Origin of the sequence: Sporosarcina pasadenensis, assembly GCF_047228845.1 — a bacterium.
Classification (GTDB): Bacteria; Bacillota; Bacilli; order Bacillales_A; family Planococcaceae; genus Sporosarcina.
Map to the genome: position 1 here is coordinate 115,344 of NZ_JBFEGM010000002.1, position 115,343 is coordinate 230,686.

General features: G+C 45.6%; 111 protein-coding genes and 2 pseudogenes (2 of these 113 cut by a window edge). 24 read left to right on the forward strand and 89 right to left on the reverse strand.

Annotation, left to right across the window (positions count from 1 at the left end; all coding sequences use genetic code 11):
- Positions 1-479 carry the 5' portion of a TVP38/TMEM64 family protein gene (locus AB1K89_RS04310; RefSeq protein WP_413053559.1) on the reverse strand. 145 nt of this gene lie to the left of the window's left edge, so only the first 479 of its 624 coding nucleotides appear in the window; it begins with the start codon at positions 477-479; the stop codon falls past the left edge of the window.
- Positions 480-633: 154 nt separating this feature from the next.
- Here AB1K89_RS04310 and AB1K89_RS04315 point away from each other — a divergent pair, with 154 nt between their 5' ends.
- Both AB1K89_RS04315 and AB1K89_RS04320 read left to right on the forward strand, forming a co-directional pair.
- Positions 634-1,356, forward strand: coding sequence for an AzlC family ABC transporter permease (locus tag AB1K89_RS04315; RefSeq protein WP_413053560.1), 723 nt, complete (start codon positions 634-636; stop codon positions 1,354-1,356).
- Positions 1,356-1,664: an AzlD domain-containing protein gene (locus AB1K89_RS04320; protein WP_413053561.1), complete on the forward strand. Its 309-nt coding sequence runs from the start codon at positions 1,356-1,358 to the stop codon at positions 1,662-1,664. The genes AB1K89_RS04315 and AB1K89_RS04320 overlap by 1 nt, the downstream gene beginning before the upstream one ends.
- A 532-nt stretch (positions 1,665-2,196) precedes the next feature.
- Here the strand turns inward: AB1K89_RS04320 and AB1K89_RS04325 are convergent.
- From AB1K89_RS04325 to AB1K89_RS04505, 37 genes are all read right to left on the reverse strand, one after another.
- On the reverse strand, positions 2,197-2,460 hold the full coding sequence (locus AB1K89_RS04325; RefSeq protein ID WP_413053562.1) for a CsbA family protein: 264 nt from the start codon (positions 2,458-2,460) through the stop codon (positions 2,197-2,199).
- Between the two features lie 29 nt (positions 2,461-2,489).
- The gene (locus AB1K89_RS04330) at positions 2,490-3,668 is read right to left on the reverse strand and encodes a PDZ domain-containing protein (RefSeq protein WP_413053563.1); all 1,179 of its coding nucleotides are present in this window, start codon (positions 3,666-3,668) and stop codon (positions 2,490-2,492) included.
- 167 nt (positions 3,669-3,835) lie between these two features.
- Complete coding sequence (locus AB1K89_RS04335) at positions 3,836-5,278, reverse strand: S41 family peptidase (protein ID WP_413053564.1); 1,443 nt, start codon at positions 5,276-5,278, stop codon at positions 3,836-3,838.
- 71 nt (positions 5,279-5,349) lie between these two features.
- Positions 5,350-5,949 (reverse strand): peroxiredoxin family protein, encoded by a 600-nt coding sequence (locus AB1K89_RS04340; RefSeq protein WP_413053565.1) that lies wholly within the window; start codon positions 5,947-5,949, stop codon positions 5,350-5,352.
- Positions 5,942-6,604 carry a hypothetical protein gene (locus tag AB1K89_RS04345; RefSeq protein ID WP_413053566.1) on the reverse strand — a complete coding sequence of 221 codons (663 nt, stop codon included), beginning with the start codon at positions 6,602-6,604 and terminating at the stop codon, positions 5,942-5,944. The genes AB1K89_RS04340 and AB1K89_RS04345 overlap by 8 nt, the downstream gene beginning before the upstream one ends.
- 215 nt (positions 6,605-6,819) lie before the next feature.
- Positions 6,820-8,106, reverse strand: coding sequence for a murein hydrolase activator EnvC family protein (locus tag AB1K89_RS04350; protein WP_413053567.1), 1,287 nt, complete (start codon positions 8,104-8,106; stop codon positions 6,820-6,822).
- A gap of 104 nt (positions 8,107-8,210) precedes the next feature.
- The gene (gene ftsX, locus AB1K89_RS04355) at positions 8,211-9,095 is read right to left on the reverse strand and encodes a permease-like cell division protein FtsX (RefSeq protein WP_413053568.1); all 885 of its coding nucleotides are present in this window, start codon (positions 9,093-9,095) and stop codon (positions 8,211-8,213) included.
- Complete coding sequence (gene ftsE, locus AB1K89_RS04360; protein ID WP_413053569.1) at positions 9,085-9,771, reverse strand: cell division ATP-binding protein FtsE; 687 nt, start codon at positions 9,769-9,771, stop codon at positions 9,085-9,087. Before ftsE ends, ftsX begins: the two co-directional genes overlap by 11 nt.
- Positions 9,772-10,108: 337 nt before the next feature.
- Positions 10,109-10,438 carry a cytochrome c551 gene (gene cccB, locus AB1K89_RS04365; protein ID WP_413053570.1) on the reverse strand — a complete coding sequence of 110 codons (330 nt, stop codon included), beginning with the start codon at positions 10,436-10,438 and terminating at the stop codon, positions 10,109-10,111.
- Positions 10,439-10,705: 267 nt separating this feature from the next.
- A protein-coding gene (prfB, locus tag AB1K89_RS04370; RefSeq protein WP_413053748.1) for a peptide chain release factor 2 occupies positions 10,706-11,807 on the reverse strand; the annotation gives its coding sequence in 2 pieces (ribosomal slippage) (positions 10,706-11,734 and positions 11,736-11,807; 1,101 coding nt in all).
- 431 nt (positions 11,808-12,238) lie between these two features.
- Entirely contained in the window at positions 12,239-14,743 is a 2,505-nt protein-coding gene (gene secA, locus AB1K89_RS04375) for a preprotein translocase subunit SecA (RefSeq protein ID WP_413053571.1), read from the reverse strand.
- A 327-nt stretch (positions 14,744-15,070) separates the two neighbouring features.
- Positions 15,071-15,634, reverse strand: coding sequence for a ribosome hibernation-promoting factor, HPF/YfiA family (gene hpf / locus AB1K89_RS04380; RefSeq protein WP_413053572.1), 564 nt, complete (start codon positions 15,632-15,634; stop codon positions 15,071-15,073).
- A 123-nt stretch (positions 15,635-15,757) separates the two neighbouring features.
- Positions 15,758-16,141: a PilZ domain-containing protein gene (locus tag AB1K89_RS04385; protein ID WP_413053573.1), complete on the reverse strand. Its 384-nt coding sequence runs from the start codon at positions 16,139-16,141 to the stop codon at positions 15,758-15,760.
- Positions 16,142-16,198: 57 nt separating this feature from the next.
- Entirely contained in the window at positions 16,199-17,680 is a 1,482-nt protein-coding gene (locus AB1K89_RS04390; protein WP_413053574.1) for a methyl-accepting chemotaxis protein, read from the reverse strand.
- A 114-nt stretch (positions 17,681-17,794) separates the two neighbouring features.
- The gene (locus tag AB1K89_RS04395) at positions 17,795-19,261 is read right to left on the reverse strand and encodes a methyl-accepting chemotaxis protein (protein ID WP_413053575.1); all 1,467 of its coding nucleotides are present in this window, start codon (positions 19,259-19,261) and stop codon (positions 17,795-17,797) included.
- Between the two features lie 106 nt (positions 19,262-19,367).
- Complete coding sequence (gene fliT / locus AB1K89_RS04400) at positions 19,368-19,778, reverse strand: flagellar protein FliT (RefSeq protein WP_413053576.1); 411 nt, start codon at positions 19,776-19,778, stop codon at positions 19,368-19,370.
- The gene (gene fliS, locus AB1K89_RS04405; RefSeq protein ID WP_413053577.1) at positions 19,718-20,119 is read right to left on the reverse strand and encodes a flagellar export chaperone FliS; all 402 of its coding nucleotides are present in this window, start codon (positions 20,117-20,119) and stop codon (positions 19,718-19,720) included. The genes fliT and fliS overlap by 61 nt, the downstream gene beginning before the upstream one ends.
- Positions 20,120-20,337: 218 nt before the next feature.
- Complete coding sequence (fliD, locus tag AB1K89_RS04410) at positions 20,338-21,804, reverse strand: flagellar filament capping protein FliD (protein ID WP_413053578.1); 1,467 nt, start codon at positions 21,802-21,804, stop codon at positions 20,338-20,340.
- A 15-nt stretch (positions 21,805-21,819) separates the two neighbouring features.
- Positions 21,820-22,191: a flagellar protein FlaG gene (gene flaG, locus AB1K89_RS04415; RefSeq protein WP_413053579.1), complete on the reverse strand. Its 372-nt coding sequence runs from the start codon at positions 22,189-22,191 to the stop codon at positions 21,820-21,822.
- Positions 22,192-22,340: 149 nt separating this feature from the next.
- Positions 22,341-24,008, reverse strand: coding sequence for a M20/M25/M40 family metallo-hydrolase (locus AB1K89_RS04420; RefSeq protein ID WP_413053580.1), 1,668 nt, complete (start codon positions 24,006-24,008; stop codon positions 22,341-22,343).
- A 124-nt stretch (positions 24,009-24,132) separates the two neighbouring features.
- The gene (locus AB1K89_RS04425; protein WP_413053581.1) at positions 24,133-25,611 is read right to left on the reverse strand and encodes an acyl-CoA synthetase; all 1,479 of its coding nucleotides are present in this window, start codon (positions 25,609-25,611) and stop codon (positions 24,133-24,135) included.
- Between the two features lie 18 nt (positions 25,612-25,629).
- Positions 25,630-26,370: a 3-oxoacyl-ACP reductase FabG gene (gene fabG / locus AB1K89_RS04430; protein WP_413053582.1), complete on the reverse strand. Its 741-nt coding sequence runs from the start codon at positions 26,368-26,370 to the stop codon at positions 25,630-25,632.
- Positions 26,371-26,382: 12 nt separating this feature from the next.
- Positions 26,383-27,282, reverse strand: a complete 900-nt coding sequence (gene phaZ, locus AB1K89_RS04435; protein WP_413053583.1) for an intracellular short-chain-length polyhydroxyalkanoate depolymerase — start codon at positions 27,280-27,282, stop codon at positions 26,383-26,385.
- A complete protein-coding gene (locus AB1K89_RS04440; protein WP_413053584.1) occupies positions 27,233-28,309 on the reverse strand; it encodes a 3-oxoacyl-ACP synthase in 1,077 nt (358 codons plus the stop codon). Before AB1K89_RS04440 ends, phaZ begins: the two co-directional genes overlap by 50 nt.
- Entirely contained in the window at positions 28,306-29,298 is a 993-nt protein-coding gene (locus AB1K89_RS04445) for a branched-chain amino acid ABC transporter permease (protein WP_413053585.1), read from the reverse strand. Before AB1K89_RS04445 ends, AB1K89_RS04440 begins: the two co-directional genes overlap by 4 nt.
- Before the next feature lie 4 nt (positions 29,299-29,302).
- Positions 29,303-30,163, reverse strand: a complete 861-nt coding sequence (locus AB1K89_RS04450) for a branched-chain amino acid ABC transporter permease (protein ID WP_413053586.1) — start codon at positions 30,161-30,163, stop codon at positions 29,303-29,305.
- Positions 30,164-30,176: 13 nt separating this feature from the next.
- Complete coding sequence (locus AB1K89_RS04455; protein ID WP_413053587.1) at positions 30,177-30,884, reverse strand: ABC transporter ATP-binding protein; 708 nt, start codon at positions 30,882-30,884, stop codon at positions 30,177-30,179.
- Positions 30,862-31,635 carry an ABC transporter ATP-binding protein gene (locus tag AB1K89_RS04460; RefSeq protein ID WP_413053588.1) on the reverse strand — a complete coding sequence of 258 codons (774 nt, stop codon included), beginning with the start codon at positions 31,633-31,635 and terminating at the stop codon, positions 30,862-30,864. The genes AB1K89_RS04455 and AB1K89_RS04460 overlap by 23 nt, the downstream gene beginning before the upstream one ends.
- Positions 31,636-31,747: 112 nt before the next feature.
- Complete coding sequence (locus tag AB1K89_RS04465) at positions 31,748-33,010, reverse strand: substrate-binding domain-containing protein (RefSeq protein ID WP_413053589.1); 1,263 nt, start codon at positions 33,008-33,010, stop codon at positions 31,748-31,750.
- A 328-nt stretch (positions 33,011-33,338) separates the two neighbouring features.
- Positions 33,339-36,539, reverse strand: coding sequence for an AfsR/SARP family transcriptional regulator (locus AB1K89_RS04470; protein ID WP_413053590.1), 3,201 nt, complete (start codon positions 36,537-36,539; stop codon positions 33,339-33,341).
- 152 nt (positions 36,540-36,691) lie between these two features.
- Entirely contained in the window at positions 36,692-38,293 is a 1,602-nt protein-coding gene (locus AB1K89_RS04475; protein WP_413053591.1) for a gamma-glutamyltransferase family protein, read from the reverse strand.
- A gap of 248 nt (positions 38,294-38,541) precedes the next feature.
- On the reverse strand, positions 38,542-39,474 hold the full coding sequence (locus AB1K89_RS04480; protein WP_413053592.1) for a nucleoside hydrolase: 933 nt from the start codon (positions 39,472-39,474) through the stop codon (positions 38,542-38,544).
- 18 nt (positions 39,475-39,492) lie between these two features.
- Entirely contained in the window at positions 39,493-40,377 is an 885-nt protein-coding gene (gene rbsK, locus AB1K89_RS04485) for a ribokinase (RefSeq protein ID WP_413053749.1), read from the reverse strand.
- A 16-nt stretch (positions 40,378-40,393) separates the two neighbouring features.
- Positions 40,394-41,368, reverse strand: a complete 975-nt coding sequence (locus AB1K89_RS04490) for a LacI family DNA-binding transcriptional regulator (RefSeq protein ID WP_413053593.1) — start codon at positions 41,366-41,368, stop codon at positions 40,394-40,396.
- A gap of 89 nt (positions 41,369-41,457) precedes the next feature.
- Complete coding sequence (locus AB1K89_RS04495; RefSeq protein WP_413053594.1) at positions 41,458-42,690, reverse strand: NupC/NupG family nucleoside CNT transporter; 1,233 nt, start codon at positions 42,688-42,690, stop codon at positions 41,458-41,460.
- Between the two features lie 428 nt (positions 42,691-43,118).
- Entirely contained in the window at positions 43,119-44,429 is a 1,311-nt protein-coding gene (locus AB1K89_RS04500) for a Na+/H+ antiporter NhaC family protein (protein WP_413053595.1), read from the reverse strand.
- A gap of 174 nt (positions 44,430-44,603) precedes the next feature.
- The gene (locus tag AB1K89_RS04505) at positions 44,604-45,206 is read right to left on the reverse strand and encodes a DUF8042 domain-containing protein (protein ID WP_413053596.1); all 603 of its coding nucleotides are present in this window, start codon (positions 45,204-45,206) and stop codon (positions 44,604-44,606) included.
- A 621-nt stretch (positions 45,207-45,827) separates the two neighbouring features.
- On the opposite strand from AB1K89_RS04505, the gene AB1K89_RS04510 reads away from it, so the two are divergent.
- Positions 45,828-47,696, forward strand: a complete 1,869-nt coding sequence (locus AB1K89_RS04510; RefSeq protein ID WP_413053597.1) for an AAA family ATPase — start codon at positions 45,828-45,830, stop codon at positions 47,694-47,696.
- 67 nt (positions 47,697-47,763) lie between these two features.
- A complete protein-coding gene (locus AB1K89_RS04515) occupies positions 47,764-48,621 on the forward strand; it encodes a DNA adenine methylase (RefSeq protein ID WP_413053598.1) in 858 nt (285 codons plus the stop codon).
- A gap of 1,299 nt (positions 48,622-49,920) precedes the next feature.
- Here the strand turns inward: AB1K89_RS04515 and AB1K89_RS04520 are convergent.
- From AB1K89_RS04520 to AB1K89_RS04620, 21 genes and pseudogenes are all read right to left on the reverse strand, one after another.
- A pseudogene (locus AB1K89_RS04520) lies at positions 49,921-50,037 on the reverse strand (flagellin); the annotation flags it as partial.
- 68 nt (positions 50,038-50,105) lie between these two features.
- Positions 50,106-51,536, reverse strand: coding sequence for an SGNH/GDSL hydrolase family protein (locus AB1K89_RS04525; RefSeq protein WP_413053599.1), 1,431 nt, complete (start codon positions 51,534-51,536; stop codon positions 50,106-50,108).
- A gap of 88 nt (positions 51,537-51,624) precedes the next feature.
- Positions 51,625-52,044, reverse strand: coding sequence for a secondary thiamine-phosphate synthase enzyme YjbQ (locus AB1K89_RS04530; protein ID WP_413053600.1), 420 nt, complete (start codon positions 52,042-52,044; stop codon positions 51,625-51,627).
- Positions 52,041-52,655, reverse strand: a complete 615-nt coding sequence (locus AB1K89_RS04535; protein WP_413053601.1) for an SDR family NAD(P)-dependent oxidoreductase — start codon at positions 52,653-52,655, stop codon at positions 52,041-52,043. Before AB1K89_RS04535 ends, AB1K89_RS04530 begins: the two co-directional genes overlap by 4 nt.
- The gene (locus AB1K89_RS04540) at positions 52,627-53,265 is read right to left on the reverse strand and encodes an IspD/TarI family cytidylyltransferase (RefSeq protein WP_413053602.1); all 639 of its coding nucleotides are present in this window, start codon (positions 53,263-53,265) and stop codon (positions 52,627-52,629) included. Before AB1K89_RS04540 ends, AB1K89_RS04535 begins: the two co-directional genes overlap by 29 nt.
- 125 nt (positions 53,266-53,390) lie before the next feature.
- Entirely contained in the window at positions 53,391-54,866 is a 1,476-nt protein-coding gene (locus tag AB1K89_RS04545; protein ID WP_413053603.1) for a CDP-glycerol glycerophosphotransferase family protein, read from the reverse strand.
- A gap of 25 nt (positions 54,867-54,891) precedes the next feature.
- Positions 54,892-56,520 (reverse strand): glycosyltransferase, encoded by a 1,629-nt coding sequence (locus AB1K89_RS04550; protein ID WP_413053604.1) that lies wholly within the window; start codon positions 56,518-56,520, stop codon positions 54,892-54,894.
- 95 nt (positions 56,521-56,615) lie between these two features.
- Complete coding sequence (gene hag / locus AB1K89_RS04555) at positions 56,616-57,500, reverse strand: flagellin Hag (protein ID WP_413053605.1); 885 nt, start codon at positions 57,498-57,500, stop codon at positions 56,616-56,618.
- A gap of 242 nt (positions 57,501-57,742) precedes the next feature.
- On the reverse strand, positions 57,743-57,967 hold the full coding sequence (csrA, locus tag AB1K89_RS04560; protein WP_413053606.1) for a carbon storage regulator CsrA: 225 nt from the start codon (positions 57,965-57,967) through the stop codon (positions 57,743-57,745).
- 1 nt (position 57,968) lies between these two features.
- Complete coding sequence (fliW, locus tag AB1K89_RS04565; protein ID WP_413053607.1) at positions 57,969-58,406, reverse strand: flagellar assembly protein FliW; 438 nt, start codon at positions 58,404-58,406, stop codon at positions 57,969-57,971.
- A 111-nt stretch (positions 58,407-58,517) separates the two neighbouring features.
- A complete protein-coding gene (locus AB1K89_RS04570) occupies positions 58,518-59,072 on the reverse strand; it encodes a DUF6470 family protein (RefSeq protein WP_413053608.1) in 555 nt (184 codons plus the stop codon).
- 55 nt (positions 59,073-59,127) lie between these two features.
- Entirely contained in the window at positions 59,128-60,036 is a 909-nt protein-coding gene (gene flgL / locus AB1K89_RS04575; RefSeq protein ID WP_413053609.1) for a flagellar hook-associated protein FlgL, read from the reverse strand.
- Between the two features lie 19 nt (positions 60,037-60,055).
- Positions 60,056-61,600 carry a flagellar hook-associated protein FlgK gene (flgK, locus tag AB1K89_RS04580; RefSeq protein WP_413053610.1) on the reverse strand — a complete coding sequence of 515 codons (1,545 nt, stop codon included), beginning with the start codon at positions 61,598-61,600 and terminating at the stop codon, positions 60,056-60,058.
- Between the two features lie 15 nt (positions 61,601-61,615).
- Positions 61,616-62,113 (reverse strand): flagellar protein FlgN, encoded by a 498-nt coding sequence (locus AB1K89_RS04585; RefSeq protein WP_413053611.1) that lies wholly within the window; start codon positions 62,111-62,113, stop codon positions 61,616-61,618.
- A gap of 23 nt (positions 62,114-62,136) precedes the next feature.
- A complete protein-coding gene (gene flgM, locus AB1K89_RS04590; protein ID WP_413053612.1) occupies positions 62,137-62,400 on the reverse strand; it encodes a flagellar biosynthesis anti-sigma factor FlgM in 264 nt (87 codons plus the stop codon).
- A gap of 280 nt (positions 62,401-62,680) precedes the next feature.
- Positions 62,681-63,184, reverse strand: a complete 504-nt coding sequence (locus AB1K89_RS04595) for a GNAT family N-acetyltransferase (protein WP_413053613.1) — start codon at positions 63,182-63,184, stop codon at positions 62,681-62,683.
- Positions 63,177-63,596 carry a TIGR03826 family flagellar region protein gene (locus tag AB1K89_RS04600; RefSeq protein ID WP_413053614.1) on the reverse strand — a complete coding sequence of 140 codons (420 nt, stop codon included), beginning with the start codon at positions 63,594-63,596 and terminating at the stop codon, positions 63,177-63,179. Before AB1K89_RS04600 ends, AB1K89_RS04595 begins: the two co-directional genes overlap by 8 nt.
- Positions 63,597-63,608: 12 nt before the next feature.
- On the reverse strand, positions 63,609-64,217 hold the full coding sequence (locus AB1K89_RS04605) for a ComF family protein (RefSeq protein WP_413053615.1): 609 nt from the start codon (positions 64,215-64,217) through the stop codon (positions 63,609-63,611).
- Complete coding sequence (locus tag AB1K89_RS04610) at positions 64,214-65,593, reverse strand: ATP-dependent helicase ComFA (RefSeq protein WP_413053616.1); 1,380 nt, start codon at positions 65,591-65,593, stop codon at positions 64,214-64,216. The genes AB1K89_RS04605 and AB1K89_RS04610 overlap by 4 nt, the downstream gene beginning before the upstream one ends.
- 40 nt (positions 65,594-65,633) lie before the next feature.
- Entirely contained in the window at positions 65,634-66,479 is an 846-nt protein-coding gene (locus AB1K89_RS04615; protein ID WP_413053617.1) for a DegV family protein, read from the reverse strand.
- A 63-nt stretch (positions 66,480-66,542) separates the two neighbouring features.
- Complete coding sequence (locus tag AB1K89_RS04620) at positions 66,543-67,778, reverse strand: EAL and HDOD domain-containing protein (protein WP_413053618.1); 1,236 nt, start codon at positions 67,776-67,778, stop codon at positions 66,543-66,545.
- A 134-nt stretch (positions 67,779-67,912) separates the two neighbouring features.
- Here AB1K89_RS04620 and AB1K89_RS04625 point away from each other — a divergent pair, with 134 nt between their 5' ends.
- A complete protein-coding gene (locus tag AB1K89_RS04625) occupies positions 67,913-68,689 on the forward strand; it encodes an enoyl-CoA hydratase-related protein (RefSeq protein ID WP_413053619.1) in 777 nt (258 codons plus the stop codon).
- A gap of 325 nt (positions 68,690-69,014) precedes the next feature.
- Here the strand turns inward: AB1K89_RS04625 and AB1K89_RS04630 are convergent, their stop codons facing one another.
- Complete coding sequence (locus AB1K89_RS04630) at positions 69,015-69,422, reverse strand: flagellar export chaperone FliS (RefSeq protein WP_413053620.1); 408 nt, start codon at positions 69,420-69,422, stop codon at positions 69,015-69,017.
- Between the two features lie 87 nt (positions 69,423-69,509).
- Here AB1K89_RS04630 and AB1K89_RS04635 point away from each other — a divergent pair, with 87 nt between their 5' ends.
- Positions 69,510-70,346 carry a flagellin N-terminal helical domain-containing protein gene (locus tag AB1K89_RS04635; RefSeq protein WP_413053621.1) on the forward strand — a complete coding sequence of 279 codons (837 nt, stop codon included), beginning with the start codon at positions 69,510-69,512 and terminating at the stop codon, positions 70,344-70,346.
- Between the two features lie 24 nt (positions 70,347-70,370).
- Here AB1K89_RS04635 and AB1K89_RS04640 read toward each other — a convergent pair whose 3' ends face one another.
- The 16 genes from AB1K89_RS04640 to lplA all read right to left on the reverse strand — a co-directional run bounded on the left by AB1K89_RS04640 (position 70,371) and on the right by lplA (position 86,872).
- Positions 70,371-70,655 carry a late competence development ComFB family protein gene (locus tag AB1K89_RS04640; protein WP_413053622.1) on the reverse strand — a complete coding sequence of 95 codons (285 nt, stop codon included), beginning with the start codon at positions 70,653-70,655 and terminating at the stop codon, positions 70,371-70,373.
- A 338-nt stretch (positions 70,656-70,993) separates the two neighbouring features.
- Complete coding sequence (locus AB1K89_RS04645) at positions 70,994-71,215, reverse strand: helix-turn-helix domain-containing protein (RefSeq protein ID WP_413053623.1); 222 nt, start codon at positions 71,213-71,215, stop codon at positions 70,994-70,996.
- A 10-nt stretch (positions 71,216-71,225) separates the two neighbouring features.
- A complete protein-coding gene (locus AB1K89_RS04650; protein ID WP_413053624.1) occupies positions 71,226-71,702 on the reverse strand; it encodes a DUF2975 domain-containing protein in 477 nt (158 codons plus the stop codon).
- A 351-nt stretch (positions 71,703-72,053) separates the two neighbouring features.
- Positions 72,054-72,698 (reverse strand): TetR/AcrR family transcriptional regulator, encoded by a 645-nt coding sequence (locus tag AB1K89_RS04655; RefSeq protein ID WP_413053625.1) that lies wholly within the window; start codon positions 72,696-72,698, stop codon positions 72,054-72,056.
- A 10-nt stretch (positions 72,699-72,708) separates the two neighbouring features.
- A complete protein-coding gene (locus tag AB1K89_RS04660) occupies positions 72,709-73,737 on the reverse strand; it encodes an ABC transporter permease (RefSeq protein ID WP_413053626.1) in 1,029 nt (342 codons plus the stop codon).
- The gene (locus AB1K89_RS04665; protein ID WP_413053627.1) at positions 73,734-74,465 is read right to left on the reverse strand and encodes an ABC transporter ATP-binding protein; all 732 of its coding nucleotides are present in this window, start codon (positions 74,463-74,465) and stop codon (positions 73,734-73,736) included. Before AB1K89_RS04665 ends, AB1K89_RS04660 begins: the two co-directional genes overlap by 4 nt.
- 144 nt (positions 74,466-74,609) lie before the next feature.
- A complete protein-coding gene (locus AB1K89_RS04670; RefSeq protein ID WP_413053628.1) occupies positions 74,610-75,578 on the reverse strand; it encodes an NAD(P)-dependent alcohol dehydrogenase in 969 nt (322 codons plus the stop codon).
- A gap of 81 nt (positions 75,579-75,659) precedes the next feature.
- Positions 75,660-76,403: a hypothetical protein gene (locus AB1K89_RS04675; RefSeq protein WP_413053629.1), complete on the reverse strand. Its 744-nt coding sequence runs from the start codon at positions 76,401-76,403 to the stop codon at positions 75,660-75,662.
- A 128-nt stretch (positions 76,404-76,531) separates the two neighbouring features.
- The gene (locus tag AB1K89_RS04680) at positions 76,532-77,074 is read right to left on the reverse strand and encodes a GNAT family N-acetyltransferase (RefSeq protein WP_413053630.1); all 543 of its coding nucleotides are present in this window, start codon (positions 77,072-77,074) and stop codon (positions 76,532-76,534) included.
- An 18-nt stretch (positions 77,075-77,092) separates the two neighbouring features.
- Positions 77,093-79,063 (reverse strand): S9 family peptidase, encoded by a 1,971-nt coding sequence (locus AB1K89_RS04685; protein ID WP_413053631.1) that lies wholly within the window; start codon positions 79,061-79,063, stop codon positions 77,093-77,095.
- A gap of 325 nt (positions 79,064-79,388) precedes the next feature.
- Positions 79,389-80,942 (reverse strand): fatty acid--CoA ligase family protein, encoded by a 1,554-nt coding sequence (locus AB1K89_RS04690; RefSeq protein WP_413053632.1) that lies wholly within the window; start codon positions 80,940-80,942, stop codon positions 79,389-79,391.
- A 180-nt stretch (positions 80,943-81,122) separates the two neighbouring features.
- Positions 81,123-83,051, reverse strand: coding sequence for an FtsX-like permease family protein (locus tag AB1K89_RS04695; RefSeq protein WP_413053633.1), 1,929 nt, complete (start codon positions 83,049-83,051; stop codon positions 81,123-81,125).
- Positions 83,052-83,081: 30 nt separating this feature from the next.
- Positions 83,082-83,852 (reverse strand): ABC transporter ATP-binding protein, encoded by a 771-nt coding sequence (locus AB1K89_RS04700; RefSeq protein WP_413053634.1) that lies wholly within the window; start codon positions 83,850-83,852, stop codon positions 83,082-83,084.
- On the reverse strand, positions 83,806-84,855 hold the full coding sequence (locus tag AB1K89_RS04705) for a sensor histidine kinase (RefSeq protein ID WP_413053635.1): 1,050 nt from the start codon (positions 84,853-84,855) through the stop codon (positions 83,806-83,808). The genes AB1K89_RS04700 and AB1K89_RS04705 overlap by 47 nt, the downstream gene beginning before the upstream one ends.
- Positions 84,852-85,556, reverse strand: a complete 705-nt coding sequence (locus tag AB1K89_RS04710) for a response regulator transcription factor (protein WP_413053636.1) — start codon at positions 85,554-85,556, stop codon at positions 84,852-84,854. The genes AB1K89_RS04705 and AB1K89_RS04710 overlap by 4 nt, the downstream gene beginning before the upstream one ends.
- A gap of 323 nt (positions 85,557-85,879) precedes the next feature.
- Entirely contained in the window at positions 85,880-86,872 is a 993-nt protein-coding gene (gene lplA, locus AB1K89_RS04715; RefSeq protein ID WP_413053637.1) for a lipoate--protein ligase, read from the reverse strand.
- A 134-nt stretch (positions 86,873-87,006) separates the two neighbouring features.
- Between lplA and yhfH (AB1K89_RS04720) the strand changes: the two genes are divergently transcribed.
- From yhfH (AB1K89_RS04720) to yhfH (AB1K89_RS04730), 3 genes are all read left to right on the forward strand, one after another.
- Complete coding sequence (gene yhfH, locus AB1K89_RS04720; protein WP_413053638.1) at positions 87,007-87,132, forward strand: protein YhfH; 126 nt, start codon at positions 87,007-87,009, stop codon at positions 87,130-87,132.
- A gap of 79 nt (positions 87,133-87,211) precedes the next feature.
- Positions 87,212-87,337, forward strand: a complete 126-nt coding sequence (yhfH, locus tag AB1K89_RS04725; RefSeq protein WP_413053639.1) for a protein YhfH — start codon at positions 87,212-87,214, stop codon at positions 87,335-87,337.
- Positions 87,338-87,417: 80 nt separating this feature from the next.
- Complete coding sequence (gene yhfH / locus AB1K89_RS04730; RefSeq protein ID WP_252502348.1) at positions 87,418-87,543, forward strand: protein YhfH; 126 nt, start codon at positions 87,418-87,420, stop codon at positions 87,541-87,543.
- 45 nt (positions 87,544-87,588) lie between these two features.
- On the opposite strand, the gene AB1K89_RS04735 is transcribed toward yhfH (AB1K89_RS04730), so the two are convergent.
- The 4 genes from AB1K89_RS04735 to hemE are packed head-to-tail and all read right to left on the reverse strand — an operon-like array spanning position 87,589 to position 91,931.
- A complete protein-coding gene (locus AB1K89_RS04735) occupies positions 87,589-88,443 on the reverse strand; it encodes a glycerophosphodiester phosphodiesterase (protein ID WP_413053640.1) in 855 nt (284 codons plus the stop codon).
- A gap of 49 nt (positions 88,444-88,492) precedes the next feature.
- Complete coding sequence (gene hemY / locus AB1K89_RS04740) at positions 88,493-89,914, reverse strand: protoporphyrinogen oxidase (protein WP_413053641.1); 1,422 nt, start codon at positions 89,912-89,914, stop codon at positions 88,493-88,495.
- Between the two features lie 21 nt (positions 89,915-89,935).
- Complete coding sequence (hemH, locus tag AB1K89_RS04745) at positions 89,936-90,868, reverse strand: ferrochelatase (protein ID WP_413053642.1); 933 nt, start codon at positions 90,866-90,868, stop codon at positions 89,936-89,938.
- 25 nt (positions 90,869-90,893) lie between these two features.
- On the reverse strand, positions 90,894-91,931 hold the full coding sequence (gene hemE / locus AB1K89_RS04750; protein ID WP_413053643.1) for a uroporphyrinogen decarboxylase: 1,038 nt from the start codon (positions 91,929-91,931) through the stop codon (positions 90,894-90,896).
- Positions 91,932-92,148: 217 nt separating this feature from the next.
- On the opposite strand from hemE, the gene AB1K89_RS04755 reads away from it, so the two are divergent.
- The 3 genes from AB1K89_RS04755 to AB1K89_RS04765 all read left to right on the forward strand — a co-directional run bounded on the left by AB1K89_RS04755 (position 92,149) and on the right by AB1K89_RS04765 (position 94,612).
- A complete protein-coding gene (locus AB1K89_RS04755; RefSeq protein ID WP_413053644.1) occupies positions 92,149-92,664 on the forward strand; it encodes an antibiotic biosynthesis monooxygenase family protein in 516 nt (171 codons plus the stop codon).
- A gap of 82 nt (positions 92,665-92,746) precedes the next feature.
- Positions 92,747-93,913: a M20 family metallopeptidase gene (locus AB1K89_RS04760; protein WP_413053645.1), complete on the forward strand. Its 1,167-nt coding sequence runs from the start codon at positions 92,747-92,749 to the stop codon at positions 93,911-93,913.
- Between the two features lie 162 nt (positions 93,914-94,075).
- A complete protein-coding gene (locus AB1K89_RS04765) occupies positions 94,076-94,612 on the forward strand; it encodes a competence protein ComK (protein WP_413053646.1) in 537 nt (178 codons plus the stop codon).
- Here AB1K89_RS04765 and AB1K89_RS04770 read toward each other — a convergent pair.
- The 4 genes from AB1K89_RS04770 to AB1K89_RS04785 form a co-directional block, all read right to left on the reverse strand.
- Positions 94,578-94,952, reverse strand: a complete 375-nt coding sequence (locus AB1K89_RS04770) for a YhjD family protein (protein ID WP_413053647.1) — start codon at positions 94,950-94,952, stop codon at positions 94,578-94,580. The genes AB1K89_RS04765 and AB1K89_RS04770 overlap by 35 nt on opposite strands.
- 396 nt (positions 94,953-95,348) lie before the next feature.
- On the reverse strand, positions 95,349-95,912 hold the full coding sequence (locus tag AB1K89_RS04775; protein ID WP_489686560.1) for a nuclear transport factor 2 family protein: 564 nt from the start codon (positions 95,910-95,912) through the stop codon (positions 95,349-95,351).
- Between the two features lie 296 nt (positions 95,913-96,208).
- Positions 96,209-96,883 (reverse strand): response regulator, encoded by a 675-nt coding sequence (locus tag AB1K89_RS04780; protein WP_413053649.1) that lies wholly within the window; start codon positions 96,881-96,883, stop codon positions 96,209-96,211.
- Between the two features lie 20 nt (positions 96,884-96,903).
- The gene (locus tag AB1K89_RS04785; protein ID WP_413053650.1) at positions 96,904-98,058 is read right to left on the reverse strand and encodes a sensor histidine kinase; all 1,155 of its coding nucleotides are present in this window, start codon (positions 98,056-98,058) and stop codon (positions 96,904-96,906) included.
- A 145-nt stretch (positions 98,059-98,203) separates the two neighbouring features.
- Between AB1K89_RS04785 and AB1K89_RS04790 the strand changes: the two genes are divergently transcribed.
- Both AB1K89_RS04790 and AB1K89_RS04795 read left to right on the forward strand, forming a co-directional pair.
- Complete coding sequence (locus AB1K89_RS04790) at positions 98,204-98,839, forward strand: YigZ family protein (RefSeq protein WP_413053651.1); 636 nt, start codon at positions 98,204-98,206, stop codon at positions 98,837-98,839.
- A gap of 161 nt (positions 98,840-99,000) precedes the next feature.
- Positions 99,001-100,059: an LCP family protein gene (locus tag AB1K89_RS04795; protein WP_413053652.1), complete on the forward strand. Its 1,059-nt coding sequence runs from the start codon at positions 99,001-99,003 to the stop codon at positions 100,057-100,059.
- Between the two features lie 105 nt (positions 100,060-100,164).
- On the opposite strand, the gene AB1K89_RS04800 is transcribed toward AB1K89_RS04795, so the two are convergent.
- Positions 100,165-101,208, reverse strand: coding sequence for a glycosyltransferase family 4 protein (locus AB1K89_RS04800; RefSeq protein WP_413053653.1), 1,044 nt, complete (start codon positions 101,206-101,208; stop codon positions 100,165-100,167).
- Between the two features lie 238 nt (positions 101,209-101,446).
- Here AB1K89_RS04800 and secA2 point away from each other — a divergent pair, with 238 nt between their 5' ends.
- Both secA2 and AB1K89_RS04810 read left to right on the forward strand, forming a co-directional pair.
- Entirely contained in the window at positions 101,447-103,813 is a 2,367-nt protein-coding gene (gene secA2 / locus AB1K89_RS04805) for an accessory Sec system translocase SecA2 (RefSeq protein WP_413053654.1), read from the forward strand.
- Positions 103,810-104,703, forward strand: coding sequence for an accessory Sec system S-layer assembly protein (locus AB1K89_RS04810; protein WP_413053655.1), 894 nt, complete (start codon positions 103,810-103,812; stop codon positions 104,701-104,703). Before secA2 ends, AB1K89_RS04810 begins: the two co-directional genes overlap by 4 nt.
- A gap of 383 nt (positions 104,704-105,086) precedes the next feature.
- Here the strand turns inward: AB1K89_RS04810 and AB1K89_RS04815 are convergent.
- The 3 genes and pseudogenes from AB1K89_RS04815 to AB1K89_RS04825 form a co-directional block, all read right to left on the reverse strand.
- Positions 105,087-105,724: pseudogene (locus AB1K89_RS04815) on the reverse strand (transposase); the annotation flags it as partial.
- A 394-nt stretch (positions 105,725-106,118) separates the two neighbouring features.
- Positions 106,119-106,613 carry a C40 family peptidase gene (locus AB1K89_RS04820; protein WP_413053656.1) on the reverse strand — a complete coding sequence of 165 codons (495 nt, stop codon included), beginning with the start codon at positions 106,611-106,613 and terminating at the stop codon, positions 106,119-106,121.
- Positions 106,614-106,805: 192 nt separating this feature from the next.
- On the reverse strand, positions 106,806-107,507 hold the full coding sequence (locus AB1K89_RS04825; RefSeq protein ID WP_413053657.1) for a glucosamine-6-phosphate deaminase: 702 nt from the start codon (positions 107,505-107,507) through the stop codon (positions 106,806-106,808).
- Positions 107,508-107,812: 305 nt separating this feature from the next.
- On the opposite strand from AB1K89_RS04825, the gene AB1K89_RS04830 reads away from it, so the two are divergent.
- From AB1K89_RS04830 to AB1K89_RS04840, 3 genes are read left to right on the forward strand one after another with little or no spacing between them, the layout of a single operon-like run.
- The gene (locus AB1K89_RS04830) at positions 107,813-107,968 is read left to right on the forward strand and encodes a cytochrome c oxidase subunit 2A (protein ID WP_413053658.1); all 156 of its coding nucleotides are present in this window, start codon (positions 107,813-107,815) and stop codon (positions 107,966-107,968) included.
- Positions 107,969-107,992: 24 nt separating this feature from the next.
- Complete coding sequence (locus tag AB1K89_RS04835; protein WP_413053659.1) at positions 107,993-108,496, forward strand: cytochrome c oxidase subunit II; 504 nt, start codon at positions 107,993-107,995, stop codon at positions 108,494-108,496.
- Complete coding sequence (locus tag AB1K89_RS04840; RefSeq protein ID WP_413053660.1) at positions 108,496-110,148, forward strand: b(o/a)3-type cytochrome-c oxidase subunit 1; 1,653 nt, start codon at positions 108,496-108,498, stop codon at positions 110,146-110,148. Before AB1K89_RS04835 ends, AB1K89_RS04840 begins: the two co-directional genes overlap by 1 nt.
- A gap of 239 nt (positions 110,149-110,387) precedes the next feature.
- Here the strand turns inward: AB1K89_RS04840 and AB1K89_RS04845 are convergent, their stop codons facing one another.
- Positions 110,388-112,280, reverse strand: coding sequence for a sensor domain-containing phosphodiesterase (locus AB1K89_RS04845; RefSeq protein ID WP_413053661.1), 1,893 nt, complete (start codon positions 112,278-112,280; stop codon positions 110,388-110,390).
- 166 nt (positions 112,281-112,446) lie between these two features.
- On the opposite strand from AB1K89_RS04845, the gene AB1K89_RS04850 reads away from it, so the two are divergent.
- The 5 genes from AB1K89_RS04850 to AB1K89_RS04870 all read left to right on the forward strand — a co-directional run.
- Positions 112,447-112,794, forward strand: coding sequence for an SCP2 sterol-binding domain-containing protein (locus AB1K89_RS04850; RefSeq protein WP_413053662.1), 348 nt, complete (start codon positions 112,447-112,449; stop codon positions 112,792-112,794).
- 154 nt (positions 112,795-112,948) lie between these two features.
- Positions 112,949-113,707, forward strand: coding sequence for a C40 family peptidase (locus AB1K89_RS04855; RefSeq protein ID WP_413053663.1), 759 nt, complete (start codon positions 112,949-112,951; stop codon positions 113,705-113,707).
- Positions 113,708-113,896: 189 nt separating this feature from the next.
- On the forward strand, positions 113,897-114,499 hold the full coding sequence (locus AB1K89_RS04860; protein WP_413053664.1) for an ECF transporter S component: 603 nt from the start codon (positions 113,897-113,899) through the stop codon (positions 114,497-114,499).
- A gap of 24 nt (positions 114,500-114,523) precedes the next feature.
- A complete protein-coding gene (locus tag AB1K89_RS04865; protein ID WP_413053665.1) occupies positions 114,524-115,291 on the forward strand; it encodes an energy-coupling factor transporter transmembrane component T family protein in 768 nt (255 codons plus the stop codon).
- Positions 115,288-115,343 carry the 5' portion of an ABC transporter ATP-binding protein gene (locus tag AB1K89_RS04870; RefSeq protein ID WP_413053666.1) on the forward strand. The gene runs 1,624 nt beyond the window's last position, so only the first 56 of its 1,680 coding nucleotides appear in the window; it begins with the start codon at positions 115,288-115,290; the stop codon falls past the right edge of the window. Before AB1K89_RS04865 ends, AB1K89_RS04870 begins: the two co-directional genes overlap by 4 nt.

Consider the following 115,343-nt stretch of genomic DNA (forward strand, 5'->3'; position numbering starts at 1 on the left):
GCCTTCAAATCATGACCGATGAAGCTGATCGTGAAAATCATGACGAACTTCCCCGCCATTAAAATGAACAAATAACTTTTCTTCTTCATATTTGACAAGCCCGCCACTAGATTCACAAGCGCGGAAGGCGTAAATGGAAAACAGATGAGCAAAAACAGCGGTGCAAACCCGTTCCGCTCCACCCAGCCGATAAGTTGCTGCACGCGCGCATTCCTCGTCAAGAAACGCAAAAAGCGATTACGTCCATAATTCCTGACAATCAGAAACACGACATACGAACCCGCAACAGTGCCCGCCCACGACAAAATGAAACCATACCAAAGCCCATAAGCGCCCGCATTCGCAAATACGAAAACAAACAGCGGCAAAAATGGCAAAAAGGACTCTATGAAAGGCAATAACAGGCCGATAAACGGCCCCAACGCCTTATACTGTCCTGACAATTCAACAATCTTATCAACATCTAACCATTCATCCATATGCAACACCCTCGCCTATCAACAATCGACCTACCCGATCCCTGCTATTAATATATATACTCTCGAATATTCCCTTTTCCCTTATAGAATAACACCAAAACGTCAAAATATAGTATAATTTCAATCATACATATTAAGAAAGACGTGACTGCTCATGAAAAATCAATTCATTGCCGGCCTGAAAGCGGGTCTGAGCATTGCAATCGGATACTTCCCGATCGCGCTCACATTCGGATTGCTCGCCAAAACAACCGGCCTCTCACTCATCGAAGCGACCGCCATGAGTATATTCGTCTACGCCGGTGCAGCCCAATACATATCGCTCAACCTGATTTCATTCGGAGTCGACCCATTCACGATCGTCATCAACACTTTCATCGTTAACATCCGCCACTTCCTAATGACGGCTTCGCTGAATGAAAAGATGCATCGCGCGCCGAAATGGGTGAAGGCGATCTACTCATTCGGCATCACAGACGAATCGTTCTCCGTCCTGGCGACAGGAAAAGAAGGGAAAATCCCGACTGCCTATGCTTTCGGCGTAACAATCATCGCCTACGGTAGCTGGGTCATCTTCACGATAGCCGGCCACCTTGTCGGCGCCACTCTGCCCGAATTCCTGCAAGTCGCCATGTCCATCGCCCTGTACGCCATGTTCGTCGGCTTGCTCGTGCCGGCCATGAAAGGAAACCGAAAAGTCGTCATGCTCGCAGCACTCGCAGCCGCCATCCACTGCGTCATCTATATCGGCGACTTGCTTTCAACCGGATGGGCGATCCTCGTCTCGACGCTCGGTTCTGCAATACTTATTGAAATCATCTATGCGAGGCACGGCAAAAACGCTCACGTCCTGCACAAGGAAAAGGAGGGATACTAATGGGACCGACATATTGGTGGATGCTCTTCGGAATGGCGCTCGTCACCTACATCCCACGAATGGTGCCCCTCACATTCCTCGACGGAAAGGAACTGCCCCCGATCGTCAGCGGCGTCCTCAGCAACATCCCATACGCCGTACTCGGGGCGCTCATCTTCCCGGCGATCATTTTTGTCCAGGAAGGCAATATCCTATTCGGCGTGCTTGGCGCTGCGACCGCCTTCCTCATCGCATTTTTAGGAGGCGGCGTCATGCCGGTCGTCCTCGGCACGATCGGCGTACTCGCCATCTACAGCTTATTTATGTAATTCATTTTTTGTGAATCGCGTCAAAGAGTGCGGAGGCTGTGCCAACCTGCGGCCATCCGCAAAACAATACAAGGGGCGTCCAGAAAGTCGGTTTTCACCAACTATCTGTGACGCCCCAGTTCCTGTTGTGCAAATGATCATATTTCTCCACAAGTGATCATATATCTCTGCAAGTGATCATATTTCCCCGCAAGTGATCTTATATCACAGCAAGTGATCATATTTCCCCGCAAGTGATCATATATCACAGCAAGTGATCTTATATCACAGCAAGTGATCATATATCACCGCAAGTGATCATATATCCCGGCAAGTGATCATATATCCCGGCAAGCGATCATATATCTCTGCAAGTGATCATATATCCCGGCAAGTGATCATATATCCCGGCAAGTGATCATATATCACCGCAAGTGATCATATATCGTCCCAAGTGATCATATATCACCGCAAGTGATCATAAAACGCTACCCACACAAAAAAGGCTGCCACAGAAAGTTGATTCATCAACTTTCCGGACAGCCTTTTCATTTTAATCTTCCGCCTGACCTTCTTGCCTCTTCGCCCTATTCACCATCCGCGTCGCATACCAGAAACCGACTGTCAGCGAAAGCGCGTCCGCCGCGTACAGGATCCAGTTATGCGTGTAGCCCGCATAAACCGATGCTGCGATGAGCGCGATCGTCAAGGCGAGCCCGACGAGATGATGGAAAGTGACTCGCGTGAAAAACACGACGAGCAATCCAGGTAGGAACAAGGCGAGCATCATTTTTGTTTCCAATGTGGCGATATCCATATTCCACCAAACCTTTTTGCTGAATTCAGTTAACGGACAACGAGCAGTCCTAACCGGTGATGATCATGACGATAGAGCACTTGCTGCATGAGCCGCACTTCACCGTCTCGGCCAATCACTTGCAGACGGCAATGGGCCGCATTTACTTGAATCGCATCATACAATTCCTTTTCATTCGACACTTGAATGCCATTGACCTTACGAATGCATTCCCCTGGAACCAGTCCGAGTTTTTCACCCGGCGAGTCCGGCAAGATGCCCGCTATGATGACACCTGTCGATTGTGGCGCCGCAGCGAATCCGCCTTTGCGTTCCCGCAAAGCGACAATAATCGATAGCATCACCCTGCCAGCAACTCCGATAATCAAAGCCGCCCACCCGAGGATCGGCATCCACCATGCAAATGCCCCAACTAGAACGACAACTACGCCAACCACAGTGATCGCTTGTCCAATTTTCGGGAACAACACATCCGGAAAGCTTGCCCGCGCGACTTGTGAGAAGCCGATAATGATCGGTACGGGTAGAAAGCTGAAAACGGTCGCCCCTATCGTAAATTGCGGCCAATATGGCGCGAATGCCGACAGGAACTCCCCTGGCACGATAAGAACGATTGGCAATAGCCAGAGCCGTTTGGATTTGAATGCAGCCGCCCGCAAACCGCGGTTCGTCTTCGTCAAGAACGGAGAAGCATAGGCAGCGGTATGTCGTCGGACGAGGAACCCTTCCACAATGAGGAGAAGTCCTGCAATGACCGGAACAGTAAGCGCCATGTCCCCAAACAGATCGACGTCACCTAGCGACCACCCGCGATACGCCAATGCGTCCGTACCCGGGATCCATTGCTGGAGCGCATACAAGCCAAAAAATGCAATCGCAGCAAAATAGATCGGTGATGCTGCCAGATAATAGAACGAGATCATCGACAGTATGGCGACTGCCGAAAAGAGCGCAATCCAACCTACATCGACAGACAGACCGATCCCGGCTATTAACACGGATACGATCAACGCAGGAAGCCACGATTCGGCGAGCACCCTTTTCATTTCCGTCAAGCCGGGGTGAAGTCGCACAAGGAAACTGCGCCGCTCCCGTTTCACCCGGAAATACCCTAAACCGACCGCCGCCACTATGGCAACCAACCAAACTGGATTTAGGAAAAATAGTGCAATAGCTTCTAACAGATCCATTAGTACTTGTTCACTCATCAACTGTCACCATCCATCCCCGAAAACATGATTATTCCCTATTGTATCAAAAGAAACGTCTCACGTGTGAGACAGCCGAGAAATTTTCTCTGAATTGAGTCTTCTCTTCCAGGCAATTACTACTATTCTCAATAAAAAAACTCCCTGCGAGCGCAGGGAGGAATGTTTCAATTGCTCAATAAATGATGCACATATCCAATTGCGACTTGCAGCTGGATATCATTTGCTTTATCTTTACGATAGTTCTCAACCTTTTCACGGATGGCTGCAAAGAATTTGCGGTCCATGATGCTCTCGGAGGACACTTTTGCATCTACCCGGAACTCGTGGACGGCAATGGCTGTCGACTCGTCAAAGTAGCCGTCGTCCCGTTCAAGTTTATAGCCCAGGCCAGACAGAAGCCGTTGTGCGTACGCGATATCCTCATGATAATCGCCGACTGCATAGACGTCAGCCGAGAATCGGATGTGCTCAGTAAAGAGGCGATTTTGCTCGGAGGCTAAGTCGACAGGTACCCCTTTTCCATGAATCCATGTCTCTTTCGGTGTGAGCCATTTATGGGTCGACAGTTTCATTTCTCCACCGTTCGAAAGCTCCATCGTATCTTGGACCGTCCCTTTACCGAAGCTCACTTGTCCGATAATGAAGCCTCTTCTCAAGTCTTTCAATGCACCGCTCAACACTTCGCTCGCGGATGCGCTCCCTTTATCCTGAAGCAGGACGACAGGGATCTTTTTCAGTTTTTCATCAAACTTGAATTTCTCGGAAGGCTCCACGACAAGCGGCGTCAATTGGCCTTTCGCGTTTTGCATATAGGCGAAGACCGTATCTTCCTGCAACAAACTTCCGGCTACTTCACCGACAGCGCGCAAATAGCCGCCCGGATTTCCGCGAACATCGATCACAAGCGCCTCGGCACCGCCTTTGATCATTGCATCGGTCGCCTTTTTCCATTCGGCAGCTGTCTCATCCCCGAACATCGTCAACGCTATGTAACCGAATTTCGTGCCCCTTTCCTCCATCAATTCAGCTTTCACCGTTTTTACAGGAATGACATCCCGCATCACTTTCAACTCAAGATGCTTATTCAAGTCCGGCCTGTAAATCGTCATTTCCAAGGCGGTCCCTTCCTTGCCCCGGATTTTCTTGACAACGTCCTGCAGCGTCAAGCCCCCTAACGGCTCCCCGTTAATACGGACGATTTCATCATAAGGCTGCAGCCCCGCTTTCTCGGCAGGGGACCCCTTGATTGGTGCAACGATGATATACCTTCCGCCGGACCTCGTAATTTCCGCTCCGATTCCGACTTTCTCCCCGGCGAGCGACTCCCGATGCGCCGCTGCTTCCTCCTCCGAAAGATACGTAGAATACGGATCCCCGATGACATCCGCCATGCCGCGCAATGCGCCTTCGATGAGCCTGTCCCCTTCGACCGGGTACACCGCCTTCTCCTGAATGAGGCCATACGCTTCGTTAATGACGGGAAACGCCTCTTTTAATGTCGAATCCGCCCTTTTCCCTTTTTCCGACGAGCAACCGTCCAGCACTAAGAATACGCCTGCCGCCATTACCGCTAATATCGCAAAAACTAAAAACCGGCTTCTGCGCATCGATAACATCCCTCCTCCGTCCACTATATGAACGGAATGGGAATGTTACCACAACAGAAATCCGGCTTTCCTCAATCTAAATCATCAATTAGTGTTTCCAAAGTTGCTTCATCCATCGGCCCTTTTACGATTTGGGAGATCGTCCCGTCCGTATTCAGCATATAGGTCGTCGGGATTTGGAACACTTGATACGTTTCCCCGACTATCCCATCTTCATCCAACGGAATCTTAAACGTCAATCCGTATGAATCAATGAATTCACGCACCACTTTCGCGCCACGATTCTCACTGCTCGTCAAATTGACAGCGACGATTTCTACATTATTCTCTTCCGCGGAATTCCGGTAGTAGTTTTGCATATGCGGCATTTCCGCCTTGCATGGCGGGCACCATGTCGCCCAGAAATTGAGGACGACTTTTTTCCCTTTCAGTTCAGACAATGTTAGCGTGTCGCCATCCAATGTCGTCAATTCGAAGTCGGGCGGGAGATTGCCGAAGTCCAGTCCAACTTCACCTGCGGCAGATTCTTCCCCAGATCCATCCTTCGATTCAATGAGCACGTTGGACGTATCAATCGGATCCGCTTTTTTCAAATTTTCATTGACCATGATTACGACCATCGATCCGATGAGCAATGCGGCGATTACGTAACCGATCACTTTCTTATTCATCTAATTTACCCCCGTCCGTTTGTTCAAGTGTTGGTTTATTCATGAAAAGCATCGTGTAAAATAAGCCTATCAATAACGTCACAAGCAGTGGCGGATTCATCAAACCTTTCGGCTGGATGGAAGCGACAAAGACATGGGCCGCAATGAACAGCAAAGCAAGCTGGACGATATGACTTCCGTTTGAATCGACGTTTTTCCAAATGAAAAATAGAAGTCCCAGAAAAATGACAGCCGTTCCAACACGTGCAATCAAGCTGCCTTCATTTAACAGCACCATCACCACTTGGAAGACAGCTTGGACAGAAACAGCCCCTATGAATAGCGCAATGAGCATATCCTTATCAATCCGGCCCTTCCGCCAATCGAGCAAAGTCCTGTACATGACAAACACCAGTCCAAGGATAAACCCGAACATCCCTCCGTTGAAATAAAGAAGCGCGAACGGTGCCTTGATGACAATCTTGAAATCGGTAATGATGACCGACAACTTCCAAATGATGATGAGATAAAAAATGGCATCCCCGAACCGGCTTACGGGCTGTTTGCCGAATTTTAGCCGGATAGCAATATATGAAAGAATGAATGCAATAATGAGAGCGACCCACGTCGACGGGGCCGTGAAATTGCCGATTAAAAACAGTTTTGTGACAGTCATACCAGGTTAACCCCTTTACTCCGTATATGGCAATGCTAAAGGAAATATATCGATGTTGCGAGCATAATGCTTCCAGTATCGCGTACAAATGGGAAGACTTTGTGAACTTGCAATAGAAGGCGAAAAATCATTCAGCGCAAGCTTGAAAAGGACCGCAAAAAAAGAACTGCACCTCAGATTGATGACCAATCCTGGTACAGTTCTAAAAGTTTTAGTTAAAATGATACATATCGCAACGGATTCACAGCGCTCGGACCGGATGCCGTCCAGTTCCCAACGTGCATTTCGAAATGCAAGTGAGGACCCGTGGATGCTCCCGTATTGCCGACGGCACCGATATAGGTGCCTTTGTCAACAACTTGTCCGCTGCTGACGCTGATTTTCGATAAGTGGGCATATACTGTCGTGAAGATGCCGCCGTTTGTTGAATGGGTAATCATAATGACGTTCCCGTAGCCGCCCATGCTCCCCGCATAGGAAACGACTCCGTCCCCGGCCGCTACGACCGGAGTTCCGATCGGTGCTGCAATGTCAGCTCCACGGTGTTGACGCTTCGTACCATAGATTGGATGTACCCGCCAACCGAACGAAGATGAATACGTTCCATTCGCCGGTCTCGTCCAGAAGCCGTTTGATACTTGCGGCAATGCGCCCGGTTTTTTCGCTGCAGCTGCCTCTCTCGCTTTCCGTTTGCGTTCTGCCTCTTTACGAGCAATTTCCGCTATACGCTTCTGTTCGGAGATTATTTTCTTCTCCAACTGTGCATCGACTTCAATTGCTTCATGGAATTCCTTCTCTAATTGTTGCTTTTCCCTTGAAAGCCTCTCCTGCTCTGCTTCCAATTGATCAATTACTTTATTTTTCTCTTTTTTCTTCGACTGAAGGTTCGCTTTCAATTTCTCAAGCTGTGCTTTACTATCTTTCAGTTCACTTAATTTCTTCTCAACGAGAGCTTTTTCTGCTTCCAGTTGCTCGATATCTTCCTGCTGTTTACGCATAATATCACGGTCTGCATCCATCAGCGATGTGACTGCAGAAAAACGGTCGATGAAATCTGCGAAACTGTTTGCTCCGAGCAGGACGTCTATATAATTTACATCGTTGCCCTTCACTTGCATCGCACGTACCCGTTCCCGAAGGACGACGTCTCGTTCAGCGATCTTATTCTCAAGATCCTCGATGGATTCCTTCAAAGCATCGATCTCTTCATTCGTTTTGTTGATCTTATTAATGACACGGTTCATATTTGCGTTCGTTTCTTCTATTTCTTTATTCAACGCACTGATTTGTTTTAGAAACTTTTGAATTTCATTCTCGGTCGCCTTGATAGCGTTATCTTTATTTTCCATACCGGATTTCAGATTTTGCTTTTTCTGTTGGTTCAGCTTTTGTTCCTTCTTCAAATCATTCAATGTACTTGCCAAAGCCCCTGATCCGCCTACAACAGACGTCAACAGGAAGACGATGGCGAAACTTGCCATAATCCATCTACGCTTGTTCAACTTCTTATTTCCCCCTTTAAGCTAATGCTGCAGGTTGTTTCGATCACAATCAGGCCGATATCGGGGGAACCCTACAGCACTCCCCGTTTTTGTGTGACAGCCTATTAGATTCTAAGAAATTTGCGGACAGACATGAAACTGCCCCACACTCCGATAAATACGCCCATGAATAGTAGAAGCCCATTCACTTGGAAAATGAAAGGTGTAGCATTCAATAATTGGAATAATTCATTCTGCAATCTAGGCTGCCATTGTGAATAAAGCTTGTAGTATGAAACGGAAATGACGACCATTGGAATGATCGACCCGAGTATACCTAGCCACACCCCTTCGAGTACAAATGGGATTCTAACAAAGCTATTCGTGGCGCCAACGAGTTTCATAATCTCAATTTCTCGTCCTCTCGCAACAATTGTGAGACGGATTGTATTTGAAATTAAGAACATAGCAGTGAATAGTAGGGCCAAAATGAGTACCATTCCAATGTTTCTGCTCATATTGAGCACATTGAACAATTTCTCGATTTTCCCTTCACCATAGACGACTTGATACGTGTTGTCATACGATTCGATTTTCTTGGCGACTTCAGCCGTTTTGTGCGGATCTGTCGCTTTTACATAGAGAGCGTCCCCTAATGGATTACTCTGTTTATAAAGGTTCAATTCATCCCCGAATGAACTAATCATCTTGTCCAATTCTTCGTCCTTGGACGCATGGATGACCTCACTTACACCGGGTGTTTTCCGGACTTGCTTTTCCAACGTTTTCACAGCCTCGGCATCTGCCGCCGGTTCCGTGATGACTTTGATTTCTACATCGTTCTCAATATTATCCGCCAATTGGTTCAAGTTCATCATGATTACGATGAACACCCCGACGAGCAGAAGTGTGACGGTAACCGCACTGACTGAGGCGAACGTCATCCAGCTGTTCCGGCCGAGGCTTTTCAGGCTTTCTCTGAGATGCCGCCCCATCGTCCTAGCTTTCATAACCGTATACCCCTTCATATTCATCTCTCGTGATCATGCCGCCATCGACGACGATGACCCGATGTCTGATTGTATTTACGATCTCTTTATTATGCGTGGCCATGACGATTGTCGTGCCTCGCGCATTTATCTGTTCAAATATCTTCATAATTTCCCAAGATGTATCCGGATCCAAGTTACCTGTAGGCTCGTCCGCTATGACGACCTTCGGGACATTGACGATTGAGCGTGCTATGGAAACCCGTTGCTGTTCGCCGCCCGATAACTCATTCGGGAACATCCTCGCCTTTTGCGTTAATCCGACCAACGCCAGTACATCATTCACTTTTTGGCGGATCTGCTTTGGTGATTCCTCGATCACTTCGAGCGCAAATGCAACATTCTCGTAAACATTCAATTTAGGAAGCAGTTTAAAGTCTTGGAAAACGACGCCGATCTGCCTTCTCAAATAAGGGACTCTCTTATTCCTCAACGTCGCAAGATTTATGCCGTTAATAATTATGTCGCCTTTTGTCGGGGATTCCTCGCGATACATCATTTTAATGAACGTCGATTTCCCCGCTCCGCTAGGTCCAACGACATAAACGAACTCGCCTCGACCAATTTCGACGTTGATGCCATTCGCAGCAACGACCCCGTTCGGGTATTTCTTATAAACATCTTTCATTACAATCATGTAAAAACCACCTGAATCGTATTGTATTCCGCATTTTTTGCCGACAAATTCATTATAACATGTTAAGGCTTGCTAAGTATTACAGATATGTTTCATTTGGCCCAGCATGATTCAACAATATAATCACTTCAAATGTAAAAATCCCACGAAAGGCGCGAGCTTACCTTTTTCACTATGAAAATAATAGTTGTTTTTTTGATATATAGCATGAAATCATGCATGTTGAGCCGCTCCGATGTAATCTCCTTGCAATAGTATAGGAATTACTTTCCATATGTTCTTCATCCACATAAAAAACGCAACAGGTTTGTTATCACCCATTGCGTTTTCGAATAAATTATTTCTTTTCAGCTAGCCATTTTGTAACGGCATCCAATTCTTCCCCTTGGATTAGACCACCTGGCATGCCGCCCTTACCGTTTTGAATAATGTCATGGATTTCCTTTTCAGAAAGCTCAGATCCGATGTTCGCCAATGCCGGAGCATTGCCGCGCCCTTCAAGATTGCCGCCATGACAAGTCGCGCAACTCTTTTGGAAAACTTTATCTGCATCTACGGCAGCCGTCTCGCCGTTTCCGTTGCCAGAGTTGTTTGCATTGTTTCCGCCTCCGCATGCGCCAAGTACAAGCGCCGCACCAAACATCATTGCTACTAGCTTGTTCTTCATGTTGTTTCCTCCTGTCAAAAGTTATGCTACATCCTCTAGTATACCAAAGGATCGGGATACTACACCGCGTGGTACGGTGCCCATTTTTATCAAATTGATGACAAAATGGAAAGTTTTTCACCCCTCGGTTTTCCTTCGCCTTTACCTTTTACTATACACATAAAGAGGAATTTCAAACCTTCCTGACTTCTGACCTAAATGATAAAAAACCTCAGGAAATGCTGAATAAAACAAAAAAGCGCACCTGAGTGCGCTTTTTTGTTTTCATTATGAAATCTTCGAACGCAAATATGCGTTGATGAACATATCGATCTCTCCGTCCATTACTGCGCCAACGTTTCCGGACTCCTCGTTCGTACGGTGATCTTTCACCATGGAGTACGGATGGAACACGTAAGAACGGATCTGGCTGCCCCAGCCAATCTCTTTTTGCTCGCCCCGAATTTCAGCTAAACGAGCTTCTTCCTCTTCAACCTTTATTTGATATAGCTTCGCTTTCAAGAGGTTCATTGCACGTTCACGGTTTTTGATTTGTGAACGTTCGGTTTGACACGTCACAATCGCACCCGTTGGAATATGCGTGATCCGTACTGCGGAATCCGTCGTATTGACGTGCTGACCGCCCGCACCGCTTGAACGGTACGTATCGATCTTCAAGTCTTCCGTCCGGATTTCGATATCGATGTCTCCGTCGAACTCAGGCATCACTTCTACAGAAGAGAAGGACGTGTGGCGACGGCCCGAAGAATCGAACGGCGAAATACGGACGAGACGGTGGACGCCTTTTTCCGCTTTCAAATAGCCGTACGCATTATGGCCTTTGATGGAAAGCGTCACGGACTTCACGCCGGCTTCGTCCCCGGCTTGATAGTCAAGCGTCTCCACTTTATAGCCTTGATCTTCAGCCCATCTTGTATACATGCGCAACAGCATGGAAGCCCAGTCCTGGGACTCCGTTCCGCCTGCGCCTGAATGGATTTCAAGGACGGCATTGCTGCTGTCGAACTCGTCGCTCAATAGCATTTGCAAGTCAAAGTCTTCCATTTTTTTCTTGAACTCTTTCAACTCGGAGACCAATTCTTCCTGAAGCTCTTCGTCGGCTTCTTCACGAAGCAATTCAAGCGTCATCTCCAAATTTTCTTGCGTGTCGTTCAATTCATGGAATGAACCGACTGACGCCTTCAAAGCATTCGATTCTGAAATGACTTTTTGAGCGCTGTCCTGGTTATCCCAGAAGCCTGGCTCCAGCATCACTTCGTCCAATTCTTGCATACGTGCCTCTTTGTTTTCTAAGTCAAAGAGACCCCCTGAATTCCGCTAATTTCTTAGCTGTTTTGTCTAGCTCGTTCCGCACATCGGATAATTCCATCATAGTTGTTCCTCCTGAAAATAAAAAAATGTGTATTAATAATATATGCCGGTGCTCCCAACGCTTCGCTTTTGGTCGCAAAAGCCGTTCTTCGTAACGGCTTTCGCTACAGGCGGACGCTTTCCGCCGGCATGCTTCAGCCAATCGAACAGCGAAGGGTTCGATTGGCCTTAATTTCTGCGTTCTTTGCAGAAATTAAGGCAGCCCCATCCTGCTCCCTTAGGGTCGCAGAAAACATTGCTCGCAACGTTCCACTTTTGCTCAGTCAAGGGTCTTCAGCTCATGCTATTCCGGCAGGAGTCGCCGCCTTTCGCTCCAATCAAAGCCACTTCAAAAATCGAAGTGACATAAATGAAACTTCCATCAGCGAGCGTGGAGATCCATGCTTACTGATGGGAAGTCAAGTTGTTGCGTTTCGTGCTGGGCAACAATTATTTACCGTGGCAGTTTTTGTACTTCTTGCCGCTTCCGCAAGGGCACGGATCGTTACGGCCGATATTGACCGCGCGGCGCACCGGCTTTTTCGTCACTTTCTCGCCGTCTTCTTTCGGGTTGACGGCCTGCCCTTTTGCGACTTCCTCACGCTCGAGGTTGTTGCGGATTTCAGCCTTCATGACATATTTCGCGGCATCGTTTTCGATAGCTGTCACCATTTCTTCAAACATGGCAAAGCCTTCTGATTGATACGCACGAAGCGGATCAGTTTGGCCATATGCACGTAAATGGATTCCGTGACGCAATTGATCCATCGCATCGATATGGTCGGTCCATTTTGAATCGATCGCACGAAGAAGGACGACCTTTTCAAATTCGCGCATCCGGTCCTCGGACATTTCAGCTTCCTTCTCATTATATCGTTCAATGACCGCATCGTGAATCATTGATTTCAATTCTTCTTCGGATTTTCCTTCCATGTCCGCAACCGTAATCCGCCCTTCCGGAAGAAGGTTTGCACCGAGGAAATCTTCAAGACCTTTCAATTTCCATTCCGAATCTTTATCTTCAGGTGCATGCATCTCAACGACACGATCGATGACATTCGTCAGCATGCCTTCAAGAACTTCGCGGATATTCTCGGACGCGAGCACTTCATTACGTTCCTTGTAAATGATTTCACGCTGTTGACGCAGCACATCGTCGTATTGCAGCAAACGTTTCCGGGAATCAAAGTTGTTCCCCTCGACGCGTTTCTGCGCAGACTCGACTGAACGGGATACCATCTTCGATTGGATCGGCGTTGTATCGTCCATGCCAAGCCTCGTCATCATGCCTTTCATTTGCTCGGAGCCGAATCGGCGCATCAATTCATCCTCAAGGGACAGGTAGAACTGCGTCACACCCGGGTCTCCTTGACGGCCTGAACGTCCACGCAGCTGGTTATCGATCCGGCGTGACTCATGCCGCTCCGTACCAATGACCGCAAGTCCGCCGACATCTTGCACGCCTTCTCCGAGCTTGATGTCCGTACCACGGCCCGCCATGTTTGTCGCAATCGTCACGGCGCCTTTTTGCCCGGCTTCCAAGATGATTTCGGCTTCACGGCCATGATTTTTCGCATTCAATACATTATGTGGAATGCCGTATTTTTTCAAGTAATTCGAGATAATTTCAGACGTTTCGATCGCCACTGTACCGACAAGGACAGGCTGCCCTTTTTGATGGCGTTCTTTAATGTCTTCGGCAACCGCCTTGAATTTCCCGTCCATCGACGCGTAAATTAGATCCGGACGGTCGTCCCGTGCAATCGGACGATTCGTCGGAATGGCGATAACATTCATATTGTAAATATTACGGAACTCTTCCTCTTCCGTTTTCGCTGTACCCGTCATACCGGATAGCTTGTCATACATCCGGAAGAAGTTCTGGAAAGTGATCGTCGCAAGCGTCATCGTTTCATTTTGGACTTCCAAGCCTTCCTTCGCCTCGATCGCCTGATGCAAGCCATCGCTATAACGGCGACCACTCATCAAACGGCCCGTGAATGAATCGACGATGACGACTTCGCCTTCTTGCACTACATAATCGACGTCGATATGCATGCTCGCATGTGCCTTCAACGATTGGTTGATCGCATGGTTCAACGTGACATGCTTCAAGTCGAATAAGTTTTCGATACCGAAAGCCTTCTCTGCCTTTTCGATACCCGATTCCGTTAAAACGACACCTTTTGTCGACTCGTCATAGGAGTAATCCTCTTCCTTTTTGAGCGTAATGACAAAGCGGTTCGCCAAGCGGTAAAGCTCCGCCGATTTTGCCGCTTGTCCGGAAATAATCAACGGCGTACGCGCCTCATCGATCAAAATGGAGTCGACTTCGTCAATGACCGCATAATGAAGCGGGCGCTGCACTTTATGCTCATCATACAAAACCATATTGTCGCGCAAATAGTCGAACCCTAGCTCATTGTTCGTCGTATACGTAATGTCCGCTGCATACGCCTCGCGTTTTTCCTCTTTCGACAAGCTGTTCAAGTTCAAGCCGACTGTCATTCCGAGGAATTCGAATAGCTCGCCCATCTCATTCGCATCACGGCTCGCGAGGTATTCGTTCACCGTTACGACGTGGACGCCTTTGCCTTCAAGCGCATTCAAATAAACCGAGAGCGTTGATGTCAACGTCTTCCCTTCCCCGGTCTTCATTTCAGCGATATTCCCTTCATGCAAGGCAGCCGCACCAACGATTTGTACACGGAACGGATACATGCCAAGTACACGGCGCGAAGCTTCACGGACGACCGCGAACGCTTCCGGCTGAATGTCGTCGAGTGACTCGCCGTTTGCAACCCGCTCTTGGAATTCTACCGTTTTCGCTTTCAGTTGTTCATCGGAAAGCTGCTCCATTTCGGTCGCATGCTCTTCGACTCTATCTGCAATCTTTTCTAGACGTTTTAAATCTCTTTTATTCGGATCAAACATTTTATTCAATACGCTAAGCATATACGTCACATCCTCATTAAGTTCACCCTTCATTTTAACATTGTAAAAAGCATGGTGCAAATAGTCCGGGTGATTTAGAAGGGATTTTTTGAAAAATCGTTTTATGTGTAGCTCTTTCACTTTCAAAACGGATTTCCGTTCCAGGCGGACGCTTTCCGGGGGGCGGGCGGTGAGCCGCTTCCTTCGCTTCGCTCCGTCTAGGGTCTCACCTGTCCCGCTAATCCCCCAGGAGTCGCCGCCTTCAACTTCAATCCTAGGTATATTCCGTAAAATAATAATAATCCTAAATAAAACCCCCGGATTTCTCCGGGGGTGGTTGATGACCATTTAATTTGTTTCGATTAATCCGTATTTACCGTCTTTACGTTTGTAGACGATGTGTGTGCCGTCGGATTCGGCGTCTGTGAAGATGAAGAAGTTGTGGCCGAGCATGTTCATTTGGAGGATCGCTTCCTCTTGGTCCATCGGTTTCAAGTCGAACTGTTTTGTGCGGACGACTTGGAATTCAGCGTCTTCACTTAATGCTTCTTCATTGCCGTTCCTTTCCCTCTCCACGGATTGAAGGAAGGCTGCGACGCCTTCGCGTTCGCGGAATTTGCGGTTCACTCTTGTTTTATATTTCCGGATTTGACGTTCGAGCTTGTCGACAATCAAGTCGATTGCAGCGTACATGTCGTCATGACGCTCCTCTGCCCGAAGTGTCAAATTCTTCATCGGAATTGTAATTTCCACTTTAGTCTGTTTGTCGTTATACACTTTCAGGTTGACGTGGGCTGTTGCGTTCGCGCCCTCTGTGAAGTATCTTTCGAGCTTCTGTACTTTCTTCTCGACGTACTCACGTATTGCCGGAGTTACCTCAAGGTTTTCCCCTCGGATGTTAAAGTCTAGCATATGAACTCCTCCTTTAATTAACCGTTAATGTATACTTCTACATCTATATTTTAATTTCCTTCTTTTAATTGAAGGAAAATTAAAACCTTGTCGAAATGTGACGGAATCATCACGTTGGAGTTATTAGCTTTTCTTCCCGTCCGTTGCCCCGACTTCTGTCCGCCTGCGAAGCTTCAGTTCATCGACGATCAACTTTGAAATGGAAGGATCTTCAACAAAGTCAATGCCGTATTGGAAACCTCCGACGGATTGCTTCTTCCAAACAAACTTCCCTCCGATTTCAATCGGCGTTTCAAAAAGGGTGAAGTGAAGCCGCACAGAAACTGGCTCCTTCTCTACCGGTAAATTGAAATCGGTTGCGATTTTCGTGCCTCCTGGACTGATATCGAGCAATAGACAATCTCCCGGATTGGACTCGTTCGCGCCCTCACCGACGAGAATCCGAAATGACGCTTTCAGCGGAGTTCCGAATGAATGCCTGAAATATTCCTGACGCTTATACAGCATTACACCACCCCGTTCCCTTTCTATTCCCTATATTCAGTATACCAAATCCCAGGAGATTTATCGAACTTCAGCCAACTCCCTCGTTTTTCTCATCGTTCCGTCCAAAGTCCTGACGATCTGCTCGTTGTCGGCAACTGTTGCATGCACCGTCGCATTCACTTCTTCCAGTGCCGCACTTGATTGCGCCAGCAGATCCGCAAAAGCTCCAGTCATTTCACCGATATCGGACGTTTCTTTAGAAATGATTTTCATTTTGGAATCAAACATTTCAAACTTCCGATGCAGGCCATCCAATGTTTGATGCATCCGTCCGATCTTCTGTTCCACTTGGACGGTCATCACTCCTTGCGACTGCAATTTGCCCGTGTTTGCCGTCAAATTTTCCCGAGAACGGCCGTTCATTGTATTCACATCGTTCAAATTGCTGTTAATTTCCGACAGCGTCTCCGCAGTCATATGAGCCAACTTCCGGATCTCTTCCGCCACGACTGCAAAACCTCTTCCATGATTCCCAGCGCGTGCCGCTTCTATCGACGCATTTAATGCTAATAAATTCGTCTGCTCGGTGATCCTCGCGATCGATTTTGCAAGCGTATTTGTCCGTTCAATGTTTTGAGTAAGTGCACCGAATGAACCATTCAGCTCATTCAACAGCTGCTCGACCTCTTCCATCCCGGTCCGCACATTGCGCATCAAGCCTACGATTTCATCGGATTCCTTACGTAATTCCGTTGCTTCGACAACCATCGATTGCGTATCATTCCGCATTTCCAACACATCTGTCTGCGTCCGTTCTGCATTTTCAGCAATCCTGTTGATCTGCTCGGCTTCCTGCTCCACACCAGCGGCAAGCGCATCCATTATTTCAAGCAATTCCCGCTGCGAAGCCAAATGACGTTCGGCCGTTTTTCCGATTGACGTCAAATCATCCGCCACTTGCTCGACGTTTGCATTCAAGCTGCGGTGCTTCCGTTCCTCTTCCTTTGCTAGCTCCGCCTGCTCCGTCGTGAATTGGTTTACCCGCGACTCCAGTTTCTTCGTCTGGCTAATTTGGATGAGCAGTCCAACAGCCATAAGGACGAGCGGGAGAACCATGCTCCCTTTGCTGGACGCAATCTGTTCCTGATACGGATAGTTCGTCAAAAATACAATCATGACAAGTATGGACAATGCAAAGCCGTACGACATGATCCGCATCGATACGTGGACGCTTGCGATTCCGGCAATGAAAAAAGCAATTCCAGCTGTCGTGATGGACGGATCCCCGACAACTCCGTTGAAAATGGCTGCAAACGCGGAAATACCAATAATTGCCCAAGGAAACAGCTTTTCAAAGAATATGATTTTCCGTGATAAAAGAAAGAGAATGACTGACGTTATTAAAGGTATCGTCATACTGATTGTCTTCAAGGCATCTTGCCCGGTTAAAAAATAGTAGACTGCGCCGATGAGGGCCGAAGCGCCGAGTGTGATGAATAATATGAAATTTTTCTTCGCAAATTGCTCTTGCATTAATTTATCTACATTGTCTACTTCCATTTCCATTCCCCCTTGCCAGTTCCGTTAATCTCTTATCTCTATTTTCAATGTATCACGAATAGTAAAATAGTTCCATATGAAAAATAGCCCCGAATTACTCCGGGGCACCATTCTTTATTCCTTTAAACGAATCGCTTCTTCATGCGTCTTTTCGATATACGTTGCCATCTGCTGCTGCTCATTGACGGCCTCTGTCAATGTCGCATTCAATTCTTCGGTTGCTGCAGTGCTCTGCTGTACGATGGATGCAAAATCCATCGTCCGCTGCTGGATCTTTTCGCTATTCTGAGCAATTGTCTGGAACTCATCTATGAACGACGTCAAATTCACTTTCAATGTGTCCATTGCCGTGTAAAGGGAATTGAAGGACTGCACGGACTCTTCCGCAACCGTCGACTGGATCGTCAGCTGTTCGATTCCCTGCTCCATTTTCGTTACTGCCAAATCGTTGTATTCATTCACATCACGCAAGTTCTGATTGATCTTATGCAATGTCTGATCCGTCATACCCGCAAGTTTTCGGATCTCATCGGCAACGACCGCAAACCCTTTTCCGAATTCACCTGCACGTGCTGCCTCTATCGAAGCATTCAGCGCTAATAAATTCGTCTGGTTCGTAATTGCTTGAATGGACGTTGCAAATTCATTCGTCTCCGTAATTTTTGCCGATAACGCTTGGAAAGTTTCATTGAGCTCCTTAAAAGATTCCGAGAATAGAGCCATATTCCTTTTCAAGTCGGACATGTTCGTTGCACCGATTTCCGCTTGCTCACCCGCATTATGCGACTGGGTGACGATGCTCTCAAACCCGAGGGATACACTGCTGACAACATCATTCGTCCGTTCCGCCTCGTCGGCGATATCCGAAATATGATCAGCCTGATGCTGACTGCCAACGCTCACTTCATTGATTGCCACGAGCATCTCTCGTTGGGAGGCGGAGGATGATACGGAACTTTCCTGCAGACGCGCCAAATATTCGGTGATCGTCTCGAATGCATTTTCCATTTTAGTTTTCAACCGCTCTTCTTCTTGCACTTTTGCTTCCGTTAACGCCATCAACTCTTCCACTTGCAAAAACACCTTGGCATTTTGCCGGACGACTAAAAACAAAACGATGCCAGCGAGGAAGAATAGCAATAGCAGATTTCTTCCGCTTGCGTTAACAAGTTCAGGTTCTACGAAATTAAAATTATTCAATAGAAGTGCAATGAAGCCTAGTAATAACCCGAACCCCATGATCAACATTTTGCCATGGATTGCGGAGAGAGCTAAAATGAGCACGATAATCCCAATGGTTCCTAAATTCGCTTCAGAGAAATAAATGACACCGAGTGCTATCGTGAAATTCGCCAGAAGCAGAACATAAGGAACGAAAGGGGTGAGTCTGTTCCATTTCACACTTGCAAAATAGAATAGAAGTGCAATCGTAAACGGTACGGCGACCGAAAGGATGATAGCAAGTGGTGATTTTTGAATAAGCTGCGCAATTAACCCTAGCCCTCCCGCAATCCCAAATCCTATGATCATAATGCGATTCTTCTGTAACCAATCCTGTTTCATTAACTGATCAATATTCATTAAAAGACCTCCAAGCGGATAACAACTTATGTGAATATGTAATGATTAAATGATTTCAAATTAAGTCGGTCAAGAAAAAACCAACCAGGTCTTCCTGATTGGTCAATTATTGCTTCGTATCGTAGAACGTGCCGTCCCGCGCCACCTTGCCATAAGGATTGACATAGCTTTTTACGTGCTCTTTCTTCGACTGGGCAGCGGTGATATCGGAGCGTATCAATTTCGTATAGGAGGCGAGGGCAGCAGCGACTTCTTTTTCGAGTGCGACGAGCTCCTTGCCCAGTTCCTCTTCTTCCGGAGTAAAAGGTGCGACGATTTCCGTCTGCAAGGCATCCCTTTCATCTAGCAGCCGATTGATTTCATCGATGACGGCATCCCGATGCTCTTCTTCGGTGCGGCTAGTCGCGGACAACAGCTGCTGCGCCGTTTCCTGCCACCGGATCATCGCCGGCCGTATCATATTTCGTCCGTGTTCGCGTACTGCTTCGAGCGATTGATTTGGATCACTTGTTTCCACGTATCGCGAAACTCCGTAATAATTCCTGCCGCTTCGTCGTAGAGCGCTATGTCGTTTTTGATATTGCCTTCGATAAGGCGGTTGTTGACGAAGTCGTAGAGCACCATCATGTTTTCGGAAACCGGTACGGACATGTCCAACGTGACCATCAGCTCGGACACAATCGCTTGCGCTTTTTGCGTCGCTGTATTTTTCTCTTCGATGTTTCCTTGTTCCATTGCCTTCTTCGCCTGTTGAATGAATTTCAAGCATCCGTTATAGAGCATGAGCGTCAATTCGCCAGGCGTCGATGTGTTCACAGTATTGTTTTGATACGTTGCATATGGATTATTAATTGCCATTGGTTGAATTTCTCCTTTTTATGGATAGCTTTGTTTAAGTAACATAATGATTTCCGCTCCAGGCGGACGCTTTCCGTGGGCGTCGCCTCAGCCTCCTCACTTCGCTATCGCTACGTTGCGGGGTCTTCTGCTGACGCTTTTCCCACTGGAGTCGCCGCTTTCCGCTTCAATCAACAAAAGTTACAAGCAAATATTAAAAAACATTCCTATCCTCATTATTACATTCCGCCGCCAAATGCGTTCATGAGACTTGCGGATTGCATGTTTGAACGTTGGATTGCGCGTTCCATTGCGGTGAATTGTTTCCACAGACGGTCTTCGGTCATGCGCAAGCGGTCCTCGAAACGCTCGATTTGCTTGTTCATGTCGTTCAAGTTTTTGCCTAATGTGAATGTGTCGTTGACGTCTCCAACTTTTCCTGCTCGTTTGGCGATGGTTTTTTGTGCATCGTCAACGATTGTCCGAAGTTGACGTGCGAAACCATGCTCAGTTTTATTTGCATCCTTGCCAGCATCAAATGAAAATAATTTATGCACATTACCCGGATCTTCCGAAATGGCCTGTTTTAATTTATCTTCATCGATAATCAACTTCCCATGATCTAAATAGTTTTTAGAAGTTGAGATACCAATACTGCTCAAAGATTGTTTATCAATAGACCCAGAAAGCGCCGTACGCATTTGCGTCAATAAACTTGATATATTAGAGTCGTTTCGAAGTGTGCCGCTTTTCGCTTTCTCTTCCCAAAGCTCAATCTCTTTCTCTTTCATCTCTTTTTTCTGTTCGTCTGAAAGAGGCTGGAATGAACGGTGTTTCGGCTCGCGGATTTGCTTGTTCAAGTCTTCGACAAGTTTATTGTAATCGTCAATAAATTTGATGACGTTTTCGAAGATTTTTTCTGTATCTGGTGAGGAGCTGAAATTGATTTGTTTAGTTTTATCGGCTTGTTTTAAGGTAACTTCAAAACCGTTGATTTGGAATGTGTTGGATGTCCGTTGTGTTTCAAGTCCATTGAAGGTGAATTTGGCGTTTTGGCCATTTTCAGATATACCATTTATATTAAGTGCCTGAGCAAGCCCTCCAGTTATTTGCATTTGACCCGTACCACTATTTTTAGCCGACATAGCTATTGTTCCGGTAAATTCATCATAAAACGCATTAACACCAGTTTCTTCATTAATTCGTTTTAGAACAGTACCGATCGTGTCGTCTGCAGTAAAAGTTAGACTAGCTTTATCTTTCCCCGGAGCCTCAACCGTAATTGTAAAATCCTTTAGGTCACTTGAAAACTCTGATATTTTAAGAGCTTGTAGCTCTTCTAGTGTATATTTTTCATTCTGCTTATTTTGGATTGTACCACCTTGCAAGGTAGCATTTTTAGCAAGCTGTTCAATAGTCAACGTCCCAGAGAATTCATTCGAAGAAGAAACATTTTTAATATCTACATAGTCAGGAGCGGATACCGATACATTCTTCTGATTGAAGTTCTTAGACAAAATCATGTTATTAAAGATGTTCTGGCTAAAATCAAACAACTGCCTGTTCACTGCCCGATAATCATCCAGCTGCCATTCCAATTGCTGTTTCTTCTGTGTGATTTTATTTATAGGGATGCGGTGGGCGTTCATCATGTCTTTGATGATCTGTTCCGTGTCCATCCCTGTTGCTAATCCGCTAATTCGCATATGCTAGGTACCTCCTCAAATTTTCCGGTCGATGAGCAATCCGACAAACTCCTTCATGGCTGCGTATACATCCATCAGTTTTTTCGAAGGAATCTCTCGGACCACCTCGTCTGTTTTCGAATCGACGATTGTCACGTAGTATTCCTTTAGTTCATTATGCAATTTGAACCGTAATTGCGTGTTTACGCTTTCCAGGAACTTATTCATACTATCGGTCATCTGCTGCGCTTTTTCAACGGGCAGTTGACGTTCTTCCCCTGATTGCTGATGGTTTTGTACTGAGATTGCCTGCACTTCCGTCACCGCGACTCCCCTGTCCGGTGTTGCGCTTTCCACTTTCGCGCTCATTTGCTGCGTGCCGTTCGCTCCTCCAATGCGTCCAACCATCTTCCCAGCCTCCCTGTCATTGAAAATCCCATTACCCTTTCTATCGGCTGTGGTCGAAAAAAGTTGAGTGGAAGCGGGAAAAACATCCGTATATTTGGAAATAAAAAAATGGCGGCAACCCGTTAGGTCGCTCGCCATTATTCGTGCTGTTACTTTAACACTTCCTGAATCACATGATTCGTCAGATTCGGGACGATTTCCAATGAATATGTCATTTCCATACGCTCAAGTTTTTTATGGCCGTCCATTCCGTACGGGCCTATGTTGATAACCGGAATATTCAAGTCGTATACGTCTTCATATGCGACTTGAAGCTTTTTGCCCCAAGAAGGCGTATTTTCTACCATGTATTCGATGTCATCCATTTGATCACTCATGGCGACAAAACTCATATCAGATATATGCGGGAAGAAATTTTTTGCAACGATCGGATAGCTATACTCCGGCTGCAACGCTTCAATTGCAAGATCCAATGCTTGCAATAGTTTTTGTTCATCATCTGTATCCCCTGTCAATGCTACGCGGGGCGAGTACAACGAAGAATAAAAGACGATGATCGCTGGGCTTTTATCCGGCATGAACTTCCATGCTTCCTCAACGACACGAGCAGCAAACATTCGTGGATCGAGCGATTCATCTCGTTCTAATTCCTCTTTGAATGCTCGCATATGATTTTCATATTGTTCCCCATGTGTGGTTGTTAACGTCTCTAACATTTCACTGTACGTAAATACTCTCGGTTTCCAAGAAATCGACCGATATGGCTGATTACTCATCTGGCAATAGGTTTTATAACGTTCTTCAAATGAAGTTAGGGCATTCGTGAAAGCGATTGTTGCTTGTTCTTTCAATAAATCTAGAACCTTCTCCGGCGACCAAGAGTGGACGAAGAAATTATAGTACACATACGCCGATAATGCTGTTTGTACAGTATAAGACGGTTTTAGATCAGTTTGTTTCAATGAAACCGGCGGCATTGTCGATTCTCCTAAAGCTGTGTCGCTCAGATCCGGATTGTAATTGATTTGCTTCGTTAATTCGGCAGCGACGAAATTCGGGTCAAGGCCATCAAACGCCGATCCGACGTGGGCTTCCTCACCTGTAATAAAAAAGGATGGCAATAGCTTTCCTACCGTCCCCTTATATACATAACGATTTTCATCACCTTCATAGGCAGGCGCGACAAAATCGCTATTAACGGCTGCTACATAATCAAATCCATGGTCATCTTTCCACTTTTTCAACGTTTTCAAAGCGGATAAAATGCCATGGGAGCTATCCTCTTCATCACATTCCGCAATGAAGACGAGGTTGCCGTCGAGTTGTTCCGGATGTTCCGCATAATAGGTGAGCAAATACATATTGCTCGCAAGGCCGCTTTTCATGTCAAGGACCCCACGGCCGAAAAGCCAATCGCCTGATTCCAATTGTTTTTGTACTTGTTCCGGAATGCTCTCATTCGATAAATTGTCCATCCAATCATCCGGTGTAAAAGCTAGATTACGCTGTTTACCGAAATCATCGACTCCGACCGTATCGATATGCCCCATCAAAACAATGGTTCGATTGCTTTCTCCCTTTGTTCCTTTAACGAAAGCGATGACGTTATAACGTTCTTTTTCATCATTGATCGTTTGTTCCATGACGAGTTGCGAACGGTTTTCCGAAAAATACGGATGAGACTCCAAATAATCGTAAATGAATTTGGCAATGTCCTTTTCTCCATCGGTATTGACAATACTTTCAATGCCAACAAGTTCTTTTGTAATCGACAACACTTCATTGCGACAATGAAGCTTATGCCTATCCTTCTTCATACGTCATTCCCCCTGGTCCGTGTCTACATTTTTATATAATATATAAGTTTCAGTTAATGCTATCTTCCATGTTACCAAATAAAATAGGCGTCTCCAAGCCACAATTCGGCTTACGAGACACCTATTAGTTCATTAGCATTTTGCACAAACTTCCATTATCAATCTTCCCGACATGGGTTTTTGGCAGCTCCGGCAAGACAATGATTTTTTTCGGAACTTTATAGGAGGCTAATGACTTTTTACAATGTGAAATTAATGAATGTTCATCAAAACCATCTTCTTCAATCGCCACAAACGCGACGACCGTTTCTCCCCATACTTCGTGCGCCATGCCGACGACCGCTGCTTCACGGATGCCGTCAAATGTGATAAGGCATTGTTCGACTTCTTGAGGATACACATTTTCTCCGCCTGTAATGATCATGTCTTTTTTTCTTCCGACGATAAATGCATCCCCGTCATCGTCAATTTTAGCGAGATCCCCCGTACGAAGCCATCCATCCTGCACGACTTCCGATGTTTCATGTGGTTTATTCCAATAACCCGAAAACAGATGCGGACCCCTCAACGATAATTCACCGATTTCACCGGTCACACAGCGATTCCCTTTGTCATCTAGCACTTGTATTTCATTGAACAACATGCTCTTCCCGACCGAACCGATTTTACGAACTGCTTCTTCGGGGCGTATGAAGAAGTTATTCGGTCCGGCCTCCGTCAATCCGTATCCTTCCTTGAACCGCAAACCTTTCCGATGGAATGATTGATAGATCGTCTTCGGACACGGCGCGCCTCCTGATAAGAATACATTCATCGACGGAAAGGAAGATTGATGGAAGTAAGGTGTCTGGATCATCATTTGGTACATCGTCGGAACAAATAAAGAAATCGTCGCTTCATAATGATCCGTTGCATGCAATGCCTCTTCAGGGTTGAACTGATGGCCAACGACGACAGTGCCTCCAGCCATGAGCAATGGGATGCTCAATGCGTTCAGTCCACCCGTATGGAAGAGCGGCATATAATTGACTGTCGTATCGCGTTCGGACAATCCCCAGCTTGTGATCGTGTTGAGTGCATTCCAATTGACCGCGTCATAGGAAAGCATGACTCCCTTCGGCAACCCGGTCGTGCCGCCCGTATAAATGATCATCCACGTATCGGAGCGGTTGCCGTGGTCGGCGAGCTGCCAGTTTACGGGGGCGACGACCGTCTCGATAACGGACAGGGAAATCGATCTTTTGACAGTCAATCCAGCCATACAATCTTGAAAATCATCATGGAAGAGGAGCAATTTCGGTGTGCAATCATCGAGCAATGCTTGCAGTTCCATTTGGCTAAGCCGCCAATTGAGCGGGACGTAGATAAGCCCTCGCAACTCGCAGGCGAACAGGACGGCGAAGAGCTCCGGACTGTTCGGAGAATAGACGGCGATGCGCTCCCCCTTTTGAAAGCCTTGCGCACGGAAAAAGGAGGCCCAGCGCGTGATCCGATTTTTCAAATCCGCGTACGTCCAGCTCGTTTCCGAATGGACGTCGATCAATGCGGGCCGTTCCGCGGAGAGTGCGGCCCTTTTCAATATCCAGCCATGCTCATGGAACACGCGGAACCCCTCCTTCCTTTACATCATGATGCCGCCGTCAACATGCAAAACGTGTCCGTGGACATAGTCCGATTCGGCGCTCGCCAAGAAAAGATACGCGTTCGCGATATCTTCCGGCTTCCCGAGCCTTTGTAATGAAACGGCGGATGCCATCTGCTTGATGATGTTGTCCGGCATCTTTTCGACCATCGCTGTCGCGGTGAATCCAGGCGCTACCGCATTGACATTGATCCCTTTCCGTCCGAGTTCCTTCGCCCACGTCTTCGTCATCCCGACGACCGCTGCCTTTGTCGCCGCGTAATTCGTCTGTCCGAAATTCCCATACACGCCGCTGACGGAAGACGTATTGATGATTTTCCCTGCGCTAGCAGAGATCATATGAGGTGCGACAGCTTGCGTGCAGTTGAAGACACCCGTTAAGTTCACATCAAGCACACGCTGGAAATCCGCTGGATCCATTTTCAGGAGCGTCGCGTCTTTCGTAATGCCTGCATTGTTGATTAACACATCAATTTTCCCGAACTGTTCAAGCGTTTGTTCCACGAGGCCGTCGACACTTTTTCGGTCGGCGACGTCGACTTGCACGAATGTGACGCCATGTCCTCTCTCCTTCAAAACCGCTTCCTGCTCTTTTCCTGCCTTCTCGTCAAAATCGGCCATGATGACGAATGCCCCTTCTTCCGCAAAACGCTCGCACGCTGCGAGCCCAATTCCGTTCGCCCCACCTGTAATAATTGCCACTTTCCCAGATAGTCTCATGCTGTCATCTCCTTATTCCAGAAACGTTTCAATTGTTTTTGTCAGTTGTTCCAAATTATCCACCAGTGGCGAATGCCCCATATCTTCAAGTGAAACGAACGTCGCATTGTCGCCGAGATCTTCCACGATTTCTTCCGTCATCTGTGCTGTCACGACATAGTCGCGATCCCCGCGCAAAACGAGTACTGGAATATTAATGTCCTTCGCTTGGTTAGTTCCTTCGTTTACGCCGTTATGCTGGGCGCTAATATTGAATGTGTTCAACGAATGATAGACGTCCGCCAAATTTCGCTGGGTGAGCATATCGTCCACGTATTCATCGTATTTGGATGGTTCCGGCTTGTTATGCGTGTAGATCAATGCATTCCATACCGCTTTCAGCCCTTCCCGATTCTTCGTGTCGTACAGCCCTTGCATAGCGAGCGTCTTGCCGGTGTCCTGCTCGATATCCTCGATCGTTTGAAGTCGATGGTTGAGATCCGGACTACCGTCCTTCTTCGTACCGAAAAACGGATACCCGCGAGTAGATGCCGATGCAAGCAGCACGAGTTTTTCGCATTTACCCGGATGGACCGCCACGTATTGCATGCAGACAGCGCCTCCCGTCGACCAGCCGACCAAATGGAAATCATTCAGTCCGTGCGCATCGATGAAGCCTGCAAGATCTTCCGAGAAGTCGCGGATTCCTGTCACGCGTTCGTTGTACGTCGATTCCCCGAATCCACGAAGATCCAGCGCGTAAATTCTATACTTCGGATCCAGCTTGTCGATCAGGACATCCCAATGCTTCGACGACGTCATATTGCCGTGAACGAGGATGACGACCTGCTCACCGCCTTCCCGTTCCCGGTAGGCAATCTGTTCATTGTTTGCTAGTTTCACTTTCTTCAGTCCCACTTGTTGAAGTGCCATATTCCTTCTCCCCCTCACTCTTTCCCCATTTCACCGTGATCGCCCCCCACGCATACCCGATGCCTGCGCTGACAAGCACAGCGATATGTCCATCATTCAATTTATTTTCCTCTAGTGCAAGCTCTAAAGACAAAATTTGGTCTATTTGCCCGATATGCCCGTATTCGTGTAAATAAATTGATTTGTCTTCATTCAGACCGAGCTCCCGCAGGACGTAATCATGCGCTGATTTCTTCATATGCAAAATCGCCAGATAATCGATGTCATTTTCCGTAAACCCGCTTTTCTGCAATGAACTGCGGATGACCTTCAAGAAGTTTTCCATCGACTTCTGTTCTAGCCGTGCTTTCATGCCGATTGGATCGAGCACATCAAGCCGGTAGAGCCCTTCTTCAAGATCACTCGCTGTAAGCGGCTTTTTCGTCCCGCCGACCGGGACAACGACATCTTCCGAGAACGAACCGTCCGTAATGAGGTCCGCCTCGAGCACAATATTTTCCGGATGGTCGCGCCGTAAGATCATTGCGGCCCCGCCCGCTGCTAAATTGAACATGAAGCGGGTTCGTTCATTTCCGTAATCGATAAAGTCGCCATTCCGATATCCTCCTGCAAGGAGAACCGTGCGGATTTCGGGATCGCCCGCCATCAGGCTTTTCGCGACTTTCATCGCCATGATCGTCGTTCCGCAACGGAGCGCGACGTCGAACGCCCATGCGTGATAGGCGCCGAGCTCTTCCTGCATTTTGATGGCAGCGGTCCATAACGGATATTCCTTATGCTCTTCACCGATATAGATGATGACGTCGATCTCTTTCGGGTCGACTTGCCCTTTCCGAAGCGCCTCACGAGCCGCCCAGACGCCCATCGCGACAGTATGATCATGCTCCCCGGGAATCGGCTTTTCCGTTATGCCCATCTTCGTCTTCACGACGTCGACCGGCAATCCGGACCGTTCCGCGATTTCCTCGGCAGTCATTTTCGTAGACGGGATATACGTGCCCGTGCTGACAATCCCGACAGTCGTCATGAGGCTTCCTCCTTCCCGACAGGCCGCGTTTTCGTTTTCCGCTTCCATAGTTTTTCACGTACCGTTCCGACGACGCCGCGCGGGAAGAAGATGACAGCTAAAATATAGACGATGCCGAAGAAGATGATCCACCGTTCGAAAATCGGATAGTCTTTTGCAAGCCCGGATAAATAATGCTGGGTCAATTCGATGATGCCCGCCCCGACAATCGGGCCGATCAGTGTTCCGACGCCGCCGATGATCGTCATGAGCAATGCGTCGAGCGTTATATCCATCGTCAATACGCTCGTGTTGACGAACCGAAGGGATACCGCGTAGAGCGAGCCCGCCAAGCTTGCGATGACACCTGCGACGACGGATGCGATTACTTTATAATGCAATGTATTAAATCCGAGTGACCTCGTCCGCTGTTCATTCTCTCGCACGGCAACGAGGACGCGTCCGAACGGGGAGTTGACGAATCTGCGCAACAACAGATAGACGACAACGAGACAGATGAGTGTGACGAAATAGAACATCATCCGGTCCTTGAAAAACTCGGGCGCTTTGAACGTAAACCCGTCATTCCCTTGCGTCATCGTCCGCCATTTTTCCGCTAGCACTAAAAACAATCCGGAAACGGCTAATGTGAGCATCGCGAAGAAATGGCTTTTCAACCGCAGCGTCAGCAGTCCGATGAAGAAACTGACCAAAGCCGCGAGCAACATCCCGCAAACAATCGATAGAATGAAGACGCCGATCGTGGGCTCCATCCTCTTCAGCATGACGGCAGTCGTATACGCCCCCATCCCGAAGAACATCGCATGCCCGAACGAGACGATGCCTGTATAGCCGAGCAAAATGTCATAGCTCATCGCCAAAATCGAAAAGATAAAAATCTGTGTCAAAAGAATCGTCCATGTCCTGGAATCCGAAACGAACGGGAAAACGGCGAGCACGAGTACAATGACGGCGAGAAACAGGTTGTTCCATTGAAATGTTTTTTTCATGCCGTCACCCCTTCGCCGTGAAAAGCCCTTGCGGACGGAAAATTAATACGATAGCCATGAGCATCATATTGACCGCAAGTGATAGAGCAGGAACGTAGTACGCCATATAACTTCCCGCAAGGCCGACGAGTATTGCTGCGAACAATGATCCCGGGAAGCTGCCCATCCCGCCGATCACAACGACGATGAACGCCAAAATCGCGAACTCGAAGCCCATTTCCGCGTAGATGACCCCGGAATACGGTGCAAACAGAGCGCCGCTCAATGCCGCAAGCGCAGCACCGACCATGAAGACGTACAGGAAAACGCGCTTAATATTAATGCCGAGCGCTTGCACCATATCTTTATCCATGACGCCCGCCCGGACGATCAAGCCGATTTTCGTCTTTTGCAGCATGTATTGGAACGCGCCGAAGACGAGGAAGCCGATGATAATGATGAACAGACGGTATTTAATGATGAGGACATCGCCGATTTCCCAGCTCCCCGCCAAATACGGCGGCACTTTTGCAGCAATTTGGTTCGGCCCCCAAACGACTTTCAGCATTTCAGCGAGCACGAGCATGAAGCCGAGCGTAATGAGAATCTGCTGGACATGATTGCCGTAAACTGGCGTGATGATCAGCTTTTCGGTAATGAAACCGAGAATGATTCCTGTAATGATGGCACCGAGAATGCCGACTAGAAAGCTTCCCGACAATGAATAAAACCAGACGCCCGCATAAGCGCCCCAGGCGAACAGCCCGCCATGCGCGAAATTCAACACGCTCATAAGACCGAAAATGAGTGTCAAACCTGAAGCGAGAAGGAAGATGAGCATGCCCGTCGCCAAACCGTTCACCGTCAAATTGATGAGTAATTCCATCGTGCAGCCCCCTTCATCCGATTCCTAAGTATTTTCGTTTCACTTCTTCATTGTCGATTAAATCCGCCATCTCGCCTGCATGGACCGTCTCCCCATCGTCGATGAGCGTATACCGATCGCCAATCCGGCTCGCCATCATGAAATTCTGTTCGACGAGCACAATCGTCGTGCTCTTCTTCATTTCCGTAATTGCCTCCATCACCGTCCCGATGACGATCGGCGCCAACCCTTTCGACGGCTCATCGATGAGGAGCAGCTTACTGTCATTGACGAATGCCCGCGCCATTGCGAGCATTTGCTTCTGTCCGCCTGACAGATGCCCTCCGTCCTTTTTCCAAAACGTCTTCAAATCCGGAAACAGTTCAAGGACATACTCCTGCCGCTTATATGCCGCTTCGTCTTCCTTCCGCATCGCGACTTTCATATTCTCTTCGACAGTCAAATCGCCGAAGATGCCTTGGTCTTCCGGCACATAGCCGATTCCGCTGTTCGCGATTGTATACGTCGCCTTTTTTGTGATGTCCTGTCCATTGAAAAGGACCGTGCCTTTTGAAGCCGGCGTCAAGCCCATGATCGTCTTGAGCGTCGTCGTCTTCCCCGCCCCGTTGCGTCCGAGCAGCACGGTCACTTCGCCTTCACTTGCTTCGAATGAAACGCCTTGAAGGATATGGTACTGGCCGATATGCGTATGGATGTCCTCAACTTTCAGCAAGGTTTTCATCGTAAAGCCCTCCCAAATACGCATTTTGCACGGTCTCATTGTCCATGATCTCCTGCGGGCTCCCGTCCGCCAGCAGCTTGCCGTTGAAGAGCACCATGATGGAATCCGACAGATCCAAAATCATATCCATCTTGTGTTCAATCAACAAAATCGTCTTCTCGCCGGTCTGTTTGATTCTCCGGATGACGTCCAAAATTGCAGGCACTTCCTCGAGCGACATGCCGGCAGTCGGTTCATCGAGCAGCAACACTTCCGTATCGAGCGCAAGCAGCATCGCGATTTCGAGCTTCCGCTTCTCTCCGTGCGACAATTGGCTCGCGATAGCGTGTTCCTTGCCATCGAGCAACACGAGCTCGATAAGTTTCTCCGCCTCTTCGATGAGCTGCTTGTAATGAAGAAAATGGCGGACCATTTGATACCGGATCTTCTCCTTTGATTGGACTGCCAACCGGACATTTTCGAGTACGGTTAAATTCGGAAACACATTCGTAATCTGAAATGAGCGGCCAAGCCCTTTCCGTGTCCGCGCGACTGCCGATAAGGAAGCCATCGATTCACCTTTGAAGAAGACCTCCCCTTCCGTCGGTTTCAACTCGCCACTCAATAAATTGAAAAACGTCGTTTTGCCTGCACCATTCGGTCCTATGATCGATTTCAAGTGCCGTGGCGGCATTTCAAAATTCACATGCGATACGGCTGTATGCCCGCCGAATCGGATTGTCAGGTTTTCTGTTCTTATAATCGGTTCCAACCGTTCTCCTCCTTTCCCGTCCATCCTTCTCGATCGGATGAAATATGTTCTTTCATCCGATTGAGAAGGACAGCAGTTACACTGTCCTTTTATTTTTCATTCCCGCATGTGATCAGTTATTGATCGGCGGCTCGGTTTCATCAGCAGAAAGCTCTCTGATGAGCACTGGAACCGGGTATGGGACGCCATCTTGCTTTTCAAGCCTGATGGAGTAAAGCGTCTGCAATGCCTGGTGGTCTTCCGCACGGAACGTCATCGTACCTTTCGGTGTTTCGAAAGACATGCCTTCCATCACTTTGATCAGTTCATTGCCGTCTGCGTTGCCATTCGTTTTCGTCAATGCTTCGACAATTGCAATCGCAGCCGACATGCCACCTGGCGTGAACAGATCCGGAACTTCGCCGTTATAGCGCGCTTTATGTTCCTTAACGAGCCAATCATTCACTTCATTGTTAGGAAGCGTGTGATAGTAAACCGAGAAACCTTCCATGCCAACGAGCGGCTCCATGATGGAAAGCGCCGGAATGTCCGGTGCACCTGTCGAGATCTTGATGCCTTTCTCTTGCATCTTCAAATCAGCGATCTGATTCCAAGGCGAGTTCGCCCCAGCCCAGACGACAAACATATAATCCGGGTCTGCTTCAATGATTTTCTGCAAATTGGATGTGAAATCCGTTGCTGCTGGATCCGCGAATTCCTCGATAATAACTTCCGCACCAAGTGCCTCAGCCGCCTTCTTGAACGCCGCTACGCCATCCCAACCGAATGAGTAGTCTGGTGCGAATGTCGCGATTTTTACGCCAGGACCCGCAATGGCAGCAGCTCCCGCGACAGCATCTTGTGACGAGTTACGCCCCGTCCGGAAAATGAATGGATTGAATTCTGAACCTGTAATGCTGTCCGCAACTGCTGGTTCGACGATCATGATCTTCTCGTACTCTTCCGCTAGAGGCAGAACCGCAAGCGTGTCGCCAGAACTTGAGGAACCGACGAGGAAGTCGACTTCATCTTCCTCCAGGAGCTTCGTCGCTTTTTGGACAGCGACTTCGGGCTTCGTTTCTGTATCTTCAAAGATGACTTCGATTTTCTTGCCTGCGACTTCCATCGTGCCGCCGGTTGCATATTCTAGGCCGAGCTCGAAGCCTTGTTTCGTTTGCTTGCCGTATGACTCAAGCGCACCGGTCAATGAGGCGAGGACGCCGATTTTGATTGTGCCGCCTTCTTCTTCGCTGCTTGCTTCTCCCGAAACGGGCGTCGTAGTAGATTCTGTTTCTTTTTCTGAGGACGATGCCTCCCCTTCTTCCGATTTACTGCAAGCTGCGCTGATGACCAGCATCATTGCAAATAATAGGACTAACCACAATTTCTTCTTCATACTGCAACTCCTCTCTCCACTCGTTTTGTAAACGCTTTCTTCCTGTCTACTACTCTATTGGATGGGAGTTGCAAAAGAGTTACAGGAAAGTTGAACTGCTGATTTCCGCTTCGGGCGGACGCTTTCCGCGGGCACGGCTTCAATCTCCTCGGCACTGCGTTCCTGTGGGGCTTTCAGCTCGTGCTGTTCCCGCTGGAGTCGCCGCCCTCCGCTCTAATCAACGGACCTCCCTAAAATCCAGAACATAGTAATAGAGCAAAGTAATAAAAAAAGGTGAAGAAAAATAATTTATTTCCTTCACCTTGTTGTCTATTTTATTTTAATGGCCCTATAATTCATTCATGATCATCTTGTACATCTGCTCTGTCGTTTCCATTGGTTCGATGGAGAGTTCTTCCAGCAGGACGGATTGGCATTTTCTGTACCATTTGATTGACTGCGGTCGGTTTTGGAGTTGGTAGTGGGCATACATGAGCAAGCGGTAGGCTTCTTCCCATGTTTGGTCGATTCGTAATAGTTTTTCTGCCCATTCGATTGTTTTGCCGTAGGCTTGCAGTCTTGTATATGATTGGGCGAGGCGTTCGAGTGCTTGAATGTATAGCTGTTCGATTCGCTCGCGTTCTTGTGCAATCCATTCGACGGTGAGCTTTTCCTCGAACAGTTTTCCTTTGTATAACGCTGAGGCTTTTAGTAGATGAGCCACTGCTTTATCTGCCTCTTTTTCCGACAGGCCCATTTCTACGTATTGTTTGAACTGGTCGAGGTCGGTACTAATGTCGGCCTTCGGGTTCAGGCGGTACATCGTCTGTTTGCGGAGGATGAAAAACGGATTTTCCCTTGCGCTCCGATTCGGCTCAATCACTTTCAGCAAGGCGTTCAATGCCACTTTGAAATCCCGGTCGGCACTTTTGTCGTCAGCATCCTCCCAAAGTGCTTGCATGATTTCCTCTTTCGGGACGTACCGGTTTTTATTCAACAGCAGATAAATGAAGATTTCCTTCGACTTATCCCGCTGCCATTTCCGGTCGGCCACTTCTTCCAGTCCTAGATGAATCATGAACGGTCCTAATAGTTGGACGTCGATTTTATATCCCGGGTGTGAAAGGGTATCCTCCAGTCCGAGAAGGTGGATGGCGTGATGGATGCCGGCATGCTCCTTATGGAAGCGCATAGCTTTCAGCACTAACGGATGGATGGATTGCCGGTCGAATGGGCCGAATATTGTCTCGGAAGTCAAAAAGAAGGAATAATTGTATTCCGTGCAAAGTGTGAAAAACCGTTCGGCGTGCTCCGAAAAACGGTCGTCATTCTCCGTTCTGTCATACAAGTTCATTGCCCAAAACGCAGTGACCATTTCTCCGTAAAAATCCCCGCACTCACGGAATAATCGTCCAGCTCTGTTCAAATGGCGTTCTGTTTCCGGTTCATCGTTAGCGTAAAAGCGGACAATTGCAAGTCCAATATGAATCAATGCGGATAGCCATCCGTCATTGACCCGCTCCGTCTCCCGCAGACCGGCTTCCCCGTATCGGATCGCTTCGGCGAATTCGCCTTGCCGCGCTGCAACAATCGACAACCCCATATAAGGCTCCGCATTGCCGCGCGACACGTTCAACTCATCCATCCTCTCGATCGCCCGAAGATAATGGTCTTTAGCAATAGCAATATCGCCCGGATCAGTTATCGTTATCGCATGACCCATCCGGATGAGCCCGACTGCTTCGATGAAGCCCGATTTCTCGGCTTTACCAAGCTGGATGCCTCTTGCTGCACTCTCCAGCGCAAGTTCGTTCTCGCCGGTCATCGAGTAGATGAGGGAAAGCAGGATATCTGTTTCACGATGCGAATCCGGCAATGTCAAATCATTAATTCGTTGCGCCAAGATCGCTTGTGCTTCCCGTAATCTTCCGGTACGAAGTGCAATCCTCGCATCTAAATTCCCTTCCCGAAGAATACTTTCATCATGAATTTCCTGTTCCACCCATTTTTCTGCGTCCGCGGCCTTTCCCAAGTTAACGAGGTTCTCCGCGAATTGCCGCTTCAGCAATTCCATTTCCAGTTCACTCGTCTTGTCGCTCTTCTCGGCGAAAAGAATTGCATTCATTAAATACGGATCCGCGAGGCCAGGCTGGATCGTATCGAGATAAATATTCGCGATGCCGGCATGGGCACGGCCCGCATAATAATCGTCCCCACACCGCTCAGCTGCCTTGATGCATGCTGAATATGCCACTCTCGCCTTCTCATAAAAGGCGCGATACCGATGCGCTTCCCCCTCGAAATAATGGAGAGGATAGAAAGTTTCAAGTATGTCAGGCGGCAAGCCTTTGAGAATATCGAGCAGCCATTCAAACTGCCCGGCTTTGATCAGACTTGCGCCATTGTCAACGATGATTTCACCGATAAACGAGGGATTCCCGCTTTTCACGGCATGGGAGATGGCTTGAATCGGGTTTGATTGCCGAATATAAAATTTCGTCGCTTGTTTTTGGGTTGAATAAAATTGCTCCGGATCGACCGCTTGCCATTTCCGCTCCAAAAATTGCTGGAAGAGGGCATGGTACCGATACGTCCCTTCCCCGAGCGACTGGATGAACACGTGGCGTTCCGCAAGCTGCTGGAGTGTGTTTGCTGCTTCATTCCCATAAAACTCACTGACAAGCTCCAATGAAAACGTCGGGAAGATGGAAAAGGCCAATAGCCAATCCTTCTCTTCCTCACCCATCCGGTTAAACACTTCCTCGGAAAGATAGGCGAACAGCTCATGCAGGGCGGGTTTCATCGCTGTCGGCAAATGAGATTCACCCCCGGTGAGATGGAGCGCAAGCAAATTGACCGCAATTGCCCATCCTTCCGTTAACCGGATGACGGAAGCAGCCTCCGCCTCCGTGAGCGACTGATCAAAATAGTCTTCGTAAAAGACAGCGACTTCTTCTTCCGAAAAAAGAAAGTCTTCTTCAGTCAGTTCGCATAGCTGCCCCGTCACTTTCAGCTTGACGAGGCTCGCCCAGCGCGGACGGTTCCGTGTCGCGACGATAAGATGGACATTCGGCGGCAATGAACCGATCATCTTTTCTACGAGATAATTTACTAAAAATACGTGGTCAACATGATGGAAATCGTCGATGACAATGAAGAGGGAGGTGTCGATTTCACAAAGCTCATTCATGAACAGGGCGAGCCATCGTTCGAGATCCATGTCTTTCGGGTGCAATGAAGGCTCATCCCATTCGGATAACGATAAGCCGAATTCCGGCACGGCACGTCGGATGCTTTGCGTCAAGTAAGTGATGAACGGAAGGACGTCGTCGTCTTCATCCGTCACGGTATACCAGCTATATGCAGCGTTTGTGTCATGGAAATAAGCGGATAGTCCCGAACTCTTCCCGTACCCTGCCCCGCTATGCAATAACGTCAGCTTCACCCTGTCCGCCATCTTCATCTTCTTAATAAATGAAGCTCGCCGCATATACGTGGCGGATGGCGTCGGAGGCATCAGTTTGGAAAGCAAAATGGGCTTTGTCTGCATCGATTCTCACCTACCCTAGTGTCTCTTTGTAACTAGTTTATCATAAGAAGGTTCTGAATTGGATGACATTGGTGGACAAAAATAAAAAAACACTTCCTTTATCGTGAGCCGAAAAGGAAGTGTAATTATTTCTTTACTAGTTTAAGTATTCCTCACCAGACCGCAATCGTTCCGTCTGTCCTCGATTCGGTGCCGCCGGAAAGGACGCCTGTTTCCGGGTCGCGCCAAATGATCTGTCCGCGGCCGAATGATCCGCTGTCCAATGTCGGTACGATTTGGTGTCCAAGTCGAGAGAGCGCTTGCGCGATATGGTTCGGGAAGTTCGGCTCAACGTGCACTTTATTCCCTTCGATCCATTGCCAACGCGGTGCGTCCAACGTCGCTTGCGGATTCAAATGATAGTCGACCGTGTTGACGACGACTTGGAAATGGCCTTGCGGCTGCATGAAACCACCCATTATGCCGAACGGGCCGACCGCTTGTCCGTCCTTCGTCAAGAACCCCGGAATGATTGTGTTATAAGAACGTTTGCCTGGCTTTAATACGTTCGGGTGCGCGGGATCTAGAGAAAAATCCATGCCGCGGTTTTGCAGCGCAATGCCTGTCCCCGGCACGACAACACCGGAACCGAAGCCCATATAATTGGACTGGATGAAGGAAACCATGTTCCCCTCTTCATCCGCAGTCGCCAAATAGATCGTCCCGCTCCTTGGCAGCTCATACGGTTCCGGAACTGATGCGCGTTCCGTAATTTCAGCGGCCCGTTTCTTCGCGTATTCCTTCGATAGCAAATGTTCCACTTCAATCGGCATATCATTTTCTTCGGTAATGAACGCTTTTCCGTCGGTAAACGCGAGCTTCATCGCCTCGATTTGTTCGTGAAGCGATTTCACATCGTTCAGCACTGCAGGGTTCATTTCAGAGAAGATATTAAGCGCCATAAGCGTCACGACACCTTGACCGTTCGGCGGAATTTCCCAAACGTCATAACCCCTATAATTTGTGGAAATCGGATCTACCCATTCGGCCTTATAGTTTTCGAGGTCGGATTTGCGAAGGTAGCCGTTGTTTGCAGCTACGTGTGCATCAATAGCATCCGCAAGCTCGCCTTTATAAAAGGACTCCGCATTCGTTTCGCCGATGGAGCGCAATGTCTTTGCATGATCCGGCGACTTCCACATTTCTCCGATTTCAGGAGCCCTGCCGTCCGGCGCGAACACTTTGAACCATTCCTCGAATTGATCGGAATCAAGCGATTTGTACTTGTTGTAGGCGATTTTCCAATACTTCCCCAAAATCGGCGTGAGCGGATACCCTTCTTCCGCATAGCGGATCGCTGGACCAAGCGATTCGATCAACGGCAAATTGCCGAACCGTTTCGCAAGTTCCGCCCATGCAGACGGAACCCCTGGCACCGTGATCGGCGCGTAGCCGAATGTCGGGATCTTCTCATGTCCCGCTTCTTTCATCGCTTCAAGCGTCAACGCTTCCGGCGCAGGTCCGGACGCATTCAAGCCATACAGCTTGTCTTTCATCCACACAATTGCAAACGCGTCGCCACCGATGCCGTTCGTCGTCGGCTCAACGACAGTAAGTGCAGCTGCCGTTGCAATTGCGGCATCCACCGCATTCCCGCCTTTCCGCATAACTTCAATGCCTGCCTGCGATGCCAACGGTTGAGACGTCGCCACCATCCCTTTCCGTGCGAACACGGTGTGGCGGGTTATTGGGTATGGGTTGTATAAGTAGTCCAATGGAATTCCCCCGTTTTTCTTCTATTATACGATACTTTCACCATAATGGATGAAAATTTTAGAATACTTGTACTTCAACTTAGGTGCCTGTGCAGCACACATTTATGACAATTCAATAAAATTCATAAAAATACAAATAAAAGTCAACCATCCCGCAGGACAGTTGACTTCTTCATTTTCTTTATACAATTGTAGTGTATAATCTGAATTGTTTGCTGCACAGGCACCGAAAAGATTCTGAAAACTTATTATCTCTTTAAATACTCGAGGAATGTTTGTAGGAATCTTTCAGAGTCTACGCCGACGCAGATGTTGACGTTTGGTTCTTTTTTATAGATGTTGCGGAAGTCGCAGATTGTTTGGCCGTAGGTTAATTCGCCTTTCGTTTCTACATCGACGTAATATTTTTCTGTTTGAACGATGCTTGGATCTAAAGCGACGCCGACGGATAGTGGATCGTGCATTGCACAGCCGTTAATTCCGTAGAGGTTGATTGAAAATTGTCTGTAATCGACGGTGCTCGTCTTGACGAAATCGTAATACTTCGTACCTTTCAATTCCTCGATATGCTCTTCTGTTAATAGCACTTGTCTTGTTACATCCAAACTAACTAGCGTAATGTCCATTCCTGAATGGAACACAACTTTTGCTGCTTCTGCATCCGCAAAAATATTGAATTCAGATGTCGGAATCGTATTTCCTCTTCCTGACGATTGGACGAGGCCGCCCATAACGATAACTTCTTTCAGCCATTCAGCTAGTCTTGGCTCTTTACGTACTGCCAACGCAACGTTTGTAAGCGGGCCGACCGCTATGAGAGTGAGTTCACCTTTATGCTTTTTCGCTTGCTCGATGATGAAGTCCGGAGCAAAGACGTCATTCTCAGGAATATCGATGTCGATATGGTCAAGCGCACCGCCGACACCGTCATTTCCATGTACTCGGAACTCGTGGTAAGGCTCTTTTAAAAGTGGACGGTCTGCACCTTTATACACTTTAATTTGATTTTCCACTTCTAGTAGCTTCAAGACTCTGTTTGTATTGATGTTCACTTGCTCTAACGGGACATTCCCGCTAACAGCCGTAATCCCTAGGATGTCTAGTTGCTTACTATTCACTGCATGCATAATGGCGAGTGCGTCATCCACACCTGTATCAACGTCTAAAATGACCTTTTTCAAACCGATCACTCCTCTTGCTTAATTTGTTTTATTAATGAATTCCTGAACTTCAGCATCAGTTGGCATTCCTGTTTGTGCACCAAGCTTTGTCGTCGAAAGGGCCGCTACTGCATTGCCATATCGGCAGGCAGCGTCTACAGGCAACCCTTTGCCTAATGCAACCGCAAATCCAGCGTTGAATGAATCGCCGGCACCCGTAGTGTCGACTACGTCAATTGAATAAGCCGGGATATTTAATTCCTCATCATCCTGGAAATAGGAAACACCCTCGCTTCCTTTTGTCAGGATCACTTTTCCAATAAGCTCTGCACGATTATCATCAATCGTTAAATGCTTGTATTCATGTTCGTTCGGAGTCAAATAATCTACCTTCGTAAGTACATCAGCTGGAAGTTCGCAGATAGGAGCTGGGTTCAAGATGACCGTAACTCCGTTCTCCTTCGCGATTTCAATCGCTTTTTGCACACCTTCCAACGGAATTTCAAGCTGAAGGATCAGAATATCACTCGCCGCAATTACCTCTCTCTTCGCCTCCACGAAAGATGCCGTCACATGATTGTTCGCACCCGGTACGACAATAATATTATTATCTTTTTTAGAAACGATGATGGAAGCGGTTCCTGTCTGATCCGAAACTTGTTCCACATGGCTCACGTCAACACCTTCGCTATTCAGATGTTGGAGCAGCTCCTTGCCGAACATATCTTCACCAACACAGCCGATCAGTTGAACTGCTGCACCGAGTCTAGCGGAAGCGACCGCTTGGTTTGCACCTTTTCCACCAGGATTCATTTGAAATTGTTGACCTAAAATCGTTTCGCCCATTTTCGGCAGCTGGTCCGTAATCGTAACGAGATCCATATTGATGCTTCCTACGACTGTTATTTTAGGGGTCTGTCCCATTATCATTTCACCCACCTTACGTCGAATCTCTTTCTATTAACTGCACATCAAACTGATAAAATGTCTTTTTCACGTCTTGCCCTTTGATGAGCTTAATGAGCATCTTTGCCGCTTTCTGGCCTAACTCATACAAAGGCTGTTCGATCGTCGTCAGTTCGGGTATCGATGCTTTCGCCAAAGCGATGCCGTCAAATCCGATGATTGAAATATCTTCAGGCACTTTTAATCCGTGCTCATACGCCGCTTTCATCGCACCGATCGCCATCGTATCGTTCGCAGCAAAGATCCCTTCAATTTCGGGATGCCGCCGGAAAAGCTCCAACGTCGCCTCTGTTGCCGTATCCATACGATAGTGTCCATTCACAATATAACTTTCTTGAAACCATTCTTCCCCTGACACGACTTCCCGATAACCTTCGCAACGCTCTTCTGCGTTTATGATTTCAAGAGGCCCTCTTATATGAGCAATTTTTCGGCGCCCTTTTTCTTTTAAAAAACGGGTAGCCATTCTCGCGCCTTCTTTATTATCAACGACAATCGTCGGGATATCTTTACTAATCTCCCTGTCTATGCAAACAACAGGGATCGTCAGTTCACGAATCGTTTTTTCTTGTATTGTGTTCGAGGAGATGATGATGCCATCTACGTATTTTTGAAGCAATACGTCTATGTACCGCTGTGCTTTTTCCTCATCTTCATCAGAATTGCAGAGGATCACAGTATAACCAAGTTTGGATGCTGTATCTTCAATCGCCCGCGCCAATTCAGGAAAGAACGGATTCATAATATCCGGCAAAATCAATCCGAGCGTGTTCGATTGCTTATTAAACAAGCTTCTTGCAACTTCATTCGGTCGATAGTTCAGGTCCGCGATGGCGGCCTCGACTTTCTTCCGTGTTTCTACACTCACATACCCTTTGTCATTTAACACTCGGGACACGGTTGCAACAGATACGCCCGCATGTTTTGCGACATCTCTAATCGAAGCCATTTCAATCACTCCATTGGTAATTGTCGGTAACCGGTTACACATAGTGTGCATGACAAAGGGTTGTGAGTCAAGATTATCTATTACATTAATTAAACGAAGAACAATCCTACAATCGCACCGTTTAGCAAGTTCGCTAACGTTGCCGCAATCAAAGCTTTAAAAGCCATCGATTGAATATCTTTTTTACGATTTGGCGCTACACCAATCATGATTCCAAGAATGATTCCGATCGATCCGATATTCGCAAAGCCAGACAATGCAAATGTAAGAATCGCAATCGATTTTTCCGAGAATTGCTCCATCATTGTTGAAAGCGATGTGAAAGCAACGAATTCATTTAAAATCATCTTTTGACCTAGCAAGTTACCAGCAGCTAGTGCTTCACTCCAAGGGATACCGATGATGAGCGCGATTGGCGCAAAGATATACCCCATAATCGTTTCAAATGACAGTCCAGGGAATCCGACCAACGATCCTACTCCGCCTAAAATTCCGTTCAACAAAGCAACAAGTCCGATAATCGAGATTAAGATGATCCCTGCATTGACAGCGAGGTTCAACCCTTCTCTAGAACCATTGATAATGACATCCATAATATTGGAGTCTTTTTTAGAATCTCCCATGTAGTCGTCCATCTCTTTCCATTCATTCGGATTGAGAGGGTCTGTTTCAGGAATGATCAGCTTTGCAAGCATCAATCCTGCGGGTGCAGACATGATCGCTGCTGAAAGTAAGTACTTGATAGGAATGCCCATCGCAGCTAACCCGATCAACACGGCCCCTGAAACGGAAGCTAATCCACCAACCATGATGGCGAAGATTTGCGATCTTGACATCCGGCTAATATACGGTTTAACGGAAATAGCCGATTGTGTCATCCCTAAAAAGATATTCATCGCCGCATTCGTCGATTCTACATAACCTGTTTTCATGAATTTCGAAATTAATCCACCGAGCACTTTTACAAACATCTGCATGATTCCAAAATAATATAGAAGTGAAATCAGAGCAGATAAGAATACCATAATTGTTAGTACATTAATTGCAAATATCGACCCAACCGGACCGTTTTTATCTGCTAAAGATCCGAATACGAAGGAGAGACCTTCCATCCCATATCCCATCACTTTATTGACACCGTCAGATACAAACTCAACGACCGCCATTCCTGCTCCCCATTTCAGGACGATAAATCCTAAAAGGACTTGCGAGAAGAACCCAACGAGCGCCGTTCGAACATTAATAATCTTTTTGTTTTCAGACATCAGATATGCAATAAATATAATCACAGCACATCCAAATATCCCCCATAAAATACTCATTCCTTATATCCTCCTCGTTTTCGGAAAAAATAGGTAACCGGTTACACATTATCGATAAAAAAATATGGCAACCTGTTGTTTTTCCTTCTTCTTAGACAAGTTTATCTCTATGTCCAAATACTTCCTCAGTGTGTAACCGGTACCACATGACGGTGCACGGTTTTCTAAAATAACGTTACTCTATTGAGTATCTCAAGCAAATAGTGTAACACATTACTCAAAAAGTGTATTCTATTGAATTTGGATTGTCAAGATGAATTTTTATGGCGGAAAGTGTTCGACTTTTCATCAAAATTAGTCGCCTCGTTCAACTCATGTCCAAATAAAAAAACGTCCTATCGTACACACTTCAAGTAGTGAATACGATAGGACGGTTTGTCATAGTGTTTTTAGTATTTTCCCTTGCCTACTGAATTGCTAGAACGATTTTACTGATCCATCTTTGTTCCCTTAAACCGCGGGTAACCAATCAATATCGCAATGACACAGCAAATCCCCATTAGTACAGGGTAGAACGAATAGACGATGATGCTCAACGGTGAAATCGCCGCTAATCCCGCGGCCGCCAATACTTGGACACCGTAAGGCAAGACGCCTTGCCAGACGCTTGAAAACGTATCAAGCAAACTGGCGGATTTGCGGGGATCGATGCCATACTCATCCGCAATGCGCTTTGCGACCGGCCCCGTAATAATGATTGCGATTGTATTATTGGCGGTCGCAATATCCGCCGCGCTCACTAATCCTGCAATGCCAAATTCGGCACCTTTTTTCGACTTGATCTTGCGAGAGATGACCCGCAATAAGTAATCGATGCCTCCATTATGCTGAATGATCCCGACGATTCCGCCGATTAAGATGGAAACAATCGCCAAATCCTCCATCGACATAATGCCCTCGGATACGGTCTGCAAGAAACTCCCCAGCTCGTAAGAACCATCCAGCAGTCCAATGACTCCGGCTAATATCGTTCCGCCAACGAGTACGACCAATACATGCGCACCGAGCAATGCCGCCACTAACACAGCCAAATACGGCAAGATTTTAATGAATTCAAATGGGTATTCACCAGTAAGTTCCGCCGAATTGCCATGCGTCAACAGAGCGAGGAGAATCATCGTCACGATCGCTCCTGGAAGAACGATGAAGAAATTCACTTTAAACTTGTCCTTCATTTTTGTCTGTTGCGTCCGGACCGCCGCAATCGTCGTATCCGAAATCATCGACAAATTATCCCCGAACATCGCGCCGCCAATGACCGTTGCCATAGCAAGTGCTACGGGGACATCCGTTTGGGCCGCAATCCCCACACCAATCGGCGCCAACGCGACAATCGTGCCCATTGACGTCCCCATCGAAATCGAGATGAAACAGCCGATGACAAACAAGCCGACAATGAGCAAGTTCGCAGGCAGCAAGGACAATCCGAGGTTGACCGTCGACTCAACGGCCCCCATCCCTTTCGCCACGCCCGCAAAAGCGCCCGCCAAAAGAAAAATGACAGCCATTAAAATGATATTCGGATGCCCCGCATGTTTCATAAAAACATCGACCTTTTTACTGAACGCCTCCCGCCGATTCATCATAAGCGCCACAGCCGCAGCAATTAGCATCGCCACGTTCAAAGGCATATTATAAAAGTCTTTCGTCACGATCCCTGACCCGATAAACAAGACAACAAAAACAATAAGCGGCAAAAACGCCAAAAGACTCCCTTTTTTCAATTGTTCATTTGACATATACATTCCTCAACTTCATCGTATTCAATATTACAAGCAACCCAGTATAACATAAAAATCAGCTGTTCAGACGAGTTAATTACTCGGTTGAAAGCTGATTTTAATTGGGAATTTTTATAAATGCACAATGTCTTTACGCAACAGATTATTTTCAATGCATTTGGTGTTTACAAGTCAGTTCAAATTCCTCCGAACAAACTCCGAATCAATCGTCTCTCCAAATTCCTTTTCTAGCCGTTCAAAAATCGGCAACAGGCCATTCTTAATAATCGTCGAAATTTGATTGCTATTCTTCTTTTCAACCGCTTTTCCAAGCTTCGCCAACTCGGATTGCATGTTGGACTTCAATTGGTGGAAGGTTTCCCAGTTCGAAGGACGTTCATTGCTTGTACAAACGACTTTCAGCATATCATTCAGCCATTCCATCCCGCCTAACAGCATTTCAAACTTGCCCCACGTCTCACTTGTCGGAACACGATTGAAGGCATCGGTAAGTGACCTCACATCAGGAATTGCACGTTGCAAATACTCCTCTGCCGATAGAAGGACATCATTCATGAATTCCTTCTCTGTCTTAATGACAACTTGTAGCTCTTTGATCTCGTCCAAATGACTCTCTAAATACTCCTCATGCTCATCGTAAACTTCTTCACCATCGGCAATAAAATGGCTGAAATAATACCCTTCCGTCAAGCTCTCATTGATTCGTTCAATCACTTCATCCGCTGCCGGCTTCTCTTTATACTCAATATGTTGTTCCCCGATAATTAATTTCAAAATTGTTGCCTCCATCTAAATCTAATTTGCGGTACTAATGGTTATATCGGTTAGTATGGGCATTATTTCAGTGCATTATCTTACTATGCTTCTCCTTTCGACAAATCCAATACAAATTCGTCAGGTCGCCTTTTCGGCAGGTAGTGAACTTGTCCTCTGCGCATCTTGTGCTTCTGCTTCACTTGCGCTATCAGCTGACCAATTTCTTCTCAATCCCGTCGGGGAGATAACCTTCTGTCTGAATTGATGTTGCCAGGACCACGTGCCGAGGGTCTATCTGTAAAATTGCCCGTTGATTTATTTTTATAGGTATATTGAATTAGATATATATGGTATAATTCATATGCTGGAAAATTAGGCAACGCATCACCACGAACTTAACAAATATAACTGAGGCTAAAGATCCTTAATACTTACTTCAGACAAATAGTTATTCAACACTAAGTACATAACACAAGGATCTTCCGTGGTAGTGATCCCCAAGTTATTTATACTCTACCAAGTTAAAGTTTTCTTCATTTTCTATATCAGTCAAGCAGACAGATCTTTTTGTTCAAGACGGTCAGAGTTCAGCGACTATTTGTCAAAATATAAAAATCTAGTTTGAAAGAGGCCATTTTTATGTCTAATATTAAGAAGCTATCCATACATAAATTTAGAGGTATTAAAAACGAAGAAATTATTATTGGTAAGCAGCTGACAGCTATCATGGGTCAAAACGGGGCGCAGAAATCTACCATATTAGGAATGCTAGCTCAGCCTTTTAATTACAGTAGAACTAGAAACATTATTAAACAACCATTCGCAACTAAATTTAGCGAAATTTTCAACTTCAGCGAGGACTTTGATTTTGCAGGTGAACACAAATATACAATGGAAGTGTTCCCCAACTCTGCATTAGTGAAACAGTTACCAAATCATTCAACTACTTTTAATGTTAATTCCAGAAAAAGAAGTGGTGAATTCTGTCTTTTCACTTTTGATACAACCGAAACAGAATTTAACTTAAATAAAGATGAATTTAAAGGGCTAATTAACTCCTACACAAGCTTTAAAAATTACATTTCTAAAGAGAAGATCACAAATAAAAAAATTACAAAGTCTCACTTGGATAATGAATTATCTCTTAGAGAAGTACTAACTCATTTTAAAAATGATGAGATTGAAAAAATTTATTACTGCTCACCACCGAATGACGACATAAAAAAAACAAATTATATTATAGAGTTAAAACCAACAAGTACCCATTTAAGGTTTGTAACGGGTAATACCAACAGAAGTGGAGAAGGTAACCTTACCTTGCCAGTAATCTATCTAGGCTTGTCTCGAGTAGCCCCAATTGGCGAGATTGATCGTGATCTTATTACTCTATCTAACTCAGTAAAAATGAGGGATTTTGAAGAAGAAATCGCCAAAAAGTCCAGAAGAATTTTACTAGATTTAGAATCCTCAGAGTACCAAACGACAACATTAGACATCAAAGATTCGCCAGATAACATCCGCGTGGGAATTCATACTGAAGATTATTCACCTATTTCGATGTCCGCTGGCCAGGATAATATTAGTAAAATAATCTCCTCAATTTATTCTTTTCAGCAGTTAAAACAGGAAAACGAGGATGACTATATAGGCGGCTTGCTCTTGATTGATGAATTAGATGCAACCTTATATCCGGGAGCTCAAATAGAATTAATAAGGTTCATGAAGACAATGAGCCGAAAACTCGATTTACAGATAATATTCACAACACATTCTATTCATATTGTCGAAGAGATGTATTCTCCTGAAAATAAGGATAAGTTCTCAATTAATTATTTAAAACGTAGGAGTGATGGTACATTAATAAATAAAACTGATATGACACCAGAAACAGTATATTATGATATAGCAGTAAAATCAAAAAGTAAGGTACCTAAAATACCTTGTTTTTGTGAGGATAATTTTGCTGCCAACATGTTAAAAGCATTACTTTTTGTTTCAGAGGATTATTCAAGCGATGATTTCGAATATATTGATACCCAATCTTCTTATAACACATTGAGGAAATTGATAGAAAACCAAAACAAATACATGCAGCACAATATTTATGTTATTGATGGTGATCACCCAGAAATAATAAACAACTTAAATGAAAGCAATATACAGCATACAGGTGTTACTCTTCCATTAGATGCACCAGAAATTGTTTTAAGTCTGTTTATTACTGAAGAAATCCCTATTGATCACCCTATTTTTGAAGATTATTCCTACAACAAACAACAATTAGCTTCAATTTATAACCAGATACAAAATCCTAGTTCTTCTGAGAAATCTAAAATATTTATTAAACAACAAATAAAAAGCGCAAAAAAAATATTTCGTAATGACTGTGAAGAATTATTTGTACTTTGGGCTGAGTGGTTTAAAAATAATCACACTGAAAAGTACAACAACTTTATTAAAGACTTCAAGAAAGCTCATGATTTGGTATTAAAAAATATTAGGTTATAATCATATGTTAAGGTAAATTACTGATCAATTAATCCAACATACTATTATTGAACATGGAGGTGATATTATGACCAACCTATCTCCACTAAGATATCCCGGGGGAAAAAACAAAACCTACAATTATGTGAAACATTTAGTTGTTAAAAATGATATTCGGACTTATATTGAACCCTTTGCTGGAGGAGCTGCGGTTGCAATTCGCTTATTAATTAATAACGATGTAGATTGCATTATTATTAATGATTATGATCGAAGTATATACTCTCTCTGGAATATTATTAAAAATAATTCAGAAGATTTAATTGAACTTATACATAAAACACCCATTACTATGGAACAGTGGTATATACAAAAAGAGTTTCAGGAAAATAAGGAGATTGTGGATGAATTATCTTTGGCATTTTCTACTTTATTCTTAAACCGAACAAATTTTTCTGGAATTATAAAGGCTGGGGTAATAGGAGGAAAAGATCAAAAAGGAGCGAATAAAATTGATTGTCGTTTTAATAAAAATTCTATAATCAAAAGAATTGAACGAATTGCCTCCCAATCTGATCGTATAAAAGTTTGCAATGACGACGCGAAAGAGTTTATAGAAAAAGAAATTAAACACACTAGAAAATCTTTGACATTTTTTGATCCTCCATATTATAAAAGAGGACCAGAATTATACACAGATTTTTATACTCACGAAGACCATGTTGAATTAGCAAAAGTTATTAAAAGCCAAATGAGAAACCGATACTGGATTCTAACTTATGATATTGCTCATGAAATTGAAAAATTGTATGGTAAGCATGAGTATGAAAAATACTATTTAAACTATTCAGTTGCGAAACCTACGTACGGCCAAGAATTTATCTTCTTCTCAAAAAAAATAGATTCTGGCAACATTGGCGACTATTTACGTTTAGTATCTCCTTAAATAAAAGCGTCTACAGCCTTTACCATTAAATGTTAGGGATTTTGACGCATATATGTATTTTATCAATACGAAAATCAGGATGAGTGATCACATCAAAAGCAAGTCATTCAATAAAGCCAGTTGCAATACTATAAGCTGAACTATCCATTCTTGCTATCGGCTTTGAGCCAGTAATGAGATACGTTTGCAAGCAGTTCGCGAATACATCAATCCCCTTCAGCTTGTCACAGACTGAATAGACAACAATCATTAATCGTTCATTTGTATCCGTGAATTAAGTGTTCCAACACGGAACGGCACGTGATGAGGATCTAGGAAAATTAGCATGATTGGTCTTTTACACGGTACCTTCCGATACACTCAATATATGCTCTCGTCTGGCCGGTATTTTTATCTGACGGCTGAATCCCCTTGCTGTACGTTTCATTGACATGCTGGACATCCTAACCCTTCAAAAGACCACTTATCAAGCATTTATACCAATTCTATTCCCAACGACTTGATAGAGTATTGTTTAAGCGTATCAAAACCATTAATTTTGTCTTTCCTTTTCCTATGTCGGTTTTCCTACAAGATTATATATAGCCTTAACTTTAATATAACCCTGCCTAATCGATTAATCAGATTCCTTAGAATGGTGGTATCTGCCCTCCTCGACGCCATTTGGAATGTAATTTAAGCATGTGACAATTGTATTCAACAAGATTGTTTGCTGTAAGATACAATATAAAGAGGACAATAACTATGGTGTTTGTATCATTGAATAAGGTTTCCTTCATTTAAGACATTGATCATACAATAAATGCTTTAGAAAAATATGTGTTGTTTGATTTGGGACTTACAATAACGTATTTCCAATGAACTAATTTATTCTGATAAATATAGAAAACGCGGCCGGAAATTACGGACCGCGTTTTTATTAACCATATTAACGAAGCAATTGAAGTACGCCCTGAGGTTGTTGGTTCGCTTGCTTTGCGACTGTATCTTTCGATTACAGAATAGACTATATCTTCACCCTTATTGTATAAGGGGCTGGGCACTTCGAATGTTACGACTCGTAACACCCTACGGATTTCATCGTCATAGCCATCGCTTTAGACGGTCTATCCTAGTCGTTGAACGTTCCCCACGGTTTCCCGACAGGGGCTTCGCTGCTGATTGTCCAATCTCTCCATTTTTCAAGCCGTCACGTTTACCGTTTCCAGTCCCGCTGTGGCAGAAGAGCTCTAAGGAGGTTCCAGCAATTCACCCAGTGATTATCTAACTCGTTACCAAGTTAGACGCCCGTTCACAACATTACCGAAGAAGTTGTAAGACTCCTTGCGGGGATTGCTGTGCTTGAGCCAACATTGCTTGTGCTGCTTGAGTAAGGATGTTGTTCTATGTGAACTCCATCATCTCTTTCGCCATCGTGCGCACATTAGCTTCACTAATGACCAATCTAATAGACCTTATACTGTAGGTTACTATAGTCACTTATATTATTTATAGCCCAATTCTTTAATTAGAATATCACCAAGCTTTTTAGCTCCTAGATCATTAAGGTGATCATAGTCTGCAAAATCAGCTTCCTTAAATACATCTGAATTAAATAAATCAACCAATTTAAAGTCATACTGTTTTTGAAGCTGCTTCATGTACTTGTAAAAATCATCAACTATTGCCGGAGAAATAAACTTACGATAATATACCGTAACTGGGGGCACAAACAAAATAATCTTTATGTCTTTAGAGTTCATCTCAGATAAAAAGTCTGAAAATAACTTGTGATTTTCTTTGACTGTTTCCTTATACTTGAAAAACTTGTTATGGCTAGAAGCCCGTTTTTCAGCATTTTTTTCATTCGTCGATTCATCATTTTTAATTACTTCACTATCGATACGTTCATAGGGGTAGTAATTTGAGTTTTGCAAGCGTTCTTTTATCTTTGATAAATAATTCTTTTCGATAAAATCGAGCGATAATATTTTTTTCTCCAGAGGGGTGGCAGATTTTAATAAAGAAACTATATCTTCGTCTGGAATTCCTGGAAAGTTGCGCTTGTCCTTAAATATGGGATAATTCACCTCAGTGATCCGTCTATATTGATAGGTAGATGTTGAAAGCGATAAATCGTAACCCCAAAAATAATAAGCAAATGAAATGATACAATATTTAATATCGTTATTATAATCAAGTGCTGTCCTGATTGTTTTTAGTGTATAGTATAAATCCTGAGCATCTATTGCTACATTTCTAGCGGGAAGTGGCATCTGTTTTTCAAATAATCCACACATCGTATATGAAGAACCTGCTAATAGGATCTGAATATCTTGGCGTTTTTTTAAACTTTCTAATTTTGCTTCAAGATAAAGTTTATCATACATATAATAATCAATACTATTAATTCCATCGGCAATAAGATTTAATAAATCGGATATTTTTTCTAAATCAAGTATAAAGTCATAGGATGTTTCTTGTCTATCCAACTGATTAGAACTGATTAAGACAGAAAAGTTATGTCCTCTTTCATAATCTTCTTCTGTTTGACTGGATACATCAATTATTTTATCTACATACTTTGTATTAAACGGGATGTTCTTTTTACTTAGACCTTTATTTAAAAAAACATCAAAATTAGTGTTTCCTATCAATGAAAGCTCGAATTTTTCCAAAAGCAATAGAAACTTTTTTATTTTCTCATCGGCAGCGTTTATACTAGACTGATTAGACATCAAGTTGTAAGTATAATTGAAAAATGGAACAAAAAGATCATTGCTTCTAAAAATGGGATGTATCTTTTCCAAGATATTGACTACAATAGGTAATTGGTTAATAAATTCTAATTCAGTTTTATTTTTCCTGGAAAATAGAACGTATAATTTATCAAGCAATTTAATTATAGAAACCTTTTCTGATTTGTTTATTTCCAATACTCCCCCCCCTTTGAAATTATTTCTTTGATATTAATTCGCATCGTATGGGTCAAAACAAATACCCCGAACAATTATCCATTATTTATCAGTTTACATACGTCAGAATAACTTCCCTGTCCCGGATTGGATCAAATTCGATTAAAAACACGGTTTGCCATTTTCCGAGCAGTAATTTACCATCTTTAACAGGTATATTTTCAGCTGTTGAAAAAAACAACTGCCTCATATGTGAGTAACCGTTAACTCTTTCATTTATAGGCACGTCACGTATTTCTATCCTGTCATGCATATATTTCTTGTCCATTGGAAATGTTTCATCTAAATAATTATTTATATCTGCTAACAGCAATATTTCGTTTTCGATAATTTTAATTGCACAGGTGGTATGAGAAGTAAAGATATTTACCATACCGTCTCCTTTTTCGTCTTTAATAAAATCTGCTATTATATCATTCAAGGGCGTGAATTGTTTTTCAGTCTTTATGGTGATAAATTTCCTATTCACTGTAATAGCTCCTCTATATTATGTATATTCACGTCAATGTTTGTCCCATAATCGTATTCCCCTTTAATTGCTTTTAATACGACTTGTGCAAATTGACTCGTAGTTAATAAGGTGTTTTGATCTTCATTGGGATACAATGCTTTTCTCATCTTAGTTGCGGTTCGTCCAGGTGATATACAAATAGTTTTTACTCCTTCATCCGCCCAGCACTTTGTTGCCATAATAACGCCAGCCTTAGCTGCGCAATAAGAACTCCACTCTCCACGGGCTTTGGTTCCGGCTGAAGAACCGATATTAATTACAATTGCTTCACTGTTTTTGTTCAATACTGCTCCCGTACAATTAAATAAGCCGAATAAATTTATTTCAATAGACTTTTTATCATTTCTAATATCATATTCAGAAATTGTAGTCGGGACAATATATCCAGCATTATTTATTAAAATATCCGGATCGATTGAGTTGATATAATTTTTAACTGAATTAATGTCTGTTACATCCATCTCTTCTTTTCCAGGGGCATAAATTTCATATTCTCCATTGATTTTTAACTCACTTATAATCCCTTTTGCAATATCCCCATTACCCCCGGTTATAATTACCTTTTTCATTAATTATCATCTCTTTTCTTTGTTGTTTTAACATAGCTTCAATCACATGTAAATCCCTTTTATAAGTGAGTTTAATTAGGTTTTCTTCCCCCTCAATAAAAAAAGGTTTTATTTTATGGTATTCATATATTACACGTGTTTCATCAGTCATATCAAAAAACCTGTTACTATTATACGCTTGTTTTAAAAGTGCAAAATCAAATGCTTGAGGTGTTAGTAATTCATACATTTCTTCTCGATTCAAAAAACTTCCATCTCTATTAACGACAGTATTAATTAGCGGCATAACAAATGAAGCTGAAGGATGTGTACATAATAATAGTTCTTTTATTTGCTCCTCTTTGACTAAAGGGCGAGCAGCTTCTAAGATTATTACTCTTTCTGTATCGCTATTAAGATAATTAATTCCCTTTTTGACAGATTCTGATCTGGTGCTACCGCCCGGTAAATCTACTCCAACAACAACTATATTATCCAAGCCGATAATATTGGCCACCTTGTCATACACATGCTTCCAAAGGACTTTCCCATCTAAACTTACAAATTGCTTCTTCCCATTAAAGCGATTCCCCTTACCTCCAGCCAATACAATTGCTCCGTAATTCGACATTTTTCACACCCTCTTTGTCTTCCCGAAGATTTTCAAGTTATGTCAAGTTTATAATTTTCGTTTTATTACCCCTACAATATTTGTAACCTTTTATTTTATCAACTTTGTCTCTTTGTTGTATCCACTTATGCTTGTTTTTGAAGTTCTGCCAATAAAAGATGACAAACTTGCTCACCAATTTTCCCATCTGCATAGGGTAAATCATCAGAAATAATTTGCATTCTTTTGCTAAGATTTTCATCAATACCTTTTTTTATGTTCGTGATGAACCTTTCAATGTCCGACTGATTTTTTGCTTGTTCAAGTAAACTAGTTTGTACTAGTTCCTCAGTATTAGCTACTGCTCCATTTCCCTTTTGCAAAACCAGAATTGGTTTTTGGGTAAATAGGTATTGTACAATCATAGAACTATAATCACTGATTAACGCATCAGAAAATTCAAATGCAATATCATAGGAATTATTTGTATCAAGAACCATATTTCCTGAACCTTCAACAATGCTCTTACTCTCTTCCCAATGATCAGCATATTCCGGCAGGTATAGTTTGAAGATTGTATCCGTCATAGGATGCGGACGCCAAATAAGCGCAATATCCTCGTTTTTTGAGAATAAATCAATAATAGATCTTCCATATTCCAGAAAAGTTGAGGTTTGCGAGTTAATATCGAAATGACTATTCCATAGAAATACTTTCTTGTTATTTAATTTTCGCTTCCACTCTTCGTTAAACTTATTCGATGAAATAATGGAATCACACATACCATCCCATTTTGGTAATCCTGTCACTAAAACATTCTCACCTTTCTTCAACGAATACCTCACATGCATATCTTTTACTTTTTCAGACTGGGAAATTATTCTCCAAGCATGCCTAGCCACAGGTAATTCACAATTCACCTGAATACTCGCATCATTAATGCTCATTTCTGTATAGTAAGGGATATAAACCAATTTAGTGTACTTTGCAATATTTTCCGGCCAAAATTGTGGCAGTGTAACTCCTTCATAAGGGTTACTTATAAATCCAATATCTGGTAGCTCTTGTGATAAATCATAATCATCGTATGGTATATTTTTTATTCCCAAATGTGTTAAATAATCTTCATAGATAACATCAGTTTCAATCTCTCCTGCTTCTTTTTCAACCGCCCTGAAAATTGGTGTTTGCACAACCTTGACACTACAGTCATCTCGTTTTTTGAAAGCATCATAAACACTCTTCATTGAATCCCACTTTTGTCCAAGCTCTGCAAAGAAAACGATGTGATAAACCAATTTTACATCTTGTGCAAATAAAATTTGTACTACTTTCACTTCATCTAATAGAATATTGAATTCACAATCTTCAACACTACCATCTTTATATTTCCTATAGAAATAATTTATCTTCTCACTTATCAACTCTAATTGTTCAATTAGCCTATCAGATATGCTATTTTTGTTATCATTAAGGGCCTTATTAATAGCCTCTATGAATTCAAGGCTATCCAGACATAATTGCATACATAGCTCTCTATCATTACCACTTTGAATATATTGAAATACCTCGGTTAAAGTTGTTAGCATATCTTTTATTTTAATATATAGTGAAAATCGCATTTTTTTTTCCTTCTATTAATTATTTTTAAATTTTCTCTCTCGTGTTTTTGCTTAAAAAGGCTCTTTTTCCAGACAAAGCCTTTATTGATTCTATATCTTGTAACACCTTTGCTTGATCATAAATAGATATAAACAAATTTTCTTCAGTAAGAGAGAGTTTTCTATTTTTTTTCATAAAAATCATATTATACAAATTCTCTAATGACTGATCGTAGTTAATACTATACAAACTTTCCTTGAATTCACTGTTCCCTGTTTTTAAAGCCAATAATATAAAGTCAATTACACTAAAAAAACGTGTGGAAAGTATTAAGACAACTTCTTGTTGGGTCTTCCCTTTTAGTATTTCACTAACCTCATCTTCATTTCCATCTAACTGCAGATTTTTTAACAAAAGGGCTTCATTCTCAATAATTGAGAGAATTGATTGATCCAAAAAGGAACGACTTAATTTTTGCACATTAAGAATTGGAACAGAAAGTAAAATTTTCACTACCCTAACTGGAGTCATAAAACTTCTATTCAACATATTGTCATTCAAAAAAGCAGTCAATTCTTCTAAAGAAGAATATTTTCCAAGTAAAGAAATTAATTTCTTCCATAATTCATCACTCGCCTCGTTCAAAGCTAATGCTTTTGAATAACTTTGGACCGCTTTCTGAAGTTCATTCTCTATTTCATATATTTCTCCTAAAAACTCTAATGGCAACAACTCCATAAAATCTATACTAGTTTCAGCAATCAGATTATCCTTTTGTAAAAGAATATCCTCAAATACTGCTCTCGCTTTTTCATACAGTTGCTTCTTAAAGTAGATTGCTCCTTTATAATATTTGAAATCAACCAGCCTTGGATATATTTCTTCACATGCTAATAATATTTCCATCGCTTCATTATCTCTATCATTTTGATGTAATGCTTCAGATAAATATAGCAGTAGCTTTACAACCCAATCCTTATCGAAATCCGGTTTTAATTTATATGCTTTTTGATAAAAATAAATAGCTTTATCTAAATCATCCAAGTTTCTGTATTCATTTCCTATATAAAAGTAATCAATTGGTTCTTTGCATTTGTTATCTAATAGTATCGTGAGATTCCTGTTTGTTTTATTTTTCAGTTTTCTCGTATTTGACATATATCCTGAATGGTAAAGTTCAAAATCAATAAATCCTCTTCTTTCCATTGCGGGATCTTTATGCATTAACCACTCATGGATACTCCTACGGTAAGTAATTGTTCCATCATTTCTATATAAACGTTCATGGTAGTTTAATGATGTATTTTGACCTCTCTCTCCAACAAAACTTACTATCTGAAAGGCTATGATATTATATATAGGTGGGTTTTTAACAAGGTCAGTCTTCAGTTTTCTAAAAGCTGTTCTATCTACATACTCATCAGCGTCAATAACAAAAATCCAATCGCCTTTTGCTTTCGATGCAGCATAATTTCTAGCTTTTGAGAAATCGTTTTCCCATTTAAAATCAAAAATTTTGTCAGTATATCGATAGGCAATTTTCTTAGAGTCATCATTGGAACCCGTGTCAACAATAACTATTTCATCGGCTATTCCACTTATAGAATCAAGACATCTTTCGAGCACTTTTTCTTCATTTTTCATAATGATACAAATAGATAAAAACGGTTTCATATATATCACATCCTAAGTATAAGTTCATCAAAAAAGCCGTACTTAAGTACGACTTTTTTGGTGAACCTACCTCATTATTGAGATAGGTTCATTTATTAACGAAGTAATTGAAGTACTCCTTGCGGTTGCTGATTCGCTTGTGCAAGCATAGCTTGAGCTGCTTGAGTAAGAATATTGTTCTTAGTAAATTCCATCATTTCTTTTGCCATATCAACATCACGAATACGTGATTCTGCAGCCGTTAGATTTTCAGATGATGTTCCCAGGTTGTTTATTGTATGTTCTAAACGGTTTTGCATAGCACCCAACTTAGAACGCTCTCCCGAAACTGCTTCAATAGCATCGTTTAAAGTAGTTATTGCAGCATCTGCATTCGCTTGTGTTGTAATTCCAGAATCTTTCAGGGTAGAGATCATTTTCGCAGTAACTGCAGTACTACCTGAACCAGAAGCTTTTGTTCCAATAGCATCAGTTTTCATAGAACTAATTTCTAATAATACTTTTTGTCCATTATTAGCTCCAATATGGAAAACTAATCCTTGGTCAGTTGCTGATCCGTTACGATCACCGTTTAGCAGTTTTTTAGTATTGAATTCCGTATTATCGGCAATACGATCTACTTCCTCAAGTAATTGATTCAATTCTTTTTGCAATTCAGAGCGATCTGTTTGTGTATTAGTATCATTAGCTGATTGAACAGCCAACTCACGAGCACGTTGAAGAATAGAATGTGTTTCGTTCAAAGCACCTTCTGCAGTTTGGATCAAAGAGATACCGTCTTGTGCGTTTTTCTGAGCCATATCCAAGCCTCGGATTTGACCACGCATTTTTTCGGAGATTGCTAGACCTGCAGCATCGTCTCCTGCACGGTTGATTTTCAGACCTGATGATAGTTTTTCCAAATTTTTGGATGCTTGCATGTTGTTAGCACCTAATTGACGGTGTGTGTTAAGTGCCGCGATGTTGTGATTAATTCTCATTATAATTTTCCTCCTTGAGTGTTTATGGGTTCACGTCCTTGTGACCCTAGATAGTTTATTGCTCACGGAGTAAGAGCCGGCCGAACTCTTTACTGCCGCTTACACTATTAGTATCGGACAAGCTGGTTAGGAGTTTAGCGTTTTCTAAAAGTTTTTGTTGAATTTTAGTTTATTTTAAGGAAAGTACGTTTCGGTTTGAAAATGGATGCCTGGAAATATTACAAGGCATCCACTCTGAGGAGTTATTGCTCTTTCTTTGTTAGCTGAGAAAAGAGGGAAGCATCTAATGTAAGTGCCTCTGTATTTGTATCGGTGATTGACTGTACAAGTTCACCTCGGAGGATGTCTATATTTTTCGGAGCTTCTATACCGATTCTGATTGCGTCGCCCTTAACTTCAAGTATGCGAATCTCGATGTCATCACCGATTTTGATCGTTTCATTCGTTTTACGAGAGAGGACTAGCATGTTATTTTGCCTCCTTCGATTGGCCGATTGTGTGGCGGGTTGTAAAACTGTTATCGTTTAAGATCATTTGCTTTGCTTTTCTGCAGTTCATTTGGAATATAAGTGGTGCTTGCAGGTTGATTGTCGATGTTTCGAATGGCTGTTTTAGTGTGAGTATACCGAGTACGAATACATCTTCCGGTTTTTCGATGCTGAGCAGTTCGATTGTCGGTTCGTCAATATCGAATGAATAGTCAGCAACTAATGTGTACGGATTTGTGACGATAAACGCAACTGTTGGCGTATTTCTAGACTGCAATACTTGGAACATATCGTTTCCTTCAATAGGAAGAAGGAGAAATTCTTTTTCTTCTTCAAATCCTGGGATGCCTTTTGGGAAGTTCCAAAGTTGGTCCGATTGGATTTCAATTTCGCCGTGGAATTTTGTTTGGATGTTCATGTTTGTCGCTCCTTTGTTGAGATTACTTGCGGTGCCCCTATTATTTCTTTTCAAATAGCATAGCACGTTACTGTTTTCTTGCATAAAAAAAGAACGTTTAGATGACGTTCTTCATATCTTCCAATCAATTTGGATGGAAGGGTGTTGTTCCATTACACCGGTCACTTTGCCAGGTGTATAGTTATGGATTGGTTTATTGAGTTGGACGTTGTTGATTGCCTTTTGAGGTGTTGCAATGATCGTAAGTGAACCAGGTTGGAAAGCCATTTGTATTTTTGTTCGATTACCGACAAATCGAATATCCAGTTGCTTTTGGGGTGGCGTGCCGTTCTGCTTGGCGATGTCGACTATTGCATTACCGCCGTTTTCGATTTGAACGAGTTGTTGGCCTTCTTGCGCTCGGCGTGCGATGCCTTCCATGACACTTTGGTGGCCGTATTGGGCATTTTCAGCTGACCGTCTCAATGCACTTTTCAAATCGATATCCGCACGAACTTCGGTCGTATCCAATGAAAGTTGCGGTCCTGACGTAGACATTTCCAGGATGGCAGCAGGTTGTTCCTGGGTGAGCGTTGCTCTTGGCTGATCGATTTCCTGGATTGGTTTATCTATATGAAGTCCTAAGATACCGCGGGTTGTTTGAATTTGTAGTTGTGGGATGTTCATAGGATTCACCTTTTAGAAAGGCGTTCGGAAAGTTTCCAAACGCCCTCATTATTAATTATCGTAAAAAGTCTACTAGAGATGGTTGAATGATCCGAGCGCCTACCGATAGAGCCGCGCGATGGATCGATTCTTGGGTAATCATTTCAGTGATCACCTTTTCGTAGTCGATGTCTTCGTTTTCGGATTGTTGTTTTTTCGCTGCGCCCTCTTGCATTTCAAGACGGTTGTGCATTAGTTCCGCGCGGTTGGAGCGTGCTCCGATGTCTGCGCGGGCTGTTAGGACGTCATTCATTAAGCCATCAATAGTTGAAATTCCATTGCTAAAGCCTTCTCCATCTGCACCGATTTGAGAAATACCCTCAAACATATCATTTATTTTCTTGAACATTTCTCCCGCGGCTGTATTGACTTTAAGACTTACTCCATCGAAAACTTCGATTTCAATACCTTTCTCATATGCGGTCAAAGTAGTTGCTGGATTATTCGGATTCGTACTCAATTGAGGATATCCACCGTTACCATCGTCGTAGAGTGGCTTGTCAGTCATTGTTCCACTAAAGATATATTTGTCCCCAACCTTAGTGTTAGCAAGGTCCTGTATTTGTTTTTGAAGTTGCACAAGCTCAATCTTTATTTTCTCGCGGTCTTCAGGTGTCATTGCCCCTGTGTTCGCTGCATTCGTTACGAGCTCTTTTGCACGGTGTAAAGCTTGTCCGACGCCGTCAAGCGCGTCATCGGAGCTATCAAGCCAGTTGTTCACTTCTCCGAGGTTCTTCTGGAATGTAGCAACTTTGTCGACTTGCATCCGGTAGCCCATTCCTTTCATAACGACGACGGGGTCATCAGATGGGCGGTTCACTTTCTTACCGGAGCTCAGCTGTTCTTGTAGCTTGCCCATTTTGTTGTAGCTCGTGGATAAGTTTCGGAGCATATTGTTGGATAGCATAGATTGTGTTACGCGCATTTAATTTGTTTCCCCCTTCTTATCGGCCGACTACACCCATACCGTTGATGATTTTGTCGAGCGTTTCGTCTACGACTGTAATCATCCGAGCAGAAGCATTATACGCCTGCTGGAATTTAATCATGTCGGTCATCTCTTCATCTAGCGAGACGGAACTGATGGAGTCTCTTCGGTGGGAGACAGCTCCAAGTAGTGTTGTCGTGTTAAATGTAAGACGTTCGGCTTGTTGTCCATCGACTCCTAATTTCCCTATGACACCTGAGTAATAGGTTTGAATAGTCGAACCGCCTAAATCTGTTAATCCACTAAATTGGACATCTGCAAGTGCTTTCGCATTTTTTCCGTTTCCAACTTCAGCAGAGCCGGCTGGAGAGTTTGACGCTGCTAATAAATTCGGATCTTTTTTTAATTTTTCATTTACGACAAGATTTGCAGCTGTAAACGCATCTCCAGGCACTTTCGCGTCAAAGAAATTAGTGCCTTTATTACCATGAAGGTCCGTACCTGAAGTGTGAACTTTATTCATTTCATTTGCGAAAGCTGCGGCCATTTTATTCAACTCAGCAATCATATCTGGGTAGAGACCTTTTGCCGTTGTCACATCTGTATAACCGTATGAATCGACTAGCGATTTTAATTTTCCTGAATCCAGGAAATCTGAATGCGTATAATCATCTGATGTTCCGCTCGCATCTTTTATTGTCATGCCCGTTATAGCTATATTTTCTTTTGTAGTTGGATTGATAAGTGTTGAAGGGTTTGGTTCTATTTCTCCAAACTCCTTACCTTTTACGAGTTCAATAGCAGGACCATTTTTCATTCTTAAAGATACAGTTACCGTACCTTCCGCAATCGGCAAAGCACGACCACCGGATTTCTCATACGACGTTTCAATCGGTACATAGCTTGATAGTTCATCCAACAACATATCTCGTACATCGTACAAGTCGTTTGGCATATAGCCATTCGGTTCCACTTGCGCGATTTGACGGTTTAAATCCGCGATTTGTTCGAGCATGGTGTTGATATCCTTCGTGGAGACGCCGATTTCTTTGCCGAGATTCGTTTGGATTTCGGTCAAGGATTTATGCATGTAGTTAAAGGAATCTGCCACAGCTTCCCCGCGTTGTACGACGACTGCTCGTGCTCCCCCGTTTTCAGGGTTTGCCGCGAGCGTCTGCAATGATGACCAGAACTCACTCAATGATTGTTGCAAACCGTATGCGGATGGTTCTGCTAGGACATCTTCCATCTGACTAATAGCCTTCGATCTCGATTCCCAATATCCTAACTTATTCGATTCCTGTCTGAACTGATGGTCTACAAAGGAGTCTCGGATCCGTTGGATGGAGCCTGCTTCCACGCCTGTTCCCAGGAACCCTGGCATTGTCGGTGTATTGAGACCGACACCTGGGAAGCCGGCTGTCGCCTGCATGTTGACGCGTTGGCGGGAGTAGCCGGGTGTGTTGGCGTTGCTGATGTTGTGGCCGGTTGTATATAAGCCGGATTGTTGTGTGAACAAGCCGCGTTTGTTTGTTTCGAGTCCCATGAATGTGGAGCGCATGGTGAGTGTTCCTCCTTAGGCTTGCGAATCGAAGTTCGGTATGTCCTTCTTCTTTTTTCTGCCGTTTATTTCAGTTTTTGAGTAGGTTGCCGATTCCAGACGCGGGCGGATCATGTCCAGCGATAGATTCACGAATTGAAGGGATTGATACGTCAGTTTCTGGTTCAGGTCGTTTTGCCATTTCAATTCATGAATCGCATGCAGGAGACGGTCCTTCGCCTCCTCAAGTTGGTTCTTCTCCGGTTCGGGTGTTGCTTCAATCAGGTTGGCAATTGTCGGGTTCATCGGCACGGGACGTCCTTGTCCCTTGAGGTATGCGATGACCGCTTTTTGCCGGTCGTTGTCCATTTGAACGATGGCTGCGAGGTGAGCCTGCTCGTCTTTCATGAGCTGGTCTAGACAAGCGATGTCGCCGTTTTTAATGAGCGCCGTTTTTTCGTTTGCGATGCGAAGCAGGCTCTTATGCAGTTTTTCCAAGTTGTCGAGTATGGAAAGGATTGTGTCGATGGACATAGGGATCCCTGCTTTCGTCTTCTTTATTTTTTGTAGTACTTGATCAGATTGGCAGCGAGTTTTTCAGGCTCGACTTTGTAGGTCCCAGATTCAATCTGGGCTTTCAATTGTTGCACGCGCTCGTTCCGTTCTGTTGTGATCGGAGACGTTTCGGATAGTTTCTTCGCTTCGGAAGAGATTTCAAGTTTATCCGTTTTGATTTTGGATTGTTCCTTCGCCTGTTCCGCTTTCAGTTGGTTTGTCCGGTACGGGTTGACGGGAGGGATGTTGATTTTATTGATTTTCATGTAACTCGCTCCTTTCGATTTGCTCTTATTGTTTATTTCGGCAGATTTGTGACAACGTTTAGGGTCTTTTGGACGAAAACAGGAAGTATGCTTTTTTCCTTGGGGATCCTAGGTCATTGTTCCCTTATAAATGAGGAAAAAACCGACTTCTGCAAGTCGGTTATGCGTGGTTCGATTGATTTTTGCGTGAATTGCGCGATTTATGCTTATCCCGTAATGTTTATGCGTACTTTTTGAGATTTATGCGTCTCTAGCAGCTTTTATGCGCGATTGTTGGGATTTACGCGTTTTTCACCAGCCTATATTGTATAAGTTGGCTTTCCTCTCCCATATAATCCTCGCGGCCATGTCTGCTTGTTTCCTCGAATCCTAGGTTCTGCAGCATTTTCCTTGAACGGGTATTTGTTTCGTGTGTTTCTGCAGTATAAACGGTGATGCCTAGTTTCGTGGATGCGTAATTCATTAGACACAACGTTGAATGATAGCCAATGCCTTTTCCCCATAGTGAGGAATCACCGATCGCTATGCCTATTTCGGCGGTGTGTCCTTCTATATTGGCCAAGTCGGCATAGCCGATTAGTTTCCCCTTTAATTCAATGCCCAATCTAATAAAGTCTTCGGCTTTGTTGTTAACGCAACGAATCCACCATTCGTATAACTCATCATCGTTTCGGTTTAATTCCCATTCATTTGCGGAGCAGAATAGGTCGTCTTTGCTCCAGTTCAGAACGATTTCGAAATCCTTGATGCGTAGTGGTCGTAACGTTATTGATTCCTTATTCATCTTCTTTTCGATCAGCCAAGTACGTGCCAGATTCGCTTTTTTGGATAGCTTCCCGAAATTCTTGAGCGGCTTCGAACTGGCGGAGGCCGCTTTTGAGTTCGTCTACACAGCCTTCACATAGCTTCCCTTTCGTCGTCAGCTTGCCGCAGTTATCACATGGGTAACCGAGGTTCGGGAACAGCGCCGGTTGCAGTCGGCCCTTTCGTACCCATTTATGGAGCAATGTTTCGGTGACGCCTGTCACTTCGACGATCCGTTCGATTGTGGCGGCACGGTTTTCGCGTCTTCTTAGGAAGCGGTACACTTCCTCGTACATCGCTTCTTCGTTGCCAGCACATTTCGCGCATACTTCGCGGATTCCTGTGTAATTGAAAAAGTCCCCGCATGTCGGGCAATGTCTTAAATCTGCCATGATGGCTTCCTCCTAACTTTCGGCACGGATGAGCGTGACCGCTTCCACCCGAGCAGCACCCGCCTTCTTCATGATGGACGCTGCGTGCCGGAGTGTCGTGCCTGTTGTGTAAATGTCATCGACGAGGATGTAGGTGGTATTTTGAATGTCACTTCCGGGTTTAATTGAGAATAAATTGCACATGGAAAGCCGCTCTTCCCTCGACTTCTCCCCCATCACTTCAGTGTTCGTCTTGATGAGCAGATCTTCGAATGGAATGCGTGCCGCAATCAACATTTCCTCGACGTGCGCGAAAGTCCGATCGATCTTCTTCTGCGGGTGCATCGGAATTGGAACGATGATTGCATCCTTCCTGGCGAGTTCCTCGCGCAGTTCATTCGCAAAGACGCCAGCGAGCGCGACGTCTTGCAGGAATTTGTATTGGTGGAGATATTCGCGCATCGGTTCGTTGTATGTATAGATGGAAGTGACGTGATCGACTACATCCCCTGCCTCTTTTATGTCGACGCGTTCGAAGCTTTTTGAACAGTCTTCGCAAATTAATGATGACTTCTCGATGGCTAACAGGGACTGCAAGCTAGGGGTGGACGCCAGTTTCTGTTCGCAAAGGAGGCAGTTCATGTATGGATGCCTCCTTTATTCAACTTTTGTATTTCGGCTTTCGCTTCGTCCATCGCGTATGTGATGCCGTTATGGAAAAGGATGAAATCTCCGGACGGGAAATCCGCCGACCTGCCGACCCTGCCACCGATCTGGATGAGAGCGCCTTTATCGAAGATTTGCTGTTCTGCCCCGACGACTGCGACTTGGACATTCGGGATTGTTATGCCGCGTTCAAGAATTGTTGTTGTGAGCAAACCCGGCAGTTCTTTATTCCGCAATGCTTGGACGTGTTCTTTCCGATCCGGATGCGATGCATGGACGGAGCGGATTCTCGAATCGATCTGTTGGAATAAAGGCTCTGCCTCCTCCATCAATCCTATATGATGGAAGAAGATGAGGAATGGTTCATTCCTCACAAGGCGCTGTTCCGTCCATTTGACGAGTTTCTCCGGCAGTTTCCCTTTTCGAATCTGCTTTTCGTAGTTCCATAACGGTGTGTAAGTCGGGACGGGTAATGGATGACCGTGGTAGCGGCGGTTGATGATCGAGACGAAGCCCGTTCGTTTTATTTCCGAAAGGAGCTGATCCGATGGGGTGGCAGTGACGTAATGGACGGGGGATCCTCGTTTGACCGCTTTTTTTACAGCCTTCTGCAATGTCGCATCCGCCTTGTATGGGAAGGCGTCCGCTTCGTCGACGAAGACGGCGTCGAATGCGTGCCGGAATCTGTACAGCTGGTGGGTTGTCGCGAGGACGAGCTGTGAGGCTTCCATCGTCGGCTTCGCGCCGCCGTATAAAGCTTCGATTTTTGTATCCGGAAATGCTGCCCGCAATCTCGGTTCAAGTTCGAGGATGACGTCGACGCGAGGTGCCGCGATGCAGACTCGTTTTCCTTCAATGAGCAATTTATGTATTGGCAGGAATAGGATTTCTGTCTTTCCCGATCCGCAGACGGCGTAGATGAGATGGGACACACTTTTTCGCTGGCTTTCGGTCAGTTCGTCGGATGCTTTTTGCTGATGCGGCGTGAGTGTTCCTTGCCAGGCGATTGTGTGGTCTGTCGGGTATTCCGGCTTCTTGCCGTTCCAGACGATGAGTTCTGTGCAGGATGAAACGCGGCCCATCTTTAGACATTGCCTGCAATACGTGCAAGGGCCTTCGCATTTGGCACAATTGAATGTTGTGAACCGGGTTGGATCGTCGTTTTCACATCGGTTGCAGAAGTGCCGTTTTTGATTGAAGAAGGCTGGTTTTGATTCGATGCCTTTGATTGTTTCAATTTGGCCTGAATGGATAAGCGCGTTGATTTCCTCGCGCGGAAAAGGGGTGTGCATGCGCAACCAGATACGGCCGTCCAAGAAATCACGGATGGCCGGATTGAATGGTTTTGTCATGTTCACACCCCCAGTTTTGTTTTTTATTGTATACGAATGCTTACGCTTTCCGTTTCACCCATCCAAGCCCCATCGATCCTTCTCCTAAATGCGTACCAATCACTGGACCAAAATAGCTGATCGTGAAGTTGACGTCAGGCATCCGTTCTTCCAACTCCTGTTTCCACGCTTCCGCTTCCTCTGGGCGGTTGGCATGGATGATCGCTGCTTCGAGCGGCAATTTCTCTGCGTCTTCTGCGAGCATGTCGGCGATTCGTTTCATCGCTTTTTTGCGTGTGCGGATCTTCTCGAACGGGACGATCACTTTGTCTTGGAAGTGAAGAATCGGCTTCACTTGGAGCAATCCACCTATTAACGCCTGTGCGCTTGATAGTCTTCCGCCACGTTGCAAATGAGCGAGGTCGTCGACCATGAAATAGGCGCGCATCGTCTTTTTCATTTCCGCAAGCTCTGCCATGATTTCGTCAGGAGCAGCTCCTTCCATCGCCATTTCAGCTGCCCTTATGACGTAAAATCCTTGCACATAGCACGACAGTTCCGAGTCGAATGCACGGACGTCGACGCCCTCCGCCATTTCCCCTGCTTGGACGGCACCTGCGTATGTGCCGCTTATGCCGCTTGACAGATGGATCGAAATGATGGCGTCATAATTCTCTTTCAATGATTCGAACAGCTCGACAAATTTCCCGACCGGCGGCTGGGATGTTTTTGGCAGCGGCCCTTCGCCTCGCACTTTATCGTAAAATTCCTCCGACGTCAGATCGACTTCTTCGTCATACACTTGTCCGTCGATCGTCACTGTCAAAGGGATGACGTGGATATTGAGTTTATCTATTATTTGTGGCGGTAAATATGCCGTACTATCTGTTACAATTGCTGTTTTCACTTTCTATCAACTCCTGCATCATATTCTACTTGATATGCAGGTGAAAAGAAAACCCCGTTCAGCTCATCTTTCGAGCATGCGCGCCCACTGGTTCGCTTTGTTCGAGAATGCCACGAGCTCCTTTTTCGTCACATCTAACCGGTTGCCGATTGCAACGATTTTTTCCAAATCGAATCGTTCAGTCGCGATGGCGAGCTCCAAATAAGGGGTCAGGTTGGTCTGCTTCCCCTGCAAAGTTGTTGCCACTTCATCTGAGAATGGAAACATCGGCAAAACATCTTCCCAGCTGCGCTTCATAATGACGTCGAGCAACGAAAACAGGCCGACGAAGAAATGCTCGTCCCCGTTCGGATATCCCGTGCGGACTGCGACAAGTTCACACATTTTCGCGCGCGACATTGAGTAGGAAACGAGTGCTTTAACACGGCCGCTCGATGAATGGTCGCTAATATCCTGCAGCATTAAAATCCGCATCCATTTCCTCAATTCGCGCATCCCGATCAGGACGATCGCCTGTTTGACGGAGCCGACGCTCTTCGGGACGCTGAAGTTCATCGTGTTGATGAATCGCAGTAGTTTATACGTCAGTGAGATGTCATGGAGTATGAGATTTGCGATTTCATCGATGTTCGGATCGCTATCATTCAACCTGTTGATGATTTGCAAATGCAGATTGAGGTTCGCAGGTATTTCGACGCCTTTGATAATCTCCGGCTTTGCGAAGAAATACCCTTGGAACAGGTCGTAGCCGCTTCTTTTCGCATTTTGAAACTGCTCTTCCGTTTCGATTTTCTCCGCTAGCAACTTAATATGCGGATACTGTTTGATGAACTCCTCGATCGGAAGTCTCCCCTTTTCATCGACGGCGAGGAAATCGACTTTCACGTAATCGATCAGCTCGAACAGTTCGGTATGTAAGGCATATTGGTCTTGCACGATGAAGTCATCGAGCGCAAGTTCAAACCCGTCCTGCTTGATTTCCCTAATTCGAGAAATGAGCGCAGGAGTGATTTCGACGTCTTCCAAAATTTCGATGACGACGCATTCCGGCTTCAAGTTTGAAAAGATGTCCTTAATGAGCAGTTCACCGGAAAAATTAATGAATGACTTCGAGTTCCCTGAAATCTGATCGACGCCGATCGACAGAAACGTATTGACGAGCAATTGGACTGTCGCCTGTTCCGGGTCGATGTCCGGGAAGCTGTTCCGTTCACTGTTGCGATACAGCAGTTCGTAACCAAAAATGCGTCCTTCGCTGTCCAAGATCGGCTGCCTGCCTACAAATATATGTAACTCCATTTTCCCACCTCTCAATGCAAATAGTATAGCAAAACTGGTTCTCTTTTACTACCAATTTTCAAACTATTATAATAGCGGTGGGTTAGGAAAAATGATATGTTGGAAGAAAGTTAAAGCAAATGGGGGAATTCACAATGGAAACACTACTGTTTGAACAAAAGGGGCATGTCGCGAAGGTGACGTTGCACCGCCCTGATGCGATGAATGCTTTCAATTACGATATGCTGACGGAATTAGGACAAGTAATCGAGTCGATCCGCATCAATCCCGATATCCGGGTCGTTGTCTTTACGGGCTCAGGGGACCGTGCATTCAGCGTGGGGGCTGATTTGAAGGAACGACGGATGCTGACTGATTCGCAAGTGAAGCGGAATATTTATAAGATCGGTGAAGTGTTCACGATGGTGGAGAATTTGCCGCAGCCGACAATTGCGGTGTTGAACGGCTACGCGTTCGGTGGCGGAATGGAGCTAGCGCTTGCTTGCGATTTCAGATTCGCAGCGGATTCGGCAGTGATGGGACTGACGGAAACGGGGCTTGCAATCATACCGGGAGCTGGCGGAACGCAACGGCTACCGAGGCTGATCGGCGAAGCCAAAGCGATGGAGCTCATTTTGACGGCGAGACGATTGAAGGCTGAAGATGCGCTATTGTATGGCATGTTGACGGGAGTCGCTCCAGTGAATTATTTACAAGAAACCGTAGATCGTTTCATAGAGCAGTTGCTTGCGAATGGACCGATTGCGTTGCAGCAAGCGAAGTTTGCAATCAAGCACGGTATGAACGCCGATTTGCAGACGGGGCTTGCGATCGAACGTAAGGCGTATGAAATCACCATTCCGACGGAGGATCGGTTGGAGGCGCTTGCCGCATTTGCGGAGAAACGGAAACCAGAGTTTAAAGGAAAATGATAGGGGGACGTCCTGGGGATTGCGAGTGCTCGCTGATTCCCAGGATTTTTTTGTTTGTGCGGGAGGAATTCTCGTTCCTTCCTCGGGAGTTCTCGTTTGCGCGGAATGAGTTCTCGTTCTTGCCCGAAGACTTCTCGTTTACGCGGAATGAGTTCTCATTCTATCCCGAGGACTTCTCATTTACGCGGAATGAGTTCTCGTTCTATCCCGAGGACTTCTCGTTTACGCGGAGCGAGTTCTCGTTCTATCCTGAGGACTTCTCATTTATGCGGAATAAGTTCTCATATTCCCCTGGGAATCTCGCATTAATCCAAAAATCGCTAGTTCACAAGCGGTCTGTCGTGAAATTCCTGCGGCGCGTCACTTGTTTAGCGACTTGCCATGACGCGATTAACTGAACGGTCATTTCCTCGACATGGCCAAGCAGTTCGTCCGTTTTCGTCATATGCGTCTCTACGAGGCATTGGTTCATGTGGACGTAGATTACCATGAGTAGGTCGCTTCGTTCGGCTTCGTGGTCGGTCGTTGTCATTAGTTCGAATAGGAAGTCCTGTGCTTTTTGCAACGAGCGGTCGCGTTCGTCTGAGTCCCCTGCTGCTATCGCCCACTTGCATTGCTGGACGTTTTTCTGGAGTTCGTTGAGCAGAAGTAGGACGTATTCCATCATCGATAATGTGGAGGCGCTTGCTTCTTTATAGATTTTGATCGCTTTTTCGATGTCTATTGTTGTCATGGGGGGCCTCCTGCCTCTTTTCTTTTTGTATCGGCTTTTTTCTGTTCATTTCAATCGCTTTGGGTCGATATAAAGGTGGAGAAGTTGATGAAGTTGAATTGGGGTGATGGAATGCGTGTTTTGAGTTCTGAACATATTGCGGTTTCGGCGAACCGGTCGATTAGAAATGCTGGGCAGATTGAGAAGAGTTTGGTGAAGCTCGGGTCTGGCGTGAAGATTGCGAAGGGCAGTGACAACGCTTCGGGTCTGTCGATTTCGGAGACGATGCGTGCGCAGATTCGCGGGATTGCCCGGGCGCAGAGCAATATGCAGGATGGGCTTTCTGTACTTGAGGCATCGAATGAAGGGCTGAATAATGTGAATGGCCTTTTGCAACGGGCTCGTGAACTTGCGGTGATGAGTGCGAATGATACACTAACGGTGAATGACCGGGCGGCGAGCCAGGTGGAGCTTGATCATTTGCTAGGTGCTGTGGACGATACGGCGACGAAGCTTGAGTTTAATACGAAAAAGATTTTGGGCGAGAACGGGTCGTTGACGTTGCAAGTCGGAGCGAATTCCGGACAGCAGATGCAGATTACGCTTGTGGATGTCAGTTCGAAGGCGCTCGGCCTGGAAGGCGCTTCGTTAGAACTGCGTGACCTTGCGGATGCATTGATTACGAAAATCGATGAAGCAATCAAGACGGTTTCCGGGCATTTGACGCGGATCGGTTCGAATATGGAGGCGGTCGAGCATCATTTGACGAATGCGCTCGTGTTCGAGAATAATTTGACGAAGTCGCTCTCGTTGCTTGAGGATACGGATATGGCGAAGGAAATGATGAATTTTGTCAGTCTGGACATCCGTCAGCAAGGCGATCATTTGCTTGTGAAACAGGTGAATCAGAATATCCATAGTGTGATGTCGTTGTTTTCGAAGTGAGTAGGCGTTGGGATTTCTCCCTGCCTACTCTTTTTTTGCGTTATCGCAGCGCGGGTTTGTGGAGACGATGCGTGCTGCTTTGACGACGGTTGAGAGGATGTTCGTTGCGCCTTGCCGATCCGCGACGTGTTCTGCACGGATGTACGGACTTAGTTTGCTGTTGACGATATAGCGCGGTTTGATTTCGTTGAGTGCGATTGCCATGATGTCTTCTTTGCATCTGACGCAGTTGCATGTAAGATGGAGTTCTTTTTCGTACTGTTGCAAGACACCTTGGACGACTTCTTCCATTACGTTGTATACCGGCATGTTTCGGTACCCCCTTGGAATCGATTCCGCGGCGGTAGTCTTTCGAGCTCTGGAGATGGACCGCCAATGGGATTGGTATGATTTTCATTAATTGTAGCATTGATGGGGATAATTGTGAATGAAAGGTGGAAAACATTTCTTGTGGTTATGCGTAGTTGTGGGCGGTTATGCGTGATTTTGCGGATTTATGCGTTTCTGGAGGGATTTATGCGTAGATTGCTGGGTTTATGCGTGTCTGGTGGGATTTATGCGTGATTACGGGAGTTTATGCGCTTCTGCAAAAGCAAAAGAGGCAAAATTGATGTGTCCCATCATTTTTGCCTCCTCCATTTATTGGTTTATTCTTCGGCTTCTTCATAGCTTTTGTATTCTAGTATATCTCCAGGCTGACAGTCCAACGCCTTGCAAATCCCCTCTAACGTTGAAAATCGGATTGCTTTTGCCTTGCCGTTTTTCAATATGGAGAGGTTCGCCATTGTAATTCCAACCTTCTCCGAAAGTTCGGTTACGCTCATCTTCCTTTTAGCCAGCATCACGTCTATGTTTATAATAATCCCCATTGTTTTCACCTCAGACCGTCAAATCATTTTCTGATTTTATATTGATTGCTTCCTGCAACAGCCTTTGTAGAAGAGCAGCAAAGACCGCGATCACCAACGAAGCAAAAACAGGCACCATACCGATAATGACGAGACCTGGTGCATCATCCAGCTCAGCTACCATGAAAACAAATGGCAAAATTACCGCGTACAGCCCACTGATCGTCATTGCACAGAATTTAATTTTCTGTAGAGCTGTAACCGAGAGTTCAGAAAAGGCAAGGTTCTTGTCAATATAGCTTAACAACTTAAACGCCTGAAACAATGCAATGAAAAACGGTATGACGGACACATACATACCTATTACGATTGGATAAAGGATATGGGCATAATCCGGGTTGGCTGGATTTTTCAATAAATAATAGATCCCGAATATACCTAACGCAAGCACGGGAGTTCCGATAAAAAATACTGCCATCCTTAGAAATAATGTTGACCCACGTTTCATAAAAAGCACCTCACTTGTTAATATGGTTTTATCATAACTCATTATTTATCGTTTATCAATAATTAATTATTGTTTCAGACTAAAATATTGTTGATAAGGGATGTGGATACGGAGTGTATGCGAGGTATCGAGGGAGTTATGCTTATCTTGAAAGGTTTATGCGTCGATTCGGAGATTTATGCGTATTTGGAAGTGGTTATGCGTTAATTTGGAGATTTATGCGTTTCTGGAAGGAGTTATGCGCAGATTCGGAGATTTATGCGTATCTGTAGAGTTTTATGCGTGTTTAAAGTGATTTATGCGTAAATCGAGTTGATTCCAACAAAAAAAGAAGGTGCGGGACCTTCTTTTTCATTCCTCAGGCGCAAGGCCTTTTTTGAGGAAGTGGATCATTTGGTTGATTTCATCGTCATCGTTCCACTTCGGATCGATGATGTATTTTGTGGCGAAATAGCCCATGATTGTCGAGGCGGTTAGCCGGATGATGGTTGTTGGAGGCAGTTGGACAATTTGGCCTTTCGATTGGTAATGCTCGACGATTTGGATAAGGCGGCTGACTACCTTTTTTCCGATATGTTCGATGAATTGCTCGCGTAGTTCTTGGTGGAACGGGATTTCCTGGAGGAAGATTTGTACCACTTTTATGTTTTTCTCGAGGAATTCCTGACGGTTTTTAATCATTGCCCGCACGAATTCTTCGAAGTGCTCGAAGTCTTTGTCGAGCACTTTGTTCAAGTCTTTTATGATGATTGGACCGAACATTTTGACCATCATCGGCGTGACGATGGAAAGGAGCAGGTCCTTTTTCGTTTTGTAATGGCGGAAGATGGTTCCTTCCGCGACGCCCGCTTTTTTGGCGATTTCATTCGTCGATGTTGCGGCGAAGCCTTTTTCTGCGAACATTTCTGTCGCTGCAACGAGGATTTTCCGCTGTTTATCTGTCAGGCTGATGTCTTCCTGCCACATTTCCTCGAGGAGATAGTTTTCGTCAGTCATGGTGCCCTCCTTAAATTCTGCGATATTTGCTTAGTACGGCGATGTTTATTCCAATGAACAACAGGCAGAAGCCTGCAAGTATGAGCAAGTTTGTCATAATGTCGGCAAACCCGGCGCCTCTCACCATGACGTCACGCAATGCTTCAGCGGCATAATAAAGTGGAGTCAAGTAGCTGATCCAGCTGAGCCATTCGGCGATCGTCTCCAAGTTGAACAGGCCGGAAAAGAACACTTGCGGCACGACGATGATCGGGATGAATTGCATCATTTGAAGCTCGTTATGTGCGAATGAAGAGAGCAGGATGCCGAGCGTCAGTGCAGTCAACGCGAGGATGAGGATGATTAGGAGCACATAGATGAAAGCTCCTTCCATGACCATGCCGAGCACGTAAATCGCGTACGCTGTTATGATTGTCGACTGGATTGTCGTGAAAAGTCCAAAGCCGAGGACGTAGCCGGCGACGATTTCCCATTTGCGTAAAGGGCTAGCGAGAAGCCGTTCGAGTGTGCCTGTCGTCCGTTCTCTAAGGAATGAAACTCCTGCGATGAGGAAGACGAAAAAGAAGACGAAAAATCCAAGCAGGACCGGGCCCAAATAATCGAACTGTCCCATGTCGCTTGAACCGTGCAAGTAGTCGATCGTAACTTCCGGAATATCGACGGCTGCCGGCGGTTTCGGCAATGCGTTTTGCAGCCATTTCATCGTGGCACCCGTGACGCTCGGATCGCTTCCTTCAAGGACGATGGATGGGGAGTTCCCTTCGATTTTCAAATAGCCGTCAAGCTCCTGTGCGGCAAGTTGTTTCTTCGCTTCGGCTTCAGTTTTGAAGGTCGTCACTTGTGCCCCTTCTGTATCGATTTGGTCAGCGAGCATTTCCGGTACATCGACCAATCCGATTTTCGGGATGTAGTCATCGCCATTGAAGACGAAATAGAGCATTGTCAGCACGAGGATCGGCGCGAAGATGAGAAGCCCGATTGTCCGCTTATCCCTGACGAGTTGTCGGAGGATCCGTTTCACCAATGCCATCACTCTCATCGTTCCGCACCTCCGAAGACGAGGAAAGCTTCCTCGATTGTTCTTGATGCCGTCTGTTCTTTCAATTCGGCTGGAGTACCGACCGCAATCAATTGTCCGTCTCGGATCAGGCCCAGCCGATCGCATTTATCGGCTTCATCCATGACGTGCGTCGTGACGATGAGCGTCTTCCCTTGCGCCTTCAAATCCGTGAATGCATTCCAGATGCCTTTCCGTAAAACGGGGTCGATTCCGACGGTCGGCTCGTCGAGGATGAGTAATTCGGGTTCGTGGAGCAATGCAATGGCAAGCGAAAGGCGTCTTTTCATTCCACCCGAGTAGTTCGATACGAGTTTTTTAACGTCGCCGGAAAGCTGGACGAGCTCCATCACTTCACTGATGCGCCGCGCTTGCTTCTGCCCTTTTAACCCATAGATTTCCGAGAAGAATTGGAGATTTTCCTTCGCCGACAATTCCTCGTATAAGGCGTCCGATTGCGCCATATACCCGATTCGTTTGATGAGATTCAAGGAAGGCATCTTCTCGTGGAATAAATGATTCTCCCCTTCCGTCGGCTCGTCAAGTCCCGCCAACTCTTTCACTAGCGTCGTCTTTCCCGCTCCGGAAGGTCCGAGCAAGCCGAAGATTTCCCCTTCATAAATGTCCAAGTTAATGTCTTTCAGAACTTGATGTTTGCCGAAGCTTTTTGAAACGTTGCGGATGGAGACGCAAGCTTCGCGTTCGTTCATGGATTGTCACCTCTTTTTCAATAGTGAGTGATTACTCACTTTATTGTATTCTATGAAGTTATCGATTGTAAAGTGAGTAATCACTCATTTCTGTAAGTAAAAAAGAGAGGGAGATTCCCCTCGCTTCAATAAGCGGCCATTCCATTATATTGTTATAACAACTTTCCCTTGTGAATGTCCCTCTTCAAAATAATTAAATGCTTGTTGAATTTCACTTAAGGGATAGGTACGGTCAATAACCGGCTTTACTTTCCCTTCTTCAATAAGCTCTTTCATTTGCAGTAAATCTTGCTGATTGGCCCTTTGCAAAAAGGTGATAAACTTCTTTTTTCCAGTCATCGATAACCAAGAGCCTAGCATCATTGTTTGATACATTTGATTACTTGTGCCGCCGACATGAACAAATACACCGTTCTCCTTTAGTTTTCTTTTATAAGTAGAGATCGATTGCGAACCATTCACTCCGATAATGACATCATAAGTCTGATCGTTTTTACGAAAGTCCTCTTTTTGATAATCAAACACATAGTCAGCACCTAGGGACTTTACGATATCTACATTTCGAGTACTTACCACTACAGTCACATCAGCACCAAATGCCTTCGCAATTTGTACGGCAAATGTTCCTACACCACCTGAAGCACCATGAATCAATACTTTCTGTCCAGCTCGTACCTTGCCTTTGTCTCTGATCGCTTGTAATGCTGTAGTTGCTGCCATAGGTACGGCAGCTGCTTCTATGAATGATAGGTTCAGCGGTTTTAAAGCCAATATCTTTTCATCGACAGCTACATATTCCGCGAAAGCACCCCACCCACAGCCGGATAAGTCTCCATACACTTCATCTCCTACCTGGAATCGAGTGACATTCGCGCCCCTGGCTTCCACTATTCCAGCCATGTCCCCGCCAGGAATAGGGTATTTAGGTTTCGTAAGACCAAATGCTAATCGGGCTGGTAGTGGTTTCCCTGTTAATAAAACAAGATTACCAAAATTGATCGATGATGCTTGAACCCGAATGAGCACTTCATTTGGCTTAGGTATTGGTGCAGCTACCTCGCTTAATTTAAGTGTATCCGGTGTTCCGTATTTTTCAGAGATGATTGCTTTCACCTCAATCCTCCTCAATTTCTCTTTCAGTTATTATATTCGGTAATAGGAGATTTTAGAGGGGATTCTTCATTCACTTGTTAGTTATTCTATATTTAACATTTCATAGTTAATAACTTCCTCTATTTCATCATTTCCAATTGCTCCATTATGGAATGTATTTGAATCGCTCCAATAAAGTTGCCAAAATGATACACCATTATTAAGTTCAATCTCGAAAAATAGTCGGGTACCATCAAACTTACCTGCATCGTATAATTTATGATCGTCCTCCAATGGTAAGTCGTAAAATGCAGCTAAGAACTTATCCTTGGAAGCCTGTGAGAATGTATGGATCCTCTTTCCATCTTCGGTGCTTTCAATATGGATATTCTTCACCAAATTCTCCATTGGATATAGTTCTCCTACCGTTTTCGCCTTTGGATTTCTGTCGACTACGTATACAACATCATTTGCAGCAACAATCAAAGAGGTTGGATACCCCTTAACTTCATAAATAATTGTTCCTACATCTAAATATGTCGCATCGCCATTTTGCGCCCTGTGATTACTACATGCATTTCCAGCCATCCTATATGTCACTTCACCAAGTTCCCTGCCTTTGTCAATCGTCAAAGGAGAGTTTTTATTCTCTGGGTCTGGAAAATGGTGCTCGTATTTAATATCATTAATCATCAGCATATCGATCCATTCAATTTCCGAGTCAGGGCACCCTTGCGGAGAAGTGAAAGGACTAGTAAGGGCACCTTTGAGAGGAGTCGAGTTGCTGCAAGAAGATAACAACAAAGCGAACAAAGTAATAAACGTCAAATTCCGAAGAAATTTCATCATACACCTCCTAGTTATTAGACTTTCATCTCAACTAGAAGTTACACACGTTAAGTTAATACTCAGAAAATATTTTATAACAAAAAAGGAGACGTCAATTCAAATGTGAATTACGTCCCCAATTTTCTTCATTTCACTCGATCTTCCCATTCCTCGCGCAGCATGCCCATGCGGATGGAGTCGTAGTAGACGCCTTCCCAGTAGCGGACTTTGCGGATGCGGGCTTCCATCGTCATGCCAAGCTTTTCGGCGACGCGGATCATCCGCATGTTACCCGACCACGTCGTAAGGCCGACACGGACGAGCGGCATTTCGTTGAATAAATGATCGATCCACATCGTGAGTGCCTTCGTTCCGTAGCCGCCGCTCCAATATTTCGGCTCGTAGATGAGGATGCCCATCTCAAGCCAGAGGGACGGCTGGTGCTCCCAATAGTAGCTCAACATGCCGATAAGCTCGCCGCCCACTTCGATGCCCCAATTATCGTTCTGCCCAACGATTTTGTCTTTCCGTTCCAGAAACGCTTCATACGTCATCGTCTTATGCGGGAAATATGGAGCGTCCCATTTTTTCCATTCGGGATTCTCCTCTTTGAATGTCAATTCCCACATCCGATGCAAATCTTCTTCTTTGATGGGACGGATTGTGACGCCGTCTAGTGTATAAGTCAAATAAACTTCCTCCGGTTCTTATAAATACTTAGCGAACCAGCCCGTAATCTCGTTTAATCTTTCAACACGCAGATTCGGTGCGCCGGTCCGCGATAAGTTATGGTCTGCATCTGGGAAGCGGACGAATTCCGTCTCTTTCCCCATGCTCTTCAATGTAATATATAGCTGTTCCGCTTGTTCGATTGGGCAGCGGAAGTCTTTTTCCGAGTGAAGGATCAATAACGGCGTCTCCACGTTTTCCGCGTACTTCAGCGGGGAATGTTTCCATAGCGTTTCAACGTCCTTCATGTCCGCGGCAATTTGCCAGTCGCTGAAGTAGTAACCGATGTCGGATACACCGAAGAAGCTGATCCAGTTGCAGATCGAGCGCTGTGTGACGGCCGCTTTGAAACGGTTCGTATGGCCGACGATCCAGTTCGTCATGAAGCCGCCGTAGCTGCCGCCCGTTACGCCGAGGCGGTTTTCATCGATCCAATCATTTTCCGCCAACACGTAGTCGGTTGCCGCCATGATGTCTTCATAGTCGCCTCCGCCGTAATCGCCGCGGACGGCATCGACGAATTGCTGGCTATAGCCATGGCTGCCGCGCGGATTGATGTAGAGGACACCGTATCCTTTAGCCGCGAGCAACTGCATTTCATGGAAGAACGTATTCCCGAACATCGCGTGCGGTCCGCCATGGATGTCGACGATGAGCGGATATTTCTCCCCTTCTTTGAAGTCGGCCGGTTTCATGAGCCAGCCGTGGACATCCCAATCTTTTGCCCCTTTGAAGAAAATTGATTCCGGCTCGACAAGTTTCACTTCCTGCAAATAATCTTTATTGAATGAAGTGAGGGCTTCCCTTTCGCCCGTCGCAACCGTCAATTTATAAATCTCGCCCGGGTTTACGGGATCGCTCGCTGCGACTAACGCGAAATCGCCTTCCGTATTCACATCATAGCCATACACATGCTCGTTCTCTTGGGATGCAGGGTACAGCTCCCCTTCGAGCGTTGCGAAATACAGGCGGACGTCGCCCATCGTCGAAAGCTGGAAGTACAAGTCATTATCCTTCGTCCAGACGGCACTTGGCGCGCTCGCCCCTTGCTGATGATCCGCAACCGTGTAGTCGCCGACCGGAGCATCGACGCTTTCCGTAATGTTGATCGTATTGCCGCGTGGCGTATCGTACACATACAAATTGCTATGTGTAGCATTTTGGAAAGTGCGATCCGAGCCGATATATGCGATATAATTGTCGTCTACCGAAAATCTTGCACCGCCGTAATAACCTTCCTCATCGACGATGACCGTCTCTTCCTTCGATTCAACATCGACCAAATGGAGCGGCTGACGGAATGCCCAGTCCAAATCCTCATCCCGGTTCACGCCGATGACAAGCTTGCTGCCGTCATGCGAAACGGCCTGCAAAGTATGCTGGTGGTTCCCTTTCGTAAACTGCGTTACCTCTTCCGTTACAAGATCGATAAAACCGATTTGTTTGAATGAATCCTGCGGCAATAAACCGACGCCGTCCATTTTATATTTCATCTTCGTCACACGAACGGGTTCCGGTTTCTTCTTTTCATCCTTCTCTTCTTTATCTGTGAACGTCTTGCCTTCCTTCACCGAAGCTTCAAACCAAATCTTCTTGCCGCATGGCGACCATTCGAAGCCGGATACGCCATTTTCGAATGATGTCAGTTTCTTCGCTTCGCCTCCGCGGGCGGATTGGATGTACAGCTGGTTCTTCTCATCGCGATTTGACAAAAAAGCGATCTGCTTGCCGTCCGCCGACCATTTTGGCGAGCTGACGCGGTGTTGTCCATACGTCCATTGCGTCGTTTCTTTCGTCTCGAGGTCAATATGGTACAGGTTTGCGATATATTTGTTTTCCTCTTTGTCGATATGCGTTTTGATGAACAGCGCTTCTTTTCCGTCAGGCGATAGTTGTGGGTTCGTGACGGATTGTAGTTTGAATAAATCATCTGTTTGTAGGTTTCTCATCTGAATTCCCCCTTCATTTTTCTATTCTACATATTTCGACACCCGTAGGAGTTTCCCCTTTTTATTTCACGATTTTTTTCTGATGCAGACAGGAGATTTCTGCTTATTATCTTGGGTAGTGACGATCATAAATCCGCACAAGTGATCATATATCCTCACAAGTGATCATAAATCCGCACGAGTGATCATATATCTGCACGAGTGATCATATATCTGCACAAGTGATCATAAAACCGCGCAAGTGATATTAAATCATTATCCATCTTCATTTTTCACCAAAACAGCTTAAAAAGCCCTTCCACATTGCGTGGAAGGGCTCCCTCATTTACAGTCTCACTTGATCTTTCAATGAACGTCGTAGAATTTTCCCCGTTGTATTCTTAGGCAGTTCATCCAAGAACTCGATTGTTTTCGGCACTTTGTATTTCGCCAATCGGTTCGCGCAGAACGCTTTCAGCTTATCCGCGTCCGCTTTTGCACCTTTATTCAATACGACGAACGCTTGGACTTCTTCGCCGAAATCGGTGTCGGGCACGCCGATGACAGCTGCTTCGACGATGTCGTCATGGGTGAATAACACCTCTTCGACTTCCCGCGGATAGACGTTGTAGCCACCGACGATGATCATGTCTTTCTTACGATCAACGATATAGAAGTATCCGTCTTCGTCCTGGCGTGCCAGATCGCCTGTGTATAGCCAACCATCGCGGATGGCGGCGGCAGTTTCTTCCGGCATTTTGTAATAGCCTTTCATGACGTTCGGTCCTTGGACGACGAGCTCGCCGACTTGGCCGACAGGCACTTCATCCCCATATTCGTCCACGACTTTATTTACTACATTGATGATGTTCGTCCCAATCGATCCGGGCACCCGCTCGCGGTCCAGCGGGTTGAAGCATGTGACCGGGGACGCTTCGGACAGGCCGTATCCTTCTGAAATCTTCACATTGAACTTCTCCTCGAAGTTGTGGAGCAATGCGACAGGCAACGATGCCCCTCCGGAAATCGCGAGGCGGATCGTGTTGAAATCGGCCGGGTCGCCTTCCGGGTATTGATAAAGGAAATTGTACATCGTCGGCACTCCCGCAAACACGGTCCCGTGCTGTTCTTTAATCGTCTGGAACACATCCCCCGGGCTGAATCGCGGCACGAGCAGGATTGTCGCCCCTTTCAGCAACGGCGCGTTCACGACGACGGTTAGCGCGAACACATGGAAGACAGGCAAAGTCGCAACGACACGGTCGTTTTCCGAGAACCCTAAATAATCCCCGACATCGCGCGCGTTCGAATACAGATTCTTATGTGTCAGTATCGCGCCTTTCGGGTGGCCCGTCGTTCCGGACGTATAGAGGATGATAGCGGTTTCATTTTCGTCAACTTGTATCGGTTCGAGATTCGTCCTGCCTGTTGCGATCAGCTTGGAAAACAGCTTCACTTTCGCTTTCGCCTTCTCCGGCAGCGCCGCCACTCTCTCCCCTACATCGGCACTCATTTCACAGACGACATAGTTCTCGATCGAAGGAAAGAGCGTCGCGGATTTCTCGACTAACGGCAATAGTTGATCGAGTGCGATGACCGCTTTCGCATCGCTATTATGTAAAATGTATGAAATTTCGTCAGGCGAATAAATCGGATTGATCGGAATCGCGGTCGCTCCGATCCGCATCGTCGCATAGAGCGAAATGAGGAAATGCGGCGTATTCCCTAACAGTAATGCAACATGATCTCCCTTTTCGATTCCCAACCCTTGCAACGCCGACGCAAACATGGACACTGACTGATCGAACTCGGCATATGATGTGTCTTTCCCCATAAAGTGATAAGCCGTTTTGCCAGGCTGCAGTTTCGATGTTTCATTAACTTGTGACACCAAATTCATACTGAACATCCTCCCTTTTGCTTAAATGAACCACCATTCATTAAACCCACCTATTATTATATAGGAAAAATTAAAAGTTCACAATACTTTTAAAAAACCTATATAACTCTTAATTCGGTGCATTATCTTTTTTTATTTCAGGAAAGTATTAAAAAAGCCTTCCCTGTTTTCAAGGGAAGGCTACAAGTTCTCCGGTGTCCGGATATGGGCTAAATAGCGCCAGCGGATGAGGTAGAAATAAATGACTTGCAAAGCTGTAAATCCGACGAGCACCATTGTGAGCTCGCGGACGATGGAGATTTCCGCGAGGGCATCCCAGATGACTTGCAATGATAGGAACGCAAATGAGCTATGAACGAGCGCGACGCCCCATGGAACGAAAAATTGCGGGATGAGCTGCCGGTTGACGATTTTCTTGAATTCCTTGTCGGTGATGCCCATGCGCCGAAGCACATCAAACTCCTTGCGGTCGCTATCGAGCGACGTGTAGAGCCGGAAATAGATGAAACTTCCTGCGGCAAGCAAGAAAACGCCTGCCAACAATAATCCAATGAACAGCAGCAATGTGAACGTCGTCCGTATGACGGAATAGTTCAGCCCGGGGTTGTCGAAGGTGAAATGCAGTTTCCCGCGTGTTCCCATTAGAATCGATTCCGTCACAGAATGCTCGATCGTCAGTCCGATGTTTTTCGTCTTTTGCCAGTCCGGAATATCAAATGCGTGATAGACGGACGACGGCTCGACTTGCAACGCGATTTTGTCATAATCGGCGTCGTTCAAAATGATCGTGTTCGTGCCAATCGCATGAGGCGGGAACAGTAGATACGGGTATGCGCCGGTAATCCGCACCGTCATGCCGCTTTCCTCTAGTACGGTCCTGACCGATTGTTTGTTCAACTGCTCAAATGTGGAAACGGTCGGCGGCAGGAACAACGCCTCCCCTTCCTTTAATTCAAATGCTTGGTAGCCAAACGACCTCGCCAACCTGTTGACACTCGAAAGCCTAATGATCGTAACGGTATAGTCCGTCAACGTCGACCTCTGCTGCAGCACAGGGAATTTCACGTAAGTGTAGTCAATTCCATTCTTCCTCAGTTCATACCCGAGCCGGTTAATATGCTCCTGCTCCATTTCATTGCCTGGAAAGCTTTCGTACACAAGACCGAGCGGGTTCATTTCCCGGTATTGGGAAGCGAATGAAGTGAGAGATGCGAGAATGCCGACAGACATGAATGCGACGGTCGAGACGATCGTCACAATGAAAAACATCCGGGCATTCTCCTTCAGCCGGATGACGCCTTCCGAAATCGCGAGCAATCGAAAATGACGCCAATAAAATTCTTTCCGCACTTTGAACAGATGGAGGAGGAACGGCAACGAGTCCGTGAAAAATAAATACGTGCCGAGCGTCGCGAGCGGCGGCAACAGAAAGATGAGGCCGATGACGATGCTGTTTGACGTAAAAGCAGCCATGCTATAGGACAGTCCGAGGAGCACGAGTCCGATCACTCCGCGGGATTTTGAAAAGCCGTGTTGCTCTTTACCGACACTGTCACCGCGAATTAATTCATCGAGCTTCCCTGTCCGGATGAAAACCGGGGCGACCCACGAAATGATGACGAAAAGGCTCAAGAAAGCGCCGACCGTCAGCGCGAACGGCTCCCACGATAAATACAACGGGAGCGCCGGCAGCAGGACGATCCTTTTTACGACCATAAAGAAAAACTTCGAAAACATATACCCTAAAAAGGTGCCGATCCCGATCGATGCCGCGCCGATAATGAGCGTTTCTGTGAAAATGAGCCGGTGCAGCTGCCGCTTTTCCATCCCTAAATGGAGGAGGATGCCGAACTCCTTCGTCCTCGCTTGCAAGAAGGCCCGCATCGAATAAAACAGGAAGAACATCGTGAATATGTATAGGATGATTTCAGCGATGCCCATGCCAAGAACCGCAATGTCCTGCACCGCACTGCCCTCGAGCGACGGATGGAACAGCAGCATGGAATAAAGGAAAAACACCATGACCGAAAAAACGCTCGCCATGAAAAAGGCGGCGTAAATACGTCGGTTGCGCATGACATTCCGGAAAGCGAACTGGCGAAACGTCATGATGCAACCCTCCCTATCCGGCTGTCCGTCTTACAGCATCCGCAAATCATGGACATTCCCTCCAAGTAAACTAAGCACATTCAATATCCGCTGGAAAAACGTCTGACGCCGCTCGTCCTTGTAAATTTCATTGAAAAATTCGCCGTCCTTGATGAACAGCACGCGGTCGCAATAGCTTGCCGCAATCGGATCATGCGTCACCATGATGATCGTCGTCCGCTCGGTTTCATTGACAAGGCTGAGCAATTCAAGGACTTCCTTTGCCGATTTTGAATCGAGGTTACCTGTCGGTTCATCCGCTAAAATAAGCTTCGGCTTATGAATCAGCGCCCTTCCGACAGCAGTCCTTTGCGCCTGCCCTCCCGACAGCTCATCCGGGCGTCTATTGAGGATCTCCTTCAGGCTCAATTGCCCCGCCAACTTGTCGATCCGTTTTTGCATCTCCATGATCGGCAATCCGTCCAATGTGAGCGGAAGGACGATATTTTCTTCCACCGTCAAACTTTTGAGCAAATTAATGTCCTGGAAGACGAAGCCGAAGTTGTGCCGCCTGAACAGCGCCAGCTCATTCGAATTCAACGCTTCGGGCTCGATGCCGTCAATCATGACACGCCCGTATGTCGGCATGTCGATCGTCGAAATGATGTTCAACAACGTCGTCTTCCCGCTCCCCGAAGGCCCCATGATCGCGATGAACTCGCCCTCTTCCGCCTCGAAGTCAAGACGGTTCAACGCGCGGTGCATCACTTTCCCTTCATAGATCTTCGTCACTTGCTCCATTTCCACGATCGAGTTCTTCATCCGCTTCACCTATCTCTCCATTTGTAAACAGTATCTTGACGGAAGTTCCTTGCCCCACTTCGGATTCAATCGTCAATGGATGGCCGAGCTTCAAACAGACCTCATCGGCGATGTACAGTCCCATTCCTGTCGATTCACCGGTCAGCCGACCATTTTCACCCGTAAAGAACGCCTTCGTCACACGTTTCAGGTCGGATGCCGGAATGCCGACCCCTTCATCGCGAATTGTGAGCTCGAAGCCTATAGCGGTCTGTTTTGCTGACAGATAAAGGCGCTTTCCTTTTTCAAACGTATATTTCACAGCATTCGTAATGAACTGTCCGATGGCGAGTTTCATCCATTTTGGATCCGTCGCGACGACTAGCGACTCATCAATTGATATGACCGGAAACACGCCATTTGTTATGAACAGACGCTTATGGTCCGTTACTACCTGCTGGATGAGAGTCTTTAATACGACCCTTTCAATCTGCATGTCTTCCTCAAACGTTTCAAGCCGCGCATTAAGGAGCACGATATCGAGTCCTCGCTGGATTTTATCCATTTCTTCGCTAATACTCCGCTTATCCAGCACACCATCTTCTTGGAGCAGCAAGTTGATGACGGAAATCGGAGTTTTCATCTGGTGCACCCATTGATTTACGAATTGGAGCTGTCGATGCTGAGATGCGTATAGTGATTGCACTTCAGCTTGATACAGCCCATACAAATCGCGCATGAACTTCGCCGATTGGAGTTGTTCGGTCGTCAACACTTTTCGGATGAGCGCATCTTCCATCTTTTCCGGTTTTCGTAAAATCGCCTCGTAATACGGGCGCCGGGTAATGAATTTCCCGACAAGGAAGCCTGCCGTCAGCAGCAAGCTCATAATGATCGAATAAATTGCCGTATTAAGCCCCCGGAAGCCGTCCAGCCAATACAAGACGAGAATGAATGCCACGAGGAGCATTTCGAAGATGATCCACGATAAATGCTCTTTTAGGAATAAAACAATCTGCTTCATGATTCCTCCGGCGCAAGCAGGAACCGGTAGCCTAACCCGCGGACCGTCTCGATGACCGATTGTACGTCATAATCCGCAAGTTTTTTCCGCACGCGCGTCATATTCACATTGAGCGTATTTTCATCGACAAACGACTGGTCGTCCCATAATTCTTCAAGCAGTGTTTCCCGCGACACAACTTTCGGCGACGCGTCCATCAGCAGCTCAAGGATGACGCACTCCTTCTTCTGGAGCGGAATTTCCTCTTCGCGCAAATGGAGCTCCATACGTTCGATGAACAGCTCGAGCGAACCGAGCTTCACCGTGCGCTCTCCTTGGCTCGGCGCATATTCCCCGAACGCCCTTCTCAAATGACTTCTGATCTTCGCAAGGACGATCTCGTAATGGAAAGGTTTCGTTATGAAATCATCTCCACCGTTTTCGAGCGCAAACACTTGGTCCATATCGCCTGACCGCGCCGAGATGAAAATGATCGGGCACGTCGTCGTCTGCCGAAGCTGCCTGCACCAATAATAGCCGTCGTATGAAGGCAGATTGATGTCGAGCAGGATCAAATGCGGATCGAACGCCGTACATTCCGTCTCCACATTATCAAAATCCTCCACGATTGCTACGTCATATTGATACTTGCGCAACGTATCCGCGAGCAGCCGCGCAATTTTTTTATCGTCCTCAACAATGAAGATACGATGGTTCCTCATCGCAAATTCCCCCTTCGTTATTCCAACTATTATATCGCAAAAATGGAGTAGACGCTCGGAAGGCACTGGGAATTGCTTGAAAAAGGGTTATCACCGACTCGAGAGGCTTTACCACCGATTCTCAGCCTGATACCATCGATTCCCGAATTTATCACCGCTTAGGCGGAGTTTATCACCGTTCAGACAGACTTTATCACCGCTTGCCCATTAAATTAATGGTTAAATTTATCAATAACCAGACCCATTCCATTGACTACACTCCCCCAATCTTTCCTGCATATAATACGACAAAAGAAAAAACCGGCTATGCACCGGTTTTGAACTCAATAGATTAAATTGATAAATTCCTCTTTCGTAATGCCACCCAGCAGCGTCGGGATATCGACTGCATCGAGCGCTTTCGTGATGGATTCGCGATCATATTGACCGTTTTTCAAACTGTCCTCAACAACCGCCACATCGCCGACGCCGAAAAAGTCACCATAAATGCTGACGTCATCAATTTTCCCTTTTTCAACTTGCAGGCGCACATCGATGCCGCCTACTGGGAAGCGATGGGAATGCTGCATATTGAATTTCGGGGATTTACCGTAGTTCCAGTCCCAGTTTCCGTAACGTTCTGCTGACAACGCACGAATGTTATCCCAGTCCTCGTCGGTCAGTTCCCAATACTGGATATTCTCTTCGCCTTCGAAAATCGACTTCAGGATTTCCATGCGGAATTGTTCAATCGTCATCGGCTCTTCGATGAATTCCGAAATGTTCGCGACACGGCTGCGAATCGATTTGATTCCCTTCGATTCGATTTTGTCCTTCTTCACTTTTAAAGCAGACACAACACGCTCGATTTCCGTATCGAACATTAACGTTCCGTGGGTGAACATGCGACCTTGCGTAGCAAATTGCGCGTTGCCCGAAACTTTACGCCCTTCGACAAGAATGTCGTTGCGCCCGAGCAATTCGGCTTTGACACCCATGTCCGCCAGCGCCTTGATGACCGGTTCGGTGAACTTCTTGAAGTTGCGGAACGATTCTCCATCATCTTTCGTAATGAAGCTGTAATTGAGGTTCCCTAAGTCATGATAAACGGCGCCTCCGCCTGAAAGCCTCCGGACGACGTGGATGCCGTTCGCATCGACGTATTCGGTATTGATCTCCTCGACTGTATTTTGGTTCTTGCCGATAATGATCGACGGTTCGTTGATATAGAACAACAGAAACGGATCTTTGTCGACGTCCATATTTCTCAATACATACTCTTCGATCGCAAGGTTGATCCTTGGATCTGTAATGCCTTTATTATCAACGAAATACACAATAATCGCTCCCTATGTAAATGAATTCATTTCTATTTTATCCGAAATGAACAGAAAAGTGTTGACATTTGATTAGCTGTTATAATACAATCATTCTAACAAATTTAGTTATAGAACAATAGGAGGATGATGAAATGGTCGAGAGTATCGTAGAGTTTTTCAGAAACCTGCCTGCCAAAGCCTGTGACGTTTGTGGAAATGAAATCGAAGAGAAGCACGAATGCTATAGCAATAAATGTGACGAGTGCAATATCGTCTAATTTTTTTACCAATGCTGTTATATCACAATAGACTATTTGCCCATTTAGTATTAGTACAATAAGAACAGGAGGGAACACGATGCTGGAGAATGTCATTGAGTTTTTCAAGAAACTGCCTGCCAAAACCTGTGCCACTTGTGGAAAAGAAATCGAGGAACAGCACGAATGCTACAGTAATAAATGCGATGAGTGTAACATCATCTAATTTTTTTGCCGACGCTGTTATATCACAATAGACTATCGCCCATTTAGTATTAGTACAAAAGAACAGGGGGGGGAACACCGATGCTGGAGAATGTCATTGAGTTTTTCAAGAACCTGCCTGCTAAAACATGTGCTGAATGCGGAAAAGAAATCGAGGAACAGCACGAATGCTACAGCAATAAATGTGATGAATGCAACATCCTATAAAAAGTAAAACAGTAAAACAGCTGAGATGCAATATCTCAGCTGTTTTCATTCACCCAATAAGTCGGGTTCGTCCGTAGCGATGCCGTTGACGCCCATCGCTTTCAACCGCAAGGCGGCTTCGGCGTCATTCACCGTGTAAGCATATACCGCGAGACCCTCGTCGTGCATCGAGTTGACGAAAGGAGGCGTCAATGCTTCGTAGCTCACGTTGATGCCTGAAGCGTACGATAGAATATCCTTCAATTCCTTCTTCGTTAGTTCCGCTTCCTCCCCTTCGTCGAAGGAGATCAATTGAATCAACGGAATCTCAGGGTCGATCTTATGCACTTGCTTCAACGCCTTCTTGTCGAATGAGAGGATGACCGCTTTCGGATACCCTTTGGCGTCGATACCGGTTAATCCCTGCTCCTTCAAGAGACGGACCAATTCCTCTTCGATACCCGGGTATTGCTCCGCATCTTTCAACTCGATGACAAAGCGAAGGTCTCCTTTCAACTGTTCGACCACTTCACGCAACGTCGGGATTTCATACGCCTCTTCGTCTCTGCCGCTGACGGCGATTTTCTCGCCTTTCTTCTCATCCGCGGTCAGCTGTTTCAGTTCGGCCAATGTGAAATCCTTTATCTTCCCGGCTGCTTCTGTCGTTCGTTTCACGTCATCGTCATGCATGACGATCAATTCCCCGTCCTTCGTCAAATGGACGTCAAGCTCTACGTAATCGGCATTGAGATCTTCCGCGAGCTCGAAGGCTGGCAGCGTATTTTCCGGTTCGTAAGCCGATGCGCCGCGGTGCCCGATGATGAGGAACCCTTCCTCCGGCATCGGATTGTCCCATTTGTTTCCGATGGAACAAGCAGACAATAGGATTGCTGTACTAATGATTACTAGTATCTTTTTCATACAAAATTCCTTCCAATTGAAAAAGTCCGCGGGTAGCGGACTTTAAGATTTAATTCGTAAATAGATCCGCAATGACTTCTTCCACGGCCGCTTTACCTTGATCGACGCAGTCCGGCAGTCCGACGCCGTCATAAGAGGCGCCTGCCAATTTGACGTTCGGGAAAGCCTCTTTCAATTCTGCGCGGGCAGCATCGATCCTTTGGCGGTGTCCGACCCGGTATTGCGGGCGGTCTTCCTTGAACCGTGTAATGACCGTGAAGTCCGGTTTGCCTTTGATCGGAATGATCTTCCCGAGATCTTCGAGGACGATCCGCTCGATTTCGTCATCCGGCAAATCAACGATCGCATCTTCCCCTACCCGTCCGACAAACGCACGCAATAGAACTTTCCCTTCAGGCGTCGACGTCGGCCATTTCCGAGACACCCATGTGCATGCGGTAATGGAGTAATCGCTGCTCCGGGAGACGAGGAAACCGGTCCCTTCCATATCTTGGACAACATGCTCCTCCGGAAATGCGAGTGCGACTGTTGCGACGGAAGTCGTATGGATTTCCTTTAACCCTTCAAGCAGTCCGTGGGAAGCGAACAGTTGGCTTGCCGCCATATGACCTGTCGTCAAAATGACAGAATCGGCGATGACCGTTTCACCGTTGTTCAGCTTCAGGACGTTTTGATTTCCCTGCTTGGAAATGCTATCGATGCGGATCCCTTTTCTCACCGTGCCGGGTTCCATATGCTGTTCCGCCGCTTCGACAATCGATTCAAGCCCGTTCAGGAGTGAATGGAACGCCCCTTTTTGGGAGGCGCCATGACCATTCTTCTGCGGTACTTGCTTCGGCGTCGTCTTCTTCATGCCGAGGATGAGGCTGCGGTGTTTCTTTTCGACTTCGTAAAATTGTGGAAACGTCGATTGCAGGCTCATATGGTCGATATCGCCCGCATACACTCCCGATAATAGCGGCTCGATGAGGTTTTCGACGATTTCCGTCCCGAATCGGCGGCGGAAGAAGTGGCCGAGTGACTGGTCCCCTTCAACCCCTGAACGCGGCAAGACGAAATCCCCTGCCGCCCTCAGTTTGCCTGCCAATGAAAACAGGTCCGATTTCAAGAACGGGCCGACTTTCGTCGGAATGCCCATGACGGAGCCGCCCGGAATCGGCTGCAACCGGCCATTCACGAGGATATACGCTTGTCCCGTCGCATTGCGCACGAGATCGCCGCCAATGCCGAGATCTTTCGCGAACGTATCCATGCTTTTCTTTCGGATGAGGAAACTGTCCGGTCCCCGTTCGATGACAAAGCCGTCACGGCGGACCGTCTGGATTTTCCCGCCTAGCCGATTCGTCGCTTCGATCAACATCACTTCAATCGGCAAGTTTTGTTCACGTGCCGCTTTTTGCATATAAAACGCTGCGGAAAGGCCGGTGATCCCTCCACCGACGATGACGACCCTTTTCTTCTGTTCATTCATGTCATCACTTCCTAGCTGCCATTAGGCTTCTTTCAATTGTTCAAGAACAGCATCTGCCATTGAGCTAATGAATAGTGAGTCCGTATTCGGCATAGCCGGACGGTAATACGATGCACCGATTTCATCGCATACGACTTTACACTCGTAGTCGTTGTCGTATAGGACTTCCAAGTGGTCCGAAACGAAGCCGACCGGCGTATAGACGAATGTTTTATAGCCTTCTTTTTCATGCAAGTCGCGTGTCAGATCCTGGACGTCCGGTCCGAGCCACGGCTCGCCCGTTTGCCCTTCACTTTGCCAGCCGACTGCATAATGTTCCACTTCTGCCGCTTCCGCAATCAATTTCGCAGTCTCATCCAATTGCTCCGGATACGGATCCCCGAATTGCTTGATCTTTTCAGGAAGCGAGTGCGCCGAAACGACGAGGCACGCTTTTTCACGTTCTGCATCGCTCATGCTAGCGTACGTGCTGCGGATTTTTTCCGACCAGTATTCGATGAATTTCGGCTGCTTGTACCAGCTCTCGACCGACGTCATGGAAATGCCGTGCTTCTCGGCTTCTTCCTTCGCGCGTTCATTATATGATTTCACGGAGAACGAAGAATAATGTGGCGCCAATACGATCGACACCGCTTCTGTAATTCCATCCGCCTCCATCTGTTCCACTGCTTCTTCGACGAATGGCGTAATATGCTTCAAGCCGACATAGACGCTGAATTCGATTTCATCCTGCATCGCATTCAGACGGTCGCCAAGTGCATTCGCCTGGTTTTCCGTTATTTTCGCGAGCGGGGAAATGCCGCCGATCGCTTGATAACGGGCCTTCAGATCTTCCAATTGTTCCGGTGCTGGCGGACGGCCGCGCCGGATATGCGTGTAGTACGGTAAGATATCCTCTTCCTTGTATGGCGTTCCGTACGCCATGACTAAAAGTGCCATTTTCCTTTTTGTCATCAGTTGCACCTCTTTTATTTGCAATTTATTTACGAAGTTGCGCGCTATATTCGTGAACGAACTCTGTCAATCGTTTCAATGTTGCTGGCTGTACTTCTGGGAACACACCGTGACCGAGGTTGAAAATATGGCTGCCGTGCTCGACGCCTTGTTCTACGATCACTTTCGCACGCTCCTCGATGATGTCCCAATCCGCCAGTAGCAATGCAGGATCCAAGTTACCTTGCAATGTCTTCGTTAATCCTCTTTCCCCGGCTTCCTTGACTGATAAACGCCAATCCAAGCCGACGACGTCAACTGGAAGGTCATGCCATTCGTTTGCCAAATGGCTTGCCCCGACACCAAATGTGATTAACGGCACATTCAATTCGCGAAGTTCATTGAAAATGCGTGTCATGACAGGCTTGATGAAGATTCTATAATCCGAAACGTTCAATGCGCCAACCCATGAATCAAACACTTGGATAGCCGCTGCTCCCGCTGCAACTTGTGCTTTAATCGATGTAATGATCGTATCCCCTAATTTATTCATAAGTGCAAACCAAGCTTCAGGCTCTGACACCATGAAGGATTTCGTCAAATTATAGCTTTTTGACGGGCCTCCCTCTATCATATAGCTTGCCAATGTGAATGGAGCTCCAGCGAAGCCGATCAAAGGTACATTCAATTGCTCTTTCAAGATTTTAATCGTATCGATGACGAAAGGAATATCATCCTCCGGCGAAAGCTCTCCGAGATTATGGACGTCTTGTACCGAGCGGATCGGATTTGAAATGACAGGGCCGACGCCCGCTTTTATTTTTACATCCACTCCGATTCCTGGAAGTGGCGTTACAATATCTTTATACAAAATCGCCGCGTCGACATTGTATTGGTCGACAGGCAGCTTTGTCACGTAAGCGCAAAGCTCCGGCTGATGTGTAATCTCTTCTAATGAATACTTCTCTTTAATTTTGCGGTATTCAGGCTGAGAACGGCCCGCCTGCCTCATGAACCAAACCGGTGTATGGTCGATTTTTTCTCCTCTAGCAGCACGAAGCAGTGTATCGTTAAATGTTGTCATAAATCGATTCCCACTTTCTTTATAATAATTATCGAAGTTCACTTATTCGCTTTCAAATATAGACGTTTCCCCTTGGAATGTATAGTGATTGACCCGAATTGTCATCAAATTGTGCGCACTTTTTTTCAACGCCGCCATCAATTAGACATTGTTTGTTTTAATTGTTCCGTTAAGGGAAAATATGAGTAGTACTTATTTTTGGCAGGAGGTTTTCGGAATGTATATGTATTTGACGACCGGAACAAGAGATTTCATGGAGAAGCTCCAAAAGCGTCATGTGAATGAAAAAATGATTCTCATGCACGGCGGCGGCCAGTCGCTCCTATTGCATGAAACTGACGGGAAGTCTGTCTTCCAATCGCCGAGACGGTATGAAGTGATCAGCTCCGCCGGCTCACTGAAGGAAGATGGCTATTTCGTCTACAATAACGTTCCCGTTACGGATGAAGGACGACCTGTCTTCGAACACCGTTTTTCCTCAAGGGACGACCGGATCGAAAGCCAGAAAGGGTTCATCGCTTACCGCCTGCTTCGACCGCTCGACTCGGACACATATATCGTCATGACCGAATGGGAGGAAGCGGTCGACTATGACCGTTGGAAACATTCGCAGGTATTCAAGTCCTCGCCTCTATCGGTCGACATGAAAGAATTCGCAGGCAACACGACACATATTTTTTCCAGTGCTTCTTATATTACGACATATACTGCGAAAACGGATGACGAAGAATGATACGTTGATCGGATTGCGGCCCTCGAATCGTATTGTTATAATTATGAATGTATAAATAATGCGTTTCGAGAGGGGTAATTGAATGAATGAGCAACTGTTCGAGAAGTTGGATTGTGCTTATGAAGAAATGGTCGTCATCCGCAGACATCTGCATATGCACCCGGAATTATCTTTTAAAGAGGAAAAAACTGCGCAATACATCCATGATTTTTACGCAGATCTCGGCGTCGATGTACGTGCAGGCGTCGGCGGCAACGGCGTAGTCGCCCGTGTCAAAGGAGCGCGTCCCGGCAAAACGATCGCTTTGCGTGCCGATTTCGATGCATTGCCAATCCAGGACGAAAAAGACGTCCCTTACAAATCGACAGTGCCCGGCGTCATGCATGCTTGTGGACATGACGGCCATACTGCGGCATTGCTGCAATTGGCGAAGGTGTTCCACGAGTTGCGTGAGGATCTCGCAGGGGAATATGTCTTCATTCATCAACACGCCGAGGAATTTGCTCCAGGAGGGGCCATTTCAATGATCGAGGACGGTTGCCTCGATGGTGTCGACGTAATTTTCGGCACACATCTTTGGTCGCTTATCCCCTTTAAAACTATCGAATATTTAACAGGACCGGTCATGGCGGCTGCCGACCGATTTGAAATCACGATTCAAGGCGCGGGAGGCCACGGAGCGGCTCCGCACCAGACGAAGGATGCTATCGTCATCGGAGCGCAGCTCGTCATGAACTTGCAGCAGCTCGTGTCCCGCCGCGTTGACCCGATCGAATCGGCTGTATTGTCCGTCGGTTCATTCGTTGCGGATAACGCTTTCAATGTTATCGCCGATTCCGCAAAGCTAGGCGGCACTGTGCGCACATTCGATCCCGGCGTCCGCGACATGATGGAGCGAGAAATGGCTCGAGTCGTGGAAGGTACGGCACTCGCCAATGATTGCGAAATCCGATTCGACTATTTCCGCGGCTACCCTGCCGTCGTGAACCATAAAGAAGAAACCGAGCACTTGAAACGTGTTGCAGAATCAGTTCCTGGCGTTGAGCATGTCGTGGAAAGCAAACCGCAAATGGGCGGAGAAGACTTCGCGTACTATTTGGAAAAAGTGCCCGGCACATTCTTCTTCACCGGTGCCCAGCCAGCTGAAACATATCCTCATCACCATCCGAAATTCGATTTTGAGGAACAAGCGATGCTGATTGCAGCGAAAACACTTGGAGCTGCCGCATTGGATTATCAAGCTGAATAAACGATTCCCTCCCCCGTTTGGTGACGGGGGTTTTTTCTTCCGAAGCAAGATTTTTATTGAATAGTTCTAATTATTCATTTAAAAGACTTGTTTTTCTATTTTTGTATCCTATAATACTAGTTGAGGGATGGGATGGAATTAATAGGATAGGGGGAAGTGGATTTGACTGAATTCGAACCAAGATACTATATTTCGCATGATACCCTCATGTTGCAACCGAAGGAAGAGGGCAATAAGATTTTCACAAGGGTTATTGAGCGGGACAAGATAGTGATCGTTCCAAAAAAACCGCTACATATTATGACCGGTTCCTGCACTTACTATGGCTCCAGTTATGCAACCGTCATGAGTACGGCCAGACGATTATTTGGGGATAATAAGCAGAAAGCACCTTTTCTGTTGGCAAACGCTTTCGGCATTCCATTCATATTCATTCCGACATTATCTCCTTCAGCGGATCAAAATGTATGGCTTTCCTACCACGCGATCGATTTTTATGAAGCTGACGGCTTAGGCACTTCCGTCACATTGGAGAATGGAAAAAAGTACAAACTGGACATTTCAGTCCCGACGATGAACCGGCAATATGCTTTGGCCAAATTACTTGAGAGGGATTTCTTGAAGAGGCAGAGGAATTACGGCCGTACTTCCTTTCTGTTTCCGCCTAATGACCCGCCGAATGATTTCCCGACGTTGTAAAATACAAGTCCAATAATTCTTCCGTCCGGTTGCGAAGCCGGACATTTAAATAGCGACGGTGGTCTTCATAGCCGCCATTAATGAAAATGTATTCCGTGAACATACTATCCCTCGTTTTCCGGATTACTTTCATATTATTGCGTCGCAAAAAAAATGTCGTTTCTTGCAGTTCACTTTGGACTTGTTTCATCGTGGCGTCGACCATTTTCAAATAAGGGCCCTTCAATTTGAACGGGCCTTTTTCGAACAGTTCCCGGTCGCGCTGCAATACGATGAGAACCATCGGCAAGTAGATCATGTTTTCAAAATGGGGCAATGCCTTCGCTGGAATTAAAGGCATTACGGTTTCCTCCCTTCAAAAGGAACATTTGTTCCCATTATACCTTCTTCATTTTCAGAAAGCAATATGGTGAGGGAAGGTAATTTTAACCGATTCGTAACGTAAAAGCCGTTACTTTCCGTTGCAGGCGGACGCTTTCCAATCGAACAGCGAAGGGTTCGATTTGCCGTATTTCTGCGCCTTTTGCAGAAATTAAGGCAGCCTACATATCCTGCTCGCAACGCTACGCTTGTGCTCGCAAAAGCCGTTCTTCGTAACGGCTTTCGCTGGAGTCGCCGCCTTCCACTCCAAGCAACTCGAGTCGCGAATAAAAATTATTTGTTAAAAAAAGAATAAAAAAACTGCCCGGCTCGCTTGGGCAGTTTAAGTCTGTGGACATTTAATTGTAAATAAACGTTATTTCTGTTCTTCCATATAATAAACGGAGTTTACTTTCCATTCTCCGCCCTCTTTTGTAAAGACGGTCACTTGCCTGCCATCACGGTTCGTCTCTAAGCCGGTGGACTTCTGTTTCATCTTCGTCAACAAGTTTGCGAACACTTGGGCTTCACCCGTCTCCTCATCAAATTTCACAATCGTAGTGTCCTTAGCTTCGCGGGATAGTTCATATTGTTCAAATACGCTTTCAATGTATTCACGCTCTTCATCAAGATTGAAGCTCTTCGGCTTCTCGGACAGCGTGTCCATATATTCATCGATATTCTGATCGTTAAATGCATGGATATACGTGTCGAATGATTGCATGATCAGCTCTTTTTCATCCGCCGGCACGTTTGCAGCCTCTTCGATTGTGTCGCCAGACATGTTGAAGCCTACTTTATTTTCATCTACGCCGTGGTCGATTGAACCGAATTCACTCGGGCTTTCCCCGTCATTCACCGAACCATGATTCGACGTCTCTTCTTTTTTCGAGCATGCGCCAACAAGAAGCACCAATATAAGCATTGAAAAAACGAGCATTTTCTTCACTATTCTTCCTCCTATACGGTAAAAGGGACCTTCCATGAGGAGGCCCCTTCAGCCTGTTGACAAACGCTCGCATCCGTTGTTGCTCGTGTCGCTCGTCCGCTCATGAACTTTAGTTCTATTCGCGTCTTCGCTCCACTTCGCGCCTAGGCTGACAAGCGTTTTCAATCAGGCTGAGGATATGTCTATTTATCGTGTTTTCCCTAAAATTGAGTGTAGACAAAGTCAAAAAACGACTTTGTCTACATTCTGAAAGGACCTTCCTATAGAAGGTCCTTATTATAATAACATTACTTCACTTCGACCCAGCCGTTTTTGATTGCTGTGACGACCGCTTGTGTACGGTCGTTGACACCCATTTTTTGCAAGATGCTCGAAACATGGTTTTTCACCGTTTTTTCGGAAATGAAAAGCGTTTCCCCGATTGTCCGGTTGCTTTGCCCATCTGTCAACAGCTGCAAAACTTCGCATTCGCGCTTCGTCAATAAATGAAGCGGGCGGCGGATATCATTTTGTTGGAAAGATCCTTTATGTTCACGTTCGCTGAGACGGCGGAATTCGGACACAAGATTATGTGTCACTTTTGGATGTAAATAAGATCCTCCTGCCGCAACGACTTTAATTGCTTGCACAATTGCGTCTGCGTCCATTTCTTTCAGCATATAACCAAGCGCGCCCGATTTCAGCGCATGTGATACATATGATTCATCGTCATGGATGGAGAGCATGATCACTTTCGCTTCCGGAAATTCATTTTTCAGGACTTCCGTCGCTTCCACTCCATTCATGCCAGGCATATTAATGTCCATCAAGACGACGTTCGGCTCAAAGCGGCGGTATAACTCGACCACTTCGCTGCCATCGTCCCCTTCTCCCACTACTTCGAATGAGTCTTCGAAATCCAGGATTCTTTTAACTCCTTCACGGAATAGCTGATGATCATCTACAATTAAAATTTTCGTCATTGTCATTCCCTCCCAATACCCTATTCAATTATATTTTCATGTAACGGAATACGGAATAATACTGTTGTGCCTTTGCCAATTGTCGACATGATTTTCATCTCGCCTTTCAGCAGTTCGACGCGCTCCCGCATCCCTATAATGCCAAATGATTTATCTTTAGTTTGATTCGGGTCGAACCCTACACCATTATCCTTCACGACAATATTCATTGTATCACGAAGCCATTCGACTTTCACCCAAACATCCCTAGATTTTCCATGTTTAAGTGCATTCGTTATACATTCTTGGACAAGCCGGAAAATCGCAACTTCGATGTTGGATTCCAACCTCTTTTCCGTTCCATTATTCATGAAATGGATTGTGACACCTTTTTCATATTCCATGACAGTTGAAGAATATTTTCGTAGTGTCGGAATCAGTCCGAGGTCGTCCAATGCCATCGGACGCAGATCATAGATGATGCGGCGCACTTCAAGAAGGGCATTTCTGACCATTTCTTTCAATTGATTCAGTTCGGATAAGGCATCAATTGGGCCTCTTTCATTGAACGTCTTTTCAATAAGCCCCGATCTGAGCAGCACATTGGCAAGCATCTGTGCAGGACCATCATGGATATCGCGCGATAGTCGTTTGCGTTCTTCCTCTTGGGCCTGGATGATTTGAATGGCGAACTCCTGTTTTTGTCGGGCAGTTTCCAACACTTCCCCGACCTTTTTCAAATCGGATGTCAAATATGTAATTACCGTTGTCACTTGATTGACAAGGTGATCCGCTCTTTCAATCGTTTCCAAAAGGGCCGCAATGCGGCGGTCCAACTCATCCCGCCTTACACGCAATTGCTTTTCTTCCATACGGTTGATTGATAGTCTGACGAGTAAATCGTTAGCAACTTCATACGCTTGACGTACTTCTTCTTCGGAATAGTTCATGAAGTTTTTGGAAACATCTGCCAGCCGTCTTCGAGATTGGCGAGTCATATCTTCCAAGTAATCCCCTTCAGTGATTACCCGGGAAATATCTTCTTTAATAATAACCAGTTCGGTTTGCATCTCATGGAAGGTTTGACGGCTTTGTTCACTAATAGTGAAAATGTCATTTTTGGATTGATCCATCACATTAACCATATTATCGAATATTCTTTCCAAATCCTGGATATCCACTGTCTTCTCTGCCATCTCAACCCCTCCCTTCTGAAAAGCGAAAAAAGCTATACATAGGCAATGTTGCAGTATTCCATAATTCCTTATACACTTTATTATTATATCATCATAAAACTAATTGCGTATTAAGATTGTATTACAAGTGATAGGAGTGCTGCAAATGCGAGCAGATTATAAAACAGTCAATTTGTCAGGTGAAAGTGAAATCGTCATACAGAAGTCCAGATTCCTCACATACGTCAAGCGTGTAGAGAGCGAGGAGGAAGCAAACGACTTCATTCAAGACATTAAAAAGATGCATCATACCGCAACACATAATTGTTCAGCCTATATTATCGGCGAGCACGATCATATCCAGAAGGCAAATGACGACGGAGAGCCGTCGGGCACGGCGGGCTTTCCCATGCTGGAAGTACTAAAGAAGCAAGGGTTGAAAGATACTGCCGTTGTCGTGACACGTTATTTCGGGGGCATCAAATTAGGCGGCGGCGGTCTCATCCGCGCATACGGTCGTGCCACTACCGAGGGGATTGCTGCGACAGGTGTCGTTGAACGAAAGCTGCATGCGCTTATGAAAGTGACGATCGATTATACTTGGCTTGGAAAAGTTGAGAATGAAGCGAGGCAGTCTCCTTACCCACTTGAAGAGATCCTATATGAAGAAGACGTCAGTTTACTCCTATATGTTCCTATTGCGGAAATAGATACGTTCATCGGTTGGATGACCGAGTTGACGAACGGTCAAGCAGAAATTTCTGAAGTCTCGACTACGTTCCTTGAATTCGACGTGCAATAATAGTATACGGATAAGGAAATTAATAGTATAATGATGAAAGTTGACGATTTATTGTGTATTTTGCGGGATTCTGTACATTTGCGCATCAACTTTCCGTTTTTCATGGAACATTAAATCTGCTTGGGAGATTCCTTAGCCGATGGTGGAGGCCTATACAAGCTATGAAAAGAAGAGATTATAAAAAGATGAAAAAGAAGACGTCTAAAGCACGGCTGGCAATTAAGATCGGGCTATTAGTTTCGCTAACCGCCTTGCTTGCGATTGCAGCCTATGGGCTTTCATTACGGCAACAAGCTGAACAGGCAGTCGATCGAGCTTACGAAGCAGTTCCCGCTACACAGAAATCCGAATTCAGGGGCGAAGCAAAAGTAGAACCTGCGAAGGACAATGTATCCGTCCTCCTCATCGGTGTAGATGACAGCGAGGCGCGTATGCAAGGAGACAGCTATAGCCGTTCCGATGCCCTTCTCGTCGCTACATTCAATCCGGAAGAGAAATCAGTGAAAATACTAAGCATTCCGCGTGATTCATACGTCTATATCCCAAAGATCGGGTATAAGGACAAAATCACCCATGCCCATGCATATGGAGGGACTCATGCGGCTATCGAAACGGTTGAAGAAATGCTCGATATCCCTATCGATTACTATGTGAAAATGAACTTCAATGCGTTCATTGAAGTTGTCGACGCACTGGGCGGCATCGAAGTCGAAGTTCCGTATAATAGGCTCGAAAAAGATGAAAATGATAGAAACACGATTCAATTGACAAAGGGATTGCAAGTGCTTGACGGCAGACATGCCCTCGCATTGGCGCGGACACGTAAACTCGATAGTGATCTCGAGCGCGGGAAACGCCAGCAAATGATTTTGCAGGCAATCATTAAAGAAATGGTGTCAGTGAAGTCCATTACAAAATACGGTGACGTCATCGAAGCTGTCGGCGAGAATATGAAAACCGACATGACGTTCAAAGAAATGACTTCTTTCTGGGAATATGCAAAAGGCGGCATGCCGAAAATTGACTCAATCAATTTGAAAGGCTATGACGACTGGTCGAAAGGTCCATATTATTATCAGTTGGACGAGAGTGATTTACAGAATGTGAGTCAGCTGTTGAAAGCCCATCTCGGCTTGATTCCGGACTCATCCTCTTTAACGGATAGCACGAATGTCATCGGAACAGCTGATGAAACTGCAGAAGGCAGCGATGATTATTAATTAAAACTTACCATCCCAGCTGATTCGTTTCAGCGGGATGTTTTTTTGTAATAAAAAAGGTGCTATGCGAAATTTCGCATAGCACCTTTGCTGTATAGCATTCATTTATTTTCCAATCATACGGACCAAGTTCAATAATGGCCTGTAATTCGTTCCCGCGAGACCGATGATTTCGACGAACAGCTCGATTGCAATGAGCATGACGGCGATCAGAACGATGGCGCCCCATACAGTTGCTTGAGAGAACAGTACTGCTGCTACACCGAAGAGGATAGCCAGTCCATAGATGATCAGGACGGTCTGACGGTGAGAGAACCCCGCACGCAACAAGCAGTGATGCAAGTGCGATTTGTCCGGTGCTGAAATCGGCTGTTTCATCCGCACACGTCGAATGATTGCAAAGAATGTGTCCGAAATCGGAACGCCGAGTATGATGATCGGGATGATAAGAGAAATCATCGCGACATTCTTATACCCTAATAACGCCAACACCGAAATCATATACCCGAGGAATAAAGATCCCGTATCCCCCATGAATATTTTCGCCGGATGGAAATTGAAGAACAAGAAGCCAAGTGAGCTTGCAGCCAAAATGGCAGCTGTAGCTACAACAAACATTTCGCCCATGATCATCGCCATGACCGTGATGGAAATAAGGGCAATCGTAGAAACGCCCGCCGCCAGTCCATCCAATCCGTCAATGAGATTAATAGCATTTGTAATACCAATGATCCAAATGATCGTAATTGGGATACTTAAATAGCCGAAATCAAATGCGCCAAAAAACGGCAAGTTAATCATTTCAATTTGTAAACCGCCCCATGTAACGACGACGATTGCTGCAGCCAATTGGCCGATCAGCTTCGCCTTGGCGGTGATTTCAAGCATATCATCGAGGAAGCCTGTGACAATAATGATGATGGCTCCAACAAGAATTCCGACAGCATGCTCATCTGATGGGCGCAATAATAAATAACCGATGACGAATGCACCGAAAATTGCCATCCCTCCGATACGCGGCATGACGGATGCATGCACCTTCCGATAGTTCGGATGATCAACCGCCCCGATACGGAACGCGAATTTTATGACAAGCGGAGTCAGTATGATGGAAGCTATGAATGCAGCAGCCATTGCAAGGAATAACATGTCCTTCCTCCCCGTAAATAACAATAATTTAGTTAGCCACAAGTATTATAGCACGTCTGTCAATGGAAAGCACCCAAGTTAGTGAAAGTAGGCACTCAAAACTACCTTACCCTTTTGTAAGAATGAGTATCCCTAACTCGCGCGCACAATTTCTTAACAAGGTAGTCTTTTCGTCTATAGTTTGATAAAATAGATTCGTATCCTTATATAGAAGGATGAATAAAGGAGCGTCAATCATATGCTATCAATTTTCAAACGTTCAAATCAAACGAGCGAAAGGCAACTTCGCAAATACCGCAAAGTTGTCCAACACATAAATGACTTGGAATCGAAATATGAAACGTTATCAGATGAAGAACTTGCCCATATGACAGAAGTGTTCAAAGTGCAGATCCAGGAAGGCGAAACTGTACAGGCTATCCTTCCAGACGCATTCGCCGTCGTCCGTGAAGCATCGAAACGGGTATTAGGCATGCGTCATTTTGACGTTCAGCTCATCGGCGGGATGGTACTTGCTGAAGGCAATATCGCGGAAATGCCGACGGGTGAAGGAAAGACGCTTGTCGCCTCCCTTCCCTCCTATTTGCGCGCGCTTGAAGGCAAAGGCGTTCACGTTATTACGGTCAACGATTATCTAGCAAGACGGGACTATGACCAAATCGGCCAGATCCACCGTTTCCTTGGGTTGACGGTCGGCTTGAACGTCCCGATGATGCAAGGGCCTGCGAAGCAGAATGCTTATATGGCTGATATTACATACGGTGTCGGAACGGAGTTCGGGTTCGATTACCTACGTGACAATATGGTCCAGCATACTTCCCAAAAGGTGCAGCGACCGTATCACTTCGCCATCATCGATGAAGTGGACAGCGTGCTAATCGACGAGGCGAAAACGCCGTTAATCGTCGCAGGCAAAATGCAAGCTGATCCAGATCTTCATTTCATCGCTGCTAGACTCGCGAAGCGTTTCAAAAAAGGCGTTGATTTTGATTTTGACGATGAAACGAAAGCGACTTCACTTACCGATGAAGGAATCGAGAAAGTGGAGAAGGCGTTCGGCATCGACAATCTCTATGAACTTGAGCACCAAACACTCTATCATTATATGATTCAAGCTGTTCGCGCCTTTGTCATTTTCAAACGCGATGTCGATTACATCGTGAAAGATGACAAGATCGAACTTGTCGATATGTTCACGGGCCGGATCATGGAAGGCCGTACTCTTTCCGATGGACTTCACCAAGCGATTGAGGCGAAGGAAGGCTTGCCAATCACGGATGAGAATAAAGCCCAGGCGCAAATTACGATTCAGAACTATTTCCGGATGTATCCAAAACTTAGCGGTATGACGGGAACAGCGAAGACACAAGAAAAGGAATTCCGTGAAGTGTATAACATGGAAGTCATCCAAATTCCTACGAACCGTCCTCGTGCCCGTATCGATTCGCCGGACAAAGTGTTCCAGACGATTGAGCAAAAATACGAAGCCGTTGCAAAAGAAGTGTCGAAACGCCATAAAAATGGACAACCCGTACTCGTCGGGACGACTTCCATTCTCCAATCCGAGAAAGTCGCCGAATATTTAGACCGCGAGAATCTTACGTATCATCTATTGAATGCTAAAAGTGTCGAGCAGGAAGTGGATCTCATTTCCCAGGCTGGACAACGCGGCCATATTACCGTCGCAACGAATATGGCGGGACGTGGAACGGACATCATGCTCGGTGAAGGTGTCGAGGACCTCGGCGGCCTATACGTCCTCGGAACGGAAAAACACGAAAGCCGCCGGATCGACAACCAGCTGCGCGGTCGTTCAGGACGTCAAGGGGACCAAGGTGAAAGCCAATTCTTCATTTCGCTTGAAGATGATATGTTCAAACGTTTTGCGAAGGAAGACCTTGAGAAATTCAATAAGAAAGTCGTTGTGGATGAAGACGGCCTTGTCCAAAACTCTGATGTGAACGAGTTGACTGAACGTACACAGCGGATCGTCGAAGGCGCACATTTCGCGATGCGCGAATACAATTTGAAACTCGATGACGTCATCAATGATCAGCGCGGCGTCCTTTATACGTTGCGGGATAAAGTGCTTGAGCGCGAAAATCTATTCGATCAATTGAAGACAATGATGTCTGAGGCGGTGGAATTCGTCGTCTACGATAGCTGTCCGGAACATGAAACACCGGAGAACTTCGATTTCGATCGAATTGAAGGCACGATGAACGGGATATTGCTGGAAACGGTCACGCTTCCGCGCAATTTGGAAAAGCCATCCGACATATTGAAGTTTTATGAAGAGCCGGTTGCCGACCTGTTTGCCTATCTCGATACGTTCGCCGATAATGAACAGGTTAATGAAATCATCCCGCAAGTGATGTTAAGCCATATCGACACGATGTGGGTGAAACATCTGGATGTTATGGCACGCCTTAAGGAAGGGATCGGATTGCGGTCATACGGCCAAGAGGATCCGATGCGTATTTATCAACGTGAAGGCTTGCAATTATTCGCTACGCACTATCAGAAATTGCGCCGGAATATCGGATCCGAAGTTATCGGCTTTATGAAGCTTATTTCACAACAACAGGAGGCCCAACAATCATGAAACTTTTCAACTTATTTAAGAAAACCGAAAAAACGGGTGGAGACAGCACGGTTGATTCCGAAGAAATTCTAGAAGGCAGTGCACAGTCCAATGGTACGGATGAAGTCGAAACGACACTTTCACTTCATCCCGAGTGGGCACTTTCGCAAGAGCAGGAATACGTTTTCCGCTTCCTTGCAAATGAACTGGAACCTTTAAAGCCGAACCAGATCTCCCTTTCCGGAATCGACATCGATGTCGAACCGGCAAATGGCAGCTGGCTTGTCAAATCATTTTTCCGTTCATCATTGGAGCAGTCGATTTCTGTCGGCTCCGTCGAGTTAATGTTGCTTGACGCGGAAGGCAAAACGCTTGCATCTCAGGAATTCGACCTGAAGGAATTAGGCGACATCCCTGGTAAAAGCGCACGCCCATGGGTATTCGTTTTCACTAAAGAGAATATCTTTGCTGAAGAGCCACCTGCAGAAAACTGGAAGCTTGCTTTCAATGTTCAATCGATGGTGCCTCATAAGCTTGAGCTTGAACAGGCTTGGGAAGACGGCTTGACTGCTGAGCAAAAAGAGGCGCTTGAAAAAGTGGTTGAAAACATGCCGAAACTGAAGCCACGTGAAGTGAACTTCGCCGGTTTCCAAGTGAAGAAGCAGGAAGACGGAAGCATCGCAGCATCCATCTTCATCCGCAACGGCCACTCGAAACAGATCAATATTGAAAAGCTACCATTGGAACTAGTCGATGCGACAGGTGAAATCGTCGCACGCGGCTCATTCGATCTTGCGCCGCTTTCCGTCAAAGCGAATACATCGAAGCCATGGACGTTCATTTATCCGAAAGAAATGGTCCAAAAAGAAAATCCGGATTTCTCACGCTGGACAATCCGTGTACCACAATAATGTAAGAACAAAAAAGCCGCGAATTTCGCGGCTTCAGACATAGACAAAAGGGATGGAAATCGAATTGATTCTCATCCCTTTTGTTTTATTAGGCGCATTGATGCAAAAACATTAGACTGACGCGACGTTGATTTCCGTTCCGGGCGGACGCTTTCCGGGGGGCTTGCCCTCAGCCAAGCGAACAGCGAAGGGTTCGCTTTGCCGTATTTCTGCGAACTATGCAGAAATTAAGGCACCAGGCTGCTCCTAACGCTACGCTTTTAGTCGCAAGAGCCGTTCGTCGTAACGGCTCTTCCTGCGGGGTCTTCACGCTGCGCTGATCCCCCAGGAGTCGCCGCCCTGCACTCCAATCAACTGGATGTCCCTTAGGTCATCGGCATCATTCAAGCAACGCTTTCAGCCGGCGTTTTCCATGTCCAACTGGCCAGCTTCTTAAGATTAAGAGTAGCAAAAGTCAGCATCGTCCATGGACAGTTTTTTAGACCCTTTAGGGTTGGCCATCGCATGCCATGCTTTTCTTTGGCATCGGCAAAGACACGCTCAATCGTCTCTTTGCGCCGCCCATATATTTCTTTAATCTCATAGTTATGTCGCAAGTCCTCTGCTACATTCAAGTAATCTTGCCAGATGTGACGTGGATCATCTTTTGGTGATTCTTGCTCTGCGTACAACCATCAATCACTGGACATGTAGCACACATAGAAGGAACTGTGGCATACTGGCGATAACCTTCTTTAGTTGTTGTTCGTTATGTAAGAACCTGTCCTTCGGGACAGAGATAACAGTCGAAATGCTCGTCATAGACATGCTCATGTTTTTTAAAGAAGCCTTCTCTTTCCATTGGTCGTTTCTACGGAAGTACAGGAAGAACGTTACTCTCTAAAAGGAAATTCACAATAGCTGGTGTCTTGTAAGCTGCATCAGCGGCAACGACGACTGGGCGTCCCACCTGGTCGATGACCTTCGGGACTAGCGGTTCAAGCATATGACTGTCGTGAACAACATTTCCTGAAGTGACAATGTAACTGACCTATAGTCAGTATTTCCAATTGTTCACGTTCATTAATTTGATTCTTCGTCATCATATCCATCACCTCATTCATTTTATAGGAAACACCGTTGATTGGAGCGGAGGTAGGCGACTCCTGCGGGAACAGCACGAGCTGAAGACCCTGGACTGAGCGCAGCGAGGGAAGCGGCTGAAGCCGTGCCCGCGGAAAGCGTCCGACCGTAGTGGAAATCAACTTTTCTATTTTTAACATATTTTAAAAGATAAAAGACTGTAAGCAAACATCAAAATTCATGGTGTTTGTCTACAGTCATTTTTCTATGGGATGATAGTGCTAAGCAGAGAACCAAGAAAATCAAAAGACGGATTTCCAATGGAACCCGTCTTAGATTGAAATGGTTGTTTATCAATTATTAAATGCAACGTCACTGGAGCCCGTTATGCGCTTCGCTCCGACGTAGCGCTTGCCCCAGTAATGAGGATCGTTGAGCTTGGCGATGCTGACGCCCTTGGATGAAGATGAATGTGCGAATTCGCCATCGCCAATATAGATACCGACATGAGAAACCCCTTTGCCAGATGTATTGAAAAATACTAGATCCCCTTCTTCAAGATCGCTTTTGTCGACTTTTGTTCCGGATGCGTACATACCGGATGAAGTGCGGGATAAATTAATGCCATGTTGCTTGAAGACATAATTTACATATCCGGAACAATCAAAGCCAGCTGTCGTTGTGCCGCCATAAGCATATTTTATGCCTACCAGGCTCGAAGCCGTTTCTGAAATTGAAGCCGTGTCGGATGATGACGCTTCAGCTTGACCAATGAATGGTGCGAACAATAATACAAAGACAATTGCCAAATAAGCAAAAGACTTTTGCATGCGTAATAGTATTCTCATATGATCCCCCGAATTTATATTTATCTGAATTCTTTATCTGAGATTACTTTACCATGTACTATGCTCGTCCAACATTACAGTTCGGTAACAGAAAGATTACAAAAACTCTTACTATTATTCGTTTGAAACATTCCTGTCATCTTTCTCCCCATAAAAATAGCCGCACCCTATTTTAAAGGATGCGGCTTTTCATTAAAATTCCAAGTCTGTAATAATTGTAACATCGTCGTGTTCAAGGAGGTATGTGATCGTCCAGTCGGGATCGATTTTGCCTTCGAGCACTTTTGTAATGGCTGGGCGTTTTTTCTCTCCGAATGCAAGCAGGACTAATTTCTTGGCGCTCATGATGGAGGCCACTCCCATCGTCAATGCAGTGTTAGGAATCTTCTCGTCGTTTTCGAAGTATTGGCTGTTCACGCCGAGTGTCGATTCTGTCAATTTTGCGACGTGTGTGACGGAATCTTTCGGAGTACCCGGTTCATTAAACGCGATATGGCCGTTTTCGCCGACGCCTAGTAATTGAATGTCGAGTTTTGCGTCTTGCAATGCTTGCTCGTAGCGTCTGCACTCTTCCTCCAGATCCTCTGCCATGCCGTCCGGTATATTCGTTTCTTTGAATGTCTTTTTATTGAATAAATGCTCTTTCATGAAATATGCATAGCTATTCGGGCTGGATGCAGGCAAGCCGACATATTCATCGAGGTTGAATGTCGTCACATCCGAAAAGTCCAGCTCCGATTCCGTCAATCTTTTGTATACGGGGATCATCGTACTTCCTGTTGCCAATCCAAGCACATGAAGTCGATCATGCTCAAGCTCTTCTTTTATCAACTTAAAAAAGCGTTCAGCTCCTTTTTCAGGGCTTTCAACTTGAATAAGGTTAACTTTTTCCATCTTTCTCAACCGACTTTCATTATAGATTTGGTTTACTGTCTAATTGTAATTTCCAAAAACAGTATGGTCAAATAAAAGAATAATTTTCACAAAAAGGTCGACCACACTTCTATTCCCTTTTCTCTTCTTCCAAAACGCATTTCTTATCCGCTGACGTATATGTCTAATTATTGAAAGCAATGTGAACAAAATGTGGACTCTTTCCTGAATTTGAGAATCATAGGGATTTCCCTAATTCTCTATTTTCCCACCGTGCTTATGATAAAAGTATGAGAAACGAAACTTCAATGCAGGAGGTGGAAGGTATGGCTACAGGCAATTCAAAGAATCGTCCCGAACACCAATCCGGCAATCCTCATACCGGAATCAATCTGAAAGGGACCTTCATCTCAGTCATGCTGTTAGGTGTCTTCATCCTAGTGACATGGTTCGGACTTTACGCACTTTTTTTATCTAGATAATAAGACTTGTTAGGAGGAAAAACGATGCATTTGCATAAATACGAAAAGATCTGGCTCACATTCGGACTGGGATCTCTCGCACTCTTTCTATTAATTATCGGTTTCGCAGCTTTCTGGAAAGGGACACATCCAATGAGCCACATCGAAACGATCGATCCGCAAAACGTCGAGGCGCATGAATCTTTCAAACCGGAAAACCTCGGTCTTCGTGAAGTGGCTGAAGGAAAATATACCGTCAACATCGTCGCTTCAGCATTTAACTACGACTTCGGCACGGATGCGGACGGAAAGGCTGTCAAGAAGATCCGCATACCAAAAGGTTCCACTGTTTTATTCCAGATCACTACTAAGGACGTCGTGCACGGCTTTCAAGTTGCAGGCACGAATGTCAACATGATGGTCGAGCCGGGGCATGTGAGCAGGCTTGAAACGGTCATGAAAAACACAGGTGAATTCACAGTCGTCTGCAATGAGTATTGCGGAATCGGCCACCATCAAATGTTCGCAACTGTGGAGGTGTATGAATAATGCTGAAAAACTACCTGTTTTCGAAGGGTGATGCCCGACTCTATATGTCGTTCATGCATGTGACATTCGCGGCATTGCTGATCGGCGGTCTCATGGGGCTGTTGCAGACACTGTCCCGCTCCGGACAATTCCATTTGCCATTCGGGATTAACTACTACACGATTTTAACTGTGCACGGCGTCATTCTTGGGTTAGTGTTAACTACGTTTTTCATTGTCGGCTTCCAATTTTCCCTTATGGGGAAAACGGTCGGCATATCTGATAAACAACGTCAATGGGCATGGATTGCGTTTTGGACCATGCTCGTCGGCACAATTATGGCTGCTACGACTATTCTAGTCGGCCAAGCGAACGTACTGTACACATTCTATGCTCCGTTGCGTGCGCACGCTGCATTTTACATCGGGTTGGCATTGGTCATCGTCGGCAGCTGGATTGCCGTGTTCGTCAACTTCCGTCAGCTGTACGTCTGGAAGAAAGCGAATCCGGGACAGAAATCTCCATTGCTCGCATTCATGGTCGTCATCAATATGGCAATGTGGTTCATCGCTTCACTCGGCGTAGCTACATCCGTCTTGGTCCAATTCATCCCTTGGTCGTTAGGTTACGCGGCTACGATCAACGTTTTGCTGAGCCGTACGCTGTTCTGGTATTTCGGCCATCCGCTCGTCTATTTCTGGCTGTTGCCTGCATATATGGCATGGTATGCAATCATCCCGAAAATTATTGGCGGAAAATTGTTCAGCGACTCCCTTGCAAGGATGTCATTCATTCTATTGCTCATGTTCTCGATTCCGGTCGGCTTCCATCACCAATTGACGGAGCCGGGAATCGATCCTACATGGAAATTCATCCAAGTTGTCCTGACATTCATGGTTGTCATTCCGACGTTGATGACGGCGTTCTCCATCTTTGCAACATTTGAAATTACAGGCCGTCGAAAAGGACATAAAGGGCTTTTCGGCTGGTTTAAGTATTTGCCTTGGAAGGACGTCCGTTTCCTTGCGCCGTTCATCGGCATGGTCGCATTCATTCCCGGCGGAGCCGGCGGTATCGTCAACGCTTCCCACCAAATGAATACGCTCATCCATAATACGATCTGGGTGACAGGACACTTCCATTTGACGGCTGCGACAACAGTCATCTTAACCTTCTTCGGTATCGCCTATTGGCTCGTCCCCCATTTGACGGGAAGACGGTTAACACCGAAGTTGAATAAGCTCGGCATCATCCAGACGATCATTTGGACTGTCGGGATGACGATCATGTCGGCAGCAATGCATATCCAAGGTCTTCTTGGCGGTCCGAGACGCTCCGACTTCTCAAATTATGCTGGCGGCGAGCAGGTCAGCACATGGATCAGCTACCAAGTGGCGCAAGCGATTGGCGGAACAATCCTATTCATCGGGATTATCCTGATGATCTATATTTTCATCCAACTCGCGTTTTTCGCACCACGCGGCGTAGAGGAATTTCCGATTGCGGAAGAAGAAGTGGATGCCGACCCGACTCCGAAAATTTTGGAGAACTGGTATTTATGGATCGGGATTACGATTGCTCTCATCCTCTTTGCCTACACAATCCCGGTCATCGACATCCTGAAGCACTCCCCGCCTGGCTCATTGCCGTTTGATTGGCCGATAGGGCGGTAACAAAAGCGAAGGGCGCCTGCCTAGAGGCGACAGGCATAAGGCGAAGACGTGGCGTGGCGAACTTCGCCACAGAGCAGCTTTGACATATGACCCCGAGCCAATCGAACTGCGAAGGGTTCGATTTGCCGTATTTCTGCGGTTTTTGCAGAAATTAAGGCATCCTTCAGCGCCCGAAGTCTAGACGATAATTATTAAAGCCTTACACATCGGTATTCTCCGTTGCGTAAGGCTTTTCATATTTACAACACAGAAGGAAGAAGCAGTTTTCCGCCTCGTCCATATTTGCGAATCATTTCATTGATTTCATCGACAGGAACCGGTCTGCTGAAATAAAACCCTTGCAGCTCGGAGCAGCCAAACTCTTTTAAAATCTCCCATTGCTGCTTCGTTTCGACGCCTTCACCTATTGTTTGCAAGCCAAGCATTTCTGCGAGATGGATGATCGTCTGGACGATGCCGGAGCTTTTCGGGTCATTTCCTAGTCCATTGATGAACTGCCGATCGATTTTTATTTGTTGAATCGGGAAATGTTGCAAGTAAATAAATGCGGAATACCCTTTCCCGAAGTCATCGATGGCAACGGAATAACCCATCTCTTTTAACAGATGAATCCTGTTGGCGACGGCATCCGTATCTTCCATTGCAACGTTTTCCGTAATTTCCAGCATGATGCTTTTCGGTTTGATGTTCGCTTCTTTGACGCATTGATCCAAATAGGACGGGAGATTGTGATGAAGGAAATGCCTTGGTGACAAATTCACTGACACCGTCGCATTTTTCAACCCTTGCTCCTTCCAGTCACGGATTTGGTTGACCGCTTGCTTAATGACCCATTCTCCGATCGGAGTGATAAGTCCGGTCGACTCGGCGAGTTCAATAAACTCTCCTGGGAAAATGAGGCCACGTTCCGGATGCTGCCAACGTATCAACGCTTCAAAACCGCTCACTTCTCCCGTCCGGCAAATCACTTGCGGCTGATAGTGCAATTTGAATTCATTCAAATCGAGGCCCCTTCGCAAGTTCATTTCAGAGAGCATCGTCTCTTTCAAGTATGTATGCATCCCGGGATTGTAGAGGCTGCCAGTCTTCCGGATCGATGCCTCTTTTCCTGATTGCAACGCCATATAAGCCGCCTGAATTCCATTTTTCACGTTCGTTGCATGCTCGGGATAAACAGAAGCCCCATAGCTGAACGTCATATACACTTCCTGCCCGCTTAGGTGCATTGGGTGCTTTAACCGATTGATAACCCGCTCCATTCTGGCCATTTCACGCTCCAATTTGCCTTCAAATGGGGAAAAAATGACGAAATGATCGAATGCCAATCGAGCGATTTGGACAGGATACGGTAGCAGTCTCTTCAATCGGTTTGCTGTAATTTTGAGCATTTCATTGGCTCCGTCAGGCCCCATTACGCCTTGTATATCGGTGTATTGATCCATGACGAGGTACACGAAGACGCCCCGCTGCCCCTCTTCAAACGTTTGAACTTGCTTCATCGCTTTTTCAGTGAATGAATACTGATTGTCGAGCCCGGTCAATAGATCGGTGTAGGCAAGCTTATGGACATGTTCCTCCACTTCAATGCGTTCAAGTCGGTCGAAAATATAGGAAAGCATATCTGCGATAGATGCTGCAAGGACTCTATCAAGGTATTTCCAGTTTCGCGGCGTGGTTGATTCACAGCAGACAACACCGCCAATCCCCTTGCTTAAGATGATCGAAGCGTCAATGAGCGATTTCACTTCCCCATCATCGTAAGACGGATGCTGCGTCAATTCTTTCGTCGCCGGATCCGTTGCAACGTCAGATATCGCTAAAATCCGTTCTTGTTGAACCGCCTCGAAATATGACGGCAACTCTTCGGCATTGATCACTTCTCCAGACGTATGGGAAGATCTGCTTCTATTGAATAAATTTTGTGCAGTCAAGCTCGTTCGATTTTCATTGAACAACCAAATACTCACTCGATCGCACGCCATTATTTTTGAAATGCGAATGCATAGCTCTTCTAAGACAGGGGCAATCGATTGTCGTGAAAGGTCCGACTGCTTCGCCTGCGTAAATATGAATTCTTGTTTCTTTTGGAGTTCCTCCAAGATCATATTGAGTTCTTCTTGAGAACGATTCATCGGACGTATACAACCCCTTTCTACCTATTATTTCTTCTACCCCTTTCTATCGACATAACTCAATGTTTATTGAGGAATAGCATATTTTTTTCTATTATTCCTTTCTTCGCAATAATGCTATAATGAATGAATAATCACTCATAAAATGGAAAGAAGGCGTTTTCTAATGGATTTGGAAAAGATGACAATGGATTCAATTTGGAATGAAATTGATGCGCGGCTGAGCGCTAATAAAGGACCTATTGAGGGGATGAACGCGTCATATTCATTCGATTTGTCCGGTGAAGACGGCGGCATGTACGGGTTGAAGTTCTCAGACGGCGATGCGGAAACATTCCGTGGAGACCCTGGCGAAGTTGATTGTGCATTGAAGATGAGTGTCGGCGATTTCAAAAAATTACTCGGCGGCAACTTGAATTCCACAGCCGCTTTCATGATGGGGAAACTGAAAGTGAAAGGCAATATCGGGCTTGCATTGAAGCTTGAGAATTTATTGAAGCAGTATACATTTTAATAGTTTGACCTACTACCGCCTTTTGCCCTCAGCAGAACGGCGGTTTTTCCATTTCAACAAAACTCAATTTTCGCCACCCTTCTCCCTCTTGTATTACTATTGGATTGCAAGTAATATAGAATCATAGATATTTGTCTAAGAGGGGGAAATATGCGTGAAAAAGAAAGTTTTTTCAGTGATGGCCACTGTTGCTTTTGCGACATTCATCGCAACAGGCAATGCGGAAGCCGCCACTGAACAATACACTGTCAAAACAGGTGATTCACTTTGGAAAATCGCTTCCCTGCATAAGCTGACTGTAGACGAATTGAAGAAAATGAACAACCTTACTTCAGATACGATAAAAGTTTCTCAAAATTTGCTTGTAAAGAAACCATCTGACATAAAGCAATACGACAAACAGAATGACGCGAGCATGACAGAAATCAATAAAAACTTGACTACCGCAAAACAAACTTCATCTACGAGCTTCTTCAAACCTGTAGTAGAGAAGGACAAGCCCTTTTTGACGAACCTGTCGAAAACAGCGAAAGAGATTCAAGTTGCTTCTGTGGAAGTTGCAATGCCTCTACTCGACACACCATACGTTTGGGCAGGCGTCACACCTGAAGGGTTCGATTGCAGCGGATTCATCTATTATGTATTCACGAATGCTGGACTTAAAATGCCCAGATTGGACACAGTCAGCATGTTCATCAATTCACATCCTGTGGACGAGCCGGTTCCGGGGGATCTTGTCTTCTTTGAAAATACGTATCGCAGCGGCATTTCACATGCAGGCATTTATGTAGGGGACGGAAAGTTCATCCATGCAGGCACGAAAAAAGTTGAAATTTCGACAATTGATTCCGCCTACTGGAAAGATAAATTTGTCGGCTTCACCCGCTTCACCCAACTTCAATCAGTTAAATAACCTACACCTAGACCAAGAGACTCATACGTATTCTCTTGGTCTTTTCTTATACCTAAAACCTCTACTAGGCATAAGATAAGATAAATAGGTATCTTTTCTCAAAAACCACTTCCCTATTTCCTCAGAATGGATTAGTATAGTCATGTGTCTTGACACTCATCTTGATTACAAAGAAAAAGGAGAATAGAAATGAAAAAGAGGCGTATGTGGTCATTGCAGTTTTCAACGGCTGCGTTTGTGCTCATTCCGGTTGCGGTCGGCATCAACTTCTTAGGCAAATTGTTTGCAGACGTATTGAAGTTACCATTATGGGTCGACTCCATCGGAACTGTGTTAGCGAGTATGCTTGCGGGACCTATTGTCGGTGCTATCGTCGGTGTCGTGAATAATATCGTCTACGGCTTTACGACAAGTCCTATCTCTTTTGTGTATGCGATCACCTCAGCCGTCATTGGTATCGTCACCGGAATCATGGCTTATAAAGGGTGGATTTCCAACATCGGTAAAGCAATTGTCCTTGGTCTTGTCGTTGGTTTCATTGCAGCCATCGTCTCGACTCCTCTCAATATTATGTTCTGGGAAGGGACAACTGGAAATGTGTGGGGAGATGCATTGTTTGCTACGATGCTTGCAAAAGACATGCCGCTATGGCTTGCTTCGTTTGCGGATAGCATCGTTGTTGATGTGCCCGACAAAGTGGTAACCGTGCTGCTCAGTTTCTTGATCTTCAAAGGGTTGCCAAAAAATGTGAAGCTTATGTATGACAACCGAGGAGAGATTGAAAGGTTATAAGTACTGCCTGCAGGAGGGTTTTGAATGAACAACATGACATTGTACGTACAAAGGGATTCACTGATTCATCGGGTGGATCCGTTGACAAAGCTCTTATTCGTATTTATTTCCATCGCATCGACATATATCATTGCAGATCATCTCGTCGTCTTCGGAATCCTCCTGTTCACGCTTTTCATCTTGCTCGCCGGCAAAGTGATCAAATACATTGTGCCGGTGATCGGGGTGAGTTTCCTTTTAATCGCATCAATCATCATCGTCCAAGGATTTTTTCATCCCGATCGGGCAACGGTCCTGTTTCAAGTCGGTCCGATTCAAATTTACAAAGAAGGCTTTTCCATCGCACTTCTGATTACGCTCCGCGTCGTCAATATGGTCGCCTCTTTCGGAGTGCTCATTTTGACGACAAAGCCGGATGACCTTGTCGAGGCTCTGCTTCAAAAAGGCATGTCTCCGAAATTCGGTTATGTGCTGTTGTCGGTGTTGCAAATCATACCGCAAATGGTCGCCTTGACTGGCAAAATAACGGATGCGCAACGGGCTCGCGGCATGGAGACGGAAGGCGGAGTATGGATGAGACTCAAATCGTTCCTCCCCCTCCTTGGGCCAGTCGTCCTTAATTCACTTACGGAAACACGTGAGCGGTCGATTGCACTCGAAATACGGGGTTTTAATGCCAAAGGGAAACGGACGTATTTGTATGAGCGGGAAAACTACCGTTTCAGAGTCCCGATTAGAATCGCATTGATCGCCTTCTTTTTGGCTGTCATCATTTGGAGGGTGATTTCATGAGTTTATTGCGTGTGAAGAACTTGAAATATAAATATCCTGAAAGCTCACGTTT

What these genes read in the sequence shown, in the direction of transcription:
- AB1K89_RS04830 (WP_413053658.1), top strand. Translation starts at nt 107,813, where the DNA reads ATGGCTACAGGCAATTCAAAGAATCGTCCCGAACACCAATCCGGCAAT.
- AB1K89_RS04495 (WP_413053594.1), bottom strand. Translation starts at nt 42,690, where the DNA reads ATGAGTATTTTATGGGGGATATTTGGATGTGCTGTGATTATATTTATT.
- AB1K89_RS04850 (WP_413053662.1), top strand. Translation starts at nt 112,447, where the DNA reads ATGGATTTGGAAAAGATGACAATGGATTCAATTTGGAATGAAATTGAT.
- AB1K89_RS04785 (WP_413053650.1), bottom strand. Translation starts at nt 98,058, where the DNA reads ATGGCAGAGAAGACAGTGGATATCCAGGATTTGGAAAGAATATTCGAT.
- AB1K89_RS04640 (WP_413053622.1), bottom strand. Translation starts at nt 70,655, where the DNA reads ATGCCGGTATACAACGTAATGGAAGAAGTCGTCCAAGGTGTCTTGCAA.
- AB1K89_RS04550 (WP_413053604.1), bottom strand. Translation starts at nt 56,520, where the DNA reads ATGAAACCGTTTTTATCTATTTGTATCATTATGAAAAATGAAGAAAAA.
- AB1K89_RS04690 (WP_413053632.1), bottom strand. Translation starts at nt 80,942, where the DNA reads ATGAATTTGGTGTCACAAGTTAATGAAACATCGAAACTGCAGCCTGGC.
- AB1K89_RS04835 (WP_413053659.1), top strand. Translation starts at nt 107,993, where the DNA reads ATGCATTTGCATAAATACGAAAAGATCTGGCTCACATTCGGACTGGGA.
- AB1K89_RS04325 (WP_413053562.1), bottom strand. Translation starts at nt 2,460, where the DNA reads ATGGATATCGCCACATTGGAAACAAAAATGATGCTCGCCTTGTTCCTA.
- AB1K89_RS04500 (WP_413053595.1), bottom strand. Translation starts at nt 44,429, where the DNA reads ATGTCAAATGAACAATTGAAAAAAGGGAGTCTTTTGGCGTTTTTGCCG.
- AB1K89_RS04770 (WP_413053647.1), bottom strand. Translation starts at nt 94,952, where the DNA reads ATGCCTTTAATTCCAGCGAAGGCATTGCCCCATTTTGAAAACATGATC.
- AB1K89_RS04630 (WP_413053620.1), bottom strand. Translation starts at nt 69,422, where the DNA reads ATGACAACAATAGACATCGAAAAAGCGATCAAAATCTATAAAGAAGCA.
- flaG (WP_413053579.1), bottom strand. Translation starts at nt 22,191, where the DNA reads ATGGTTGGACGCATTGGAGGAGCGAACGGCACGCAGCAAATGAGCGCG.
- AB1K89_RS04320 (WP_413053561.1), top strand. Translation starts at nt 1,356, where the DNA reads ATGGGACCGACATATTGGTGGATGCTCTTCGGAATGGCGCTCGTCACC.
- hemH (WP_413053642.1), bottom strand. Translation starts at nt 90,868, where the DNA reads ATGACAAAAAGGAAAATGGCACTTTTAGTCATGGCGTACGGAACGCCA.
- AB1K89_RS04735 (WP_413053640.1), bottom strand. Translation starts at nt 88,443, where the DNA reads ATGAAAAAGATACTAGTAATCATTAGTACAGCAATCCTATTGTCTGCT.
- AB1K89_RS04775 (WP_489686560.1), bottom strand. Translation starts at nt 95,912, where the DNA reads ATGCTCGTTTTTTCAATGCTTATATTGGTGCTTCTTGTTGGCGCATGC.
- AB1K89_RS04635 (WP_413053621.1), top strand. Translation starts at nt 69,510, where the DNA reads ATGAAGTTGAATTGGGGTGATGGAATGCGTGTTTTGAGTTCTGAACAT.
- fabG (WP_413053582.1), bottom strand. Translation starts at nt 26,370, where the DNA reads ATGAGACTATCTGGGAAAGTGGCAATTATTACAGGTGGGGCGAACGGA.
- AB1K89_RS04390 (WP_413053574.1), bottom strand. Translation starts at nt 17,680, where the DNA reads ATGGAAGTAGACAATGTAGATAAATTAATGCAAGAGCAATTTGCGAAG.
- yhfH (WP_413053639.1), top strand. Translation starts at nt 87,212, where the DNA reads ATGCTGGAGAATGTCATTGAGTTTTTCAAGAAACTGCCTGCCAAAACC.
- AB1K89_RS04335 (WP_413053564.1), bottom strand. Translation starts at nt 5,278, where the DNA reads ATGCGCAGAAGCCGGTTTTTAGTTTTTGCGATATTAGCGGTAATGGCG.
- AB1K89_RS04705 (WP_413053635.1), bottom strand. Translation starts at nt 84,855, where the DNA reads ATGAAGCAGATTGTTTTATTCCTAAAAGAGCATTTATCGTGGATCATC.
- AB1K89_RS04535 (WP_413053601.1), bottom strand. Translation starts at nt 52,655, where the DNA reads ATGAAAAAGGTAATTATAACCGGGGGTAATGGGGATATTGCAAAAGGG.
- AB1K89_RS04860 (WP_413053664.1), top strand. Translation starts at nt 113,897, where the DNA reads ATGAAAAAGAGGCGTATGTGGTCATTGCAGTTTTCAACGGCTGCGTTT.
- fliS (WP_413053577.1), bottom strand. Translation starts at nt 20,119, where the DNA reads ATGGCAATTAATAATCCATATGCAACGTATCAAAACAATACTGTGAAC.
- phaZ (WP_413053583.1), bottom strand. Translation starts at nt 27,282, where the DNA reads ATGGCACTTCAACAAGTGGGACTGAAGAAAGTGAAACTAGCAAACAAT.
- AB1K89_RS04385 (WP_413053573.1), bottom strand. Translation starts at nt 16,141, where the DNA reads ATGCTGTATAAGCGTCAGGAATATTTCAGGCATTCATTCGGAACTCCG.
- AB1K89_RS04865 (WP_413053665.1), top strand. Translation starts at nt 114,524, where the DNA reads ATGAACAACATGACATTGTACGTACAAAGGGATTCACTGATTCATCGG.
- hag (WP_413053605.1), bottom strand. Translation starts at nt 57,500, where the DNA reads ATGAGAATTAATCACAACATCGCGGCACTTAACACACACCGTCAATTA.
- AB1K89_RS04470 (WP_413053590.1), bottom strand. Translation starts at nt 36,539, where the DNA reads ATGCAGACAAAGCCCATTTTGCTTTCCAAACTGATGCCTCCGACGCCA.
- AB1K89_RS04760 (WP_413053645.1), top strand. Translation starts at nt 92,747, where the DNA reads ATGAATGAGCAACTGTTCGAGAAGTTGGATTGTGCTTATGAAGAAATG.
- AB1K89_RS04330 (WP_413053563.1), bottom strand. Translation starts at nt 3,668, where the DNA reads ATGAGTGAACAAGTACTAATGGATCTGTTAGAAGCTATTGCACTATTT.
- AB1K89_RS04570 (WP_413053608.1), bottom strand. Translation starts at nt 59,072, where the DNA reads ATGAACATCCCACAACTACAAATTCAAACAACCCGCGGTATCTTAGGA.
- flgK (WP_413053610.1), bottom strand. Translation starts at nt 61,600, where the DNA reads ATGCGCTCCACATTCATGGGACTCGAAACAAACAAACGCGGCTTGTTC.
- AB1K89_RS04755 (WP_413053644.1), top strand. Translation starts at nt 92,149, where the DNA reads ATGTATATGTATTTGACGACCGGAACAAGAGATTTCATGGAGAAGCTC.
- flgL (WP_413053609.1), bottom strand. Translation starts at nt 60,036, where the DNA reads ATGCGCGTAACACAATCTATGCTATCCAACAATATGCTCCGAAACTTA.
- AB1K89_RS04840 (WP_413053660.1), top strand. Translation starts at nt 108,496, where the DNA reads ATGCTGAAAAACTACCTGTTTTCGAAGGGTGATGCCCGACTCTATATG.
- AB1K89_RS04340 (WP_413053565.1), bottom strand. Translation starts at nt 5,949, where the DNA reads ATGAATAAGAAAGTGATCGGTTACGTAATCGCCGCATTGCTCATCGGA.
- AB1K89_RS04345 (WP_413053566.1), bottom strand. Translation starts at nt 6,604, where the DNA reads ATGACTGTCACAAAACTGTTTTTAATCGGCAATTTCACGGCCCCGTCG.
- secA (WP_413053571.1), bottom strand. Translation starts at nt 14,743, where the DNA reads ATGCTTAGCGTATTGAATAAAATGTTTGATCCGAATAAAAGAGATTTA.
- AB1K89_RS04655 (WP_413053625.1), bottom strand. Translation starts at nt 72,698, where the DNA reads ATGACTGACGAAAACTATCTCCTCGAGGAAATGTGGCAGGAAGACATC.
- AB1K89_RS04455 (WP_413053587.1), bottom strand. Translation starts at nt 30,884, where the DNA reads ATGAAAACCTTGCTGAAAGTTGAGGACATCCATACGCATATCGGCCAG.
- ftsE (WP_413053569.1), bottom strand. Translation starts at nt 9,771, where the DNA reads ATGATTGTAATGAAAGATGTTTATAAGAAATACCCGAACGGGGTCGTT.
- AB1K89_RS04665 (WP_413053627.1), bottom strand. Translation starts at nt 74,465, where the DNA reads ATGAACGAACGCGAAGCTTGCGTCTCCATCCGCAACGTTTCAAAAAGC.
- AB1K89_RS04780 (WP_413053649.1), bottom strand. Translation starts at nt 96,883, where the DNA reads ATGACGAAAATTTTAATTGTAGATGATCATCAGCTATTCCGTGAAGGA.
- AB1K89_RS04420 (WP_413053580.1), bottom strand. Translation starts at nt 24,008, where the DNA reads ATGAAGAAGGATAGGCATAAGCTTCATTGTCGCAATGAAGTGTTGTCG.
- AB1K89_RS04820 (WP_413053656.1), bottom strand. Translation starts at nt 106,613, where the DNA reads ATGAGAATACTATTACGCATGCAAAAGTCTTTTGCTTATTTGGCAATT.
- AB1K89_RS04510 (WP_413053597.1), top strand. Translation starts at nt 45,828, where the DNA reads ATGTCTAATATTAAGAAGCTATCCATACATAAATTTAGAGGTATTAAA.
- secA2 (WP_413053654.1), top strand. Translation starts at nt 101,447, where the DNA reads ATGCTATCAATTTTCAAACGTTCAAATCAAACGAGCGAAAGGCAACTT.
- AB1K89_RS04685 (WP_413053631.1), bottom strand. Translation starts at nt 79,063, where the DNA reads ATGAGAAACCTACAAACAGATGATTTATTCAAACTACAATCCGTCACG.
- flgM (WP_413053612.1), bottom strand. Translation starts at nt 62,400, where the DNA reads ATGAAAATCAATAAAATCAACATCCCTCCCGTCAACCCGTACCGGACA.
- cccB (WP_413053570.1), bottom strand. Translation starts at nt 10,438, where the DNA reads ATGAAGAACAAGCTAGTAGCAATGATGTTTGGTGCGGCGCTTGTACTT.
- AB1K89_RS04795 (WP_413053652.1), top strand. Translation starts at nt 99,001, where the DNA reads ATGAAAAGAAGAGATTATAAAAAGATGAAAAAGAAGACGTCTAAAGCA.
- AB1K89_RS04595 (WP_413053613.1), bottom strand. Translation starts at nt 63,184, where the DNA reads ATGAATAAGGAATCAATAACGTTACGACCACTACGCATCAAGGATTTC.
- AB1K89_RS04515 (WP_413053598.1), top strand. Translation starts at nt 47,764, where the DNA reads ATGACCAACCTATCTCCACTAAGATATCCCGGGGGAAAAAACAAAACC.
- AB1K89_RS04450 (WP_413053586.1), bottom strand. Translation starts at nt 30,163, where the DNA reads ATGGAATTACTCATCAATTTGACGGTGAACGGTTTGGCGACGGGCATG.
- AB1K89_RS04825 (WP_413053657.1), bottom strand. Translation starts at nt 107,507, where the DNA reads ATGGAAAAAGTTAACCTTATTCAAGTTGAAAGCCCTGAAAAAGGAGCT.
- yhfH (WP_413053638.1), top strand. Translation starts at nt 87,007, where the DNA reads ATGGTCGAGAGTATCGTAGAGTTTTTCAGAAACCTGCCTGCCAAAGCC.
- AB1K89_RS04790 (WP_413053651.1), top strand. Translation starts at nt 98,204, where the DNA reads ATGCGAGCAGATTATAAAACAGTCAATTTGTCAGGTGAAAGTGAAATC.
- AB1K89_RS04675 (WP_413053629.1), bottom strand. Translation starts at nt 76,403, where the DNA reads ATGAAATTTCTTCGGAATTTGACGTTTATTACTTTGTTCGCTTTGTTG.
- hemY (WP_413053641.1), bottom strand. Translation starts at nt 89,914, where the DNA reads ATGAATGAACAGAAGAAAAGGGTCGTCATCGTCGGTGGAGGGATCACC.
- AB1K89_RS04465 (WP_413053589.1), bottom strand. Translation starts at nt 33,010, where the DNA reads ATGAAGAAGAAATTGTGGTTAGTCCTATTATTTGCAATGATGCTGGTC.
- AB1K89_RS04585 (WP_413053611.1), bottom strand. Translation starts at nt 62,113, where the DNA reads ATGTCCATCGACACAATCCTTTCCATACTCGACAACTTGGAAAAACTG.
- AB1K89_RS04710 (WP_413053636.1), bottom strand. Translation starts at nt 85,556, where the DNA reads ATGAGGAACCATCGTATCTTCATTGTTGAGGACGATAAAAAAATTGCG.
- AB1K89_RS04315 (WP_413053560.1), top strand. Translation starts at nt 634, where the DNA reads ATGAAAAATCAATTCATTGCCGGCCTGAAAGCGGGTCTGAGCATTGCA.
- AB1K89_RS04845 (WP_413053661.1), bottom strand. Translation starts at nt 112,280, where the DNA reads ATGAATCGTTCTCAAGAAGAACTCAATATGATCTTGGAGGAACTCCAA.
- csrA (WP_413053606.1), bottom strand. Translation starts at nt 57,967, where the DNA reads ATGCTAGTCCTCTCTCGTAAAACGAATGAAACGATCAAAATCGGTGAT.
- AB1K89_RS04605 (WP_413053615.1), bottom strand. Translation starts at nt 64,217, where the DNA reads ATGAACTGCCTCCTTTGCGAACAGAAACTGGCGTCCACCCCTAGCTTG.
- hemE (WP_413053643.1), bottom strand. Translation starts at nt 91,931, where the DNA reads ATGACAACATTTAACGATACACTGCTTCGTGCTGCTAGAGGAGAAAAA.
- ftsX (WP_413053568.1), bottom strand. Translation starts at nt 9,095, where the DNA reads ATGAAAGCTAGGACGATGGGGCGGCATCTCAGAGAAAGCCTGAAAAGC.
- AB1K89_RS04490 (WP_413053593.1), bottom strand. Translation starts at nt 41,368, where the DNA reads ATGGCTTCGATTAGAGATGTCGCAAAACATGCGGGCGTATCTGTTGCA.
- fliD (WP_413053578.1), bottom strand. Translation starts at nt 21,804, where the DNA reads ATGCGAATTAGCGGATTAGCAACAGGGATGGACACGGAACAGATCATC.
- AB1K89_RS04645 (WP_413053623.1), bottom strand. Translation starts at nt 71,215, where the DNA reads ATGGGGATTATTATAAACATAGACGTGATGCTGGCTAAAAGGAAGATG.
- rbsK (WP_413053749.1), bottom strand. Translation starts at nt 40,377, where the DNA reads ATGGGACAGACCCCTAAAATAACAGTCGTAGGAAGCATCAATATGGAT.
- AB1K89_RS04620 (WP_413053618.1), bottom strand. Translation starts at nt 67,778, where the DNA reads ATGGAGTTACATATATTTGTAGGCAGGCAGCCGATCTTGGACAGCGAA.
- AB1K89_RS04440 (WP_413053584.1), bottom strand. Translation starts at nt 28,309, where the DNA reads ATGACGACTGTCGGGATTGTCAGCACGGGCACGTATATCCCGTCTACG.
- AB1K89_RS04600 (WP_413053614.1), bottom strand. Translation starts at nt 63,596, where the DNA reads ATGGCAGATTTAAGACATTGCCCGACATGCGGGGACTTTTTCAATTAC.
- AB1K89_RS04395 (WP_413053575.1), bottom strand. Translation starts at nt 19,261, where the DNA reads ATGAATATTGATCAGTTAATGAAACAGGATTGGTTACAGAAGAATCGC.
- AB1K89_RS04700 (WP_413053634.1), bottom strand. Translation starts at nt 83,852, where the DNA reads ATGAAGAACTCGATCGTGGAAATGGAGCAAGTGACGAAGATCTATGAA.
- AB1K89_RS04545 (WP_413053603.1), bottom strand. Translation starts at nt 54,866, where the DNA reads ATGCGATTTTCACTATATATTAAAATAAAAGATATGCTAACAACTTTA.
- AB1K89_RS04625 (WP_413053619.1), top strand. Translation starts at nt 67,913, where the DNA reads ATGGAAACACTACTGTTTGAACAAAAGGGGCATGTCGCGAAGGTGACG.
- fliW (WP_413053607.1), bottom strand. Translation starts at nt 58,406, where the DNA reads ATGAACATCCAAACAAAATTCCACGGCGAAATTGAAATCCAATCGGAC.
- AB1K89_RS04540 (WP_413053602.1), bottom strand. Translation starts at nt 53,265, where the DNA reads ATGTCGAATTACGGAGCAATTGTATTGGCTGGAGGTAAGGGGAATCGC.
- AB1K89_RS04660 (WP_413053626.1), bottom strand. Translation starts at nt 73,737, where the DNA reads ATGAGAGTGATGGCATTGGTGAAACGGATCCTCCGACAACTCGTCAGG.
- AB1K89_RS04650 (WP_413053624.1), bottom strand. Translation starts at nt 71,702, where the DNA reads ATGAAACGTGGGTCAACATTATTTCTAAGGATGGCAGTATTTTTTATC.
- AB1K89_RS04695 (WP_413053633.1), bottom strand. Translation starts at nt 83,051, where the DNA reads ATGACGTTTCGCCAGTTCGCTTTCCGGAATGTCATGCGCAACCGACGT.
- hpf (WP_413053572.1), bottom strand. Translation starts at nt 15,634, where the DNA reads ATGCTAGACTTTAACATCCGAGGGGAAAACCTTGAGGTAACTCCGGCA.
- AB1K89_RS04800 (WP_413053653.1), bottom strand. Translation starts at nt 101,208, where the DNA reads ATGTTATTCCTTGCAATGGCTGCTGCATTCATAGCTTCCATCATACTG.
- AB1K89_RS04610 (WP_413053616.1), bottom strand. Translation starts at nt 65,593, where the DNA reads ATGACAAAACCATTCAATCCGGCCATCCGTGATTTCTTGGACGGCCGT.
- AB1K89_RS04810 (WP_413053655.1), top strand. Translation starts at nt 103,810, where the DNA reads ATGAAACTTTTCAACTTATTTAAGAAAACCGAAAAAACGGGTGGAGAC.
- AB1K89_RS04445 (WP_413053585.1), bottom strand. Translation starts at nt 29,298, where the DNA reads ATGAAAAAAACATTTCAATGGAACAACCTGTTTCTCGCCGTCATTGTA.
- yhfH (WP_252502348.1), top strand. Translation starts at nt 87,418, where the DNA reads ATGCTGGAGAATGTCATTGAGTTTTTCAAGAACCTGCCTGCTAAAACA.